The sequence below is a fragment of the Actinomadura rudentiformis genome (assembly GCF_008923185.1).
Lineage (GTDB): Bacteria > Actinomycetota > Actinomycetes > Streptosporangiales > Streptosporangiaceae > Spirillospora > Spirillospora rudentiformis.
Genome location: NZ_WBMT01000016.1, coordinates 1 through 115,343, shown reverse-complemented (window position 1 = coordinate 115,343; position 115,343 = coordinate 1). Strand labels below are relative to the sequence as shown.

General features: G+C 70.5%; 89 protein-coding genes (1 of these 89 running past the window's edge). 50 read left to right on the top strand and 39 right to left on the bottom strand.

From position 1 onward, the window contains the following. The 4 genes from F8566_RS30965 to F8566_RS30950 form a co-directional block, all read left to right on the top strand. Positions 1 to 859, top strand: the 3' end of a protein-coding gene (locus F8566_RS30965) for a helix-turn-helix transcriptional regulator (protein ID WP_151565392.1). It extends 2,111 nt beyond the left edge of the window; 859 of the gene's 2,970 nt are visible here — the last part of the coding sequence; its start codon lies beyond the left edge, outside the window; it ends in the stop codon at positions 857 to 859. Positions 860 to 1,048: 189 nt separating this feature from the next. After that, positions 1,049 to 2,155, top strand: a complete 1,107-nt coding sequence (locus F8566_RS30960) for an alpha/beta fold hydrolase (protein ID WP_151565391.1) — start codon at positions 1,049 to 1,051, stop codon at positions 2,153 to 2,155. 40 nt (positions 2,156 to 2,195) lie between these two features. Further along, on the top strand, positions 2,196 to 4,628 hold the full coding sequence (locus tag F8566_RS30955) for a GMC oxidoreductase (RefSeq protein WP_225993670.1): 2,433 nt from the start codon (positions 2,196 to 2,198) through the stop codon (positions 4,626 to 4,628). Positions 4,629 to 4,844: 216 nt separating this feature from the next. After that, positions 4,845 to 5,042 (top strand): hypothetical protein, encoded by a 198-nt coding sequence (locus tag F8566_RS30950; protein ID WP_151565389.1) that lies wholly within the window; start codon positions 4,845 to 4,847, stop codon positions 5,040 to 5,042. On the opposite strand, the gene F8566_RS30945 is transcribed toward F8566_RS30950, so the two are convergent. From F8566_RS30945 to F8566_RS30930, 4 genes are all read right to left on the bottom strand, one after another. Beyond that, the gene (locus tag F8566_RS30945) at positions 5,026 to 7,059 is read right to left on the bottom strand and encodes a CehA/McbA family metallohydrolase (RefSeq protein ID WP_151565388.1); all 2,034 of its coding nucleotides are present in this window, start codon (positions 7,057 to 7,059) and stop codon (positions 5,026 to 5,028) included. The two genes, F8566_RS30950 and F8566_RS30945, sit on opposite strands and share 17 nt — an antisense overlap. Before the next feature lie 178 nt (positions 7,060 to 7,237). Next, positions 7,238 to 7,783 (bottom strand): DUF2269 family protein, encoded by a 546-nt coding sequence (locus F8566_RS30940; protein ID WP_151565387.1) that lies wholly within the window; start codon positions 7,781 to 7,783, stop codon positions 7,238 to 7,240. A gap of 136 nt (positions 7,784 to 7,919) precedes the next feature. Beyond that, complete coding sequence (locus F8566_RS30935) at positions 7,920 to 8,354, bottom strand: PPOX class F420-dependent oxidoreductase (protein ID WP_151565386.1); 435 nt, start codon at positions 8,352 to 8,354, stop codon at positions 7,920 to 7,922. Positions 8,355 to 8,435: 81 nt separating this feature from the next. Beyond that, positions 8,436 to 9,086, bottom strand: coding sequence for a nucleotidyl cyclase domain-containing protein (locus tag F8566_RS30930; RefSeq protein WP_151565385.1), 651 nt, complete (start codon positions 9,084 to 9,086; stop codon positions 8,436 to 8,438). Positions 9,087 to 9,428: 342 nt separating this feature from the next. Here F8566_RS30930 and F8566_RS30925 point away from each other — a divergent pair, with 342 nt between their 5' ends. The 3 genes from F8566_RS30925 (at position 9,429) to F8566_RS30915 (ending at position 11,717) form a co-directional block, all read left to right on the top strand. Next, positions 9,429 to 10,343 (top strand): COG4315 family predicted lipoprotein, encoded by a 915-nt coding sequence (locus F8566_RS30925; RefSeq protein ID WP_192809945.1) that lies wholly within the window; start codon positions 9,429 to 9,431, stop codon positions 10,341 to 10,343. Positions 10,344 to 10,404: 61 nt separating this feature from the next. Next, positions 10,405 to 11,001: a sigma-70 family RNA polymerase sigma factor gene (locus F8566_RS30920; protein WP_151565383.1), complete on the top strand. Its 597-nt coding sequence runs from the start codon at positions 10,405 to 10,407 to the stop codon at positions 10,999 to 11,001. Further along, positions 10,998 to 11,717, top strand: coding sequence for a zf-HC2 domain-containing protein (locus F8566_RS30915; RefSeq protein ID WP_151565382.1), 720 nt, complete (start codon positions 10,998 to 11,000; stop codon positions 11,715 to 11,717). The genes F8566_RS30920 and F8566_RS30915 overlap by 4 nt, the downstream gene beginning before the upstream one ends. A gap of 27 nt (positions 11,718 to 11,744) precedes the next feature. Here the strand turns inward: F8566_RS30915 and F8566_RS30910 are convergent, their stop codons facing one another. Genes F8566_RS30910 through F8566_RS30900 form a run of 3 tightly spaced genes read right to left on the bottom strand, consistent with a single transcriptional unit; the run spans position 11,745 to position 14,245 of the window. Next, positions 11,745 to 12,437: a hypothetical protein gene (locus F8566_RS30910; protein WP_225993669.1), complete on the bottom strand. Its 693-nt coding sequence runs from the start codon at positions 12,435 to 12,437 to the stop codon at positions 11,745 to 11,747. 30 nt (positions 12,438 to 12,467) lie between these two features. Continuing rightward, on the bottom strand, positions 12,468 to 13,298 hold the full coding sequence (locus tag F8566_RS30905) for an ABC transporter permease (protein ID WP_151565381.1): 831 nt from the start codon (positions 13,296 to 13,298) through the stop codon (positions 12,468 to 12,470). Further along, complete coding sequence (locus tag F8566_RS30900; RefSeq protein WP_151565380.1) at positions 13,295 to 14,245, bottom strand: ATP-binding cassette domain-containing protein; 951 nt, start codon at positions 14,243 to 14,245, stop codon at positions 13,295 to 13,297. Before F8566_RS30900 ends, F8566_RS30905 begins: the two co-directional genes overlap by 4 nt. Before the next feature lie 78 nt (positions 14,246 to 14,323). On the opposite strand from F8566_RS30900, the gene F8566_RS30895 reads away from it, so the two are divergent. Then, positions 14,324 to 15,100, top strand: a complete 777-nt coding sequence (locus F8566_RS30895) for a TetR/AcrR family transcriptional regulator (protein ID WP_151565379.1) — start codon at positions 14,324 to 14,326, stop codon at positions 15,098 to 15,100. Here the strand turns inward: F8566_RS30895 and hrpB are convergent. Further along, positions 15,097 to 17,643: an ATP-dependent helicase HrpB gene (gene hrpB / locus F8566_RS30890; protein ID WP_225993667.1), complete on the bottom strand. Its 2,547-nt coding sequence runs from the start codon at positions 17,641 to 17,643 to the stop codon at positions 15,097 to 15,099. The genes F8566_RS30895 and hrpB overlap by 4 nt on opposite strands. A gap of 204 nt (positions 17,644 to 17,847) precedes the next feature. Here hrpB and F8566_RS30885 point away from each other — a divergent pair, with 204 nt between their 5' ends. Next, positions 17,848 to 18,612 (top strand): NERD domain-containing protein, encoded by a 765-nt coding sequence (locus tag F8566_RS30885; RefSeq protein WP_192809944.1) that lies wholly within the window; start codon positions 17,848 to 17,850, stop codon positions 18,610 to 18,612. A 34-nt stretch (positions 18,613 to 18,646) separates the two neighbouring features. Here F8566_RS30885 and F8566_RS30880 read toward each other — a convergent pair whose 3' ends face one another. Together F8566_RS30880 and F8566_RS30875 are read right to left on the bottom strand one after the other, a co-directional pair. Next, positions 18,647 to 19,111, bottom strand: a complete 465-nt coding sequence (locus tag F8566_RS30880) for a hypothetical protein (RefSeq protein WP_151565378.1) — start codon at positions 19,109 to 19,111, stop codon at positions 18,647 to 18,649. Continuing rightward, the gene (locus F8566_RS30875; protein ID WP_151565377.1) at positions 19,104 to 19,466 is read right to left on the bottom strand and encodes a hypothetical protein; all 363 of its coding nucleotides are present in this window, start codon (positions 19,464 to 19,466) and stop codon (positions 19,104 to 19,106) included. The genes F8566_RS30880 and F8566_RS30875 overlap by 8 nt, the downstream gene beginning before the upstream one ends. Before the next feature lie 73 nt (positions 19,467 to 19,539). Here F8566_RS30875 and F8566_RS30870 point away from each other — a divergent pair, with 73 nt between their 5' ends. From F8566_RS30870 to F8566_RS30850, 5 genes are all read left to right on the top strand, one after another. Next, positions 19,540 to 20,250: a histidine phosphatase family protein gene (locus F8566_RS30870; protein WP_151565376.1), complete on the top strand. Its 711-nt coding sequence runs from the start codon at positions 19,540 to 19,542 to the stop codon at positions 20,248 to 20,250. 122 nt (positions 20,251 to 20,372) lie between these two features. Then, the gene (locus F8566_RS30865; RefSeq protein WP_151565375.1) at positions 20,373 to 20,939 is read left to right on the top strand and encodes a hypothetical protein; all 567 of its coding nucleotides are present in this window, start codon (positions 20,373 to 20,375) and stop codon (positions 20,937 to 20,939) included. Between the two features lie 24 nt (positions 20,940 to 20,963). Beyond that, the gene (locus F8566_RS30860; protein ID WP_151565374.1) at positions 20,964 to 21,677 is read left to right on the top strand and encodes an SDR family NAD(P)-dependent oxidoreductase; all 714 of its coding nucleotides are present in this window, start codon (positions 20,964 to 20,966) and stop codon (positions 21,675 to 21,677) included. Beyond that, positions 21,658 to 22,737, top strand: a complete 1,080-nt coding sequence (locus F8566_RS30855) for a threonine aldolase family protein (RefSeq protein WP_151565373.1) — start codon at positions 21,658 to 21,660, stop codon at positions 22,735 to 22,737. The genes F8566_RS30860 and F8566_RS30855 overlap by 20 nt, the downstream gene beginning before the upstream one ends. An 89-nt stretch (positions 22,738 to 22,826) precedes the next feature. Beyond that, complete coding sequence (locus F8566_RS30850) at positions 22,827 to 24,020, top strand: thiolase C-terminal domain-containing protein (RefSeq protein ID WP_151565372.1); 1,194 nt, start codon at positions 22,827 to 22,829, stop codon at positions 24,018 to 24,020. Between the two features lie 59 nt (positions 24,021 to 24,079). On the opposite strand, the gene F8566_RS30845 is transcribed toward F8566_RS30850, so the two are convergent. From F8566_RS30845 to F8566_RS30825, 5 genes are all read right to left on the bottom strand, one after another. After that, positions 24,080 to 27,289 (bottom strand): alpha-L-rhamnosidase, encoded by a 3,210-nt coding sequence (locus tag F8566_RS30845; RefSeq protein ID WP_151565371.1) that lies wholly within the window; start codon positions 27,287 to 27,289, stop codon positions 24,080 to 24,082. A gap of 46 nt (positions 27,290 to 27,335) precedes the next feature. After that, positions 27,336 to 29,924 carry a glycoside hydrolase family 78 protein gene (locus F8566_RS30840; RefSeq protein WP_225993665.1) on the bottom strand — a complete coding sequence of 863 codons (2,589 nt, stop codon included), beginning with the start codon at positions 29,922 to 29,924 and terminating at the stop codon, positions 27,336 to 27,338. An 89-nt stretch (positions 29,925 to 30,013) separates the two neighbouring features. Continuing rightward, positions 30,014 to 30,841, bottom strand: coding sequence for a carbohydrate ABC transporter permease (locus tag F8566_RS30835; protein ID WP_151565370.1), 828 nt, complete (start codon positions 30,839 to 30,841; stop codon positions 30,014 to 30,016). Positions 30,842 to 30,885: 44 nt separating this feature from the next. Continuing rightward, entirely contained in the window at positions 30,886 to 31,836 is a 951-nt protein-coding gene (locus tag F8566_RS30830; RefSeq protein WP_151565369.1) for a carbohydrate ABC transporter permease, read from the bottom strand. Continuing rightward, positions 31,833 to 33,137 carry an ABC transporter substrate-binding protein gene (locus F8566_RS30825; protein ID WP_225993664.1) on the bottom strand — a complete coding sequence of 435 codons (1,305 nt, stop codon included), beginning with the start codon at positions 33,135 to 33,137 and terminating at the stop codon, positions 31,833 to 31,835. Before F8566_RS30825 ends, F8566_RS30830 begins: the two co-directional genes overlap by 4 nt. Before the next feature lie 224 nt (positions 33,138 to 33,361). Here F8566_RS30825 and F8566_RS30820 point away from each other — a divergent pair, with 224 nt between their 5' ends. Further along, entirely contained in the window at positions 33,362 to 34,420 is a 1,059-nt protein-coding gene (locus tag F8566_RS30820) for a LacI family DNA-binding transcriptional regulator (protein ID WP_151565368.1), read from the top strand. A gap of 18 nt (positions 34,421 to 34,438) precedes the next feature. Here the strand turns inward: F8566_RS30820 and F8566_RS30815 are convergent, their stop codons facing one another. Then, complete coding sequence (locus tag F8566_RS30815; RefSeq protein ID WP_151565367.1) at positions 34,439 to 35,356, bottom strand: helix-turn-helix transcriptional regulator; 918 nt, start codon at positions 35,354 to 35,356, stop codon at positions 34,439 to 34,441. A 180-nt stretch (positions 35,357 to 35,536) separates the two neighbouring features. On the opposite strand from F8566_RS30815, the gene F8566_RS30810 reads away from it, so the two are divergent. From F8566_RS30810 to F8566_RS30800, 3 genes are all read left to right on the top strand, one after another. Next, positions 35,537 to 36,559 carry a zinc-dependent alcohol dehydrogenase family protein gene (locus F8566_RS30810; protein WP_151565366.1) on the top strand — a complete coding sequence of 341 codons (1,023 nt, stop codon included), beginning with the start codon at positions 35,537 to 35,539 and terminating at the stop codon, positions 36,557 to 36,559. Between the two features lie 98 nt (positions 36,560 to 36,657). Continuing rightward, the gene (locus tag F8566_RS30805; protein WP_151565365.1) at positions 36,658 to 37,548 is read left to right on the top strand and encodes an oxygenase MpaB family protein; all 891 of its coding nucleotides are present in this window, start codon (positions 36,658 to 36,660) and stop codon (positions 37,546 to 37,548) included. A 321-nt stretch (positions 37,549 to 37,869) separates the two neighbouring features. Continuing rightward, on the top strand, positions 37,870 to 38,988 hold the full coding sequence (locus F8566_RS30800) for a lysylphosphatidylglycerol synthase domain-containing protein (RefSeq protein WP_151565364.1): 1,119 nt from the start codon (positions 37,870 to 37,872) through the stop codon (positions 38,986 to 38,988). Here the strand turns inward: F8566_RS30800 and F8566_RS30795 are convergent. From F8566_RS30795 to F8566_RS30785, 3 genes are all read right to left on the bottom strand, one after another. Then, entirely contained in the window at positions 38,942 to 39,877 is a 936-nt protein-coding gene (locus tag F8566_RS30795; RefSeq protein ID WP_151565363.1) for a hypothetical protein, read from the bottom strand. The two genes, F8566_RS30800 and F8566_RS30795, sit on opposite strands and share 47 nt — an antisense overlap. Positions 39,878 to 40,055: 178 nt before the next feature. Further along, positions 40,056 to 40,865 (bottom strand): amidohydrolase family protein, encoded by an 810-nt coding sequence (locus F8566_RS30790; RefSeq protein WP_151565362.1) that lies wholly within the window; start codon positions 40,863 to 40,865, stop codon positions 40,056 to 40,058. After that, on the bottom strand, positions 40,862 to 41,431 hold the full coding sequence (locus tag F8566_RS30785; protein WP_151565361.1) for a TetR/AcrR family transcriptional regulator: 570 nt from the start codon (positions 41,429 to 41,431) through the stop codon (positions 40,862 to 40,864). The genes F8566_RS30790 and F8566_RS30785 overlap by 4 nt, the downstream gene beginning before the upstream one ends. A 105-nt stretch (positions 41,432 to 41,536) precedes the next feature. On the opposite strand from F8566_RS30785, the gene F8566_RS30780 reads away from it, so the two are divergent. Next, positions 41,537 to 42,418: a type IV toxin-antitoxin system AbiEi family antitoxin gene (locus F8566_RS30780; protein ID WP_192809943.1), complete on the top strand. Its 882-nt coding sequence runs from the start codon at positions 41,537 to 41,539 to the stop codon at positions 42,416 to 42,418. Between the two features lie 4 nt (positions 42,419 to 42,422). Next, entirely contained in the window at positions 42,423 to 43,016 is a 594-nt protein-coding gene (locus F8566_RS30775; protein WP_151565359.1) for a gamma carbonic anhydrase family protein, read from the top strand. Between the two features lie 105 nt (positions 43,017 to 43,121). On the opposite strand, the gene F8566_RS30770 is transcribed toward F8566_RS30775, so the two are convergent. Both F8566_RS30770 and pdxR (F8566_RS30765) read right to left on the bottom strand, forming a co-directional pair. After that, a complete protein-coding gene (locus tag F8566_RS30770) occupies positions 43,122 to 44,306 on the bottom strand; it encodes an MFS transporter (RefSeq protein ID WP_151565358.1) in 1,185 nt (394 codons plus the stop codon). A gap of 95 nt (positions 44,307 to 44,401) precedes the next feature. After that, a complete protein-coding gene (gene pdxR, locus F8566_RS30765; RefSeq protein ID WP_151565357.1) occupies positions 44,402 to 45,832 on the bottom strand; it encodes a MocR-like pyridoxine biosynthesis transcription factor PdxR in 1,431 nt (476 codons plus the stop codon). Positions 45,833 to 45,900: 68 nt separating this feature from the next. On the opposite strand from pdxR (F8566_RS30765), the gene F8566_RS30760 reads away from it, so the two are divergent. Further along, positions 45,901 to 47,199, top strand: coding sequence for an MFS transporter (locus F8566_RS30760; RefSeq protein ID WP_151565356.1), 1,299 nt, complete (start codon positions 45,901 to 45,903; stop codon positions 47,197 to 47,199). Here F8566_RS30760 and F8566_RS30755 read toward each other — a convergent pair. Continuing rightward, the gene (locus F8566_RS30755; protein WP_225993663.1) at positions 47,196 to 47,936 is read right to left on the bottom strand and encodes an alpha/beta hydrolase; all 741 of its coding nucleotides are present in this window, start codon (positions 47,934 to 47,936) and stop codon (positions 47,196 to 47,198) included. The two genes, F8566_RS30760 and F8566_RS30755, sit on opposite strands and share 4 nt — an antisense overlap. Before the next feature lie 101 nt (positions 47,937 to 48,037). On the opposite strand from F8566_RS30755, the gene F8566_RS30750 reads away from it, so the two are divergent. The 8 genes from F8566_RS30750 to F8566_RS30715 all read left to right on the top strand — a co-directional run bounded on the left by F8566_RS30750 (position 48,038) and on the right by F8566_RS30715 (position 57,537). After that, a complete protein-coding gene (locus F8566_RS30750; protein ID WP_151565355.1) occupies positions 48,038 to 48,700 on the top strand; it encodes an RNA polymerase sigma factor in 663 nt (220 codons plus the stop codon). Then, positions 48,693 to 49,247: a VOC family protein gene (locus tag F8566_RS30745; protein ID WP_192809942.1), complete on the top strand. Its 555-nt coding sequence runs from the start codon at positions 48,693 to 48,695 to the stop codon at positions 49,245 to 49,247. Before F8566_RS30750 ends, F8566_RS30745 begins: the two co-directional genes overlap by 8 nt. 154 nt (positions 49,248 to 49,401) lie before the next feature. Continuing rightward, entirely contained in the window at positions 49,402 to 51,273 is a 1,872-nt protein-coding gene (locus tag F8566_RS30740; RefSeq protein WP_449692811.1) for a CASTOR/POLLUX-related putative ion channel, read from the top strand. An 81-nt stretch (positions 51,274 to 51,354) separates the two neighbouring features. Next, complete coding sequence (locus F8566_RS30735) at positions 51,355 to 52,086, top strand: (2Fe-2S)-binding protein (protein ID WP_151565352.1); 732 nt, start codon at positions 51,355 to 51,357, stop codon at positions 52,084 to 52,086. Between the two features lie 22 nt (positions 52,087 to 52,108). Continuing rightward, positions 52,109 to 53,776, top strand: a complete 1,668-nt coding sequence (locus F8566_RS30730) for an ABC transporter ATP-binding protein (protein WP_225993661.1) — start codon at positions 52,109 to 52,111, stop codon at positions 53,774 to 53,776. Positions 53,777 to 53,786: 10 nt separating this feature from the next. Further along, a complete protein-coding gene (locus F8566_RS30725) occupies positions 53,787 to 55,571 on the top strand; it encodes an ABC transporter ATP-binding protein (RefSeq protein ID WP_151565351.1) in 1,785 nt (594 codons plus the stop codon). A 189-nt stretch (positions 55,572 to 55,760) separates the two neighbouring features. Then, positions 55,761 to 56,981 carry a hypothetical protein gene (locus F8566_RS30720; RefSeq protein ID WP_151565350.1) on the top strand — a complete coding sequence of 407 codons (1,221 nt, stop codon included), beginning with the start codon at positions 55,761 to 55,763 and terminating at the stop codon, positions 56,979 to 56,981. A 1-nt stretch (position 56,982) separates the two neighbouring features. Further along, positions 56,983 to 57,537, top strand: a complete 555-nt coding sequence (locus F8566_RS30715) for a hemerythrin domain-containing protein (RefSeq protein WP_151565349.1) — start codon at positions 56,983 to 56,985, stop codon at positions 57,535 to 57,537. Positions 57,538 to 57,593: 56 nt separating this feature from the next. On the opposite strand, the gene F8566_RS30710 is transcribed toward F8566_RS30715, so the two are convergent. From F8566_RS30710 to F8566_RS30690, 5 genes are all read right to left on the bottom strand, one after another. Continuing rightward, positions 57,594 to 58,823, bottom strand: coding sequence for a PD40 domain-containing protein (locus F8566_RS30710; protein ID WP_151565348.1), 1,230 nt, complete (start codon positions 58,821 to 58,823; stop codon positions 57,594 to 57,596). Further along, the gene (locus F8566_RS30705) at positions 58,820 to 59,389 is read right to left on the bottom strand and encodes an RNA polymerase sigma factor (RefSeq protein WP_225993660.1); all 570 of its coding nucleotides are present in this window, start codon (positions 59,387 to 59,389) and stop codon (positions 58,820 to 58,822) included. The genes F8566_RS30710 and F8566_RS30705 overlap by 4 nt, the downstream gene beginning before the upstream one ends. A 48-nt stretch (positions 59,390 to 59,437) precedes the next feature. Further along, positions 59,438 to 59,650 carry an MbtH family protein gene (locus F8566_RS30700; protein ID WP_151565347.1) on the bottom strand — a complete coding sequence of 71 codons (213 nt, stop codon included), beginning with the start codon at positions 59,648 to 59,650 and terminating at the stop codon, positions 59,438 to 59,440. Beyond that, positions 59,647 to 74,865: a non-ribosomal peptide synthetase gene (locus tag F8566_RS30695; RefSeq protein WP_151565346.1), complete on the bottom strand. Its 15,219-nt coding sequence runs from the start codon at positions 74,863 to 74,865 to the stop codon at positions 59,647 to 59,649. Before F8566_RS30695 ends, F8566_RS30700 begins: the two co-directional genes overlap by 4 nt. Positions 74,866 to 74,940: 75 nt before the next feature. Then, the gene (locus F8566_RS30690) at positions 74,941 to 75,984 is read right to left on the bottom strand and encodes an ABC transporter substrate-binding protein (protein WP_151565345.1); all 1,044 of its coding nucleotides are present in this window, start codon (positions 75,982 to 75,984) and stop codon (positions 74,941 to 74,943) included. A gap of 145 nt (positions 75,985 to 76,129) precedes the next feature. Here F8566_RS30690 and F8566_RS30685 point away from each other — a divergent pair, with 145 nt between their 5' ends. The 3 genes from F8566_RS30685 to F8566_RS30675 are packed head-to-tail and all read left to right on the top strand — an operon-like array spanning position 76,130 to position 79,138. Further along, positions 76,130 to 77,215 (top strand): FecCD family ABC transporter permease, encoded by a 1,086-nt coding sequence (locus F8566_RS30685; RefSeq protein WP_225993659.1) that lies wholly within the window; start codon positions 76,130 to 76,132, stop codon positions 77,213 to 77,215. A gap of 4 nt (positions 77,216 to 77,219) precedes the next feature. Then, positions 77,220 to 78,293 carry a FecCD family ABC transporter permease gene (locus F8566_RS30680; protein ID WP_151565343.1) on the top strand — a complete coding sequence of 358 codons (1,074 nt, stop codon included), beginning with the start codon at positions 77,220 to 77,222 and terminating at the stop codon, positions 78,291 to 78,293. Positions 78,294 to 78,319: 26 nt separating this feature from the next. After that, on the top strand, positions 78,320 to 79,138 hold the full coding sequence (locus F8566_RS30675; protein ID WP_151565537.1) for an ABC transporter ATP-binding protein: 819 nt from the start codon (positions 78,320 to 78,322) through the stop codon (positions 79,136 to 79,138). Between the two features lie 17 nt (positions 79,139 to 79,155). On the opposite strand, the gene F8566_RS30670 is transcribed toward F8566_RS30675, so the two are convergent. Continuing rightward, on the bottom strand, positions 79,156 to 82,521 hold the full coding sequence (locus F8566_RS30670; RefSeq protein WP_151565342.1) for a DUF4132 domain-containing protein: 3,366 nt from the start codon (positions 82,519 to 82,521) through the stop codon (positions 79,156 to 79,158). 209 nt (positions 82,522 to 82,730) lie between these two features. Here F8566_RS30670 and F8566_RS30665 point away from each other — a divergent pair, with 209 nt between their 5' ends. Further along, entirely contained in the window at positions 82,731 to 84,749 is a 2,019-nt protein-coding gene (locus tag F8566_RS30665) for a hypothetical protein (protein ID WP_151565341.1), read from the top strand. Between the two features lie 6 nt (positions 84,750 to 84,755). On the opposite strand, the gene F8566_RS30660 is transcribed toward F8566_RS30665, so the two are convergent. Continuing rightward, a complete protein-coding gene (locus F8566_RS30660; RefSeq protein WP_151565340.1) occupies positions 84,756 to 85,214 on the bottom strand; it encodes a hypothetical protein in 459 nt (152 codons plus the stop codon). A gap of 81 nt (positions 85,215 to 85,295) precedes the next feature. Here F8566_RS30660 and F8566_RS30655 point away from each other — a divergent pair, with 81 nt between their 5' ends. Beyond that, positions 85,296 to 85,595 (top strand): hypothetical protein, encoded by a 300-nt coding sequence (locus F8566_RS30655; protein ID WP_151565339.1) that lies wholly within the window; start codon positions 85,296 to 85,298, stop codon positions 85,593 to 85,595. 95 nt (positions 85,596 to 85,690) lie between these two features. Here the strand turns inward: F8566_RS30655 and F8566_RS30650 are convergent, their stop codons facing one another. Beyond that, entirely contained in the window at positions 85,691 to 86,425 is a 735-nt protein-coding gene (locus tag F8566_RS30650; protein WP_151565338.1) for an aspartate/glutamate racemase family protein, read from the bottom strand. Between the two features lie 40 nt (positions 86,426 to 86,465). Then, on the bottom strand, positions 86,466 to 87,770 hold the full coding sequence (locus F8566_RS30645; RefSeq protein ID WP_151565337.1) for a lysine N(6)-hydroxylase/L-ornithine N(5)-oxygenase family protein: 1,305 nt from the start codon (positions 87,768 to 87,770) through the stop codon (positions 86,466 to 86,468). A gap of 100 nt (positions 87,771 to 87,870) precedes the next feature. On the opposite strand from F8566_RS30645, the gene F8566_RS30640 reads away from it, so the two are divergent. The 3 genes from F8566_RS30640 (at position 87,871) to F8566_RS30630 (ending at position 91,079) form a co-directional block, all read left to right on the top strand. Beyond that, positions 87,871 to 88,818 carry a methionyl-tRNA formyltransferase gene (locus F8566_RS30640; protein ID WP_151565336.1) on the top strand — a complete coding sequence of 316 codons (948 nt, stop codon included), beginning with the start codon at positions 87,871 to 87,873 and terminating at the stop codon, positions 88,816 to 88,818. Position 88,819: 1 nt separating this feature from the next. Beyond that, a complete protein-coding gene (locus F8566_RS30635) occupies positions 88,820 to 90,100 on the top strand; it encodes an ArgE/DapE family deacylase (protein WP_151565335.1) in 1,281 nt (426 codons plus the stop codon). Between the two features lie 67 nt (positions 90,101 to 90,167). After that, positions 90,168 to 91,079 carry an LLM class F420-dependent oxidoreductase gene (locus tag F8566_RS30630; RefSeq protein ID WP_151565334.1) on the top strand — a complete coding sequence of 304 codons (912 nt, stop codon included), beginning with the start codon at positions 90,168 to 90,170 and terminating at the stop codon, positions 91,077 to 91,079. A gap of 23 nt (positions 91,080 to 91,102) precedes the next feature. On the opposite strand, the gene F8566_RS30625 is transcribed toward F8566_RS30630, so the two are convergent. Further along, entirely contained in the window at positions 91,103 to 91,483 is a 381-nt protein-coding gene (locus tag F8566_RS30625; protein WP_151565333.1) for a VOC family protein, read from the bottom strand. Beyond that, positions 91,480 to 92,118 (bottom strand): TetR/AcrR family transcriptional regulator, encoded by a 639-nt coding sequence (locus F8566_RS30620; RefSeq protein ID WP_225993658.1) that lies wholly within the window; start codon positions 92,116 to 92,118, stop codon positions 91,480 to 91,482. Before F8566_RS30620 ends, F8566_RS30625 begins: the two co-directional genes overlap by 4 nt. A 318-nt stretch (positions 92,119 to 92,436) precedes the next feature. On the opposite strand from F8566_RS30620, the gene F8566_RS30615 reads away from it, so the two are divergent. The 3 genes from F8566_RS30615 to F8566_RS30605 are packed head-to-tail and all read left to right on the top strand — an operon-like array spanning position 92,437 to position 95,194. After that, positions 92,437 to 93,393: an ABC transporter substrate-binding protein gene (locus tag F8566_RS30615; protein WP_318836451.1), complete on the top strand. Its 957-nt coding sequence runs from the start codon at positions 92,437 to 92,439 to the stop codon at positions 93,391 to 93,393. Next, the gene (locus F8566_RS30610) at positions 93,390 to 94,427 is read left to right on the top strand and encodes a FecCD family ABC transporter permease (RefSeq protein ID WP_404800365.1); all 1,038 of its coding nucleotides are present in this window, start codon (positions 93,390 to 93,392) and stop codon (positions 94,425 to 94,427) included. The genes F8566_RS30615 and F8566_RS30610 overlap by 4 nt, the downstream gene beginning before the upstream one ends. Beyond that, positions 94,424 to 95,194 (top strand): ABC transporter ATP-binding protein, encoded by a 771-nt coding sequence (locus F8566_RS30605; RefSeq protein WP_151565332.1) that lies wholly within the window; start codon positions 94,424 to 94,426, stop codon positions 95,192 to 95,194. The genes F8566_RS30610 and F8566_RS30605 overlap by 4 nt, the downstream gene beginning before the upstream one ends. 140 nt (positions 95,195 to 95,334) lie before the next feature. Here the strand turns inward: F8566_RS30605 and F8566_RS30600 are convergent, their stop codons facing one another. Next, positions 95,335 to 96,411 carry a coiled-coil domain-containing protein gene (locus tag F8566_RS30600; protein WP_151565331.1) on the bottom strand — a complete coding sequence of 359 codons (1,077 nt, stop codon included), beginning with the start codon at positions 96,409 to 96,411 and terminating at the stop codon, positions 95,335 to 95,337. Between the two features lie 180 nt (positions 96,412 to 96,591). Here F8566_RS30600 and F8566_RS30595 point away from each other — a divergent pair, with 180 nt between their 5' ends. Then, the gene (locus F8566_RS30595) at positions 96,592 to 98,673 is read left to right on the top strand and encodes a vWA domain-containing protein (RefSeq protein WP_151565330.1); all 2,082 of its coding nucleotides are present in this window, start codon (positions 96,592 to 96,594) and stop codon (positions 98,671 to 98,673) included. Positions 98,674 to 98,678: 5 nt separating this feature from the next. Beyond that, entirely contained in the window at positions 98,679 to 100,160 is a 1,482-nt protein-coding gene (locus F8566_RS30590; protein ID WP_151565329.1) for an extracellular solute-binding protein, read from the top strand. A gap of 53 nt (positions 100,161 to 100,213) precedes the next feature. Here the strand turns inward: F8566_RS30590 and F8566_RS30585 are convergent, their stop codons facing one another. From F8566_RS30585 to F8566_RS30575, 3 genes are all read right to left on the bottom strand, one after another. Continuing rightward, positions 100,214 to 101,344 (bottom strand): hypothetical protein, encoded by a 1,131-nt coding sequence (locus tag F8566_RS30585; protein WP_151565328.1) that lies wholly within the window; start codon positions 101,342 to 101,344, stop codon positions 100,214 to 100,216. Between the two features lie 66 nt (positions 101,345 to 101,410). Continuing rightward, complete coding sequence (locus F8566_RS30580; protein ID WP_151565327.1) at positions 101,411 to 102,094, bottom strand: hypothetical protein; 684 nt, start codon at positions 102,092 to 102,094, stop codon at positions 101,411 to 101,413. A gap of 45 nt (positions 102,095 to 102,139) precedes the next feature. Beyond that, entirely contained in the window at positions 102,140 to 102,724 is a 585-nt protein-coding gene (locus F8566_RS30575; RefSeq protein WP_151565326.1) for an SACE_7040 family transcriptional regulator, read from the bottom strand. A 118-nt stretch (positions 102,725 to 102,842) separates the two neighbouring features. Between F8566_RS30575 and F8566_RS30570 the strand changes: the two genes are divergently transcribed. From F8566_RS30570 to F8566_RS30555, 4 genes are read left to right on the top strand one after another with little or no spacing between them, the layout of a single operon-like run. After that, the gene (locus tag F8566_RS30570; RefSeq protein ID WP_151565325.1) at positions 102,843 to 104,456 is read left to right on the top strand and encodes a carboxyl transferase domain-containing protein; all 1,614 of its coding nucleotides are present in this window, start codon (positions 102,843 to 102,845) and stop codon (positions 104,454 to 104,456) included. Positions 104,457 to 104,464: 8 nt separating this feature from the next. Beyond that, entirely contained in the window at positions 104,465 to 106,480 is a 2,016-nt protein-coding gene (locus F8566_RS30565) for an ATP-binding protein (RefSeq protein WP_151565324.1), read from the top strand. 3 nt (positions 106,481 to 106,483) lie between these two features. Continuing rightward, positions 106,484 to 107,404: a hydroxymethylglutaryl-CoA lyase gene (locus F8566_RS30560; protein WP_151565323.1), complete on the top strand. Its 921-nt coding sequence runs from the start codon at positions 106,484 to 106,486 to the stop codon at positions 107,402 to 107,404. Positions 107,405 to 107,411: 7 nt separating this feature from the next. Continuing rightward, complete coding sequence (locus tag F8566_RS30555; protein WP_151565322.1) at positions 107,412 to 108,560, top strand: acyl-CoA dehydrogenase family protein; 1,149 nt, start codon at positions 107,412 to 107,414, stop codon at positions 108,558 to 108,560. On the opposite strand, the gene F8566_RS30550 is transcribed toward F8566_RS30555, so the two are convergent. Beyond that, a complete protein-coding gene (locus F8566_RS30550; RefSeq protein ID WP_151565321.1) occupies positions 108,526 to 109,290 on the bottom strand; it encodes a metallophosphoesterase in 765 nt (254 codons plus the stop codon). The two genes, F8566_RS30555 and F8566_RS30550, sit on opposite strands and share 35 nt — an antisense overlap. A gap of 48 nt (positions 109,291 to 109,338) precedes the next feature. On the opposite strand from F8566_RS30550, the gene pdxR (F8566_RS30545) reads away from it, so the two are divergent. The 3 genes from pdxR (F8566_RS30545) to F8566_RS30535 all read left to right on the top strand — a co-directional run bounded on the left by pdxR (F8566_RS30545) (position 109,339) and on the right by F8566_RS30535 (position 112,934). Next, positions 109,339 to 110,703, top strand: coding sequence for a MocR-like pyridoxine biosynthesis transcription factor PdxR (gene pdxR / locus F8566_RS30545; RefSeq protein ID WP_151565320.1), 1,365 nt, complete (start codon positions 109,339 to 109,341; stop codon positions 110,701 to 110,703). 121 nt (positions 110,704 to 110,824) lie between these two features. Continuing rightward, positions 110,825 to 111,592 carry a hypothetical protein gene (locus F8566_RS30540; protein WP_151565319.1) on the top strand — a complete coding sequence of 256 codons (768 nt, stop codon included), beginning with the start codon at positions 110,825 to 110,827 and terminating at the stop codon, positions 111,590 to 111,592. A gap of 151 nt (positions 111,593 to 111,743) precedes the next feature. Then, a complete protein-coding gene (locus tag F8566_RS30535) occupies positions 111,744 to 112,934 on the top strand; it encodes an SMI1/KNR4 family protein (RefSeq protein WP_151565318.1) in 1,191 nt (396 codons plus the stop codon). 105 nt (positions 112,935 to 113,039) lie between these two features. Here F8566_RS30535 and F8566_RS30530 read toward each other — a convergent pair whose 3' ends face one another. Further along, the gene (locus tag F8566_RS30530) at positions 113,040 to 113,339 is read right to left on the bottom strand and encodes an ATP-binding protein (protein ID WP_151565317.1); all 300 of its coding nucleotides are present in this window, start codon (positions 113,337 to 113,339) and stop codon (positions 113,040 to 113,042) included. Between the two features lie 390 nt (positions 113,340 to 113,729). Between F8566_RS30530 and iscB the strand changes: the two genes are divergently transcribed. Next, positions 113,730 to 115,130: an RNA-guided endonuclease IscB gene (gene iscB / locus F8566_RS30525; RefSeq protein ID WP_264159468.1), complete on the top strand. Its 1,401-nt coding sequence runs from the start codon at positions 113,730 to 113,732 to the stop codon at positions 115,128 to 115,130. Positions 115,131 to 115,343 lie beyond the last annotated feature (213 nt).

Below are 115,343 nucleotides of genomic sequence, written 5' to 3'. Positions count from 1 at the left end.
GACTCAGCAGTGCCTGGCCGCCAGCCGAGCCGGCGATCATGATCAGGCGCTCCGGCTCGGCGAGGAGGCGGTCCGGGGTGACATCGGAGCCGGCGAGTGGTGGGGCGCGATGGCACGTTACGCCCACGGTGTCGCGCTGGTCGAGGCCGGCCACCCCAAGGAGGGCGCCGACGCGCTGATGGACGCCTGCGGTGATCCCTTGGCACCCATGCTGGATCCGGCGACGCTCCTCGACTGTGCCGAGTTGATGGCCCGCATCGAGGCGGAGGCCCAGCAACAGGACGAGGCTCACAAGTGGGCGGAGATCGCCGGCGCCCTCGCCCAGGCGGAGCTTCCCGCGTCCTCCGCCATAGCGACGTTGGCCCGCGCGCACGCGACGCGTGCCGAGAACGCGGCCGAAGCCGCCCGCCTGGCGGCCGACGCCGCCGAAACACTCCTCCTGGCGGGACGCAGGATCGATGCCGGCCGGGCCGAAGTGGTCGCGGGCCTCGCGCAGCACGCTGCCGGCGAACGTGATCGGGCTCGCCAGCGGCTGCGCGTGGCCGCAGGGCTCTTTGCCGAGTGCGGCGCCGAGTCGTTGCACGCTCAGACGGTGCGTGAACAGCGCAAACTCGGCGTGCGAGTGACCGCGCGCCCCGGCGGACGTGGTGAAGGCCCGTTCGGACTGTCGCCCCGCGAATACGAGATCGCGATCTTCGTCGCCGAGGGCCACACCAACCAGCAGATCGCCAAGAAGCTGTTCCTCAGTGTCAGGACGGTCGAGACCCATCTGTCCCGCGTCTTCACCAAGCTGGGTGTGACGTCGCGAGTCGGAGTGGCGACCACGCTTAACCGTGCCGCCGAACAACGCCGCTCCTGATGGTGACGGCCCCTCGAGGCCCATGGATCCGAGAGCGGACAATTCGAACCCGAGGGCCGGAATCGCACTCTCACTCCACAGGATGACTCCGGCTCCCACTACGGGGTGACTGAGTACGGGTTTTCCACGATGCCCCACATCGTCCTACAGGTGACATCTTTGGATCCACGGCAAGCAGGAGGACGGAACATGGCACGCCGCATCGCGCGGTTCTCGCTCGAAGGAGTCACAGAGACAGAGGTCTCTGTGCATCCGTTCGTGACCGAGGACGATCTGCGCCTGACTCTGTCGCGTTTCCACCGTGCGGACAGCGACGACGTCGTACTCCTCCTCCACGGCCTCACCTCCTCCAGCGGGCTGTTCATCATGCCCGAGATCCGCAACATGGTGAGCCACCTGCTGGACAACGGCTTCGGTGACGTCTGGGCGCTCGACTTCCGGATGAGCAACCACTTCCCCTACAACATCGGAGGCCGGCGCTACTCCCTCGACGACATCGCGGCCTTCGACTACCCGGCCGCGCTCGCCGAGCTCCGCCGGCATGTCGGCGACAGGCGGATCCACGTGTTCGCGCACTGCCTGGGCGCGCTGTCGTTCAGCATGAGCCTGTTCGGCGGCGTGATCGATGATGACGGGATCGGCAGCGTGGTCCTCAACAGCGTCTCGCTCACGCCGCGGGTGCCCACCTGGTCAAAGATCAAGATGAAGGTGGGACCGGCCTTTGCCGACTACGTCCTCGGCGTGCCCTACATCGACCCGCGGTTCAGCGAGGCTCCCACGCTGAGCGCTCGCTGGCTGTTCGCCCGTGCGATCTCGCTCTTCCATCCCGAGTGCGGCGAGCCCGCCTGCCACATGCAGAGCTTCATGTGGGCGTCGGGCCGGCCCGGATTCTTCATGCACGAGAACCTCGCCGAGGAGACGCACGTCCACGACCGGCTCGCCGACATCAACGGCGCATCGACCGTCCACTACTACCGGCACATCCGCAAGATGGTGGACGCCGGTCAGGCGGTGCGTTACGACCGGCGCGACAAGCGGCTCGACATGCTCCCCACCGACTTCTTCGCCCGGGCGACCGAGATCACCACTCCGATCCTCTTCACCACAGGCGATCAGAACAAGATCTTCACCGACTCCAACATCGTCTGCCACGAGCGGCTGGAGAAGCTCGTGCCCGGCCGGCACGAGCTGGAGATCTTCCCCGGCTACGGCCACATCGATCCGATCCTCGGCAAGAACGCCCACATCGACGTCTACCCCCAGATCGTCGACTTCTTCAAGCGCCACAGCGGCTGAGCGCGGGCCCACCCCAACGATGACGGAGCAGGAGCGAAGCGTGGAGCAGGTCGACACCCTCGTCGTCGGCTCGGGATTCGGCGGATCGGTCGCCGCGTACCGGCTGGCCGAAGCCGGGCACTCGGTCGTGCTGATGGAGCGCGGCCAGCCGTTTCCGCCGGGAAGCTTCCCCCGTTCCCCCGCCGAGATGGGACGGGCGTTCTGGGACCCCGACGCGGGCCTGTTCGGGATGTTCGACGTGTGGAGTTTCAAGGGGTGCGACTCCATCGTGTCCAGCGGGCTTGGAGGCGGATCGCTGATCTATGCGAACGTGATGCTCCGTAAGGACGAACGATGGTTCGTCAACGAGCCGGAGACCCCGGACGGGGAGTGCGAGCCGTGGCCGATCACACGTGACGACCTCGAACCGCACTATGACGCAGTCGAGGAGATGCTGCAAAACTCTCCCTACCCGTTGCATCGTGCTCCCTTTGACAACACTCCCAAGGCCCATGCGATGCACGATGCGGCGGCCGAACTGGGACTGCACTGCACCCTGCCGCCGCTGGCGGTGAGCTTCGCACCCGAACCGGGCGCCGCGCCGGGACTCAGCCTGCCGATCGTGGACGCCGGTTATGGCAACCTCCACGGCCTCGGACAGCGCCGGACCTGCCGACTCTGCGGCGAGTGCGACATCGGCTGCAACGACGGCGCCAAGAACAGCCTCGACCACAACTACCTGTCGGCGGCCGAGCACCACGGTGCTGATCTTCGAACCGCCCACGAGGTGAAGGCGATCCGCCCCCGGGACGGCGGCGGTTACGAGGTCGACTACCTCCACCACGACATCCACGACCGGCTGCGCAAGCGGAGGATCAAGACGATCGGCTGCAATCGGCTCGTCCTCGCCGCCGGCACGTACGGCACGACTCTGCTCCTCCTGAGGTCGAAGAAGAACCTGCCGGGCATCAGCGACGCGCTCGGCACCCGCTTCTGCGGCAACGGCGACCTGCTGACATTCCTCCTCAAGGCGAAGGATCGCAACAGGGTCCGGGAGCTGGACGCCAGCCGGGGACCGGTGATCACCAGCGCGATCCGGCTGCCGGACGAGCGGGACGGCTTCCCGGGGGCCGGGCGCGGTGCCTACATTCAGGACGGTGGCTATCCCGAGTTCGTGAACTGGATGGTCCATTCCTTCGACGGCCCGTTCGAACGCGCGCTCAAGTTCATGATGGGTCGCGTGCTCGAGTGGTTCTCATGGGCCCCGGACACCAACCTGTCCAAGGAACTGTCGGAGCTGTTCGGCGACGGGGCATTGTCGATCAGTTCGTTGCCGCTGCTCGGCATGGGCCGCGACACCGCCGACGGTGTCCTGGAGCTCAAGGACGGCAGACTGAACGCCAGGTGGACCACGGAGACCAGCGAGGTGCACTTCGAGCGGCTGCGCAAGACGATGCAGAGCATCGCCGACGTGCTCGGCGCGGACTATGCCGACAATCCCATGTGGTTCCGCAAGCGGGTCATCACCGCGCACCCGCTCGGTGGCGCACCGATGGGCGCCACTCCAGACCAAGGCGTCTGTGACGCCTTTGGCGAGGTGTTCGGGTTCCCCGGCCTCTATATCGCCGACGGGGCGGCGATGCCAGGACCGGTGGGCCCGAATCCCTCGTTGACCATCGCGGCCATGTCCGACCGCATGAGCACGCGCCTTCTCGAGGAGGCGTCTGCGGAATTGCGGCACACGGACGAGAGGCACGCGGAGAACAGGCATCCCGATACGGGGGCCGAGCCGGTTGCGGGGACCGGCTCGCCAGACGGGGTGGCGAACGACTCGGCGTACGGGTCGGATTCGGGGGAGGTCGCGCGGACACGGGGGTCCGCCGCGACCGAGTCCGACCGTACGTCGTTGTCGTTCACCGAGGAGATGAAGGGGTTCATCACCTTCGGGGCGACCGAGCCGCGGACCGGCGAGCTGGGCGAGGGCCGGGAGCGCATGTCGTTCCGCCTCACCATCACCGCCGACGACGTGGCCCGTTTCCTGGCCGAGCCCGAGCACACCGCCCGGGCCGAAGGATGGATCGACGCCGCTGGCTGCGGGGGCCGGCGTCCTGTCCAGCGGGGCTGGTTCAACCTCTTCGCGTCCGCGGGCGCGGAGGACCGCCGTCTGATGAAGTACCGCCTGTACTTCACCGACGGGCAGGGCCGGCCCCGCACCCTCGCCGGGGAGAAGAACGTGCTGCACGGACCGCCCACGCGGATCTGGCCCGACACCTCCACCCTGTACGTCAGGGTGCTGGAGGGCCACGTCGACGAGGAGGGGGACGCCGACGCCGTGATCGTGGGGGCGGGCGTGCTGCACATCCAGCTCGCCGACTTCGCCCGCCAGCTCACCACGTTCCGGACCTCGGGCCCCGGCGGCCCGGGTTCGCTGATCAGGTTCGGCCGGTTCTTCGCCGGCGAGCTCTGGGAGGTCTACGGCCCCGACCTCACCTGACGGGGCCCCACGAACGTGCAGGACAAGGGAACTGCGGGGTGCCCTTGTCCTGCACCCTTTTTTGGAGACCTGCTTTCGGAGATCTGATGCCGTACGAAATCGAAGCCACCGCCACCACGGCCGTGACGCCGGAGGAGATCTTCAAGCACCTGGTCGTGCCCGAGGCCTGGGGCGGGTGGGGGCACTTCCCGACCCGAGCCAGGCAGGAACGCGAGGGTGACGAGACGCCGTACGGGGTCGATGACCCTCATCCGCTGGCAGGCCACGTTCGACCGGTTGATCCCGGGCACGGGCCCGCTGGTGCGCGTCGGCCTCTGGCTCATGCTGGTCGCGTTCACCCGGTGGCTGACCGGGCACGCCGGACGGTGCGATACCGCGTGCCCGGCGCACCGGCTGGTCAGTCCGGCGGCGTGAGCCGCGACCGGTAGACGGCGCGGGCGGCGTCGAGCAGCTCGACATGGTCGGCCAGCTGTGCCTTGGTGTCCAGGCGGCCGTACGAGCGGATCCTCTCTTCGAGGGCGTCCAGGTAGTCCAGGCACCAGCGGACGTCGCGCTCATGGGCGACATGGGCGCCGCCGACGTCGAGGTAGACCGGGCTGGTGTGCGCGTACGAGCCGGAGTGGTGGTACGAACGCGGGTTGCGGGGGCCGGTGACGACCGCGACGACGTACGTGGGCACGTCCACGACGAGCTCGGCCGTGAGCTCGGGCGGCGGCCCCTCGGCCAGGACGCCCTCGGCTGTGCGCAGCTGGATGCCGGTGACCTCCGGGCCGATCGTCCGCACGGTGATCGTGACGCGCGTGCCCAGTTCGAGGTCGAGGGTGTCCCCCGGCCCGTGCCCGGCCACGTCGAACTCCACGAAGGGGCCGGTGGTGGCGAACGTGCGGCCGCGCCGGACGGCCTCCGCGAACGACTCGGCGGTCAGGGGCCCGTCGACGCGGGCGTAGACACGTTCCCAGCCGGGCGGGCTCGACTGGTTGCCGCGGCGGTTGAACGAGAACATCGCGTCGGTGCCCGCCGTGACGGCGAGGGTGTTGCCGGCGCCGATCAGATGCCGGTAGACGACCGCGGTCCCCTGGATCGAGGAGTGGTTGAGCACGTCGACGCTGTCGATGAGGCCGAGCGCGGCGTCGGCGACGGCCTCGCGGGCCGAGCAGTTGCGCCCGGCGGTCAGGGCGGCCGGCGGCGGGTCGTCATCCCTGATCGGGACGTGGAACGGATGGCTGTAGCCCATGATGGCGCCGCGTCCCCGGAGCTCCTGGCAGGCGACGCTGTTGGGCGGCCAGTCGACGGTGCCGAGGAAGCCGGTGTGGTAGCGCTCGGGCGGTACCGGAACACCGAAGGCGTAGAGGTGCCCGAGCAGGTCGTTCCGGTATTCGACGCCCATCCTGGCCACATGGGTGGCGTCCGACCACGGCAGGTCGCGGCCCGCCCAGTGTTCCAGCGCCTCGCGGTCGTAGACGCGCTCGGAGGCGACGTTGCCCGCGACGAGGTTGAGGACGTGCAGGTCCTCGCCGTGCTGGAGGGCGGCGGCCTGGGCGGGGGTGCCGACCGTGTCACCTGTCCAGTTCATGTGAACGTGCAGGTCGCCGCCGTACCACCCGCGCGAGGCGGCGTTGTAGAGCCGGCGCGGGGTGAGCTCGACAAGGGTCTCCCCAGCGGCGGCATCCGGCGTGACGGCCCGTTCCACGGTCTCGTACTCCATGCCGCGTGTGACGCGCACGGTCAGCGGCTCGGCCGGGACGTCCACGGTCAGGTCGTCGCCGTGGAAGTAGGGCATGCGGTCGGCGTCCCGGTTGGGCTCGGCGCCTTCCGGATACCAGCCCTGGCCGTTCTCCCCGACGACCGTCCAGCGGCACGGGAACCCCGCGCGAAGCCGGAGCCTGGCCGGGGTGGCGGAACGGCTGAGCGCGTCGAGCACCACGGCCGCGCCGTCGACGGAGACCGCGCTGCCGCTGGTCACCGGGACCACCCGCGCGCCGCCGGGTTCGATCTCGTACGAGTGGTCATCCACGCGCACGGTCACCGCCTCCGCCCGCGAGGAGTCGATGAGCAGGTGCGTGCGGACCGGGCCGCCGTCCAGCACCGCCTGCGCGCGGGCGTCCAGGCGTGTGCCCTCGGGAGTGACGCGCAGAGCCGCCAGGTTGTCGAGCACCTGGCCGCCGAGGATGTCGCGGATGATCCGCTGGACGTCCAGGTCGGCGATGCGGGCGTAGAGTTCCTCCTCGGTCGCGCCGGGGTGGAGCTCGGAGACACGCTGTATGCAGGTCAGCCAGAACAGGCTCTCGTCCAGCATGAACGCGTCCACGTCGATCTGCCTGACGTAGGCGATGGGGTCCTCGCCCCAGGTCGGCCCGTGTCGGGCGAGCAGTTCCCGGTAGTCCTCCAGCGCCCGCTTAACCTCGGGCGGCAGCGTCGGGTCATCGCACATGCCGTGTCTCCCGTTCGTCGAGAACGCGGTCAGCGTGACACGGAACGGCCCGGAGGGGAACGCACCGGCGACCGGCGGGAGTCGCTCTGTGATACCCGGTGGAGGGATCCTTCTTCCGCGTCTAAGATCCGGCGCCGCCTGCTCTGCGCCGTCCGTGGACTCTGTGCCGTCCGCGGAGTCACCGGGCCCATGGGGTCCGCGACCAGGGCTTGAAGACCGACAGGAACGCCATGGTCACGTACATCGTCAGCGACACGATCGGCGGGTAGAGCATGTCCGGGCCGGTGTCGTCGAGCGGCGTGGCGATGGCGGCCTCGGCCGCCTCGTGCAGCCCCGGCCGGAGCGCGAAGATCGTGAGAGTGAGCGCGGTCAGCGTCAGCACGACCTTGACGAGCACCCAGTAATACCGGGTGAGGCCCCAATGCGTGCCCAGCGCCAGGACGACGCCCGTCACGAGCGTCAGCAGCCCCGCCGGGATCAGCAGCAGGTCGCCGAACAACCGCATGGAGATGTAGGCGGCACGGAGCGTCTGAGGGTCATCGGTGGCCAGCCCGGTGATCGTCAGCGCGAGCAGCCCGATGTCCAGCCCCAGCCAGGTGATCGAAACGATCAGATGCAGAAGCAGGTTCGCCTTCCGGACACGAGGCGACATACGCCACCGCCCGGCGTTCTTGCCGCGGGCCGGGGACTTGGCAGAGGTCTGTGTGCGCGTCGTGGTCGTCATACCGACGAAGGTGCCGGTAGGGCATCGTGCACGGCATCGCCCGGCCGGAGGCATCGCCGCTGCTTCAGGCGAAGTAGCGGCAGGTCACTCCCCTACTCTCCCCGGCGTACCCCCGGCACGTCGGAGAGCACGCGCGTCAGGAGGCGGGGGCGTGGCCGTAGAGGCGCTCGACGTGCAACCGGGCGACGACGCGCTGGTCGGCGACCATCGCGCGGCGGTAGTCGTCCCAGTCGGGGTGCTCCTCGCCCCGGACGTCGCGGTAGACCTCGATGAGCTCCTCGACGGCGGCGTCCTGCGGGTCCCGTGCGACCTCGGACAACTCGGCGGTGCCCTCGGCGACGGCGTACGCCCAGCCGTCCGGGGTGGTGACGTGCAGGCTGGCGCGCGGGTCGCGGCGCAGGTTGCGCGTCTTGGCCCGGCCGGCGGTGATCGAGATCCGGATCAGGTCCTTCGCCTCGTCGTAGTGATAGTTGACGTTGGACAGCTGGGGCCGCCCGTCCTTCTTGAGCGTGACCAGCACGCCCAGGTTCCGATCGTTCAACAGCTTCCTGAGTGCCGCGTCGTCCGCCATCCGAACCGCCTCACGTTGGCCGTCTCTGTCTGGAGTCCTCTGTCTGGAGTCAACCTACGGGGACCCCTCCTGCTTCCCTGATCAGGCGTGCTGCTGGTGTGGAACGAGGGCGGGGAAGTCGTAGACGCGCGCGCCGGGCCCTCCTTCGCCCGCGACCTGCCCAGTGAACATGTGGCCGCGGAACGCGGCGCCCTTGGCCTTGACCTTGATCGCCTGGAATCCCGCGGGCGGCAGGGCGCAGAACCCGGTCTGCACGACGTCCTCGTAGAGCGAGTCGGAGACGACGTAGGCCAGGTCGCGGCCGGGCTCGTCCACCAGGAGCTTGCGCAGCGGCCCGGCGTCCAGGAGCCGCTGCACGACGATCGGCGCGTCGCCCGCCGGGCCGAAGGGCCCCGAGGTCAGCGTGCCGTGGTGCAGCGAGAGCCGGACGCGCAGCGGCGCCCCCGTCTCCCCGTCGTGGTTGATCTCGTGCAGCGCGGCGGCCAGCCGGATCACGAAGTCACCGGCCACCGGGGCGGGATCGACGCCCTCGGGGAGCGTGGCCAGCTCGCCGTCCCCGCCGACCTGTTTGTCCCACCGGGTGCGGTCGAGGCCCACCCCCGCGGCGGCGCTGTCGAGCGCGTCGGACAGGTGCTGCTGCGCGAGCAGCTGCTCGCGGGTGTCCCGCTTGCTGTACGCCTGGATGTCCACCGCCAGCAGCAGCCGGTAGACCAGGTGCCCGTTGCTGTTCACTCCATCGCCTTCCGGTCCTCCGAGCAAATCGGGCCTGCTGCCCTCATTCGCTCCACTGGGGAGTGAGTGTTGCCGTTGGCGGAGAACCACTGCCGGCGAGTGGACGCTCCCTCCTCCGTGTCCTGTGATGCCGCCGAGACGCGTCTTGGACGGTTCGCACACGTTCTATGGACCCATAAGTAAGGGACATATGACAAACCAGTTAGGGCGGCGATGGCGAAGTAGGGGCGTATGGGCGGTTTGTTGCCCCTGTTTCAACAACCTCGCCGAACGTTGAACCCCACTGCGGCACGCCTTCGTACTGCTTCCCGACGAGACACCTGGTTCACACGAAGGAGCACCATGGAGGTGCGGCGACGGGTCGCCCTGGCGGGCGGCGCGACGGCGGCGAGTCTGACCCTCGCCGGATGCGGCGGGACCTTTGGCTTCGGCGCTTCTACCTCGGATGGCATCTCTTCCCGGCGCGTGCCGACGAACAACGCGCCGATCGGTGCGGTGCCCCAGGCGGCGACGACAGAGCGCAGCCTGCGCGCGATGACCCATCTTCAGCTGGGACGCATCATCATGAACGGCGGCGGCCGCACGCTCTACCGGTACGACCAGGACAGCGCCAACCCGCCGCGCTCGAACTGCATCGGCGCGTGCGCGCAGACCTGGCCGCCGGCGCGCTTCGTCCCCGGCATGAAGATCACAGGCGTGAACCCGGCCATTGTCGGTCAGATCCGCCGCCCGGACGGGAGCCTGCAGCTCACCGTCGGCGGCTGGCCGATGTACCTGTACGCCATGGACACCGCGCCGGGTGAGGCCCGTGGCCAGGGGCAGGGCGGCGTCTGGTGGGTGAGCAAGCCCAACGGGACCAAGACCCAGGCGTCCGCCGGCGGACCGGCGGAGCCTGGTGCCGGAAACGCGAACGGCGGCACGTACGGAGGCGGCGCCGGAGCCGGCAACGGCACTGGAACAGGGACCGGCAACGGCACTGGCAACGGAACCGGCAACGGAGCCGGGACCGGAACCGGCAACGGAGCCGGTAATGGCACCGGGACCGGCGCTGGGACCGGCAACGGAACCGGGACCGGCAACGGAACCGGGACCGGGACCGGCACTGGGAACGGGACCGGCACTGGGAACGGGACCGGCACTGGGAACGGGACCGGCAACGGCACCGTAGACGGAAACGGAACCGGCAACGGGGTGGGGAACGGAGGCGGAAGCGTGGCCGGAGGCGGAACTGGAGGCGGATCACCGCCGGGCAGCTGAGCCCGGCGTCCCATCGCCCCACTGAGCATCCCCCGTAACCCCCCACCAGCCGGAGACCCCGATGGCCCACCGATCCCCCACCGCCGCACCGGCAGCGAACGTCGCCACCGGTCCGTGGAGCTGGTTCCGCGGCTCGCGTCCGCCGGACACCGTGGACGACCAGGTGATCGTGACCGAGCTCTACCGCGTGTACGGCCGCCCGCTCCTCTCGTTCGTGCTCCGGCTCACCGGCGGCGACCGCCACTGGGCCGAGGACGTCGTCCAGGAAACGATGATCCGCGCCTGGCGCAGCGCCGGCCAGCTCGACTCCGGCGCCGCCTCGCTGCTGCCGTGGCTGGCGACGGTGGCCCGGCGCATCGTCATCGATGATCAGCGTCGCAAGAACGCCCGGCCCCAGGAGGCCGGGGAAGGCCCGCTGGAGAACCTGCGGGCCCCTGACGGGATGGAGGATCTCCTGCGCTCAGTGGTCGTCTCCGAGGCCCTGCTGTCCCTGTCGCCCGCCCACCGCGAGATCCTGAACGAGACCTTCTTCCGGGATCGCACGGTGAACGAGGCCGCCCGGCATCTGGGCATCCCCGTGGGCACGGTCAAGTCACGGGTCTACTACGCGCTCCGGGCACTGCGGGTCGCTTTGGAGGAAAGGGGCGTCACGCCATGACCGCCGACACTCAGCACATCGACGTCGGCGCGTACGCCCTCGGTCTCCTGGAGGAGCCCGACCGGCGCGCGTTCGAGGCCCATCTGTCCGTCTGCATGTCGTGCCACGAGGAACTGGGCGTGCTGCGCAGCGTGGCCGCCACTCTCGACGGCATCGCGCCGATCGAGGACCCTGTCCGCTCCTACCCTGCGGAGCCCGATCCCTCAGTGGTGTCGGATCTGCTGCAGCGACGTGCGCGCAGGGACAGAAGCCGCCGGTTCTCCCGGACGATGCTCAGCGCGGCGGCCGGTGTCGTGCTCCTGGCGGGCGCGTTCGGCACGGGCGTCACGATCTCTCGTTCCGAGGAGGCACCTCCGGCTCAGGCCGGTGGCGGCGTCCAGGCTCTGCTTCAGAACGGGCATCGTGTCTCCGCGAACGACCCGGGCACGGGTGTCTCGGGCACGGTGGCCATGCAGCCCAAGATGTGGGGCAGCGAGGTCGGCCTGGAGCTCAGCAAGGTGCGCGGTCCCCTGGAATGCGAGCTGGTGGCGATCGACCGGAAGGGCCAGGCTCACACGGTGATGGGCTGGTCGGTCCCGGCCAAGGGCTACGGTCTGCCGAAGTCCCCGGCCCCGCTGACCGCGCAGGGAGGCACGGCGCTCAAGCCGAACGAGATCGCCCGCTTCGAGGTCCGGACCATCGGCAGCCAGCGCACGCTGCTGACGATCCCGACGTAAGACGATCCCGGCGTAAGGCGTCGGGGTTCAGCCGCCGGGGAGCGCGGCGGCGCGATGGCGGGCGATCGCCAGCGCGGGATAGCAGTCCCGCGGGAGCCCGCCGGGGGTGTCGAGGGCGGCGCGCAGCCGCCCTCCGACCGCCTTGGGGTCGTACGGCTGGACGACGCAGAGCTCGGCCTGCATCGCCTGCCGCGCGGCCGCCATCAGCGCGGGGACCTCCCCGACGACGACGATCTCACTCGGTACGTCCCCGTGCGCCAGGCGGACGGCCAGGGCATGGAGATCGCCTCCGCCCTCGTACCGGAACTCGCAGATCAGGCGGTCGCCGTCGAGCGGCCCCTCCTGGATCAGCCACACCTGGCTCGGCGTCACCTTGCCCAGGGCGCTCAGCCAGGCCGGCTCGGCGAGGTTGCGCACCCCGTCGGCGGCCTTGCCCGCGGCGCGGCGGCCCTCGACCGGGCCGATCGCCTCCAGCACCCGCAGGAAGGCGTAGGCCCCGGGGGTGCCGGCGGCCCGCAGGCTCATCATCAGGTCCGCCAGGGCGGCCCGCCGCCCCCGCAGGTCGGGGGCGGCGGCCTCCAGGGCCCCGAGCTGGGCGGACGTCCATACCTCGGCCTGGAGGGCGCCCGGCAGCGCGGGCAGCTCGTCCGCCGCCCGGACGTACGCCTCGTACACCTCACGCAGTCCGGGCAACATCAGCCGGGGGCTCTTGGCAGTCACGCGCCCCAGGATACTGGCCGGTAAGCCGCCTCAGCGGGACAGGAGGCGGTAGCGGCGCACCGACAGCGGCAGGAACACCGCGATGATCACCAGCGGCCAGAGCACCGCCAGCAGGAGGCTGTGCTCGCCGGCCCAGGAGCCGGTGCTCGTCAGGCCCGGATTGCCGAACAGGTCCCGCGTCGCGGTGGCCGTGGCCGACATCGGGTTCCACTCGGCGATCACGCCGAGCCACCCCGGCATCGTGCTGGGTGCGATCAGCGCGCTCGACAGGAAGCTGATCGGCCAGACCAGGATCTGCACCGCCATGATCGATTCCGGCCCCTTGGCGACCAGCCCCAGGAAGGCGCCCATCCAGAGCAGGGAGAAGCGCAGGAGGAGCAGCAGCCCGAACGCCGCTGCCGCGTTGCCGACGCCCTCGTGCCACTGCCAGCCGATGAGGAGCCCGCAGGCCACCATCACCACCAGCGAGACCATCGAGTTGATCATGTCGGCCACGCAGCGGCCGACGACCACCGCCGACGACGCCATCGGCATGGAACGGAACCGGTCCGTGACGCCCTTGGCCGCGTCGTTCGCGATCGCGGCGAACGTCGCCTCCACGCCGAAGACCATCGTCATGGCGAACATGCCGGGCATGATGAACTCCCGGTAGTCGCCGCCGCCCGGCACCTTCATCTGGCCGCCGAACAGGTAGCCCATGATCAGGACCATCATCACCGGGAACAGCAGCCCGATGAGCAGTTCGTCCAGCCGCCGGGCCCAGTGCGCGAACGCCCGCAGGGTGATCGTCCACGCGTCGGTGAGCGCCCACCGGAGCCGCCCGGCGATGCCGCTCGGGGGTTCGGGAATGGCGAGTGTCATGCCGATACCTCCTTGGTGAGATGCAGGAAGACCTCGTCGAGCGTGGGCCGCCGGAGTCCGATGTCCTCGACGGCGATCCCCGCGTCGGCCAGCCCCTGGACGGCCTTCGTCAGCGCGGAGACCCGATCGGTGACGGGCGCGTCGATGCGCCGTGTGTCGGCGTGCACGTCCGCGCCCCGTCCGCCGACCCGGCCGATGATCTCTGCGGCGGCGGGCAGATCGGCGGGGTCGCGGACGACGACGTCGAGGCGGTCGCCGCCGAGCCGGGACTTCAGCTCGCCCGGAGTGCCGGACGCGATGATCCGCCCGTGGTCGACGACCGAGATGTCACCGGCCAGCTGATCGGCCTCCTCCAGGTACTGGGTGGTGAGCAGCACGGTGGTGCCGCCTCCGACCAGTGCCCGCACGGCGTCCCAGACCTCGATCCGGCTGCGCGGGTCGAGGCCCGTGGTGGGCTCGTCCAGAAAGAGCACCGGCGGCGCGAGGATCATGCTCGCCGCCAGGTCGAGCCGGCGCCGCATGCCGCCGGAGTACTTGCCGACGGGCTTGGCCGCGGCGTCGGTCAGCCTGAACCGTTCGAGCAGCTCGTCGGCCCGCCGCCGCGCCGTGCGGGTGTCGAGGTGGTAGAGCCGCCCGAACATCACCAGGTTCTGCCGCCCGCCGAGCACCTCGTCCACCGCGGCGTGCTGGCCGACCAGCCCGATCCGCGACCGCACGTGCGCCGGGCTCCGGACGACGTCGTGCCCCGCGACCTGCGCCCGGCCGGCGTCCGGCCGGGTCAACGTCGTCAGGATGCGGACGAGCGTGGTCTTGCCCGCGCCGTTCGGGCCGAGCACACCGTGCACGGTCCCGGCCGGCACGGTGATGTCGACCCCGTCGAGAGCCTGGGTGTCGCCGTATCTCTTCCGCAGCCCCTCGGCCGCGACCGCGAACTCTGCAGAGCCCATCTCTCCTCCAACTTTGTACGTCGTACAAAGTAATATAGCGTACGCCGTACAAAGTTTCATCTGCGAGAGGATGTGGCCATGGAGTACAGCGGCACCGGCGATCCGAAGCGCAGCCTGGAGTTGCTCTGGGGCGTGCAGGAGCGTCCCCGGCGCGGCCCGAAACCCAAGCTGACCGTCGACCGGATCATCACCACGGCCATCGAGCTGGCCGACGCCGCTGATCTGGAGGCCCTCTCGATGCGGCGCATCGCCGAGGAACTGGGGGTCGCCACCATGTCGATCTACACCTACGTGCCGTCCAAGGCCGAGCTGATCGACGTGATGATGGACCGCGCCCTCGGCGAGCTCGCCCCGCCCGACGACGTGCCCGGCGGCTGGCGGCCCAAGCTGGCGCACATCGCCCGCCAGAACTGGGACCTTTACCACCGCCACCCGTGGCTTTTGCAGATCTCCACCAGCCGCCCGCCGATGGGCCCCAACCTGATCGGCAAGTACGAGTACGAGCTCCGCGCCGTGGACGGCCTGGGCCTGACCGACGTGGAGATGGACTCGGTGATCTCGCTGGTCACCGGCCACGCCCAGAGCTCAGCGCGGGTCTCGGTGAACGCCGCCCAGGCCGAACGGCGCACCGGCATGACCGACGAGGAGTGGTGGGAGGCGACCGGCCCGGTGCTCGGAGAGGTCCTCGAACCCGACGCCTATCCGCTGGGCTCCCGCGTCGGCACCGCCGCCTCCCAGGCCTACGGCGGCGCCATAGGCCCCGAGCACGCCTTCGAGTTCGGCCTGGAGCGGATCCTCGACGGCATAGCGGCGCTGATAACCGCCCGCACGGCGACCCAGGCCCCGTCCAATTAGGGTCGGCGGCGAGGGTTGGGACGGCGGGTGGGTGAGGCTCGGGTCGGGTCCTCGGGCCATGGGTGGCGGGGGTAGCGGCCGCGGAGCTCGGCGCGGACGGCCTTGTAGCCCTCCTTCCAGAACGAGCCCAGGTCGGCGGTGACCGCGGCGGGCCGGCCGGCCGGCGACAGCAGGTGCACGACCAGGGGCACCCGGCCGCCCGCCAGCGCCGGGGCGGCGGCCCAGCCGAAGAGCTCCTGGAGTTTGACGGCCAGGACGGGGCGTTCGCCCGAGTAGTCGACGCGGATCCGGGAGCCGGATGGCACTTCGATGCGTTCGGGCGCCATCTCGTCCAGCCGCGCGGCGCACTCCCAGGGCAGCAGGCCGCGCAGCGCGGCCGTGACGTCGATCTTGGCCAGGTCGGCGCGGCGGCGGGCGCCGGCGGGCAGCCAGTCCAGGGCGTGGTCGAGCAGCGCCGCGTCGTCCACCGCGGGCCAGGGGTCACCGAGGGCGTTGTGGCAGAACGCGAGGCGTTCGCGCAGGGCTGTCGCGGCGGGCGTCCAGGTCAGGAGAGAGAGCCCGCCGTCGCGCAGGCCCTGAGTGAGGGCCTTGCGCACGAGCTCGGGATCGGGGGCGGTCAGGGGACGGGCGCTCAGCTCGATCGCGCCGAGCCGTTCGACCCGGCGGGCGATCACGTCGCCGTCCCGCCATTCGATCTCCTCCGCCACCTGGAGCAGCGGGGCGGCGGCGAGCCGTGCAACGTCCTCATCGATCACGACCGCCTGGCGGACGCGGGCGGACGGCGCCCCGGCCGGACGGTCGGCGACGGCGATCGCGAGCCACCCGGCGCGGGCCGAGGCGAGCGCCGAGCCGCCGGCGAGCAGGGCCGCGCCGGTGCCCGACGCCATGAGATAGTCCCCGCCCGGGCGCGCCCGTGCCACCCGTTCGGGGAACGCCAGAGCGACGACCGTCCCGGCGGCCACGTCGTCGGCCGGGCGGGAAACGGGGGCTGAGTCGGCCGGGAGGGCCTGTTCCAGGCGGCGGACCTCGTCTCGCCAGCGGGCGGCGTGCGCGTCTGCCGGCGGACCGTCGCGGCGGAGCGAGCGCCACGTCGCGGTGAGGTCGTCGCCCGCGCCGCGCGGTGGTGGTTCGGAGAGCAGCGCCACGATCTGTGCGGCGGTCCGGCGGCCGACCTGCTGCGCGCCGTCCAGCAGGGCACGGGCGAGCCGGGGATGGACTCCGGCGCGCGCCAGCCGCCGCCCGCGTTCGGTGGCCCGGCCGTCCTCGACCGCGCCGATCGCGGTCAGGGTCGAGCGCGCGGCCCGCAGCGCCGCCTCAGGCGGCGGATCGAGCAGGGCCAGGTCGCGGGCTCCGGGGTCGCCCCAGCAGGCGATCTGGAGGGCGAACGAGGCGAGGTCGGCCAGCTCGATCTCGGGTCGGGGCCGTCCCGGAAGCCGCTCATGCTCGGCCTCGCTCCAGCACCGGTAGACCGCTCCGGGGGCTTCGCGGCCCGCCCGGCCGGCGCGCTGCTCGGCCGCGGCACGCGACGCACGGACCGTGGTCAGCGCCCCCAGGCCGCGGGCGTGGTCGGTGCGCGGTTCGCGTGCCAGCCCGGAGTCGACGACGACCCGCACGCCCGGCACGGTGAGGCTCGACTCGGCGACCGAGGTCGCCAGCACGACCCGTCGCCGTTCTCCCGGCGCGAGCACCGCGTCCTGCACCGCGGGCGGCGCCTGGCCGTGGACCTGGAGCACGTCGGCCGAGGTGAGATCCGACAACGTCCCGGCGACCCTGGCGATCTCGCCCACTCCGGGAAGGAAGCAGAGCACATCGCCGTCGCGTTCGGCCAGCGCACGGCGCACCAGGCCCGCGACGTGCGCGAGCAGCGCGGGATCGACCCGCATCCCGTGCGGCGGCGGCAACGGCCGTTCCGGCGGCGCCCACACGACCTCGACCGGGTGGAGCGCCGCCTGGGTCTCGACGACGGGCGCGGAGCCGTCGTCTCCGCCGAGGAGACGTGACCACGGTGCGGTGTCGGCGGTCGCCGAGGCGGCCACGAGGCACAGGTCCGGACGGAGGGCGGCGCGGACGTCGAGCAGGAACGCGAGCGTGGTGTCGGCGTCGAGGTGCCGTTCGTGGCACTCGTCCAGCATGACCGCGGACACGTCCGCGAGCTCCGGGTCGTGCTGGAGCCGCTGGAGCAGCACCCCGGTCGTCACCACCTGCACCCGCGAGCCGCGCCGGTGCTCGCCGCGGACCGTGAAGCCGACACGATCCCCGACCCGCTCCCCCAGGAGCCAGGCCATCCGGCGGGCGGCCGCGCGCGCCGCCAGCCGCCGCGGCTCCACGACGATCACTTGGCCGCGCTCATGCGGCGGCTCCCCGTCGAGCAGCCCGGCCAGGGCAAGGGGGACGAGTGTCGTCTTGCCCGTCCCCGGTGGCGCCGCCAGCACGGCCACGCCCCGGTCCGACAGCGCCGAGCGAAGGGCGGGGACGGCATGGCGGACGGGCAGCGCGGAAAGGGCCTCCCGGCGGACGGTGTGCATCCGCCCAGTCTCCCGCATCGGACAAATGCCGTGGGACGAAAGTGTTCGCGGACCTTGCGGTGATACTTGCACCGCGCATTTCCATAATGGCCTGAACTGCAATAACGCTCCCACTTTCCATTCCCTTTGCGCTCGACTTTCCTAACCCGGGTGGCCCTTCCCGCCAATCAGCGGGTATGCCTCATAATCAGGGACGTAGCCGCAGGTGCATGGAGGTTCGGGATGATCGGCAGCTCTATCTATCTCAGAGGCAGGACGGCGTTCACCGGCGGATCGCCGCAGGCCGTCTACGAAGACCTCTGGCAGCGTGGCCGCAAGGGAAGATTGCGGACTCGCGCAATTCTGGCCGGCGCCACGCTGGTACTCTGCGGGCTGCTGGTCAACGCCATTTTGGGCCTTGCGATGGCACTGCTGGTGGCGGCCGCCGACACCTTCTTCCATTGGCGCGGCTACAACGCCTCCCGTGTCTGGCGCCTGGGCCTGCGCGGCGACGAACGGATGAACCGGCTGCTCCGCTTCACGCTCGAACGCCGCGGCCACCGGGTGCTGTACGCCCGCACCGTGCCCGGCTACGGCACCATCGACCAGTTGCTCGTGGGGCCCGGCGGGGTGTGGCTGATCCACAACGAGGCCTGGCACCCCGAGGCCGAGATCACCCAGCACGGCGGCAAGGTCTTCATCGACGGCCGTACGCAGTCGGCGCTGGTCAAGCGGCTCAACGGCGCCGCGGCGAGCGCCTCCCGGACGCTGTCGGACCGCACCGGCCTGCGCGTGTCGGTGACGCCGCTGCTCGCGGTGCACGGCGGGCGGCTGACCCGGCCCCCGTTCACAGCGGACGGCATCGTCTTCGCCCCGCCGCTGAAACTGCTGCGCTGGGCCAGGCGGCACCCGGACGCCGACTTCTCGGCCTCTGAGGTGGAGCTCATCGCCCAGGCCGCGGTCCACACACTGCCCATCGGCGGCCGGACCATGTCGCCCGCGGCCTGATCCGGGGAACGGGCCGGCGCGGGCCGTTCCCCGGTCAGCTCGTTCCGGCGGGCGCGGAGCCGGCGCCCGCCGGACGGGTCCGGCGCAGCCAGTAGAGGCCGATGACCGGCAGGACCAGCGGGATGAAGGCATAGCCGCGGCCGAAGCCGGACCAGACCGTGGCGTCGGGAAAGGCGTCGGCGTCGGCCAGGCTCAACGTGCCGACGATCAGCACGCCGGCCAGCTCGACCGACAGCGCGGCGAACGCCACGCGCCGGGACGTACGGCCGCCGAGGGCGAGCGCGACGGTCGCCAGGATGTAGATGAGCGCGGCAACGGCCGACAGCGTGTAGGCCAGCGGCGCCTCGGAGAACCTGGTCGCGATCTGCACCCCCGCCCGCGCCCCCGCCGCCAGCGCGAAGATCGCGTAGACGGCGACCAGCAGCCGCCCGGGCCCGCTCCGCGTGGCGGCCCCGTCCACGGCTGGGTTCTGCTCAGACGCTGGGTTCTGCTCAGACATTGCCGGTCCAGATCTGGTCCATGCGGGCGATCATCGCGGCCACCGACAGGCAGGCGACGACGATGACGGCGGGACCCCAGCGGGAGCGCTCCAGCACCCCCCACCCCGCGCCCGCGGCCGGGATCAGCAGGATGCCCAGCATGTAGCCGATGAACGTGGCCGAGTCGCGCGGCCCCTCGTCATCGGCGAGCTTCAGGAAGCCCAGCACGACCTGGAGGATGAGCAGTACCTCGACGACGCCGAGCGCGATGAGGTGGCCCCAGTCCATCGCCCGGTCGCGCAGGGTCGCCACCAGGCCGTAGGCGGCCCCGAGCAACGAGACCACGATGATCGTGGTGGCCAGCCAGTTCGTCACGGGGAGAGAGTACTACGCCCTGTAGAGCTCAGAGCCCGGTAGTTCCGGCGCCGACTGGGCACGACGTGGGACCATGAAGCCCGTGGACACGCTCGAGTGGCTCAACTTGACCAGGCATGGAGAGAGCACCGGCAACCTCGCCTACCGCGCCGTGCAGGGCACCGACGCGGAAGAGCTGGGGCTTCGCGAACGCGACGCCGACATCCCCCTGACGGACGCCGGGAGAGAGCAGGCGGCCCTCCTGGGCCGCTGGCTGGCCGGCCTCCCCGAGGACGAACGGCCCACGGTGGCCGTCGTCTCCCCCTACCTCCGCACGCTCGACACGGCCCGCATCGCGCTCGCGCAGGCCCCGTACGAGATTCCCTGCGAAGTCGACGAGCGCCTCCGCGACCGGGAGCAGGGCGTCCTGGAAGGGCTGACCCCGCGTGGCATCGGCCTGCGATTCCCCGAGGAGGTCCTGCGGATGCGGCGCCTCGGCAAGTTCTACTACCGGGCGCCGGGCGGCGAGTCATGGGCCGACCTGGCGCTGCGGCTCCGCGGCTTCTACCGCGATCTCGGCCAGGACCACCCCGGCGGGCGCCCCCTGGTGGTGACGCACGACGCCATCGTCGTCATGACCCGCTACCTGGTGGAACGGCTGTCCGAGCAGGAGATCCTGGAGATCGAGAAGGAACCGGTCGCCAACTGCTCGATCACCCGCTGGCGGGACGAGGGCGGCCGGCTCCGCCGCCACATGTACAACGCCTGTGACCATCTCGTCACGATCGACGCACGCAACTCCTAGAACCCACAGCGACGCAGTTCACCCGATGAACACGTGAATGATCTGCACTGTTTTCGCCTAGTTCGCCTACAGTTTAGGAGGCGTACCCCCGCGTCAAGATCCCCCCACAGCAGAGGAGCATCATGACCGTGTTCTCGGGTCTCGTCCGCCGCGTCGCCGCCGAGGCGGAGCGCCAGCTGCGCGAGGGCGCGAGCCTCATCGCGAGGATCAGCCAGGACACCCGGGAACGCGCGGCTGAGCTGGGGCGGCTCCAAGCCTACAGTGAACGCATCCGGCTCCTTGAGGAGACCGTCAAGGGGCAGGACGCCGAGCTCCGCGGCCTGCGCAATGAGCTCGACTCCCTCGTGGTCCAGCTGAACGACCGACTGCTGCCGCGCCTCGACGAGCGGATGGACGACACCGAGCGCGATCTCACGGTGGTCGCCACCACGCTCGTGCGCACCGGCAAGGACACCGCCGGCAACAGCGCCCGCCTGGAGCACGTCGAGCGGCGCGTCGCCGACCTGCGCGGCCAGCTGGCGCGGATGGAGCAGCGCTCCGGCCTGTGGCGCGAGCTCCAGGGCAACATGGCCAGGCTGGGCGACGACGTGGACGCCATCCGCACGCGGATCGGCGGCCGTGTGAGCGAGCCCATGACCGCCGCCGGTCACGAGCCGGTCGCCGACTCCATGGGCGAGCGCATCCTCTGACCGCGCCCGGTGGAAGATGGGGGCATGACATCACCTTCCAGCGCGGAACCTTTCAGTGACCCGTCCGGGGAGCGAGTGATCGTGGTGGCGGGGTCGGGCGGGCCGGCGGGACATGCCGTCGTACGGGCGCTGGCCGCGAGCGGGGCACGGGTCGTCGCCGCCGACCGCGTGCCGCAGGAGTGGGACGACGAACGGATCTCGCCGGTCGTCGTGGACCTCCTCGACGCCGGCGCGACACGGGCCTGGGCGGACGCCGTCGCCGCCGAGCACGGCCGGGTGGACGGCCTGGTCCACCTGGTGGGCGGCTGGCGCGGCGGCACGCCCTTCGCCGAGACCGACCTGGCCGACTGGGCGTTCCTCCACGATCTGCTCGTCCGCACCCTGCAGCACACCACGCTCGCCTTCCACGAGCACCTGTCACGCAGCCCGCGCGGGCGGGTCGTGATCGTGTCGCAGCACGCCGCGCAGCGCCCCGCCCAGGACATGGCTGCCTACTCCACCGCCAAGGCCGCGGCCGAGGCGTGGATCCTGGCGCAGGCCGACGCGTTCACCGGGACCGCGGCCGCGACCATCCTGGTGGTCAAGGCCTTGTTGACGGATGCGATGCTGAAGGCGAATCCGGACGACTCCTTCCCCGGGTTCACCCACGTCGACGACCTGGCGCAGGCCATCGCGGACCTCTGGAACCGGCCCGCCGATCAGCTGAACGGAAGACGCCTTGACCTTTCCCACTCCTGAACCCGCTCCCACTCCTGAACCCGCTCGACCGGCCATCCGCACGTTCGCCAGTGACAACCGCGCGGGAATCCACCCCGAGGTACTGGCAGCCATCGCCGCCGCCAATGAGGGCCACCAGACCGCTTACGGCGACGACGTGGTGACCGCCCGGCTGCGCGAGGTGTTCAAGCGGCATTTCGGTGAACGCACCGAGTCGTTCCCGGTGTTCAACGGCACGGGCGCCAACGTGGTCGGGCTGCAGGCGATGTCGGACCGCTGGAGCGCGGTGATCTGCGCCGACTCGGCGCACATCAACACCGACGAGGGCGGCGCGCCGGAGAAGGTGGCGGGGCTGAAGCTGATCCCGGTGCCCGCTCCGGGCGGCAAGCTGACACCGGAGCTGGTCGACCGGTACGCGACGGGTTTCGGCGACCCTCAGCACGCCCAGCCCAAGGTCGTGTCCATCACCCAGAGCACCGAGCTCGGCACCGTCTACACGGCGGAGGAGATCGCCGCCGTGTCCGCCGCGGCGCACGAGCGCGGCCTGCTCGTGCACATGGACGGCGCCCGCATCTCCAACGCCGCCGCGGCGCTGGGCGTGCCGATGCGGGCCATCACGACCGACGCGGGGGTGGACGTGCTCTCGTTCGGCGGCACCAAGAACGGGCTGATGCTGGGCGAGGCGATCGTCGTCCTGAACCCCGAGGCCGTGCGCGGCACGCTCTACCTGCGCAAGGCGGGGATGCAGCTGGCGTCCAAGATGCGGTTCGTGTCCGCCCAGCTCGTCGCGCTCCTCGACGGTGATCTGTGGCTGCGCAACGCGGCGCACGCCAACGCCATGGCCCGCGCACTGGAGGCCGCCGTCCGCGATCTGCCGGGCGTACGGGTCGTGCGGCCGGCCGAGGCGAACGCGGTGTTCGCGATCCTGCCCAAGGACGCGACCGAGCGCCTGCGGAAACGTTTCCCCTTCTACGTCTGGGACGCACGAACGGGCGAGGTCCGCTGGGTCTGCTCCTTCGACACCACTGAGGGCGACGTCAAGGCCTTCGCGGCCGCCCTCGCCGAAGAGCTCTCCGCCTGAGGAGGTCGCGAGCACCCTGACCGAACACTTGCTTGGTCACCCGGCTATCGTGGATGTTGAACTGGATTCGGTTACAGGAGGCAAGCCTGATGGCCAACCGCACCTTCGTCGTCGGCGTGGGCATGACCAAGTTCGAGAAGCCGGGCTCCCGCGACTGGGAGTACCCCGACATGGCCAAGGAGGCCGTCGGCAAGGCCCTGGAGGACGCGGGCGTCGCCTATGACCGGATCGAGCAGGCCTACGCCGGTTCGATGTACGGCGCGATGGGTCAGCGCGCCCTGTACGAGACGGGCATGACCGGCATCCCGGTGATGACCGTCGCCAACGCGTGCGCCACGGGTTCGAGCGCCCTCTTCCTCGCCCGGCAGTCGGTGCGCGGCGGGCTGGCCGACTGCGTGCTCGCCCTCGGCATGGAGAAGATGCAGAAGGGCTCGCTCGGCGCGGGCGTCGGCAAGTCGAAGGTGACCATCATCGACCACCACCTCAACTCGATGGTGGCGGGCCGCCCATGGGAGATGGACAAGGCCCCGATGCCGCAGATGTTCGGCAACGCCGGGCGCGAGCACATGGAGAAGTACGGCTCGTCCGCCGACCACTTCGCCTGGATCGGCTGGAAGAACCACAAGCACTCGGTCAACAACCCGTACGCCCAGTTCCAGGACGAGTACTCGCTCGACGACGTCAAGAACGCGACGATGATCTTCGACCCGCTGACCAAGCTGCAGTGCTCCCCCACCTCCGACGGCGCGGCGGCCGCGATCGTGGTGAGCGAGCGGTTCGTGGACGACAACGACCTGTGGGACCAGGCGGTCGAGATCGCCGGGCACCACATCGCCTCCGACACCGCCGACAGCTTCGCCGACCACTCCTCGATCCAGGTGGTCGGGTTCGGCTGCTCGCAGCGCGCCGCTAGCAGGGCGATGGACGAGGCGGGAATCGGTATCGACGACGTCGACGTCATCGAGCTCCACGACTGCTTCAGCGCCAACGAGCTGATCACCTATGAGGCGCTGGGCATGGCGTCCGTCGGCGAGGGCCACAAGCTGGTCGACGACCAGGCCACCACCTACGGCGGCACGTGGGTCGTCAACCCGTCCGGCGGGCTCATCTCCAAGGGCCATCCGCTGGGCGCGACCGGCATCGCGCAGTGCGCCGAGCTGACCTGGCAGCTGCGCGGCAAGGCCGACAAGCGCCAGGTCGCCGGCGCCAAGGTCGCCCTCCAGCACAACATCGGCCTCGGCAGCGCATGCGCCGTCGCCGTCTACACCAAGCCCACCCGCTGACCCGGCACCCGCACCTGCTGCCTGCGGATGCCGGGCAGGAGGTGATCACGCGCTGACGGTCATCGGGCCGATGGTGCGGTGAAGGTGAACTGGCCTGCGGGGACCGAGTAGACGGCGTGGCCGTTCTCGACACGCAGGAAGCGAGCCCGGGGCGGTGTCGGCCCGGGGCGGCTGCCGGTGGGGACGCGGACCTCGCCCGTGGTTCCCGCCGGGACGGTGATCTTCAGTTGGAAGGTCTGCGCCGACCTGGTCCACGCGCTGCGTGCGGTGCCGTAGGGAGTGGTGTAGCTGCCGTGGGCGTGGCGCAGATCGCCCACGGGCTTGGGCTGGAAGATCAGGTTGCTGTAGGCGGTGGCGCCGGGTGCGGTGCGGATGCCCGCGATACCGGAGTGGAACCACTCCTGGATCTGGGCGAGGATCATGTGGTTCTTGGAGTCTCCCCTGGTCCAGCGCTCGCCGATGGTGGTCATGCCGCCGGGGTTGGCAGGGGTGGATTCCATGAAGTAGCCGTAGCTGGGCTGGTCGTTCTCCTGAAGGACCTCCCACAGGACGTCGTCGCGGCCGCCGTCGGCCAGCGCCCGGATGGTCGGGGCCAGGCCGATGGTGCCGCCGCTGAAGTGCGGGCCGTCGCCGTTCGGGTGGAAGTTCTGGACGAGTTCCACCAGGGCGTTGAGGACCTGTGGGCGCTTGCCGGCGGGGACCAGGTCCGCGTCGAGTGCCAGCGCCTGGGCCGTCTGCGTGGCGCCGTCACTGCCGGCGTTCCCGGTGGCGGTGTAGCGGCCGAGCGACTCGTTGAAGAAGGCGTTGTTGAACGCGGTCTTGATGTCGCCGGCCAGTTGCCGGTACGTCGCGGCGTCGGCGGTGTGGCCGGTCAGCTCGGCCATGCGCGCCATCTTGGTGATCATGACGTGGTAGCCCCAGGTGCCGGTGATGCGGCCCGAGGTCTGGTCGGCGGCGACCCAGTCGGCCAGGGCGGCGTTGACGATGTGCGCGTCCTCGCCGGTGCCGGCCTTCTCCCGGCGGATGTAGTCGATGTACTTCACCATCTGGTCGTAGTACGTCGCCATGGTCTGGGTGTCGCCGTACAGCTCGTACAGCATGGCCGGGACCAGGACGATGGCGTTGCCCCAGTTGATCTCGTCGCCGAACCGGCCGCTGTAGCCCCAGTCGTAGACGGGGGTCTTGAGCGCCACGTTGCCGCGCATCGGGGTGTCGGCCACCGACTGGCCTTCGACCAGGTGCCGCATGGTGGTGCGCAGGTAGGCGGCGAGCTCGAAGTCGCGATGGATGGCGCCCATCGGCATGGTGTAGTCAGCCGGATAGGAGAGCTTCTCGCGGCCCGGGCAGTCGGTGAACGTCGACATGATGTTGCCGGCGAACGAGTAGCGCGCCATCGTGTGGATCCGGTTGATCCGCGCGTTCGAGCTGCCGAACTCACCTGCGGCGGGTGTGTCGGCCTGGAGGCGGACCCCGGTGACGAGGTCGCGGGCCGGCTTGTAGCCCTCGGGAAGCCCGGTGACCTGGATCCACTGCATGCCGAAGTAGTTGAAGCTCGGGTGCCACGACTCGCCGCGGCGGTCACCGTAGGCGGTGTAGGTGTTGAACAGGTCGACGCCCCGGGACCCGCCTCCGCCCATCAGGGAAGCCTGGTTCACCGTTCCGTCGGGGTTCAGCGACTCGGCCGGCGCCACCTTGACCGTGGTCCCGGCCGGGACCTTGCCGAGACGCAGCTCCGGCCAGCCGGTGATGTTCTGGCCGAGATCGAACACCCAGGTGCCGGGCGCCGGGTTGGTCACCGACACCGGCCGCAGCCGCTCCTGCACCCGGATCGGCTCGGCGGTCCGGGCCACCAGCTCGGTCGCCAGGTTCGGCGGCGGCGCGATCCCCGCGTTCAGCCATCCGGCGGCCGATCCGTCACGCCGCTTGGCGGTCGCGGTGAGGTCGGAGCCGGGGTGGTTCCAGCCGGGCTGCTCGCGGCGCGCGTCATGGTCCGAGCCCGAGTACCAGGCGTCGGTGACCAGCGGCCCCAGGGCGGTCCGCCAGGACCGGTCGGTGACGACGGCGTCCTCGCTGCCGTCGGTGTAGCGGATCTCCATGCGGCCGATGAAGCGGGGCGTCACGGCCGCGCCCGCGGACGGGTCGCTGGCGGCGATGTTGTTGCCGGAGCCGGTGACCTTCGTCCCGGCCGGGTGCGCGCCGGTGAGCGCCGGCGTGAAGGAGATGCCGGTGCCGTCGGCTCCGGCGGTGCCGATCTGGGTGATCGTGCGCGACTCGAGCCGGTCACCGCCTCCGCCGGTCGCGACGTTGATCGTGCCGCCGACGTGGTAGCCGGTCACCGAGTCGAGCTTGACGGTCGTCGCTCCGGCGGCGGCGTCGGCCGCCAGCGATCCGGCGCCTTTGATCTGGCTCTGCCACCAGGAGTACGGCGAGGTCCGTCCCACCGCCGGGTTGGTCACGCTGCGGCGTACGTACGCGGTGCCGTGGCCGAGCTCCACACCGATCGTGTTGTCACCGGCCCGGACGGTGCGCTTGAGGTCGTAGGTGCGGTACTCGCTCGACAGCTGGTAGTTGGAGTTGCCGGGCGCCAGTACCTCATCGGTCAGTTCCTTGCCGTTGACCGTGGCATGGTGCAGCCCGACCCCGGACAGATACAGGCGGGCGTCCGCGACCTTCTTCCCGCGTGGCACACGGAACTGCCGGGCGAAGATCGGCAGCGGCTGGTTCTCGGCACGGTCGGGGTAGTCGATCCACCGGGCGTTTCCCCAGTCGCTTCGCTCCAGCAGGCCCATGCTCCAGGTGGCCGGAGCGGACCAGCCGGACGCCTGCTGGTTGGCGTCCCAGACCCGGACCCGCCAGGCGACGGTGTCGCGTGACTTCAGAGCGCCGGCGAAAGCGGCGCCCTGCTGGGCGCTGCGCACACGGCCCGACGACCAGATCAGCCGCCCGGCCTTGAGCTTCGCCGGTGTCTGCGCCGCCTGCACCTCGTACGCGGTCTGCCGGTCGCCCGGACATGGCGTACGGGCGCCGGGGCGATGACAGGGATGGGATCTGGCTCGGCTGGTCTCGGTGATCTGCCAGGTCAGCGTGGGGCGCCGGTTGTCGAGACCTTGGGGCGAGTCGTACCGCCCGTCCACGCCGAGGCGGACCGGCATGACGTAACCCGCCTGCCTGAAGGCCGAGGTGCCGGCGGCAGCCGGGGGCGGCGCCGCCAGACCCACGAGCAGTGCCGTGGCTCCCAGCACACAGATCGAGCGTTTGCTGACTGACATCGATCCTCCTCTTTCCGTCGAAGCGCGGGGGTGGGTGCGTGCGCCGTCACGCATGGGCGGGTAGGCGGCATCGGAAGACGTGGCGTCCTGGGCCGGCGTTGATGGGATGGTCTGGATCAGCTGGGAGGTGGACGGTGGCGGTGGTGTTGGGCGGGACGAGTACGTTCACGGCCAGGTCGCCGCCGGTGAGCGCCCAGCTGACTTCCGCCGGGCCGTAGGGGGTGAGGTGGGAGGCGCGCGCATGGGTCAGGCCGCCACCGGGGCGTGGGCGTACCAGCAGGCGGCGGTAACCCGGTTCGGCGGGGGCCAGGCCGGCCACGGTGCGGTGCATCCAATCGGCGACCGCGCCGAGGGCGTAGTGGTTGAACGAGGTCATCTCGCCGGGATTGACCCTGCCGTCGGGCAGCAGGCTGTCCCATCGTTCCCAGATGGTGGTGGCGTCCTTCGTCACCGCGTACAGCCAGGAGGGGCACTCGGTCTGCAGCAGCAGCCGGTAGGCGTCGTCGATGGCCCCGGTCTCGGTGAGGGCGTCGCAGATGAGCGGTGTGCCGACGAAGCCGGTGCCGATGCGGTGGCCGCCCTCGCGGACGAGTTCGACCAGCCGCCGGCCCGCGTGGGCGCGACGGCCCTCGCCGTCGATGAGCCCGAACGTGAGCGCCAGCGCGTAGGCGGTCTGGGAGTCGCTGGACACCTTGCCCTCAGGCGAGACGTAGGCGCTGTCGAACGCGGCGCGGACCCGTTCGGCGAGTTCGTCGTAGCGGCGGTGGGCGTAGGCGTCGCCCAGGAGACCGGCGGTCTGGGCGACGAGCCAGGCGGAGCGGGCGAGGTAGGCGGTGGCGACCAGGCTCGGGTCGGTGCGGGTCTCGGCGGGCCGGTCGGCGGGTGCGGCCGGGTCGAGCCAGTCCCCCAGTTGCTCACCGGTGTCCCACAGCAGTGATTCGCCGGCCAGACCGGCGATCTGGTCGACCCAGGCCGTCATGCTGGGGTACTGCCTGCGCAGCAGGCCGAGGTCGCCGGTGCGCTGGTAGAGCGTCCAGGGCACCACGACCGCGGCGTCGCCCCAGGCCGCCATGGGCTCCAGCCGGGCGAACGGGGCGAGGTCGACCCACGGGACATAGAGCGGCACGGTGCCGTGCTGGGCCTGCTCGGCCGACAGGTCCTGCAGCCAGGAGCCGAGCATGCCCGTGCAGTCGTAGAGGAACGCGGCGGCCGGTGCGAAGACCTGAATGTCGCCGGTCCAGCCTAGGCGTTCGTCGCGTTGCGGGCAGTCGGTGGGCACGTCGACGAAGTTGCCGCGCATGCTCCAGACGACGTTGTCGTGCAAGCGGTTCAGCAGCGGATCGGAGCAAGAGAAGTGGCCGGTGCGGCGCATGTCGGTGTGGCAGACCACGGCTTGCACGTCGGCAGGGTCCAGGTAGCCGGGCCAGTCGTCGATCTGGGCATAGCGGAAGCCGTGGATGGTGAAGCGCGGCTCCCACTCCTCGTGTGTGGAGTCGCCGCGCAGCGTGTAGGTGTCGTGTGCGGCGGCTCTGCGCAGCGGCCGGGTGCACAGGGCACCGTCTTCCAGAACTTCGGCGTGCCGCAACGAGACGGTGTGCCCGGCCGGCCCCTGGACCCGGATGCGCAGCCGTCCGGAGATGTTCTGGCCGAAGTCGAGGATGGTCTGTCCGGCCGGGCCGATGAGTACGTCGGCTGGGGCAAGGGTCTCGGACCGGCGGACCGGCGGGCCGGAGGGTGCGACCAGCTTGGCCGGCTCGTGGGAGAACGTCTCGGCGGGCAGCCAGCCGGAGTCGTCGAAACCGGGCCGCGACCAGCCCTGCGGCAGCAGCCTGGCGTCGAAGCATTCCCCGTCGTACAGGCTCGCCGCGGTGATGGGACCGGGTCTGCAGCGCCAGTTCCGGTCGGTGCCCACCGTGTCGGTGGTGCCGTCGGTGTAGGTGATCTCCAGCTGGGCGATCAGCGCGGTGCGGTCGCCATAGAGGGCGGTCTTGCCGCCGCCGAAACCGATCCGGCCTCGATACCAGCCGCCGGCGAGCATGGCCGCGATGGTGTTCGGGCCCTCGTCCAGGAGCTCGGTGACGTCGTGGGTGCGGTAGCGCAGGCGGTGGTCGTAGCTGGTCCAGCCCGGCGCGAGCACGTCGTCGCCGACCGGGATGCCGTTGATCTCCACCTCGTACAGGCCGTGCGCGGTGACGTACAGGCGAGCCGAGGCGACGGGTGCGCGCAGGCCGAAGTCGCGGCGTAGCAGCGGGGCCGGACCGTCGGGATCTCCCAGCAGTTGCCGGGGCGGTGCCGCCGCGCCGGCTCTCCAGTCGGCCGTGTCGAGCAGTCCGGTCTCCACCCAAGCCCACGGGCTCCAGCCGGTGGACGTGCCGTCGTGGCCGTGCAGGCGTACGCGCGCGCCTCGGCGTTCGCGGGAGCGCAGGGGCTCACCGGGCCAGGGCACCAGGACCGACTCGTGGGAGTCGACACGGCCTGTACGGGTCTGGTCGCTGAGTTCGATCTCGTAGGCGGCTTGCCGCCAGTCCGGGACGCCGGTCGTCACGATCCACGACAGGCGTGGGGCGGGTTCCCCGATGCCGAGGGGTTGCCGGTGATGTTCGAAGGTCGGGGGTTCGACACGCAGGGTCGTCACAGGTGTCCGATTCCTATGAGGGGGTGGCTGCGATTGAGGTGCGCGAAGTGGGTGGCAAGGTGGGTCGCACGGTGAGTCGCGTGGGCGGTTCAGCCTTTGAGCGCGCCGGCGGTCATGCCGGTCACGATCTTGCGGTTGAAGAAGACGAACACCAGCAGCGGCGGAACGGTGATCAGGACGATGTCCATGAACAGCAGGTTCCACTGGGTGTTGTACTGGCTCTGGAAGTTGTAGAGGGTGACCTGCACGGTGGCGTTGTCGTCGCCGGGCAGGAAGTACAGCGGGTTGACGAAGTCGTTGAAGACGGCCACCGAGCTGGTGAGGATCACGGTGACGGTGACCGGCCGCAGCAGCGGGAAGATCACCTGGAAGAACAGCCGGAAACCGCCGCAGCCGTCGATCATGGCGGCCTCGTCCATCTCCCGCGGGATGGCCGCGATGAACGCGCGGAACAGCAGCACCGCGTACGGCAGCCCGTAGGCGACCTCGACCAGCGTCAGCCCGGGCAGGGTCTTGAACAGGCCCAGCTTCTGCAGCAACCAGATGGTGGGCACGATCGCGGGTGGAATGATCAGCCCGGTGAGCACCAGGAAGTTGGCGGCCGAGCTCAGCTTCCCCTGGCGGCGTTGCAGGACGAACGCGGCCATGGCCGCGAAGATGACGATGAGCGTGACGGACGCGACGGTGAGGATCGTGCTGTTGATGTAGGCGCGGAGCAGGACATGGTCGCGTGCCTGGATCACCTCGGTGAAGTTCTGCACGATCCGCCACTCGGCGGGCCACGCGAAGTCCAGGTCGGTGGCCTGTTCCTCGTTCTTCACCGCGGTCAGCAACATGAACGCGAAGGGCACCAGGAAGACGACGGTGGCGACGGTCAGCGCGAGCAGCTCGGCAGCGAACCTCTTGAACCTTCGCATCGGGTGCATGCGGCCACGGCTCATTCGGTTACGGCTCATCAGGCTCATAGGACGACCTGCCGCTTACCGAGGACGTAGGTGAGCGGGACCACCAGCGCGGTCACGACGATGAACAGCAGCACGTTGCCCGCGGTCGACAGGCCGTAGAAGCCGGCCTGGTACTGCTTGTAGATGATCGAGGCGATGGTGTCGCTGGTGAAGCCGGGGCCGCCGCGGGTCATCGTCCAGATCAGGTCGAACGTCCGCAGACCGCCGATGAACGACAGCACGATCACCGAGTAGGTCGCGGGCCAGCTCAGCGGCAGTGTCACGTGCCGGAACCGGTGCCAGGCCGAGCCGCCGTCCACCATCACGGCCTCGTAGTAGGAGCGGGGAATGGAGACGATCCCCGCGATGTAGATGACCGTGGCGAGGCCGACGCCCTTCCACACGTCCACCAGTGCCACCGACAGCAGCGCGGTGGTGGCGTCGCCGAGCCAGTCACGGCCGTCGATGCCGGCCAGCCCCAGGGTCCGGTCGACCAGGCCGGTGTCCGGCTTGAGCAGCATGCTGAAGGTGATCCCGACGGCGACGGTGGAGACCAGGACGGGGAAGAAGACCACCGACCGCAGAAACCCGCGCGACCGCAGGCTGCCGGTGAGCAGCACGCCGAGCCCCATCCCGAGGACCACCTTGAGCCCGCTGGTGACGACGGCGTAGACGATGGTGTTCTGAAAGCCGATTCTCAGGTTCTGCTCGGACAGGAAGTCGCGGAAGTTGTCGAGCCCGACGAAGGTGCTGTCGAACAGCGTCCAGCGGGTGAGCGAGAAGTAGAACGCCATCACCGTCGGCACCAGGAAGATCACCAGGTAGACGGCCGCGGCCGGTGCGTACAGGGCGTAGGGATAGGAACCGTGCCGCCTGCCGCCCCGTGACGCGGGGCGCCCGGCTGCCTGCTCGCCCGTCACCTGCCTGTCGGCCGCCTGCTTGGCCTGCTTGGCCACCTTCACGGTCATCCCCACCCGGGGAGGCCCAACTGCTTGGCCTGCTTGGCGACGTCCTTGTCGTACTGGGCTGCGCCGTCGACCGGCTGGGTGAGTCCCGAGCCCACAGCGACCGTGATCTGTTCCAGCGAGGGTCCCTTGACCGGTGAGAGGAACTCCAATGCCGGTGTGGTGGCACGACGGTCCAGATAGGCCTGCAGGTCCTTGGCCACTTGCAGCGCGTTCGCGGGCAGCGTCGCCCCTTCGACCCGGTAGGGCCCGGACGGCGGAACGGCCTTGGTGACGGCGGCGGTGCCCGCCGGGGATGCGACGAAGGCCAGGAACTTCTTGGCCTCGTCCAGATGCTTGGTGGTCTTGGCGATGTAGAGGGCGGGCGGCTCCCACACGGTGGCTCCGTGCTTGGCCGGGTCGTTGCCGGGGATGCCGAAGAAGCCGACGTCGGTGGCCGCCTGCGGGTAGCTCGCCAGTTGCGGCGGCAGTGTGAGGCTGAGCATCGCGTAATGAGCGCCCTTGCCCTCGATCAGCATCTTCAGGCCCTGCTCGTTGGTGGCCGAGCCGAAGCCCTTGTTCATGTAGCCCTTGGCGTGGATCTCGGCCAGATGCTGGAAGCCGGCGACCGCGGCGGGGGTGGTCGCGAACTTGGTCTTCCCCGCCGTGTAGTCCTGCGCGAAGGTCGGCACCGCCGCCTGCACGTTGTAGTAGTCGGCCAGGACCATCACCTGCGACGTCCAGGTGTCCTTGAACGTGGTGATCACCGGGGTGACCCCGGCGGCCTTGACCTTGTCGTTGTTGGCCATGAACTCGGCCCAGGTCGTGGGCGGCTTCAGGCCGAGCCGCTCGTAGACCTTGCGGTTGTACAGGATGCCGCCGCCGGCCGCCGCGGCGGCGGGGACGCCGTAGACCTTGCCGCCCTGGGTGACGACGGGCAGGTAGTCCTTCTTGACGTTCTTCAGCACCGGATCACCGGTGAGATCGACCATGGTCTGCCCCGGGTTGAGCGCCTGCAGCAGCGATCCGGGGTTGTACCAGAACACATCCGCCATGTCGCCGGTGGAGAGCCGGGTCTTGACGATGTTGTCGCCCTCGCTGCCGCCCGCGATCACCTCCGGCTTGATCTTGATCTTCGGATTGGCCTGGGTGAAGGCGTTCGCGAGCGCCTTCGTGGTGTCCACGGTGGACTGGTCGTTGCCCATGAGGAACGACAGGGTCACGGTGCCGTCGGACGACGATCCCGATCCTGAGCCGCAGGCCGTCAGGGCCACCACCGTCAGGGCGGCCACAGCGGCGCGGGGCATGCGGAGAGGTGTCTTCACGGTGCCCTCCGGGTGCATTAAATCGTTTTAACAGCTCCCCGATGCGCTTAACGTAGGCGCAACGCAGGCGCCCGTCAAGAGCTGATATGGGTAACGATCTCCATCAGCTACTCCAGCTAGAATGGCTAAGCAAGAAATTCTGCCTCTGAATTATGGGTAACGTTACCCATCGCCTGCGAGCGCCGAGCCCCTACAATCAATGCGCCGTCTGAAGGAGGATGACCATGGCCACCGGTGAGGGGCGGCGTCGCGTGACGATCGCGGACGTGGCCAGCCACGCCAAGGTCTCCACCACCGCGGTGTCCAAGGTGATCCGCAACGCCTACGGCGTCAGTCCCGCCATGCGCGAGCGGGTCAACGCCGCCATCGAGGAGCTCGGTTACCGGCCGCACGCCGCCGCCCGCGCGATGCGCGGACGCACGTACACCATCGGGCTGATGCTCCCGCACATCAGGAACCCTTTCTTCGCCGACATCCTCGACGGCCTCATGGACCAGCTCGCCGGCACCGACTACCAGGCGATCATGATCCAGGGCGGCGCCACCCGCACGACCGAGCGGCGGGCCGTCGACGCGCTCATCGACCGGCAGGTGGACGGCATCGTCATGGTCGCCCCCCTCGCCGCCAAGACCCGCCTGGAAGAGGTCGCCGGGCAGATCCCCACCGTCGTGCTCGGGCGGCACGAACGATCCACGGTGTACGACGCGGTCTTCGACGACGACGAGACGGGCGCCGAGCTGGCCGTCCAGCACCTGATCGACCTGGGACACCGCCGCATCGCGCACATCACCCACCAGGACGACAGCAGCGCCCGCCCCGGCGACCTGCTGCACAAGATCCGGTCCGAGGCGTACGAACGCGTCATGCGCGAACACGGCCTCGCCGACGAGATCGCCGTCGCCACGACCTACTACTCCGAAGAGGGCGGCTACCAGGGAACCCTCGAACTCCTCAATCGTTCGCCCCGCCCCACCGCCATCTTCGCCGGCGCCGACCAGGCCGCCTTCGGCGCCCTCGCCGCCGTCCACGAATCCGGCCTCTCCGTCCCCGGGGACGTCTCCATCGCCGGCTACGACAACACCCGCCTGGCCGCGCTCCCCAACATCTCCCTCACCAGCGTCGATCAGAACGGCGCCCTCATGGGCAAGACCTCAGGCCGGCTCCTGCTCGAACGCTTCGAAGGCCGCACCTCGGCCGTCCGCTTCTCCGTCACCCCGAGACTCGTCCAGCGCAACTCCACCGCTCCAGCACCCGGCACCGCCCACGACAAGCCCACCACCTGAGCGAACCTCACGGCCTCGTCAGCCGTGCCGGGTGTGGGGAGGTCCTTCCTCCTGTGACTGTTCGGTCTGGGCGGGCATGTCGTCGTCTGCGTGGTCGAGGGTGGCGGCCCAGCTGGCGAGGAGCCGGAGTTTGTCTTCGGAATCGCTTCCGGGCTCGGCGCCGTAGGCCACAAGGGTGAGGCCGTCGGCGGCCAGGTCCATGGATTCGTAGGTGAGGTGAAGGTCGCCGACGGCGGGGTGGTGGAAGGGTTTCGCACCCAGGTGGTGCTGGCGGACATCGTGGCGGGCCCAGCGGGCGCGGAAGTCCTCGCTGCGGGTGGACAGCTCGCCGACCAGATCGGTGAGGGCCTTGTCGTAGGGATCGCGACCGGCTTCGGCGTGCAGCAGCGCGACGGTGTCGTCGGCGGCGCGTTCCCAATCACCCCAGAACAGGTGGGACCGGGCATCGAGGAAGATGAACCGGGCGTGGTTGGGGGTGGCGCCGCGGGCGGCGTCGAACATAGGCGCGTACAGCGCGCGGCCGAGGGCGTTGGTGCCCAGGATGTCCCCCCGGCCGTTCATGACGAAGGCCGGGGCGCCGGTCATGGAGTCCAGCAGCCACTGCACCGAAGGCCGCACCTTCTGCGGGATGGGGCGGCGCCTGCGGCGCGGGCCGGGACCGGCGGCGCGGGCCAGGTCCTCCAGGTGGGTGCGTTCGGCGTCATCCAGCCTCAGCGCGCGGGCCAAGGCGTCCAGGACGTGGTCGGAGACGCCCGCCAGGTCGCCGCGTTCCAGGCGGGAGTAGTACTCCACGCTCACCCCGGCCAGCTGGGCGACCTCGGCGCGGCGGAGGCCGGGAACCCGGCGGGTGCCGTAGGTGGGCAGCCCCGCCTGCTGCGGGGTGATCCTGGCCCGTCGGGAGGTCAGGAACTCACGGATATGGCTGCGGTTGTCCACGTCTTCCAGGCTAGGCCGCCTTCCACGCCGCAGGGGTGTCCTGCCAGTACACCTTTCACCAGTGCCTTCCTGGCCGCCTGACCCGCGCTTTTCATTGGTAGTGGCCCACGGGCGCGCGGATCGCCGACGGCCACAGACTCTGACGACACTCTGACGACAACGACTCATGGAGTGAATGACATGCGTGGTGTGATGCTGCACGCCCCGGGCGACGTCCGGGTGGAGGAGATCGACGACCCCAAGATCACCGCACCGACGGACGCGATCATCCGGCTCTCGGCGACCTGTGTCTGCGGCTCGGACCTGTGGCCCTTCCGCGGCGCCGATCCCGTCGACCAGCCCATGCCGATGGGGCACGAGTACGTCGGGATCGTCGAGGAGGTCGGCAACGAGGTCACGACCGTCAAGCCCGGCCAGTTCGTCGTCGGCTCGTTCGTCGCCTCCGACGGCACCTGCGAGATCTGCCGTTCGGGCTACCCGTCCTCCTGCGCCCACCGGGTGTTCATGTCCCTGGTCGGCACCCAGTCCGAACGCGCCCTGATCCCGCACGCCGACGGCACACTCGTGGCCACCCCGGGAATGCCCGACACCGACATGATCCCCAGCCTGCTGGCCGCCTCCGACGTGCTGGGCACCGGATGGTTCGGCGCGGTGGCCGCCGAGGCCGGGCCCGGCAAGACCGTCGCGGTCGTCGGTGACGGCGCGGTCGGCCTTCTCGCCGTGCTGGCAGCCAGGCAGCTGGGCGCCGAGCGGATCATCGCCATGAGCCGTCACGAGCCGCGCCAGGCGCTGGCCCGCGAGTTCGGCGCCACCGACATCGTCACCGAGCGCGGTGACAATGGCGTGGCCAAGGTCAAGGAACTGACCGGCGGGCTCGGCGCCCACTCGGTCGTCGAGGCGGTCGGCACCCAGGAGTCGATGCACCAGGCCATGCGCTCCACCCGCCCGGGCGGCCACGTCGGCTTCGTGGGCGTCAACCACGACGTCACTCTCAGCGGGGAAGAACTGTTCTTCTCCCAAATCCACCTGCTCGGCGGCCCCGCCCCGGTCCGCCGCTTCCTGCCCGACCTCATCCAGCTGATCTGGGACAAGAAGATCAACCCCGGCAAGGTCTTCGACCTCGCCTTGCCGCTCGATCAGGCCGCCGAGGCCTATCGCGCGATGGACGAGCGCCGAGCCGTCAAGGCGCTGCTCACGGTCTGATCTCCTCTGATCGTCGACGAGGGGTCAAGACATGAGACAGATATTGACTTTCGTCTCACGATCTCTACGCTGATAAGTGAGGGATTACTGGAGGTGCGATGCCTGCTCCCGCCGCACGCCCGGCCGGTTCGGCCGCCACCGCGCCGATCGGGCCAGGCTCGCTCCTTTGGCGGTACGCCAGTGATCTGCGCTCACTGATGCCCGGTGCGGCCGCCGGTCTCATGCAGCTCATGCATCCGGGGATCGGTGCCGGGGTCGCCGAGCACTCGGCGTTCTTCGACGCGCCGTTCGACCGCATCTACCGTTCGGTGCCGCAGATCTGGGCGACGATCCTGGCTCCGGACGCCGGGACGCGCGGCCTCGGCATCCGGGACCTGCACCGCGGCATCGCCGGTAGGGACGAGCACGACCGCCGCTACCACGCGCTGGAGCCGGAGACGTTCTGGTGGGCGCACGCCACGTTCACCTGGGAGATCTTCAAGGCCGCGGAGCTCTTCCACCCGGAACGGCTGACAGCCGACGACCACGAGCTCCTCTACGCCGAAACCGTCACCTGGTACGGGCGCTATGGCGTCAGCATGCGCCCGGTGCCAGTCGACTACGCGGCGTTCCAGTCGAAGTTCTGGCGCATCTGCGCCAAGGAGCTGGAGCTGACACCGGCGGCCGCCCGCGCCTTGGACATCGCCAAGCACGGCTCCGACACCATCTCCCTGGTGCCCGCACGCGGTGCCGTACTCGACAGGGCAAGCAAGCTCGTAGCGGAGAAGCCGATGCGGCTGGTCACGTTCGGCTGCATGCCCTCGATCGTCCGCGAACGCTTCGACATCCCGTGGAGTGCCACCGACCAGGTCCGCTTCGCCGCGATCGCCCTGGCCAACCGGCAGGGATACCGGATGATGCCCACGCGTCTCAACCATTGGACGCTCCGCAGCACCCTTCGCTACATCGGATCGCAGACCCGCGAGCACCGCTACCGGCCGGCCGCGTGACCGGCCGCCGCTTGGCCCGCCGCGTCACCGAACACCGATGGTCACGGAATGTGACCTCTGCCCTCCGGCTGAACGCGGGCCGGCGGTTCCGACGTACAGACATGAGAAGCGTGGCATGGTCACGCTGCCGCCTAGGGAACGCCAACGTGGAGGTGTCTTCCGAGTGTCCGTCTGTTCCATTTGCACCGTCCACGTACAGTGAAACGCACCTGCTGAGGGCGGTCGCGGACGGGATCATGACCCCGTCGACTCCGCCCAACGTTCGTCTGCGATGAATCACCCGGTCGCATAACCTTCAACCGACAAGCCGACAAATAAGGTGTGGAGACTATCGCCGCCGGCGCTGAACGCGCGGCGCCCGCCGGGCTTGCGATGCCCAGCGGAGGCGCCGCCACCCCCGCACTCCGCCAGACCCTCCGTTCTGCACTTCGCCGGACGTACCGGTCCCCCTATGCCGTAGCCACGATCCTGCTAACCGCCACCGTCGCCGTGATGGTGACGCTGAACGGCACGGCTCCCCTCGTCTCGGTCGCCATGGCGTTCCGTAACGTCCATTGGGAGTTCGTGCCCGCCCTGGCGTTCCTGTCAGTGCTGCACTACGTGCTCGCCGCAGTGACGTTGCGCGGCGCCGCCGGGCATCGCCTGCCGCTGTACACGACGACGCTGGCGCAGTTCACCGCCGCCGCCGCCAACCGGATCACACCGGGCGGCCTGGGCGCCGTCGCGGTGAACACGCGCTACCTCGTCTGCCGCGGTATCCCGCTGTCGCGCGCCGCCGTCGCCGTCGCCGTCATGCAAGTCGTCGGCATCCCGGCCGACCTGCTGCTGATGGGTGCCGTGCTGGGCGTCGACGGAGGCGACGGGCGCGTGCTGGGCGCGATGGGCGCCCACGCGGCCCATGTCGTCGGGATGTTGCCGCCCTGGCCGGTGTTCGCCGCGATCGGAGTCGTCCTGCCCGTCGCGTTCCTGCTGAGCCGGCGAGTCGCACGTTCAGCCGCTGTCGAACGCACGCTGGGCGGGCTCACGGACCTGTGCCGTCGTCCCGGGGATCTGGCCGTGACCCTCGGTGCCTCAGCGGCGACCACGCTGGTCATGGCGGTGGCGTTCGCCCTCAGCGTCCTGGCCGTACCCGGTGCGGCCGGGCCAGGCGACACTGTCGCGCTGGTGGCCGCCTACCTTGTGGGAGCAGCCGCGGGCGCCGCCCTGCCTGCTCCGGGAGGCGTGGGCTCCACCGAAGCCGCGTTGGTCGCGGCGCTGGCCGCCCTCGGCATCGCCGCCGGACCGGCCTTGCAAGCGGTCCTGCTTTTCCGCGCCATCACGTTCTGGGCGCCGGTCCCCATCGGCCTCATGACATGCCGCACGTTGCGCGGCGACCAAGCTGGTCCTGAACGCGTCAGTCCTGAGCCAGCCGTTCCAGAAGATCCTGGAACTCGGGTGTGATCCTCACGCTCAGCGAGTCCTCGCCGGGCTCGACCGCGCCGGCCAGCAGGAGCGGCGTGTCCTCCTGCCACCAGTAGACGTTCGGGCTGACCGAACGCGGTCCCTCCCGATAGCCCGACCAGGCGATCTTGATCAGCAGGTCCATGGCGTTGAGGACGTCCATGCCACGGATCGGCACGGCATGGATGACTCCCTGGACGGGCACCGTGACCAGGACGCCTTCGGGGCCGGTGACCGGATAGTCGCCCACCCATACCGCGTGCGCGGTCACGTAGGCGGTCTCACCGTGCAAGGTGGAGAGCCGCACTCCGTCGAAGAGCTCCGACTCGATCTCCAGCGGCCCGTCCCGCCGCACGTTGTCGTGCGCGGCGCGGAACGCCTCGTCCGTGGACACCGGCCAGGCCGAGGCCATGTCGGCACGGACGAGCATGAGCGAGGTCGGCCGGTCGATCACCAGAATCTCGATCAGACCGGGCGCGACCGGGCGCCGCACGATCTCCCCCGGACCCGCCTGGAAGTCGTCGGCGTACAACCGGGTCCGGAGCAGCGGGCGGATGAGCCCGTAGTCCGCCAGGTCGAGCACGTCCTCCTCATCGACCTCGGTGGTCGCGATCAGGCTGCCCACGAAGTCGCTGACGATCGCGGCCCACTCCTCCTGGGGCTCCCGCCCGACCCACTGCCGCAGGTTGGTCAGCCACATGTGCAGCGGGCCGCCCCGTCCTGCCCGCGAGATCTCGACCTCGTCGTCGCTGATGACCCTGCACTCGTATCCGTGATGCTCGACCACGGTGACGAGCAGGGCCACGAGCGGATCGCCGGCAACGGGGAGATCCGTCCGATCGCCTTGCTCCGCACCCACAATGGCCCCGGCCTCCAACGGATCAGGCACATCGTCGAACTCCCCCACCGCATCGGCTGCAGGCGGCTTCGGAGGAGGAGCGGCATCGGTGTCGGGCCGACGCTTCCGGAACCACTTCATGGAGGACCCCTCGACGGAAGGTTCGTCGTGATGGCCCAGCCTAGAGGCGGACTCGGACAAAAGCTCGCGCCTTTACATTGTAGATCAATTACAGCCGGAAGGCGTCCCGGGCGTTGCCGGACAGGAAGGCCTCGCGGGCGGCGTCGTCCAAGCCGAGATCGTCCAGCCCGCGCAAGGCACGGTCCGGCGTGATCATCGGAAAGTTGGTGCCGAACATGACCTTGTGGTGACGGTCCTGGGTCATGTAGCGGACCAGCTCAGGCGGGTAGCGCCTCACCGTGTACGCGGACGTGTCGATGTAGACGTTCGGGTGCTTGCGGCAGACCGCGACCATCTCCTCCGTCCACGGGTAGCCGATGTGGCCGCCGACGATGACCAGCTCGGGGAAGTCAAGGGCGACCTGGTCGATGTACGGGATGGGTCGCCCGGTCTCGCTGGGACGGAGCGGACCGGTGTGCCCGACCTGCGTGCAGAACGGGATGCCCAGCTCGACGCACTCCGCGTACAGCGGGTAGTAGCGCCGGTCGGTCGGCGGCAGCTCCCACAGCCACGGAACGACTCTCAGTCCCTTGAAGCCGAGCTCGTTCACGCAGCGGCGCAGCTCCCGTACCGCCTCCATCGGCTTGCGCAGATCGACGGACGCGATCCCCACCAGCCGTTCCGGCGCGGCGGCGACGAACGAGGCGACCTCGTCGTTGCTCACCAGGTCGCCCTCCGGCCCGTACCACGCGCTGATCAGGCCGACGTCCACTCCCCCGGCGTCCATCGCGCCGACCGTCACCTCGACCGGCACCTCCTCGGCGGGCGGCTTCTGGCCGGTCCACCGCCACAGCGAATCGAGCATCTCGTGCTGCAGGAACCGGACCGTCCCATGCTGCATCCACGCGTCAACGATCATCGTTGTTCCCTTTCCAGCGAACGCCAGGCCGCCCGCCCCAGCCGTGCGATCTGATCGTCCCCGGGGGCGGGGATCTCTCCGTTCAGCCACAGGCGGCACAGTTCCTGCGCAGGGCCCAGCCACAACACGAACGCGGTCCCCAGGTCCAGCTCAGCTAGGGCACCGTGATGAACGTGGGTGCGCCACCAGGCGAGGACCTCACCGAAGAAGGCGCGATTGCGTTCGGCCAACTCGCCCCCGCCCGGCCGGCGTTCGGTGAAAAGAAAGCGTGCCCGGTGAGGGTGCTCCATGCACCAGCGGATGTGGAACGCGACCACCGCTGCCACACCTGCGCGCGGGTCCTCATGCCGCCGCAACTCCGCGATGAAGGCCGATTGGTAGAGCGCGATGCATTCGACGAAGAGCGCCTCGACCACCTCTTCCTTGCCTGAGAAGTGGTGGTAGAAGCTCCCGACGCTCACCCCGCTGGCCTGCCGGAGACGGCTCAGTGTCGTCCCCGCCACCCCGTCCCGCCCGAAAAGTTCGAGCGCCGCGCGCAGCACCTTGTCCCGGCCGATCTCAGTCACAGAACATTATTCTGTGCCACTAGAATGATGTTCTGCAAGCAGGAGTTATCCACAATCTGCGTGACCCCTATCGCCGGGGCCCGGGCCAGGGACAGCATCGGCGGCATGAACGACCTGACCTGGCGGCGCACTGACGGTGGACTCATCGCGCCGGACGGGCTGCCCTCCCTGTCGGCGCGCGCCCAGTTGATGAGCCGCCTGCTGCCACCTCACGTGGTCATCGGCAGGCGCACGGCCGCCTGGATCTGGGGGCTCGACGTCTTACCTCCCGGCACAGGCCAGGCGGGCTGGAAGGTCGAGTTACTCGTGCCGCCGGGCGCGGAGGTCGACCTTCCCGGCTGCGAGTCGTTCGAGACGAGACTGCCGCTCGAGCACGTCACCGAGGAGGCGGGTGTCCGTGTGACGACCCCGGCGCGCACGGCCCTCGACTGCGCCCGCTGGCTTCCCCGGCGTGAGGCGGTCGCGGCGCTCGACCAGTTCTTACGCGACGGCGTCGATCCCGCATCGCTGGCAGAGATGGCGGCGCCGTCCGGCTACCGGCGCTCGAAACGGCTGAGCGCCGCACTCGACGCCGCCGACCGTGGCGCGGCGTCGCCCGGCGAGAGCTGGACGCGGGTCATCGTCATCGACGCCGGCTTCCCGCGCCCTCGCACGCAGGTCCCCGTGAGGGGCCCGCACGGCGCATGGGTCTACGTCGACCTCGGATACGAGGATCTCCGGGTCGGGCTGGAGTACGACGGCGAGCGCCATCACTCCGGCACCGCCGCCCGTGACCACGACGAGCGTCGCCGCCGCTGGCTGCGGGACGAGATGGGCTGGGAGATCATCCCCGTCACCCGCGACCTCCTGGACCGCCCCGCGGCCTACCTCGAAGCCCTGCTGACCGCGATGCTCAACCGTGGCTGGAGCCCGTCCGACGAGACCATGGACACCATCGCGACCCGCCTGTTCCGCCTGAATCATCCCGTCGGCAGGCACGTACGCTGATCAGATGCTGCTGGAGCATCACGGCCGTCGTCCGGTCGTCCCGGAGTCGGCGTATGTGGCCCCGTCCGCCACCCTCTGCGGCGCCGTCGTCCTCGGCGAGAACGCCCGCGTCCTGCACGGCGCGGTGCTCACGGCCGAGAACGGCGAGATCCGCACGGGCGCGAACGTGGTCGTCATGGAGAACGCACTCGTCCGCGGCCGCACCAACAACCCGGCGCTCCTCGGCGACTCCGTCCTCGTCGGCCCGCACGCCCACGTCAACGGCGCGACCATCGAGGACGAGGTCTTCGTGGCGACCGGCGTCTCGATCTTCCCTGGCGCCGTCGCGGGCGCTCGTTCGGAGCTGCGGATCAACAGCGTCCTGCACGTCAACTCCCGCCTGGCCCCGGAGTCGGTCGTCCCCATCGGCTGGATCGCCGCAGGCGACCCGGCCCAGCTCTTCTCCCCCGACCGCCACGACGAACTGTGGGAGGTCCAGCGCGACCTCGATTTCCCAGGCACCGTCTACGGAGTCCCCCGAGGCACGCCGATGCGCGACATCATGTCCCGCCAAGCAGACTTCTACGGCGCCCACAAAACCGACCGCCCCCTCGACTGACGAAGCCACCGTGCCCCAAGTGAGCCTTACTCACGACTGAGCCGTTGACGTCCACCGCATCCAGGTCGACCTGGCCCGCCTGCTGGCCGGTGCGGCCGGTGGGTGTTAGGCGGGGGCCGGGATGGGCTTGGGAGGTTGGGGGCGGAGGCCGGGGGTCAAGGCCAGGGTCACGGCCAGGGAGAGCGCTGCCACCAGGGCGATCGCGGTCGCGGGCGAGGTTTGCTGGGCTATGGTCCCGGCCAGGACGGCGCCTACGCCTTGCATGGCGATCATGCCGGAGTTGTCCAGGCCTAGGGCTTGGCCGTGCATGTCGTCCGGGGTGAGGGCCATGAGGCGTTCCTGGAGGAGGAGGCTGGCGGAGAAGCCGATCGAGGCGAGGACCACGGCGGCGGTCGCGAGCGGCAGAGGCGGGTGGAGGGCGAAGATCAGGTAGGGGGCGCCGAGGAGAAGGAGAAGGTAGGGACCTAGGTGCACTCGCCATTTCCGGGGGACGAAGCGGCCGGTCATCACGTCGCCGATGAGCATGCCTACTGCGGCCGTCGATAGGAGAAGTCCCGCGTTGTGGGGGGCGTACGGGATGAAGAGGGCCTCGCAGCCGACGATCAGGCCGTTCGGCAGCCAGTTGGCCAAGTAGACGTACCGGCGCGGAACCGAGGACCAGAGGCGCGCGTTCGTCCGCCACGTCTCTGCGATCGATGGGCGCCCGGCGGCCCGGGGCGGGCGGGCGGTGAGGCCGAAGCGGGCGAACGCGGCGGCGAGGAGGTGGAGCGCCGCACCCGCGAGCAGGGTCCCCCGTGGGGACAGGAACGCCACGAGGACGCCGCCTGTGGCGAAACCGCAGATCTGCATGATGCCGACGGACATATTGATGGCTGAGCGTCCAAGCAGATAGCCGTCCTCGGGGAGTACCTCGCTGAGCAGGCCGTAGCGAATCCCGCCCCCGACTGACCCGATCACTCCCTGCGCCAAGACGATCGCGAACAACGCCCAAACGGGCATTCCAGGGATCGCGAGGGCGGCCGTGCTCAGGCATGCGACCAGCGCCAGGCCCGTCATGGCCGCACGCGGAGGCAGCCGGTCGGCCGCTGAGAGGAGCATGGCCGCGCCCACGACCTGGGCGAAGGAGGAGCCGAACATACTGAGCGCTGATAGGAGGGGCGAGCCCGTCGCGGCGTAGACGAGGGTGCCCAGGGCCAGCCCGGTGACCGTCATGGCGGCGATCTGGACGGACACCGTCGTGAAGAGCGGCGTGAACTCCGGCGTGCGGAAGAGTTCGCGATAGCTGCGCATGGCCCGAGTCTGACGATCTTCGCAGGAGGAGCGTTATTGTTTCGCACGGAGGCGAAACGAACGAACCCCGCCTCTACCGGGGACGTGCTGCGCGACTAAGAGCGGCAGATGTGAGCGTAGAGACGGCGCAAGCCTTCTTCGACTCGTTCGGTGGGGATCGCCCCATAGCCAATGACGAGCCCTTCTTGAACGGGAGCAACAGCGCAGTAGTTTGCGAGTGACTCCACTGCTATGCCTGCCTCGCGCGCGCTTGCGAGCCGTCGTTTGAGGTCGATATCCCGTTGGGGCTTTAGACGCGCACAAAGGTGCAGGCCTGCTGCGGAGGGAACGGGCGTCAGCCATTCGGAGAAGTCGTTGTGGAGGGCGGTAAGGATCCGTTCGTGGCGTGACGCGTACTCGCGGTTGGCCTTACGGATGTGACGCGCCAGCAGCCCTTCGTCTATCAGACGGGCCAACGCGGCCTGCGTGGTGGGTTCGCCATGCCAGTCGGACAGTTGCTTGGCTGTGTGAAGCGCACGCTGGAGAGACGCGGGCGCCACCATGAAACCCACGCGGAGCAGCGGCAGCAGCGTTTTGGAGAACGAGCCCACGTAGACAACGCGGCCCGTTCGGTCGAGGCCTTGCAAGGGCTCCAGCGGCCGGTCGGAAAACCGGAACTCGCTGTCGTAGTCGTCCTCGATGATCACCACGTCGCCGTTGTGCTCGGCCCACGCAAGCAGGGCGGTACGGCGCGCCAGAGACATCGGGGTGCCGAGCGGGAACTGATGAGACGGCGTCACATAGACGAGACGCGCCGCCTTGGGGATCGCAGAGACGTCCAGCCCCTCATCGTCCACCCGTACACCGACGACGCGCGCGCCCAGCGATTCGAAGAGGAGCCTTGCGGGCGGATAGCCGGGCTCTTCCACAGCGACACAGTCGCCTGGCTCGATGAGGATGCGTCCGACGAGATCGATTGCCTGCTGGGCGCCTTGGGTGACGATGACGTCCTCAGCTTCGGCCCGTACACCGCGCGACAGGCCCGCATAGCGAGCGATCGCCTCACGCAGAGCCGGGTGACCCGCAGGCTCGCCATAACCACCCGAACGCAAGGACGAGAGCCGTAGCTCCCGGGACACCAGCCGCCGCCAAGTCTCTAGCGGGAACAACGTCGCATCAGGCATGCCCAAGCGGAAGTCGAACGCGAACTCACTCCGGTCGTTGGGCACTACACCCAAGGATTCCCAGCGGCTCCTCGGCCGTACGGCACGCCCGCTTGTACTCGTGCGGGTGCGGCGCCGGCGGAGCGGCTCGTTCAGGACGAAGGTGCCGGCGCCGGACCGGCCCTCAAGGAACCCTTCCGCCGTCAGCCTGTCGTAGGCCGCGGCAACGGTGTTGCGGGAGACCTCCAGACGGGTGGCCAGCTCGCGCGTGGGCGGCAGGCGTTCACCGGCGCGCAACCGGCCGTCGAGGATCGCGTCCAGGATCTGCCGGTAGATGCGGGCGGCCAGGTCACCCCGCCCCTCAAGGCTGATATGAAGATCCAATTTGGCCCCATCGGTTTGGCATCGATTGGAGCTTACGAGGAGCCAAGCCGGCTTGCCATAGTCAAGACATGCACGCGATCACCAGCAGGTTCGTGCCCCCGTCCGGCGCACCGCGCGTTCTCGCCACCGCACAGCTGGCCGGCTCGCTCGGCGACGGCGCGTTCCTCGTATGCTCCGCTCTGTTCTTCATTCGCGTCGTCGGAATGTCGCCGAGCCAGATCGGCCTTGGCCTGACCATCGCCTGGGCCGTCGGCTCGTTCGCCGGTGTCCCCCTCGGCGCCCTGGCCGACCGCCGTGGCCCGCGCGGCACCGCGATCATGCTCGCCCTCGCCACCGCCGGCTCGGTGGCGGCCTTCCTCACCGTGCGGGCGTTCGTGCCCTTCATCCTGGTCGCCTGCCTGTACGCGAGCTTCCAGAGCGGCCTGGGCGCCGCGCGCCAGGCGCTGCTCGCCGGCCTCGTGGAGCCGGGCCGCCGCACCGAGGCCCGCGCCTTCATGCAGTCCACGGCGAACGCGGGCCTCGCGATCGGCGCCGCCCTGGGCGGCCTCGCGCTGCAGCTCGACAGCGAGGGCGCCTACCTCGCCGTCTTCACCGTGGACGCCGTGGCCTTCCTGATCACGGGGGCCGTCCTCACCCGGCTCCCCGCCGTGCCGCCCGCGCCGCCCGCCGAGGGCGGAGAGCCCAAGCTCGCCGTTCTCCGCGATCGCCCGTACGCCGTGCTCACGCTGATCAACACGGTGATGCTGCTCTACATGCCGATGCTCGGCCTCGTCATGCCGCTCTGGGTGGTCGAACGCACCGACGCACCGCGCTGGCTGGTCTCCGCCATGCTCGTGATCAATACGGTCTGCGTCGTGCTCTTCCAGGTCCGTGTGGCCCGTGGCGTGACCGGCCTGCCGAGCGCCACGAGGTTCGTCCGGCTTGCCGGCTTGATCATGCTGGCGTGCTGCACCGTCTTCGCCCTCTCCGCGTACGGCTCGTCCGCGTGGCCGGCCGCCCTCATCCTCCTGGCCGGCATCGTTCTCCAGGTGGCCGGCGAGATGTTCCTCGCCTCGGGCGCCTGGGAGATCAGCTTCGGTCTCGCCCCTGCCCGGCAGCAAGGCCAGTACCAGGGCTTCTTCGGCATGGGCATCCCTCTGGCCCGCATGCTGGGCCCCATCCTCCTCACCACGTTGATCATGGGCTGGGGCGCCCCCGGCTGGCTCGTCCTCGGTGTCATCTTCCTGGCCGCCGGCTTCGCCATGACCCCCGCTGTCCGCTGGGCAGAACGCACCCGCCCAGCCTCCGCCCTCGAAACCACCGCGCCCGGACCACAGCCGGCCCCCGGCACCCAGCGCCTCCTCACCGCAGGCCCACGCCACCGCTAGCGCTGGGCGGCTCCCCAGTCTGCGATGCGTTCGATGAGGTCCCGGGTGGCCGCTACCTCGGCGTGGCCGAAGGCGGGTTCTATCCAGAGCTCTCGAGGGTCCCGTGCCGCGTCGTACAGCTGATGGGCGTGCTCCAGCGGAAGGAACGCGTCGGCGTCACCGTGAACGATCAGGAGAGGTGCCGGGGCGATGCGTCCGACGACCTCGTGCGGGGCTTCGGGAACCGGGTTCCAGCCGTTCGCGGCGACGCGGGTGCCCCGTGCGAGCCGTACCGCCAGACGCCCCGTCCGCCGTTCGATCGCCCAGTGAACGCGGCGCATCGGCACCGTGCCCCGGTAATACCAGCGGGCGGGCGAGCTGACCGAGATCACCCCGTCGATGCCCCCGTGCAGGCCCGCGTGCCGTATGGCGACGGCCGCCCCCATCGAGAAGCCCGTCACCACGACGCGCTCATATCCCCGCCGCCGCGCCGCCGCGACCGCCGCCTCGACATCGAGCACCTCGCGATCACCCACCGTGGAACGGCCGCCGGACCGGCCATGGCCGCGGAAGTCCAGCCCGATCACGCCGCCTCGCCGGTTCAGCACATTGGCGATCCGGAGCAGCCTGGGCTGCCGCCAGGAGCACGTGAATCCATGCGCCAGCACGAAGCACAACCCGCCCTCGCCAGGGAAATGTCCAGCGTCGATACGAACGGCGTCGCTGGTGAAAAGGGTGGTGGGTTCTGGAACGTGCACCCATCAATGATCGGTCATGGGAAAGGCGGTATCCGTGTACGGGGCGAAAAAACTTGGTCTTCACCCGTCGGAAAACCCAGCCGTGAACCGATGGACAGAGTATGGGCCCACCAGGACAGATGGAGCCGGACCCGGGGCTTGCCCTGCTGGAGCTGTACGACGCGGCGCTGCCCCAGGTCTATGGCTATCTGCTGTCCCGATGCGGACGGCGGGCACTGGCCGAGGACCTCACGGCCGAGACGTTCCTGGCGGCCGTCGAGGCGGTACGGAAGGAGGCGCCACCCGAGTTGTCCACGGCATGGCTGGTCGGCGTCGCGCGGCACAAACTGGCCGATCACTGGCGTCGGGCGGATCGTGAGGAGCGCCTGCTCCGCACGGTCGACGAGGGGCGTCCGGACACCGACGACCCATGGGAGGAACGTCTCGACGCCCTGCTGGCACGCGAGGTCCTCAAGGAGCTGCCCCCGGGCCACAGGGCCGCACTGACCCTGCGCTACCTCGACGGGCTGCCGGTCCCCCATGTCGCCGAGCACCTGGGCCGCACGGTTCACGCGACCGAGGCCCTCCTCATGCGCGCCAAGGCGGCGTTCCGCCGTGCCTACGACCGGCAGTGTCCCCCCGGCACCCCCTCAGCAGCCCCGCGTGCGTTCTCCAACGACAAGACCACGAGCCACACCGGTTCCGCTGATGCCCAGGGCCGGCCGGAGCCGCCCGGGCCCCACGAAAGTCCCGTCGACCCGCGAGAGGAGGGCCGTGATGACTGATCCGATGGAGGCCCTCCGGACACCGGTCCTGCCGGTCGACCCGGACCCGATCTTCGCGGCGCGGCTGCGAGAACGCATGCGGCGAGCGCTGCTCCGACCGATGGGAGACACCATGAGCACGGACATGAAGCCGGAGGCGCACCTGCGTTCGCTGACGCCCTATATCTGCGTCGACGACGGACGGCGGGCGCTGGACTGGTACGCGCGGGCGCTCGACGCGCGCTGGCGGGACGAGCCGATCGTCATGGAGGACGGCCGGATCGGCCACGCCGAGCTGTCCATCGGCGACTCGGTCCTCATGCTGGCGGACGAGTGGCCCGAGGAAGGGCTGCTTGGGCCCAAGGCCCGCGGCGGCCCCAGCCAGTCGCTCTACCTGACGGTGCCGGACGTCGACCGGGTCGTCTCCCGTGCCGTGGCGCTGGGCGCCGAGCTCACCCGGCCGGTCCAGGACTACCCGTACGGCCGTAACGGCGTCATCAACGACCCGTTCGGCCACCGCTGGATGATCACAACGCCGGTCGCCGAGGCTCCCCCGGAGCGGGGCTGACGTTCGCCGTCTTCCGTCCGTGCAAGCGTGTGCCCACGGTCCTCGGGTGACGACATCCCTGGATTTGGTGGGGGTCGTTGCGGTCTGCCCCTAAGATCTCTCCGGGTTGATGGGGGGCCGGCGGGGGTGGCGGCCATGCGGCACGGGAGGGCGCTTGGCTCGGAGCGGCAGGCGCGAGCGGGTTCGGTATTGGTTCGACAACACCATGTCGAAGGGCACCCCGGCGCTGATCGGCTGGCTGGGGCTCGCGTCCGGCGTGCTCATCCTGGTGGTGGCCTCGCTCGCCGTGGTCGTCGCGCCCAAGAACTCGCGTGACAACGGGCACTGGCCCGGGGTCGTGTGGCGCAGCCTGTTGCGCACGCTCGACCCGGGGACGATGGGCGACGACACGGGCACGGCTCCGTTCCTGGCGCTCATGCTGGTCTCGACGGTCGGCGGGATCTTCATCGTCAGCGCGCTGATCGGCGTGCTCACCACCGGGCTCGAGAACAAGATCGACGAGCTGCGCAAGGGCCGGTCGCGGATCATCGAGCACGATCACACCGTCGTGCTCGGCTGGTCCGAGCAGGTCTTCACCGTCATCGCGGAGCTGGCGGAGGCCAACCAGAGCAAACGCCGGTCCTGCATCGCGATCCTCGCCGACCTCGACAAGGTCGACATGGAGGATGCGATCCGGGCGCGGGTGGGCGACACGAGGCGGACGCGGGTCGTCTGCCGGCACGGCAATCCCCTGAAGGTCGCCGACCTCGACCTGGTCAGCCCCGACACGGCCCGTTCCATCGTGGTGCTCTCGCCGCCGGTCGAGGACGCCGACAACCACGTGATCAAGGTGCTGCTGTCGCTGGGCGGGCGGGCCTGGGACGGCGCGCGGCCCCACGTGGTGGCGGCCGTGCACGACTCGGCCAACCTCCCGGCCGCCCGGCTCGCCGGAGGGCCGGCGGCTCAGGTCATCGACGCCGACGACATCGCCATCCAGCTCATCGTCCAGTCGCACCGCCAGTCCGGCCTGTCGCAGGTCTACACCGACCTGCTCAACTACCGGGGCCATGAGTTCTACATGCGGCCCGAGCCGAGCCTGGCCGGGATCACCTACGGCGAGGCGCTGGGGGCGTACGAGCTCGGCATCCCCGTCGGCGCGCGGCGCGCGGACGGGGCGGTCCTGGTCAATCCCTCCCCCGACACCGTGATCCACGCTGACGACGAGATCGTCCTGCTCGCCGAGGACGACCTGCTCATCAGGCTCGGCCCCCGGCCGGAGATCTTTGAACGGGCCATCGCCACCGCGACCTCACGTCCGACCGTGCGCGGGCGCACCCTGCTGATCGGCTGGAACCACCGCGCCCCGGAGGTCATCAGCCTGCTGGACGAGTTCACCGAGCCGGGCTCCGGCCTGACGATCGCCGCACAGCGCGCCGATCCGCGCGAGACGCTCGGCACCCTCACCAACCTGACCGTGGCGTTCACCCGCTGCGACTCCACCGACCGCAACCAGCTCGAAGCCCTCGACGTGGGCTCCTACCAGCACATCATCGTCCTGGGCGACGCGGGCTACGAAGACACGCACGCCGATGCCCGGACCCTGGTCACCCTGCTGCACCTGCGGGATCTCGAAGAGAGCCTCGGCGATCCCTACTCCATCGTCAGCGAGATCCACGACGACGCCAACCGTGAGATCGCCCAGGTCACCAAGGCCGACGACTTCGTGGTCAGCGACAAGCTGATCAGCCTGATGCTCACGCAGCTCAGCGAGAACCGCCACCTGTACGAGGTCTTCGCCGACCTCCTCGACCCGGCGGGTTCGGAGATCTACCTCAAGCCCGCCCCCGACTACCTGCACCCCGGCATCACCGCGAACTTCGCCACCGTGATCGAGGCCGCCCGCCGCCGCGGCGAGACCGCGATCGGCTACCGGTTGCAAGAACGCTTCCACCAGCCCCCCGACTACGGCGTCGTTCTCAACCCCGACAAAAGAGCACCAATGGAGCTCAGCGCCGAGGACCACGTCATCGTCATCGCCAAGGACTGATCCCCACACGGGCGGGAACGGGGCTAGATCTTTGACTTGGGCTTTAGGTTAGGCTTGCCTTATTTACGGTTCGGAGGCGCGGTGGAGGCGACGTTGTCCGGGGCGGCGGTCAGCGGTGGGCGCGATGCCGAGGTGGCGTTGCAGCCGCTTCTGGAGACGCTCCGAGGTGCTGAGGCGGCTGGGATCACGCTTGGCCTGGCACCTGCCCTCCGGGCCGGAGACGGATGGTCCTCGATCAGCGAGCTGACTCAGGCGCCCCATACGGCCCTGGCAGCGATGGTCGAGCAGGCCGCGGAACGGTGGTCGGCTCCCCCGCATGTCGCGGCGGCCTTGTGGTGGAAGCAGTTCTCCTACTGGACTACCCTCCCCGTCGTCGTGGGCTGGGCTCTGGGCGGACACGTTCCCCTGATGACCGCGGAGAGCACCTCGGTACAGCCCCTGGAGGACGAGCCGTTCATGCTCGTCGGGTTGAACGAGGCGCGAGTCGCCTCCGGCGAGCCGGGCTACCTTGGCCCGGTCATCCGGGACACGCTGATCGAAAACCTCCACGCACCCGTCATCGAGGCGCTTCATGACCTGACCCGGACCGGGCGGCGGGGATTGTGGGGATCGGTCGCGGAGGCGCTGGTCGAGCCGTTCGAGATGCTCGGAATGGGGGCCGACGCGGCAGAGGGCCTCGTGAGCGCGATCGGCGGGCCGGTGGCCGGGCTGGTGGAGATGCCCTCACTGCGGCGGCGGACGTGTTGCCTGTGGGTGACGCTGCCGGGCAGCGATCCCTGCCCCACCTGCTGCGTGAACACCCCACCTGCTTGAACACCTGCGAGGAGGAGCCAGAGTGTCCGACGTGCTGAAGCGCGCGATCACCGGTCAGTGGCGGCATTCGGCGGGCGGGTCGTTGCTGGCCGCCGGGCACCAGGTAGGTGAGGCGCTGGTGCCCGTGGTGATCGGCGTGGTGATCGACAAGGCGGTCTCCACCGGGGACAGCGGCGCCCTGCTTCGCTGGGTCGGGGTGCTCGCCGTGGTCTTCGCCGTGTTGTCGTTCAGCTACCGGTTCAGCTTCCGGGCCGCTGAACGGGCGTCGGAGCAGGCCGCGCACGGGCTGAGGATCGAGCTCACCGAGCGCGTCCTCCATCCCCGGGGCGGCGCGGAGCACGGCCGGCTGCCAGGAGAGCTGGTCAACATCGCCAGCGGCGACGCCAAGCGGGTCGGGGCGGTCCACATCGCGTTGACAGCGGGGGTCGCGGCGCTGGCCGGGCTCGTCGCGGGTGGGTTCGCGCTGCTGTGGGTCTCGGTGCCGCTGGGGTTGGTCGTCCTGCTGGGCATTCCTCCCCTGCTGCTGCTGGCTCACCTGCTGGGCAGGCCGCTTGAGCGCCGCAGCGGCACCGAGCAGGAACGCGCCGCGCACGCGTCCGGCGTCGCCGCTGACCTGATCTCGGGTCTCCGCGTTCTCAAGGGGCTCGGCGCGGAGGCCACGGCTGTGAGCCGTTACCGCAGAACGAGCCGCGATTCGCTGGCCGCGACCTTGCGGGCGGCTCGGGCCCAGGCCTGGCATGACGGCGGCATGCTCGCCCTGACCGGCGTCTTCATCGCCGTCGTCGCCCTCGTGGGCGGACGGCTCGCGGCCTCGGGCGACATCACGGTCGGGCAGCTGGTCGCCGCGGTCGGCCTGGCGCAGTTTCTGCTGACCCCGCTGTCGATCCTCGCGTGGGCGAACGGCGAGCTCGCCCAGGGCCGCGCCTCCGCCGCGCGCATCGCCGCCGTACTCGCCACTCCCCCGGCGGTCGCCGACGGAGCGGGGGCCCTGCCGGCCCAGGTCCGCGGGGAGGTCCGGTTGAGGAACGTCTCTCACGGCGCATTGAACGATCTGAGCCTGGACGTCGCGCCCGGCGAGATGCTGGGCATCGTGGCCGAGCCCACCGCCGCCACAGCGCTGCTCCGGGTGCTCGGCCGCGCGGCCGACCCTGACGAGGGGGTGATCACGCTCGACGGGCTGCCCTTCTCCGAGCTCGACCCCGCCGCGATCCGTACCGCCGTGCTGGTCGCCGAGCACGACGCCGACCTGTTCGAGGGAACGCTCCTGGACAACGTCGGAGCCGCGGCCGCCCCGGACGGGATCGTTCCGGCGATGTCCGCCGCGTCGGCCGACGAGGTCGCAGACAGCCTCCCCGAGGGTTCCGGGACGGCGCTCACCGAACGCGGCCGTTCGCTCTCCGGCGGGCAGCGCCAGCGCGTGGCCCTGGCCCGCGCGCTCGCCGCGGTCCCCCCCGTGCTGGTCCTGCACGACCCGACCACGGCCGTGGACGCGGTCACCGAGGCGCGCATCGCAGCGGGGATCCGGGAGGCCCGCGCGGGACGTACGACGATCATCGTGGCCACCAGCCCCGCGCTCCTCGCCGCTGCCGACCGCGTCGTGTACGTCGCGGACGGCACCGTCGTCACCGAGGGCACCCACGCCGACCTCGTGCACGGCGACGACGCGTACCGCGCCACGGTCCTGGCCTGAAGGAGAGCGCATGACGAACGACGACAAGGCCCGGCCGCTCCCCCATGCCACCGACCCGCACGAACGGGAGTTGCTGCCGACGGCGACCGGCCCGCGGACCCGTTCGGCGTTGCGAGAGCTCGCGCGCCCTCATCGGCGCACGGCATGGGCGGGTTTCCTCGTGCTGGCCACCGCGACCGGGATCGGGCTCCTCACCGCTCCGGTACTCGGGCACATCATCGACCTGGTGGCCGACGGGCGCCCGGCGAGCGCGATCACGACGCCGGTCACCTGGCTGGCGCTCATCGCGGCCGTGCAGGGCGTCGCGACCTCGTTCGGCGTCATCCTCGTGGCCCGGGTCGGCGAAGGCATGCTGGCGACGCTGCGCGAACACTTCGTCGAACGCGCCCTGGGCCTCCCGCTCGAACGCGTCGAGCGGGCCGGGTCGGGCGACCTCACGTCCCGCGTCACCAACGACGTCTCCGTGATCACCAACGTGTTCCGGGACGCGTTGCCGGCCCTCGCACGTTCAGTGCTGACACTCGGCCTCACCCTGGTGGCGCTGGCGATCCTCGACTGGCGGTTCCTGCTCGTGGCGCTCCTGGCGGTCCCCATCCAGGCGTGGACGGTGCGATGGTACGTGCAGCGAGCGGTCCCGCTGTACGCGGCGCAGCGCGTCGCCGTCGGCGGCCAGCAACAGCAGCTGCTGGGCACCATCGGCGGGGCCTCCACCGTCCGCGCGTTCCGGCTCGCCGACGACCACGTGAAGCAGGTGGCCGCCTCCTCCAACAAGGCCGTCGACCTGGCGCTGCGCGGCATCCGCCTGGTGACGCGGTTCTACTCGCGCCTCAACCTCGCCGAGTTCGTGGGGCTGTCCGCCGTCCTGGTGGCCGGCTTCCTGCTGGTCCGGAACGGCAGCGTCAGCATCGGAACGGCCAGCGCAGCCGCGCTCTACTTCCACAGCCTCTTCACCCCGATCAACATCGCGCTCGGGCTCGTCGACGACGCCCAGGCGGCGACCGCCGGACTCGCCCGGCTCGTAGGCGTCGCCGACATGGCACCGGCGCCCACAGAGCAGACCGCCCGCCCGGACGACGCCTCCGTGCAGATCTCCGGAGTCGAGTACGCCTACCGCCCCGGTCACCCGGTGCTGCGCGGCGTCACCCTGGACATCGCGGGCAAGGAACGCGTGGCCCTGGTCGGCGCGAGCGGCGCCGGCAAGACCACCCTCGCCAAGCTCATCGCGGGCATCCACCATCCCGATCGCGGCACGATCAGCATCGGCGACGCCGGCCCCGCCACGACCGGCCGCACCGTCGCCCTGGTCACCCAAGAGGTGCACGTCTTCGCCGGCACCCTCGCCGACGACCTCCGCCTGGCCCGCCCGGACGCGGAGGGCGACGACCTCCTCACCGCGCTCGACCAGGTAGGGGCCTTGTCCTGGGCCGAGGCGCTGCCCGACGGCCTCGACACCGTCGTGGGTGAGAGCGGCCACCGCCTCACCACCGCGCAAGCACAGCAGCTGGCCCTGGCCCGGCTCGTTCTGGCCGATCCCCCGGTCGTCGTCCTGGACGAGGCCACCGCCGAGGCAGGCAGCGCCGGAGCCCGCACCTTGGAGGCCGCCGCCGCGGCCGCGATCGAGGGACGCACCGCGCTCATCGTCGCCCACCGCCTCACCCAGGCCGCCGAGGCCGACCGCATCGTGGTGCTCGACAAGGGCGTCGTCGTCGAGACCGGCACGCACTCCGACCTCGTCCACGCCAACGGCCGCTACGCCGCCCTCTGGGAAGCCTGGTCCGACAACAGCCGCTCATGAACGACCCTCCGGCCCCCTGGGACGGCCGCAGCAAGGTCGGCATCGCCACGTCGTTGCTCGGCGTCCTTGGCCGTCCCGGCGCGCTGACATGCCTGAAAAGGCTTCTGTGGTTGTGACGGGGATCGGAGGGTAGGGCGGATTCGCTCTTCGCCACGAGCAGTCGCTCAGGCGTTGTGAAAGGAGAGCGGCATGTCCTTCAATCCACTGGAACACCGTGGAATCCCCCTGGACCGTCAGGTCCGCAACTGGCGTGAGCTCGACGTGGAGCCCGTCGACCCGGACCGGAGCGACCCGTACACCAAGTGCCGGATCATCACGATGAACGGCATCGAGGTGGAGGCGGTGTTCTTCAGCCACCACTTCAACCGCATCTGCCCCGACCCGGAGGTCAAGAAGCAGCTCGCCGAAGTGCGCTTCATCGAGCAGCAACAGCAGAAGGCCGTCAACTGGCTGCTCCCCGGCCAGGCCTCGGTGCTGGAGACGACCATCTCCTACGAGCAGGTCGCCGTCGACCTCACCGCGTGGGTGTCGCGAATGGAGCCCGATCCCTACCTGCAGCAGGCGTACGAGTTCGGGGTGCTGGAGGACTTCGACCACCTGTACCGCTACGCCAACCTCTACGAGATGATCGAGCACCGCAAGGCCGAGAAGATCGTCGGGGACCTCACCGAGATCATGCCGGGACGGCCGACGCTCGTCGAGCACCGGCATCCCGCCGACAACCTCCGCGACCCGTACGACAAGAACAAGACCGAGCCGCTGTCCAAGCTGCACGCGCTGACGATCATGTCGGCTGAGCAGCAGACGATGAACTTCTACATGAACGTAGGGCCGCAGTACATGGAGCCGATCGCGCGACAGCTCTACCAGGAGATCGGGCTCATCGAGGAAGAGCACGTCACCCACTACGAGTCCCTGGTCGACCCGGGCGAGACCTGGTGGGAACGGCTGGTCAACCACGAATACAACGAGTGCTACCTCTACCACTCGTTCATGGAGACCGAGACCGACCCCAAGGTGAAGGCCATCTGGGAACTCCACCTCAACATGGAACTCGAACACCTCCGCCTCGCCTGCGACCTCATGCGCCGGCACGACGGCCGCGACCCCGAGAGCATCCTCGCCCCAGAACTGCCGCCGCCCGTCACGTTCGAGCCCAACAAGGAGCTCCTCCGCAATCTGCTGGCCACACAGATCGACCTCACCACCCTCGGTGCCGGCTACGTACGGGACGCGCACGAACGGTTCGAGCGCATGCAGGAGCAGATCCACGGAGGCGAGAAGCCGCCGAGCGAACAGGTCATCGACCAGCACCGCGAGCGCTTCGGCCAGGAGTACCGGCACCAGCCGGAAGGGCCGCACCCGGTCGAGAGCTTCCGGGAGCTCCGCATTCGCGACGAGGAGAGCTGACATGCCCACGGCACCGGCGAAGACCGACGTCGTGGATCTGCTGATCCAGCAGCACAGCCAGATCCGCGAGCTGTTCGACGAGGTGGCGGAGAGCCGGGACGAGGCCCGGCACGACGCGTTCGGACGTCTCGTGCGGTTGCTGGCCGTGCACGAGACCGCCGAGGAGGAGATCGTGCACCCGGCGGCCCGCACGTCTCTGCCGGGCGGCTCCGGCATCGTCGACGACCGGCTGAACGAGGAGCACGAGGCCAAGGAGCAGCTCGCCGCGCTGGAGGACATGGGGCCGGACGACCCGCGCTTCGACGCTGAGCTCGACGTACTGCGCGTCGCCGTGCTCACCCACGCCCGGGCCGAGGAACGGTACGAGTTCTTCCGGATCCGCGACCAGTTCACCGAGAAGCAGCTCACGGCGCTCGGCGCCGCCGTCAAGGCCGCCGAGGCCACAGCCCCGACTCACCCGCACCCCGGTACGGAGAGCGCCACCAAGAACCTGCTCGCCGGGCCCCTCGTCGCGATGGTCGACCGCATCCGCGACATCATCCGCAAAGCACATTGACCCAAAGAGCTTCCGCTGCCATGGCACTCGCAGCGGAAGCCCCCAGATGCCACGTGCTACCAGGCGAACGAGTACGGCTCGGCGCCGCCGGGGAACGGGATACGCGAGGTCTGCCCGTTGGAGAGATCGATGCGGTGGGCGTAGCGGTCGGAAACGGCCATCAGGAAGCGGCCGGTGGCGTCTCGGTCGAGCTGAGTGAACATCCAGGTGACGTTCCTGGGGTTGTCCACGTACTTCTGCTCGAAGAGGACGCGCAGCCGGCGCCCGGTCGCGACGTCCACCTCGATGACGCGCGTCCACGACGGGTCCTTGCCCTGCGCCGCGATCACGTACAGCTTCCTGCCGTCGGAGCTGAGGACGGGCGTGGTCAGAGGGCCTTGGACGGGCACGCGATGGGAGGCCTTGACCAGGTCGTGTCCCGCGCCGGTGTCCAGGACCCAGACGCCGTCCATGCCGGACGCGCCCCCGACGGAGTACGCGAGGCGGCGCCCGTCCGCGGACCAGCTCAGCGACTCCAGCAGGCCCGTCTCCTTCGACTTGAAGACCTCCCGGCGCCCTGTGACGACGTCCACCACCACGATCTCAATGGGCCCGTGCAAGTCCCATGTCCCGCCGTTTCTCTTGAGTGGCGGAGGAGAGCCCCACTTGTGGCCCGGCGCGTTCTTCCGTGGGTCGATCGGCAGCACGGGGGTCTTCGGGTCGATCGGTACCCTGCTGCTCTTGAGCAGGGCATCCACCGGGTATGCGATGCGGCGTCCATCCGGGCTGGCGGCGATGTAACGGATGAGACCGTCGTCCTTGCCGCCGTTGACCGGATCCAGACCTCTCAGGCGTCCCGCTGAGGTGAGACTCAGACGGTAGAGCCTCTCCCCGGCCGGGCCGGGCTTCGCTCCCGCGAGGTAGAAGAGTGTCTCGTCGTTGGTGGCGGTGATGGCGATCCATTCCGCAACGCCCTTCGGCGGCGGGACGGTGGCGGTGATCGCACCCGTGGCGGCGTCTCGTACGGTCACGCCGTTACCAGGCGACCCCTGGCCGTACGCGGCACCGGCCACGAAGAACCGTCCCGGCGTGCTCGGCGGCGCGGCCGCCCGTTCCTGCGAACGGAACAAGGACGTGCCGGCCACGCCGATCGCCATGACCAGCACGACGGCGGCGGCGACGGTGGCGGGGATCAGCCAGGACGAGACCCGCGGGGTCCGTACCTCGCCGGTCCTGACCTCGGGAATGCGGGTGGCGGCCGCGATGCCGTGCAGTGCGTCGCGCAGTTGCTCTTCGGTCTTGGTCATTCGTCGTTCCCCAGGAGGCGGGCCAGGGCCTTGAGGCCCCGGGCGGCGGTCGTACGGACGGTGACCTGGCTGACGCCCAGCGCGGCGGCGATCTCCGCGTCGCTCAGGTCGAGGTAGTAGCGCATGACGAGCACCTCGCGCCGTCTGCGTGGCAGCCGCTGCACGGCCTCCATGACGCGGCGGCGGTCCTCGCCGACGAGCGCCTCCGACTCCGCCGACCACATCGGCGGCTCATGGTGCGCTCCGAACCGCCGCGCCACCACGCGGCGCCGGATGACCGACCGGCAGGCGTTCACGACGGACGCCCGGGCGTACGCGAGCGCCTTCTCCTCGCCGTCCAGCGTCCCCCATCTGCGGTGCAGTCCGAGGAACGCGTCCTGCACGACGTCCTCGGCGGTGTTCTCGTCCCCGACCAGAAGCACCGCAAGCCGGAACAGCTTGAGCCGGTTCTCGGCGAACAGCGCGCCCACCGGCTCGGGCTCGGGCTCGGATTCGGGTTCCGGTCCGGCGCCAGGCGGGTCGATCACGGTCAAGCCCTCTTGATCCATGCCATAAAGACGCGCCATGGCCCAGATTGTTGCTCGCCCCGCCCCAGAGGATTCAGGCGTTCACGTTCAGCCGTTCATGGCCTCAATGAGGCTCTTGGGCCGCAGGTCGGTCCAGTTCTCCTCGACATAGGCCAGGCAGGCGTCGCGGGTGTCCTCGCCGAACGCGACGGTCCAGCCGTTGGGGATCTCGGCGAACGCGGGCCACAGGGAGTGCTGGTTCTCGTGGTTGACGAGGACGTAGTAGCGGCCCTCGGCGTCTTCGAAGGGGTTGGTGCTCATCGGGTCTCCTTGGTCAGAATGGTGCGTAGTTCGTCGGCCAGGCGCTGCACGGTCGCGCGTTCGAACAGGGCGCTGCCGTACTCCAGGAAGCACTCGACCGGGCCGTCCCCCTGCGGCTCGAAGAAGCTCACGGTGAGGTGGGCGTTGCGGGCGCCGGTCGGGACGTACTCGAAGACGACCCCGTCGATGTGGGCCATCCGGGCCTTCTCATGGTGGACGAGCATCACCTGCGGCGCGGGCAGGCCGAGGGCCTTAGCGACGCGGTCGAACGGGACGTCCTGGTGGTCCAGGGCGTTCAGGTTGCTCTCCCGGATGCGGGCCAGGAGCTCCCGGAACGTCGGATCCCCGCTGGTGTCCGTACGGAGGATCACCGTGTTGAAGAAGCAGCCGATCAGGTCGGTGAGGGCCTCTTCGGTACGGCCCGCGACGAACGACGCGATTGGCAGGTCGGTGCCGGCGCCGTTGCGGGTGAGCAGTGTCGCCAGCGCGGCCTGGAGCACCATGAACATGCTCGTGCCCGTCTGCGCGGCGAGGTCGTCGATGGCCTGGTGCAGCTCCGGTTCGAGGACGAGATGGACGTATTCGGCTCGGGACTCCTGGGTGCTCGCCAGGTCGTACGGGAGGGTCAGTTCCCGTGGTGCGTCAGACAGGTGCTCACGCCAGTAGGCGATCTGCCGTTCGACCGGAAGCGAGTGAGCCCACACGGTGTAGTCGGCGTAGGAGACCGGGAGGGGTTCCCACGCGGGGGCCTCACCTGTGAGACGAGCCGTGTAAGCGGTGGCCAGGTCATTGGCCAGTGGCACCACGGACCACTCGTCCACGCCGATGTAGTGCATGGTCAGGAGCAGCGCCTGGGCACCGGTGATATCAGTGAGCAGGCGAGCCCGGAAGGGCGGGCGGGTCAAGGCGGCTCGTTCCGCCGCGAGGGTGCGGATCGCGGCTTCCACGTCGGCGACCTGGAGGCGTTCAAGAGCGAAGTCCGCGTCGTGCTGGACGAGGCGGCCGTCGCGCTCAGCGAAGGCCGTGCGGAGAGGTTCATGACGCGTGGCGACGTCGTCCAAGGCCGCTGCCAGTGCGACCTCGTCGAGCCCGTCGGGTGAACGGAGCGCGAAGGCCATGTCGTAGGGCGCCCCGGCTCTCTGACGCGTCCACTGCCATTCCTGGGACGGAGCGGCGGGCAGGACGGACGGGCGTTCGACCGGAGTCAGGCGGGGCCGCGCGACCGTCGCATCCGAGCCGGCGCGGGCGGTCGTCGTGTCCAGATGGTCGGCGAGGTCGGCCACCGTGGGGGCGTCGAAGACGTCACGGAGGGCCAGGTCGGCGTCCAGGACGGTACGGATGCGGCCCAGCAGCCGCATGGCGGACATGGAGTGGCCGCCGAGCTCGAAGAAGTTGTCGTGGATGCCCACCTCGGGGAGTTCGAGGATCTCGGCGAAGAGCCCGGCGAGGGCCTTCTCGCGGCCGGTGACGGGACGCGCGCTTCCGACCCGGGACGACCAGTCGGGAGCCGGGAGGGCCCGGCGGTCGAGCTTGCCGTTCGGGGTGAGCGGCAGCGGACCGTCGAGCACGACGACGGCGGCGGGCACCATGTACTCCGGCAGGAGGGTCGCCACATGGGCGCGGATCTCCGCCGGGCCGGCCTGCCCGACGGCGTATCCGACCAGCCGGGTCTCCCGGCCGCTGCGGTCCGCCACGACGGCCGCCTGGGTGACGCCGGGGTGGCGGGTCATGGCGCCCGCGATCTCGCCGGGTTCGATGCGGTAGCCGCGGATCTTCACCTGGTCGTCGGCGCGGCCGAGGAAGTCCACGTTGCCGTCGGTACGCCAGCGCGCTCGGTCGCCGGTGCGGTACATGCGGGTGCCGGGCGGGCCGAACGGGCAGGCCACGAACCGTTCGGACGACAAGCCGGGACGGCCCAGGTAGCCGCGGGCCAGGCCACGACCCGTGACGTAGAGCTCGCCGGCGACGCCGGGCGGGACGGGCTGGAGACGTTCGTCCAGGACGTGGACGCGCGTGTTGGGATCCGGCACACCGATCGGGACGGCGCCCGTCCAGCCCTGTTCGGCCGGCCACAACGTCGAGTTGACCGTGGCCTCGGTCAGGCCGTACGCGGCGAGGAGGCGCAGGTGCCCCGCCCAGCGGGCGATGACGTCCGGCGGCACGGTCTCGGTGCCGACGAGGACGGCGGCGCCCTCGGGGATGTCGCAGCCGGGCGGCAGCGCGGCCACCAGGGACGGCGGCAGGATCGCGTGCGTGATCCGCTGCTCGTTCATGAAGTCGGTCAGCTCGGGTCCCGGCACCCGCGCCTCATCCGGCACCAGCACCAGCGTGCCGCCGTGGCACAGCGCCATCGACAGCTCGAAGATCGTGACGTCGAAGCCGATCGAGGCGAACTGCAGCACGCGGCTGTCCGGCCTCAGCCCCATCCGGTCCACGGCCGTGGCGACCAGGCTGCCGATGCCTTCGTGCGGCACGACGACGCCCTTCGGACGGCCGGTCGAGCCCGACGTGTAGATGACGTACGCGGCCTGGTCGAGCGCGATCGGGGCGAACACGGCGCCCGGCGCCAGATCCGCGAGGCCGGCGAGCTCGTCGGCGATCTCCGGGGAGTCCAGCGACAGCACCTCGACGTCCTCCACCTCCGGCACCTTGCCCGCGACCTGCTCGGTGACGACCACGACGGCGGCCCGCGCATCGTCGAGCATGTAGGCGAGACGGTCGCCGGGGTGGGCGAGGTCCATCGGCAGGAACGCGGCGCCCAGCTTGGTGACGCCGAGCATGACGGCGACCATCTCCACCGAACGCGGAACGGCCACGCCGACGACGCCCTCAGCGCGGACGCCATGGCGTGCGAGCAGGACCGCCATGCGATCCGACAGCGCGTCCAGCTCCGCATACGTCACCGAACGAGGGCCGTCCACGACGGCCACGGCCTCGGGCTGTTCGGCCACGAGCCGCCCGAAGAGCCCGGGGATCGTCAGCTCCTCCACGGCCCGGTCGGTCTGGTTGAAGCCGGTCAGGACCTGCTCGCGTTCCTCCTCGGTGAGCACGTCGATCCGGCCCACCGTCAGCTCCGGGTCGGCGGCCACGGCCCCGACGAGCCGCGACAGCCGCTCCCCCAGGACGGCGACCGACGAACGGTCGAAGATGTCGGAACGGAACTCCAGCACACAGCCGATCCGGCCGCTCGCGGCGTCCTCGGCGAAGCTGAAGACGAGATCGAACTTGGCCGTCCGCGCCTCCACGGGCTGCGGCACCGCCGTCAGTCCCGGCAGCGTGAAGTCGTCGCCCGCACGGTTGCGGTATCCGACCATGACCTGGAAGAGCGGGTTGCGGTCGGGCGAGCGGACCGGGTTGACCTCCTCCACCACGGCCTCGAACGGCACGTCCTGGTGGGAGAAGGCCGCCAGGTCGGTCTCGCGCACCCGGTCCACCAGCTCGGCGAACGTCGGGTCGCCCGAGACGTCGGTCCGCAGCACGAGGGTGTTGACGAAGAAGCCGACGAGCTCGTCCAGCGCCTCGTCCGTCCGCCCGGAGATCGGCGCGCCGAGCGGGAGGTCGTCGCCGGCGCCGAGCCGGTGCAGCAGCGCGGCGACGGCCGCGTGGCACACCATGAACATGCTCGCGCCGCTCCGCTGGGCGATCCGCCGCAGCCCGTCGCAGGCCGCCGGGTCGAGCTCGACGGTCAGCTCTCCGCCCGACATGGTCGGCCGGGCCGGATGGGGCCGGTCGGTGGGCAGTTCGAGCTGTTCGGGCGCACCGCGCAGGTTCTCCCGCCAGTACGCCAGCTGCCGCGCGGCCAGGCCGTCCGTCTCCAGCAGCTCGCGCTGCCAGAGGGTGTAGTCCACATATTGCACTGGCAGCGGCTCCCACTCGGGTGCCCGTCCCGCCGTGCGAGCGGCGTACGCGGTGGACAGGTCGCGCAGGAACGGCCCGTCCGACCACTCGTCGGTCGTGATGTGATGCAGCAGCAGCGCCACGACGTGCTCGTCCGGCACATGCTCATCCGTTGCGAGCCGGACGACCGTCGCGCGCAGCGGAGGCTCCACGGCCAGGTCGAACGGCCGGCCCAGCGCCATCGCGAGCACCGCGTCGAGCTGCGCCTCGGTCGCCTCCAGCAACGCGAACTCCGGCCGGGCGTCCTCGACGGGCAGCACCCGCTGGAACGGCCGGCCCTCGCGCTCGACGATCAGCGTGCGCAGCGCCTCATGCCGTGCCATCACATCGCCCAGCGCGTCCCGCAGAGCTTCCACGTCCAGCGCGCCGCGCAGCCGCATGACCAGCGGGAAGTTGTACGCGGCGGACGATTCCTCCAGCTGCTCGATCAACCACAGCCGCTGCTGCGCGTACGACAACGGCGGCTCGGCGGGCCGTTCCGGCACGGCGACCAGCTCGGGACGGCGGCCCGCGGTCGAGGAGGCCGCCCGTTCCGCCAGCTCGGCGACCGTCGGCGCCTCGAAGAGATCGCGGATCGCGAGCTCCGCGCCGAGCGCCGCCCGGGCGCGGCTGACCAGCCGCGTCGCCAGCAGCGAGTGCCCGCCCAGATCGAAGAAGTCGTCATCGATGCCGACCCGCTCGACCCCGAGCAGCTCGGCGAAGATCTCGCACAGCAGCTGCTCGCGCGGGGAGCGCGGCGGGCGGCTGTCGGCGCCGGTGCTCACCTCGGGCTTGGGCAGGGCCCGCACGTCGAGCTTGCCGTTCACGGTGATCGGCAGCCGGTCCACGAGCATCAGCGCCGCCGGGACCATGTAGCCCGGCAACCGCACCTTCAGCGCCTCGCGCAGCGCCGTGACCAGCTCGTCCGCAGCGCCGATTTCGGTGGCGTCGACCGGCCCCGCCGGGACGACATAGCCGACGAGCCGCTTGACGCCGCCCGGCCCGGAGCCGTCGGCGACGACGGCCGCGTGGGCGACCAGCGGGTGATCCTCCAGCGCGGCGCCGATCTCGCCCAGCTCGACCCGGTAACCCCGGATCTTCACCTGGTCGTCGGTCCGCCCGAGGAAGTCGAGGTTGCCGTCGGGCCGCCGCCGCACCAGGTCACCCGTCCGGTACATCCGCGCTCCGGGCTCGTCGCTGAACGGGTCGGCGACGAAGCTCGCGGCGGTCAGCCCCGGCCGCCGGTGGTAGCCACGGGCCAGGCCCACACCGCTGATGTAGAGCTCGCCGGGGGTGCCCGGCGGCACCGGGCGCAGCGCCGCATCGAGGATGTATGCGCGCGTGTTCCAGATCGGGCGGCCAACGGTCGAGGTCCCGCTGTCGTCCGTGGACGCGCCGAGGGTGTTGATCGTGTACTCGGTGGGCCCGTACAGGTTGTAGCCGAACGTCCCGGGCGTCTCGCGCAGCGTGGACCACACGGTCTCCGACACCGCCTCGCCGCCGAGCAGCACCAGCGGCGGCCGGTGGCCGTCCAGCAGTCCCTCGTCGATGAGGTGATGGGCGTACGTGGGCGTCACGTTGACGACGTCGATCAGCTCGCGATCGCAGTAGGCCACCAGCGCCTCGGCGTCACGCCGCAGGTTCTCGTCGGAGACGTGGACCTCGTGGCCCTCGATCAGCCACAGCAGCTCTTCCCACGACATGTCGAACGCGAACGACACCGTGTGCGCGATCCGCAGCCGCCGTCCCCCCACCGAGGCGATCGTCGGCTCGAAGATCGCCTCACGGTGGTTGAACTGCATGTTCGTCAGGCCGCGATAAGGAGTGACGACGCCCTTCGGGCGACCGGTCGAGCCCGACGTGTAGATCACGTACGCCGGGTGCTCCAGCCGGTGCGGCAGGTCGCGGGCGAACGCGGGCCGTTCCGCGTCGTCCAGCGCCTCACCCGGCAGCCCGGCCAGCTCGGCCGCGATCGCGCCGTCGTCGACCAGAATGCGATCGACTCCGGCATCCGGCAGCGTCGCCGCGACGGCCGTGGTCGTCAGGACGCACGCCGGGGCGGTGTCGCCCAGCATGAACTCCAGCCGTTCGGCCGGGTACTCCAGGTCCAGCGGCAGGTAGGCCGCTCCCGTCTGGAGGACCGCGAACAGAGCGACGACCATCTCGACCGAACGCGGCAGGGCCAGCGCCACCACGCGTTCCGGTGCCGCACCGCGCGCCAGCAGCAGCCGTGCCATGCGGTTGACGCGCGCGTCGAGCTCGCCGTAGGTCAGCCTTTCCGCACCGAACACGAGCGCGATCTCGTCCGGGATGCGAGCCGCGCGCTCGGACAGCAGCTCGGCCACGGTGACGGACGGCAGGGGCCGCCGCGACGCGTCCCATTCCTCCCCAAGGCTCCGCCGCTCCGCCGGCAGCAGCATGTCGAGCCCGCCGACCTGGTCCGCGAGACCCGCCGGCAGCTGGTCGAGCAGCATGGTGAAGCGGTCGAGCAGCGCGCTCGCCTCGTGGTCCTCGAACGCGTCGGGACGGTAGGACAGCGTCACGCGCAGCCGCCTGCCCTGCGTCACGATGAGGGTGACCGGGTAGTGCGTCGCGTCGACATTGGCAACGTCCACGATGCCGTTGCGGCGCGTGAACTCCAGCATCCGCTCCTCGCCGTCGGCGTCGCGCAGCACGAACAGCGTGTCGAAAAGCCGCCGGTGCCCGGTCTCGCGCTGCAGGTCGCCGAGCCCGAGGTGCTCGTACGGCATCAGCGCCACGCGCTCGTCCTGAACGCGGCGCAGCAGGTCGAGCACGGACTCGCCGGGCTTCAGCGTGATCCGCACCGGCACCGTGTTGAGGAACATCCCGATGATGTTCTCGACCTCGGGCACCGCCACCGGGCGCCCGGCTACCGCCGTGCCGAAGACCACGTCGTCACGGCCGACGGCGGCGGACAGCACGAGCCCCCAGGCCGCGTTGAGCATGGTGTTGAGCGTGAGGCCCTGCTCGCGGGCCGTGCCGCGCAGCCGGTCGCCCAGCTCGGCCGGGAGCTCGATGTCGAGGTTGCGCGGGATCATGGGCTGCAGGCCGTCGTCGGCGGGCCGCACCAGCGTCGGCTCGTCGAGCCCGGCCAGGGCGTCGCTCCAGGCCCCGAGGGCCGCGTCCGCGTCCTGGCCCGCCAGCCAGCCGAGGTAGTCGCGGTAGTTGCCGGGACGCGGCATGCCGCTGTCGTCGCCTGCCTGCGCGTACAGGGTGAAGAGCTGCTCCAGGACCAACCACGCCGACCAGCCGTCCCACAGGATCAGATGGTGGCTGATCACCAGCCGGTCACGACCGCCGCCGAGCCGGATGAGCAGGAGCCGCATCGCCGGCGGGCTCGTCAGATCGAACCGCTCGGTCCGGTCGGCGGCCAGCAGCGCGGCCACCCGCTCCTCCTGCTCCGCGACCGGCAGCGACGACAGGTCGATCTCACGCAGCGGCGGCGGCACGTCCGCCCCGACGAACTGCACCGGCCGCGGCAGGCCCTCACCCGTGAACCCCACCCGCAGGCTCGGGTTGCGCGCCAGCAGCGCCGCGCAGGCCGCCCTGAGCCGGTCGGCGTCGACGCGCTCGTCGAACGAGAAGACCTCCTGCGAGGTGTAGACGTCGATCGCGCCGGTGTCGTAGGTGGCGTGGAAGTAGATGCCCTCCTGCAACGGGGAGAGCGGCCAGACGTCCTCGACCGGGACGGGGCTGGTCGCGCGCACCCGCTCGAGCTCCTGATCCGTGAGCTCGACCAGCTCGGCCTCGTCCAGCGACTCCGCCCGCACGCCCTCGTCAACGAAGGCCGCCGCCAGCGCGGCGGGTGTGCGGTACGTGAAGACGTCACGCGGGCTGATCGGCAGTCCGGCCTTGCGGGCACGGCCGGAGACCGTGATCGAGGCGATGCTGTCCCCGCCGAGGACGAAGAAGTCGTCGTCCGCCCCGACGTCGATGCCGAGCAGTGCGCCGAAGATCTCGCAGAGCACCCGTTCCCGCTCGTTCGCCGCGGCTCGCACCTCGCGAGGTCCGGTCTCCGGCTCGGGAAGGGCGGCACGGTCGAGCTTGCCGTTCGGTGTGAGGGGCAGCGCGTCCAGCACGACCACCACGCTCGGCACCATCGGCGCGGGCAGCGCCGCGGCCACTGCCGTACGCAGTTCCGCCGGGTCCAGGTCCGCACCGGGCGCCCCCACCACGTAGCCGATCAGGCGCGCGCCCGTCCCTTCACCCCGGATGAGGGCCACGGCGCCCGTGACACCGTCCTCGCCGGCAAGACGGGCCTCGACCTCGCCGAGCTCGATGCGGTTGCCACGCAACTTGACCTGATGATCGGTCCGCCCCATGTATTCCAGCCGGCCGTCGGGGAGGCGCCGCACGAGGTCTCCCGTCCGGTACATGCGCTCGCCGGGCGGCCCGTACGGGTCGGCCACGAAGCGTGCGGCGGTCAGCGCGGCCCGCGCGTGATAGCCGAGCGCGAGCTGGTCTCCCGCGATGTACAGCTCACCGGGCACGCCCGCCGGGACATGGCGCAGGCAGGTGTCGAGAACGTACAGCCGGGTGTTCCAGACCGGCCCGCCGATCGGCACTCCGTCACCTTCCACGGGCGCCGCGCCATCGGCCCAGGTGACATGGACGGTCGTTTCGGTCGGGCCGTAGAGGTTCTGCACAGGGGTCCCGGTCAGTTCCAGCCACCGCCGTGCCGCGTCGGCGCTCAGGGCCTCGCCGGCGGCGAACGCCTTGCGCAGGCTCACGGCCCAGGAACCGTCCGCGAGCTCCTCGGTCGCCAGCATGGCCTGAAGGACTGACGGCACGAAGTTGAGCATCGTGACGCGCCGTCGCTGGATGAGCTCTGCCAAGTGGAGCGGATCGTAGTGGCCGCCGGGTTCGGCGAGGACAAGGGCGCCACCCGCGCACAACGGCCAGAAGAGCTGCCAGACGGACACGTCGAAACCGGCCGACGCCTGCTGCAGCATGCGGTCGCCGGCGTCCATGCCGAACATGCCCTGCGTCCACGTCAAATGGCCGACGATGGCGCGGTGGGTCACGATGACGCCCTTGGGACGTCCGGTCGAGCCGGAGGTGTAGATGAGGTACGCCGGGTCGTCCGGCCGCGCCGGAACCACCTCGGTGCCGACGTCGTCCAGATCGTCCGCCGCGTCGACGAGGAGACGCTCGACACCGTCGAAGCCCGGGGCGTCGGCCGTCGTGACGACGGTGCGCGCTCCGGAGTCGGCCAGCATGAACGCCAGCCGGTCGGCCGGGTAGTCGACGTCGAGAGGCACGTAGGCGGCGCCGGACTTCAGCACGCCGAGCAGCGCGACCACCAGCTCGACCGAGCGGGGGATCGCGACGGCGACGAACGAGCCCGGCCCGGCGCCCCTGACGGCCAGACGACGTGCGAGCCGATCCGCACGCCGCTCCAGTTCCGCGTAGGAGACCTCGGAGTCGCCGAAGATGACGGCCGTCGCGTCCGGCGTGCGCGCGGCTTGCGCCGCGATCGAGGACGCCAGCGTCTCCGCCGGGATCTCCTTCGTCTCCCCCATCAGCGTCGCGTCCGCGCGTGCGGACGGCGACAGCAGGTCGAGCCGCCCCACCGGCGTCTCGGCACCGGTGGCGACCGCCTCCAGCAGGCGGACGAGCCCGTCCGACAACTGGCGGACCGTCTCCGGCCCGAGCCGCGCCAGGTCATGGGTGAACCGCAGTTCCAGCCGTTCGCCCGGCAGGACGATCAGCGACAGCGGATAGTGCGTGGCGTCGCGGACGTCCGCGCCGGAGATGTGGAACGCGGCGCCGGACGCGCGCAGGTCGTCGCCCAGCGGGTAGTTCTCGACCGCAATGAGGGTGTCGAAGAGACCGTGCGTCCCCCCGTCCGCGAACCCGGTGAGCCGCTGGATCTCGGCCAGCCCGAGGTGCTGGTGGTCGAGCAGCTCGGCCTGCCGGTCCTGAAGCCGGGTGAAGAGCGCCGCGAACGGCTCGTCCGGCCGCCAGGTCACCCGCACCGGCAGGGTGTTGACCAGCAGGCCCACCATCGACTCGATGCCGTCGATCGCGGCCTCGCGGCCGGAGACCGCCGAGCCGAAGACCACGTCCCGGCGCCCGGTCACGCGGCCCAGCAGGAGTCCCCACGCGCCCTGGACGACCGTGCCCAGGGTCAGACCGCGCGAACGGGCCCACGCGAGGAGTTCGCGGAAGACGGCGTCGCCCAAGTGGGCGTGCACCCGTCCGATCCGTGCCGGCGCGGCGTCCACGCCGGCGCCCGCCCCGGCGAGCAGGGTCGGCTCGTCCAGGCCGGCGAGCGCCTCGCGCCAGGCGTCACGCGCCGCCTCCCTGTCACGGCCCGCCAGCCAGGTGAAATAGTCGCGGTAGGACGCGGGTTCGGCCTGCCGGGCGTCGGCGCCGGCCGCGAGCTCGCGCAGCATGATCGGCCCCGACCAGCCGTCCGAGATCAGATGGTGCAGCGTGAGAACGAGCGAGTGCCGGCCGTCGTCGCCACGCACGAACACGGCGCGCAGCAGAGGAGGCGCGGCGAGGTCGAAACGGTGCGCCAGTTCCTCGTCCGCCACCGCCTCGGCGTCCGCCCCGTCCACCTCGCGCCACGGCACGGCGGTCGTCGCCGGGATGAACTGCACGAGCCGGCCGTCCGCCCGCTGCAGGAACCCTGCGCGCAGCGGCGCGTGGCGGTCGAGCAGCGACTGCACCGCGCGGCGCAGCTCGTGCGCGTCCACGTCCCCGCTGAGCTCCAGGATCTGCTGAACGGTGTAGGCGTCGGCGGCGTCCTGGTCGTAGAGCGCGTGAAAGAGCAGGCCTTCCTGGAGCGGCGTGACCGGCAGAACGTCCGACAACTCCCCGAACGCCGCCTCCAGCTGGTCGATCTCCTCCTGTGCGATCGCCGCGAGTGGGAAGTCCGACGGGGTGTGGCCGCCGACGTCCAGGCAGCGCAGGTGCGCGACCAAGCCGCGCAGCGCCTCCAGCCAGGCCCCGGCGAGGTCGGTGACATCGGCGAAGTCCAGCACGCCCTCGGGCCACGACCAGGTCGCGCTCAGCTCCGGCCCGGTCTCGGCGTCGTCCCGGACGATCACATTGATCTCCAGCGTGTGCGCGAGCGGCATGCGCGGGTCGCGTCCCGCCGCACGCGGCTCGTCCCCGCCGGACCGTTCCGCCCGGAAACGGCCCAGGTAGTTGAAGAGCACCTGCGCCCCGGCGGCCTCACCCGCGTAGCCGAGCCCGGCGACCACGGGCACGGCGCGGACTTGTTCCTTGACCCGCTTGAACGCGCGTCCGACGGCCGCGCCGCCCGCGGTGAAGTCGTCCCAGTCGACCGGACCCGCCGCGAGCCGGACCGGCCGGAGGGTGGTGAACCAGCCGACCGTCCGCGTGAGGTCGGCGTCACCGGCTACCTCGTCCTGCTCGCGGCCGTGCCCTTGCAGGTGAACGAGCAGCTCGGAGTGCTCCGCGCGCCATCCCGCCACGGCGGCCGCGAGCGCGGTGAGCATCGCGTCGTCGGCCGTGCCGTGGTAGGCGGCGGGCACGGCGGTGAGCAGTTCCGCGGTCATGTCGGCGGGCAGCGACACCGTCAGCGAGCGTTCGCCGACGGCGAGGTCGCGTTCGCGGTCCAGCGGGCGGTCGCCGAACACGGCGACCGGCTCACCGGCCACGTCCCGCCACGCGCTGGCGTCGGACGTCCGCGCGTCGGCGGTGATCAGTCGTGACCATGCGCCGAACGAGGTGACGACCGGCTCCAGATCCTCCCCCGCCAGAGCCCGCGCAAAGTCGGAGGCGAGGATCCGCGACGAGACGCCGTCGACCACCAGGTGATGACCGACCAGCAGGAGCCGCCCTTCGCCGGGGCACCACACGGCCTGGAGCATCGTCCCTGACTCGAGGTCGAGCCGCGCCGCGGCCCGTTCCCGATGCGCGGCCAGGGTGCCCGGCGGTACCCGTTCGATCAGGTCGGTGGCCCGGACCGAGCCGGGCGGCGGGACGTGCAGCGTCCAGTCGGCGGGGTCCAGCCGTGCCCGCACCATGCCGTGGTGGTCGATGACGGTCTGCAGCGCGGCGGTGAGGGTCTCGGCGTCCAGGTCAGCCGGGACGTCGACCACCACCGACTGGTGGAACGCGTCGATCTCCCCGCCCTGGGCGCGCAGCCAACGCATGATCGGGGTCGGCTCGACGATTCCGACGCCCGGGTCGTGCGGGCGTTCGGCGTCGGCATCGGCCGTCCCGACGGCGGCCGCCGCCAGCGCGGCAACGGTCCGGCGCCAGAAGACGTCGCGCGGGGTGAGGGCGAGCCCGGCCCGGCGGGCACGGTTGACCAACTGGATCGCGACGATGCTGTCGCCGCCCAGCTCGAAGAAGGAGTCGTGGATCCCGACCGCGGGCAGGCCGAGCACCTCGGCGAACAGCGCCGCGAGAGTGTGCTCGGCGGGCGTCTCGGGCGGGGCGTCACCGGCGCTCGCCGTCCACTCCGGCTCCGGCAGGGCGTCCTTGTCGAGCTTGCCGTTGGGGGTCAGCGGCAGCGTCCCGGCCAGCACGACGATCGTGCCGGGCACCATGTAGTCGGGCAGCTGGGCGGCCGCGAAGGTCCGCAGCTCCGCGACGTCAAGCCCGCCATCGGTCGCGGCGGCGCCGGTCGTTGAGGCGCCGGTCGTTGAGGCGCCGGTCACGTAGGCGACGAGGCGCTTGGCCCCGCGGTGGTCCTCGCGGGCGACGACGGCGGCCTGGGCCACGGCGTCGTGCGCCATCAGGGCGCTCTCGACCTCGCCCGGCTCGATGCGGAAACCACGGATCTTGATCTGGCCGTCGCCTCGGCCGAGGAAGTCGATGTTTCCGTCCGGGCGCCAGCGGGCGCGGTCGCCGGTGCGGTACATGCGGTCACCGGGCTCGCCGAACGGGTCGGCGACGAACCGTTCGGAGGTCAGGCCGGGCCTGCCGAGATAGCCGCGGGCCAGCCCGCGACCGGCGACGTACAGCTCACCCGCGACGCCGGGCGGGACGGGGCGCAGCGCCGAGTCGAGGATGTAGCAGCGGGTCCCCGGGTCGGGCACGCCGATGGGCACTGGCCCCTCGGCCCCCGGCTCGGCGAGCCAGAGCGTGGAGTTGACGCTCGCCTCGGTCAGGCCGTACGCGACGACGACCCGCATCCGGTCGCCCCACCGCGCGATGAGCTCGGCGGGCACCGCCTCTGTGCCGACGACCAGCACGGCGCCCGCGGGCAGCTCGCACTCCGCCGGCAGCGCCGCCACCAGCGAGGGCGGCAGGATCATGTGGGTGGCGCGGTGCTCGGCGAGGTAGCCGGTCAGCTCCTCCCCCGCGACGCGCCGGTCGGCCGGGACGACGATGGCCGTTCCGCCGACGCACAACGACATGACCAGGTCCCAGACCGCGACGTCGAAGCCGACCGACGCGAACTGCACGACCCGGCTGCCGGGCGCGACACCGAGCCGTTCGACGGCGGTCGCGATGAGGCTGCCGATCCCGTCATGGGACACCACGACGCCCTTGGGACGGCCGGTCGAGCCTGAGGTGTAGATGACGTACGCGGCGCGGCCGATGTCACCGCCGGTCGGATCCGGCAGGTCGTCCTCGTCCAGGCCCGCAAGCTCGTCCACGACGGCCGGATCGTCCAGCAGCACGTGCGGGATGGCCGGAAGGTCGCCGGCGAGTTCGCTCAAGGAGACGACGGCACGCGCGCCGGAGTCCTCCACCATGTACGCGACGCGGTCCGCTGGATGGTCCAGGTCGAGGGGCAGATAGGCGGCGCCCGCCTTCATCACGCCGAACAGCGCCACGACCATGTCGGCCGAACGCGGCACGGCGACTGCGACGACGTCCTCGGCGGCCACGCCACGGCGGCGCAGGAGCCGGGCGAGCCGGTTGGCCCGGCCGTTGAGCTCCCGGTAGGTCAGCCGCTCGGACTCGCAGATCACCGCGATCTCGTCCGGCGTCTCCGCGACGCGGCGTTCGAACGCGGCCGTCCACGACAGTTCCTGGACCTCCGGAACCGAACCCCCGAACTCGTCGAGCACCTGCCGGCGTTCGTCGGACGTCGTGAGGTCGATGGCGCCCAGCGGACGGTCGGGGTGCTCGATCATCGCGTCGAGCACGGCGAGGAGCCGCCGCTCGTGTGCGGCCAGCTCGTCCGGGCCGCACACCGCCGCGTCGGCGTCCAGGTCGATCCGGACGCCCTGCCCCGCAGGACGGTCGTACATGACTACGGACAGGTCGCTGACCGGCCCGAGCGAGTGGTATTGGACCGTGACAGGGAGATCCCCGAAGTGGATCCCCTCGTGATACGGCATGACGTTGACGGTCGGCCCGATCAGCTCGCGCAGGCCGCCCGGTTTGCCGAGTTCCCGGGCGAGGTCCTCGCCGCGGTACCGGCCGTGCGCGGCGAGGTCGCGGATCTCCTGCGCCACCGCAGCGATCAGCTCGGCGGGGGTCGTGTCCGGCCGCACGGTGAGGCGCAACGGCAGGACGTTGGACAACAGGCCCGGTGAGTCCCGCAGACCGGCGTCCAGGCGGCCGGTGACGGGCAGGCCGAGCACCACGTCCTGCACGCCCGTCGACCGGTGGAGGTAGGCGGCCACGGCCGCGATCGCCAGCCGCGAGAAACGGGTCCCCACGTCAGCGGCGACCGCCCGGCCGCGCCCGGTGAGGTCGGCCGCCAGCTCGGCCGTCCGCCGCTCGAACGCGCGTGCCTGAACCGGCGGGCACTCCACGAGCCGGGCCGGCTCGTCGGGAAGACCCGCCAGCCGGGCACGCCAGAACTCGTGGTCGGCCTCGTGCGACTCGGAACGCCGGTACTCGCCGTCAGAGGCGACCAGCCGCGACAACGACCAGGCCGGGGCGGCGGCCTCCGGGTCTCCGTACAGCGCGGCCGCCCGCAGGATGAGATTCAGGATGCCTGAGCCGTCGGTGACGAGGTGGTGGTAGCGGTGATACCACCAGATCCGCCCGTCGCCCAGCACGATGACCGCGTGCGCGAAGAGCGGGCCCCCGGCGAGATCGGCGACCCGCCCCATGTCCGCGCCGATCCAGGCGCGGGCAGCCGACTCGGGATCGGGCTCGGCGGCCAGATCCAGCATGGTGGGCGACCACTCACCGCAGGGCCGTGCGATCTGGACCGGCCGCCCGTCCCGTTCGCCGAACACGACATGGAGGCTGTCCGCCTCCATGACGGTCTGGCGCACGGCGGCGGCGAGCCGCGCCGGGTCCGCGCCCGGTGGCAGTTCGACGTGACAGCCGACCGTGTAGGCCGGGCTGTCCGGCTCGATTTGCTGAGCCAGCCAGATTCCGGCCTGTGCCCCGGTCAGAGGCAGCTCGAACCCGCCACCGGACATCGTCCCCTAGCCTTTCCGCACGTTGCCGCAGTGAGTGTCGTCGTTCCCGTCCCGCTACTTCTTGAGCAGCCGGACCTACTTCTTGATCAGCGGGACCGTCTGCTCGATCGCGTAGGGGATGCTCAGGACGGTGTTGAACGAGAGCGCCGCGCCGATCGGCGGGTCCTGGTAGGTCAGGAACAGGTCGCGGCCCTCCTTGGCGACCTTGAGCTCCTTGTAGACCTTGTCGGCCTTGATGCGCGCGTGCGGCTCCTTGCCGGTGGTCAGCCACACCAGCCGGTCGACCTCCAGGATGTTGAGCCCCTCGGAGCCGAACTCGACGACGTTGGACTTGCCGGCCTTCTTGGTGATCTCCTCGGGGACGGTGAAGCCGAGGTCGGCCAGGAACGCCGACTTGGGGTCGCCCTTCTGGAAGGCCGAGTAGGTACCGGCCTTGAAACTGTCCGCCGCGACCGCGGTCTTGCCCGCCCACTGCGGGTTGTCCTTGCGGACCTGCGCGAACTTGGCGTCGATGTCGCTGATCAGCTGCTTGGCCTTGGGCTCGGCGCCCAGCGCGCGGCCGGCCAGGAGGGTGTACTCCTTCCACGGCGCGGCGTACGGGTCATAGCCCTTGGGCTGGGCGACCACCGGAGCGATCTTCGACAGCTGGTCGTACTGCTTCTTCTCGACGCCCGAGTACATCGCGAAGATGAGGTCGGGCTTCAGCGCGAGCAGCTTCTCCATCTTGACGCCGTCCTCGCGCAGCCCGAGGACGGTCGGCTCGGTCCCGCCCCACGCGCTCTTGGCCCACGGCCAGTCGGTGAACGGCTTGCGCTCGAACCAGTCGACGACGCCGACCGGCTTGTAGCCGAGGGCGAGCACGGGCTCGTGGTCGCTGAGGCCGATCGTGACGATCCGCTCCGGCTTCTTCTTGATGGTCGTCGTGCCGTGCATGTGCTCGACCGTGGCGGGGAAGGACCCCCCGGCGGCGCTCGGCGCGGCCGCGCCGGCCGCCTTGTCGGTGGAGTCCGAGTCGCCGCAGCCCGCGGCGAGCGTCATGCCGAGCGTGAGTGCGGCGAACGCCGTCAGCAGGCGCCTGGCCCGCCGGACGCCCGCGAGTTGCTTGGGAGGTCGAGACATTGCTTCCTCTTTTTTCGGGCTCGAGTCGAACGCCGGTCGGCGGCGATACTAAGGTAAGCCTTACCTATCTTCAATCCCGATGAAAGGGTTGCATACCCCCTGCTAGTGAGGTATGCCTTGCCTAAACCAGCCAGATCGGATCTTTGTGACACGTGACAGCACGGCACCCGCGCCGACCGCGCGGGACGTGGCCTCACCGGCCGCCGGAACGGCGCCTCCACCCCGCCCGTTGAGGCGCCCGCTGCTCATCGCCGCCGCCGCCGTCGCGCTGGTCGTGCTGTGTCTCGCGTCGCTGGCGATCGGAAGCCGCTCCATCCCCCTTGACCTGGTCGTCCGTGCGCTCTTCGACCCCGGCCATCCGGGCGTGGACCCCGAGACCGAGGCCATCGTCCGGAGCACGCGGATGTTCCGCACGGTGGTCGCCGTGCTCGCCGGAACGGCCCTCGGGCTGGCGGGCGCGGTCATGCAGGGGCTCACCCGCAATCCGCTCGCCGACCCGGGCCTGCTCGGCGTCACCGCGGGCGCTGCGTTCGGCACGGTGGTCGCGATCGGTGTGTTCGGAATCACCGCGCTGATGGGCTCGATCTGGTTCGCGTTCGGCGGGACGCTCGTCGCGACCGTCGTCGTGTATCTCCTGGGCAGCCGGGGACGCGGCGGCGCCTCACCGGTCAAGCTCGCCCTCGCCGGAGTGGCGATCACCTACCTGCTCGACTCGCTGACGAGCGGTATCGCGCTGACCGACCCCGAGGCGCTCGACCGCTACCGCTACTGGTCGTCGGGGTCGCTGACCGGACACGACGGCGGCACGCTGCTGCGCGTCGCGCCGTTCCTCGCCGCCGGCGTGCTGCTCGCCTTGAGCATCGCGACGGCGCTCAACAGCATCGCCCTCGGTGACGACGTCGCGGTGGCGCTCGGCCGGCGGCTCGGCATGGTCCGGCTGCGCGCCGCGCTGGCGGTCACCCTCCTCACCGGCACCATCACCGCCGTCGTCGGGCCGATCGTCTTCGTCGGCCTGGTCGTGCCGCACGTCGTCCGGCTCATCACCGGCCCCGACCACCGCTGGCTGCTGCCCGGCTCGATGCTGGTCGCGCCGTGCCTGCTGCTCGCCGCCGACATCATCGGCCGCGTCGTGGCCCGTCCGCAGGAGATCGATGTGAGCCTCGTCGCGGCGTTCCTCGGAGCGCCCTTCTTCATCGCCCTGGTCCGCCGCCGCCGGCTCGCGGAGCTGTAGGCCCATGCTCGGTATCGACGCCGCCCGCAGACCAGGCCGCGCCACGTTCCGCCTGACGCACCCCGCCGTCTCCGGAGTCGTACGCCCGCGACTGATCCTCGTGTGGCTGACGCTCGCCGCGGTCGCGTTCGGCGTCTTCTGCACAGCGATCGCGTTCGGGAGCGGCGACTTCCCGGTCGCGCTGCCCGACGTCGTGCCCGCGCTCTGGGGCAGCGGCGACCCCGCGACGCTCTTCGCGGTACGGGAGCTGCGCCTGCCCCGCGCCATGGTCGCGCTGCTCAGCGGCGCCGCGTTCGGTGCCGCGGGGGCGGTCTTCCAGACCGTCACGCGCAACCCGCTGGCCAGCCCCGACATGCTCGGCATCACCCAGGGCGCCGGCGCGGCCGTGGCCGCCGGCGTCGCGTTCGGCATCGGCGGCGGCCTGAGCTCGCAGACGCTCGGGCTCGTGGGCGCTCTGACGGCCGGGGTGCTGATCTACCTGCTGGCCTGGAACCGCGGCACGACCGGCTACCGGATCGTCCTGGTCGGCATCGGCATCAGCTGGATGTGCACGAGCCTGACGGTCTACCTGGTCAGCCGCATGGAGCTCTACCAGGCCCAGAAGATCCTGGGTTGGCTCGTCGGCAGCCTCAACGACCGCGGCTGGGCCGAGGCGCGCCCGCTCGCCTTCGCCCTCCTCCTCGTGCTCCCCATCCTGGTCCTGCTCACCCGCCTCCAGCGCACGTTGCTGCTGGGCGACGAGGTGGCTGCAGGACTGGGCACACCGGTGCAGCGCACACGCCTGGCCCTGGTCCTCTCCGCATCGGCACTGGCCGCGTTCGCGACGGCCGCCACCGGTCCCGTCCTGTTCGTCGCGCTGGCCTCGCCGCAGATCGCCCAGCGGCTGGCCCGCACCCCCGCACCGCCGCTCACCGCCGCCGCGCTCACCGGCGCGGCCATCGTGCTGCTGAGCGACCTGATCAGCCAGCGGCTCCTGTCCGACATGGTCATCCCGGTCGGCGTCGTCACCGGCGTCCTGGGCGCACCGTTCCTGCTGTGGCAGCTGGCCCGCGCCAACCGCGCCGGCTCTGGAGGTTGAAGTCCGTGACGTTCCTCAAGTCCCGCATGCCCGCCCCGGCACAGGACGCACTCCCTGCTCCAGACCTGCGGGCGAACGGGCTGAAACTCGCCTACGACGACCGCGTCGTCGTCGAGGACCTCGACCTCGTGGTGCCGTCCGGCCAGATCAGCGTCATCATCGGCGCGAACGCCTGCGGCAAGTCCACCCTCCTGCGCGCCTTGGCCCGCCTCCTGCCTCCACGCAGCGGGGCGGTCCACCTCGACGGCCGTTCCATCCACTCGATGCCGACCCGCCAGGTCGCCCAGCGGCTCGGCATCCTCCCCCAGTCGCCCGTCGCCCCCGAAGGGCTCACCGTCACCGACCTGGTCGGCCAGGGCCGCTCGCCGCACCAGACCTGGTGGCGCCAATGGTCGTCCGGCGACGAGAACGCCGTCACCGAGGCCCTGCGCGCCACCGGCATGCTGGAGCACGCCGACCGCCCCATCGACGAACTCTCCGGCGGCCAGCGCCAACGTGCCTGGATCGCCATGGCCGTCGCGCAGGGCACCCCGATCCTCCTCCTGGACGAGCCGACGACCTTCCTCGACCTCGCCCACCAGATCGACGTGCTCGACCTGGTCGTGGACCTCAACCGCCACGAAGGCCGCACGATCGTGATGGTCCTGCACGACCTCAACCAGGCGTGCCGCTACGCCGACCACATCATCGTCATGAAGTCCGGCGCGATCGTGACCCAGGGCAGCCCCGCCGACGTGATCGACGCGGAGCTGGTCGAGGACGTCTTCGGCATGCGCTGCCAGGTGACACCCGACCCGGTCAGCGGCACCCCGCTGGTCATCCCCATAGGCCGCCACCACCGATGACCCGGCCTCCAGCGCGTCTAGGGCGTTCCTGCCAGCGACGTCAGGTCGGCGATGATCTCCGAGGCGGTCACCGGGTCCAGGTCGCCGAAAAGGGCTCCATCGGTTAGCTGGACGGTATCGATCCGTTGCTCCGGCTCCTCGTCGGGGCTGCCGAAGGGCAGACCTGGGTCCACCTCAAGGAAGACGCTCCGACCGGCGGGCAGAACGCGGAAGAGACCGAAACCGGAGCGCTCCCAGCCACGGTGACGCAGGGCGAGGACCCGCACCGTCCGCACGGTGAGGTTCTCGAAGCGGGTGAGCCGGTCGCTGTGGCGCTCCGCCTCGGTGAGCGCGTAGGTCCCTCTTTCGACTTGGGGGAACGGCTGCAGGATCTCGTAGTCCTCCAGTGCCTCCCGCCAAGCGGCGAGATCGTCGCCCAGGCACAGGGGGTGTGCGATGCCGACCGTCGCCGTCTCGGGGAGCGTGAACGCATCATCGTGGACGTCGGCGAACGTGCGGTCTTCGGCGACCCGGAAAGCCGTCGTCGTGCCGTCCTCCTCGGCCAGCCAGACGAGGCGGCGGGCGATGTGCCAGACCAGGGGATGCTTGACGAACAGGTCGCGGAATTCGGCCGCGGTCCACCGCCGTCGCGTGACCATGGCCCGCTCCAGTCGCCGGACCTGTTCCGCGCCGGCGGTTCGCGCCACCTTCTTCATCGAGGAGAAGCGCTGATAGGCGGCGGGGGCGAGGTCGGTGTCGTCGTTCGCACTCGGACGAGGCAGTGTCTTACGCCGGTGGCCGTCCTCGTCGAGGACGTACGGGACGAGCGCCTCGTCGAAGCCGACGGTGAAGCGGCGCGGCCCGTAGTCGAGCGTCATGCTTCCGTCATCGTCCAGCCCGAAGTCCGGCACCGTGCGGTCGGCGAGCTGCTCGGTCGTGAGGCCGAGGCTCCCGGCGATCTCCGCGATCTTGTCCTGGGCCCGGGACTTGAGCCCTGTGAACTTCACCCGCTGCGAGATGCCGTGCAGGTGCATGAGCGCCAGGTCGGTGCCGAGGGCGGCGAGCACGTCCAGACCCCGCACCGCCTTCTGGTGGCCTCCCTCGCCGGGCCAGACCTGGACTGCGGCGGCCAGCCTGCGGACCGTCTCGTCGTCGCCGAGCCAGGCGAGCTGGTCCATGGCCCAGCCGTCCTTGGCCGGTGCGCCGTGTTGCTCCCAGCGTTCGAACAACGCCCAGGAGAACTCGGCCAAGGAACGGCTGTCGCAGAGTCCTCGGATCACGTCGACGCCCGCGTAGACCTCGTCCGGTTTCGACATCGCGAGCATTGTGATCACGTGACCGGCCGCCGCGACCGGCAGCGCCCGCTCACGGCCGCGCAGCAGGATCTGCGGGAGCGCGCCCGGGACGGCCCAGCCCTCCACGGACGGCACCGGGTCCGGGAGGTGATCCAGCGGGTCGGCCACCAGCGCCTCGATCGCGTTCGCCGCCTCCGCGCCGAGGTCATGCGCGGCCGCCACGATCTTCTCGGCGCCTGTCCGGCGGGCCAGCAGCCGCAGCGCTCGTTCGGCCTGCCTGCGCTTCTTCCCGGGCTTTCCGAGTGCGGAGGGAATGAGCATTCGGACCGCACCGGCGCCGTGCCGGTCGAACCAGTCGATCGCCGTTCGCCGGGTCAGTTTCCTGGTGGCCAGCCAGTCGGCCGCCAGCGCCGCGACGTCGGCGTTCAGGTACGGGAGGAGAAGTTCTCCGCATTCCTCAGGCAACTCTTTGGCGGCGGCCAGCGCCACTCCCACGGCGTCCTCGGCGAATCGGCTCGCCACGCGCTTCTTCCAGCTGATGGGCCACCAGCCGCTCCCCCAGCCGGCGAGCAGGGGCCGGACCACCTCCTCTGGCCCCAGCAGCAGTACTTCGGCTTCCTCCTGCCAGTCGCAGCCTCCGGATCGGAATCTCCGGGCAGCCTTCTCCCAGTCCATGGCGGCCGGGTCAAGCTTGGGCTGGAAGGGGGTGTTCCAGGCCTCCCGCTCACCCGGTGCCCAGCTCATCGTCACCTCGCCAGGCGGCTCCAGACCCGGGATGACCACCGGCTTCGCCCGCTCGCGGGTCCACGGCGGCTGGACGAGCAGCCCTGGCAGGTCATCCGGCTCCGCTTCCGGTATCCGCATGTCGGCCGCGGTGACCTTCTCGACGAGAGCACGGGACTCGCCCGGCAGATCGGCCAGCATCGCCGCGGCCAGGTCCGGGTGGGCCTGAACGTGACCGGCGAGCAGATCGGTGGCGCCCGCCGCGGCCAGCATCCGCAGCGCCCGCGCCGGGAACCGTGTCATCGCCGTGGTCAGCGCCGACTCGACGTGCCGGCCGTCGACACGGTCCAGCAGCACCTGGAACGCCTCGTCGAAGGGCATCAAGCCGATCACCTTGAGCAGCCGCTTGCGCTCGACGTCGTCGGCGTGGCCGTCCAGGCCCCGGGCGAACAGTGGGAGGGCGTCCGCCCCAGCGGCGTCGGCCAGGGTGACGAGCAGCCCCACGGGGTGTCCCTCATGGGCCAGCGCGTTGTTCATTGCCAGGCGCTTCGGCGTGGAGATCGCGATATGCAGCCACTCCAGCTGCCAGTCGGGGCTGTCGTCCAGCCACTCCTGGCAGTCGTTCAGCCAGTTCTGCCGCGTCGGTAGCAGGTATGACGTGACGACCTTCTGATAGAGGGTCCGGCGATGCTCCGCCAGCCTTCCGACCGCCTCCTCGTAGTCGCGGTCATCGGCCGCCGCCAGCAGGGTCCGCATGCGCCGTGCGCCCTCCTCGCCGAGCCAGAGTTTCTTGCCGGTACGGAACGCGACCTTCGAGCCGGCGGCCCAGGTCGCCCCGACCGTGCTCAGCTCGACCAGCGCGCAGGCCGCGAACGCCAAGCCATGCTCCGAGGACCACGCGTCCACGAGCGAGCTCTGCAACTCCAGAAGATCTTCGGGCATGCCCCCTTTGGACCAGCCGTTGTAACCGCTCCGGACCCAGTCGTCCTCGCGCCCATCAAGCTGCTTGTCGGAGATGCCCCGTTTGTTGACCCAGGCGCCGCCCTTCCAGATCCAGTGGTCCGGCTTCCCGCAACTGCCGGGTACCGTCCGCTCGACCTTCCACGGGATCAAGGCGACCGCCGCCGCCCCGGCCGGGTCGGCCTCACCCGCAAGGCACCTCCGTGCGGCGTCCGCCCACTGCCCGTCCGGCACCACCAGGGCGATCAGCGACTCGGGGTCCCGCCACTCGGCTCTCCACCGCTTCCGGAGCCGCGCCGCGGCACCCTTGTCGACCTTGATCGCCGGCCCGCGGTGGCCGCCTCGCCGCGGATGCAGCTGCCGCCGCAGCTCGGCCGGAAGCACCAGAACATCCTCGTCCCGCACCGGGAGATGTTGATCAACCATGCCGCCACACCGTAGGCCACCCACCCGACAATCCGCGATCTGGCTGGTGTCCGCGGTGGACCCGGCACTGGGCCGCCACCACAGCTGGCCGAAGCCGGGCGAACTGGAGATGACGCGACTCCTTGACCGGCCATGCCCGATGCAGTAACCGTGGCGATACGAGTGCGGCTGGGGAGCTCGCACGGGACAGGTCATCGGAGTGGTGCCGGGTGAGCACGCCGTTCCCACCGGGGTTCAGCGGCATCGACCCCACGCTCATGGACGGACTGATCAACGAGTTCCGCCGTGGCCGCGCCGACATCGCCGGAGCGATGGGGCATTACCGGCCAAGGCTGGTCCGCTACGGCATCGACACCACCGCACTGCGGGAGATCGACCAGGTGTGCGCCTGGGTGGACGAGCAGCTGCCGATGCTGACCCGGCGCCGCGACCTGGCGATCGCTCTGGACGACTCGTCCCGACCAGGGCTTGCCTCGGTCGACGAGTCCCTCATCCTTTCGCCCTCCCGAGCGCGGCAGATGGGCGCCGAACTCGCCGCCCGCTTCCTCAAGTCGAGCGACCACCACGACATCCTCAACGAACTGGGCACATACCGCTTCGACGCCGACTACGCCGCCGCGTTCTTCGCGGGACTCGGCCCGGAGCTCACCCGCCGGCTGCCCGCCCTCATCGAGGCTCACGGGCGCGACGGCCACGTCGCACGACAGCTGCGCGAGACCGGCGAGGCGTTCGCCAGTGCCGTGTCCGGCGGCATGGACGTGCCGGGCTTCGGCACGGTCACCAAGGCCATGTTCGACAAGAATCTCCCCGTGGCCGACCGGCAAGGCGTCGCCACCCTCCTCTCATACGGATCGTTCCCGCCCGAGTGGCTGGCGGCGCTGGCCCGCCTGCACGCCCTCGAACCGGCCTACCAGCAGTTCACCGCAGGCGGCGCGACGGCCCGCCCAGACCTGACCGCCACCGACTGGCACACTCTGCAGCGGATGTTCCAGGCACTCAGCAACAATCCGGCGGCAGCCCGGCTTGCCTTCCAAGGCGTCGCGCACACCTTCCCCCAGCCCAATGGCCGCGCTCCGGGCGATCTGACACCGCCCCACCAGCCCGACCTCGGCCACACCCTCGCCACGTTCACCCGCATGGCCAGTCTCGACGAGGCCACCGCCCAGCAACTCGGCCGGGCGCTCTCCGCAGGAGCGGGCGCCAAGGACGAGACCGACGGTGCCCACAGCGCGCACTCCGCGCGATTCGCCTTCGCCGTAATGACCGCACTCCCCGAAGTGTCCGACCGCCTCCCCGACCCGATGCGCATCGAACTCGCCCGCATCGCCGGCTCCTATGCCACCGAGATCGCCGAAGGCGCCAACCTCGACGACCGCGTCACCGACACCGCCTTCGGCAACGTCAAGACCCACACGCCCGGCCTCAAGCCGATGTTCAGCCTCAGCCCCCAGGACACCTACGCCTATCTCAAGCTGTTCGCCGACTCACCCGAGAACATGGCGCTCCTCGACCAGGGCATGGGCCGCCTGTCGCACCGCCTGGTGCGCCTCGGCATCCACATCGAGATCGCCAAACAACAAGGCAAGATCCGCCCAGACGCCCCCGGCCTGGAACGCATCATGCAAGCCCTCGGCTACGTCAGCGGCCTCCAGACCCAAGCCCAGAAGACCGTCCAAGGCGACCTGGACGAACGCGACGCCCGCAACCGCGAAATGATGCGCACGCTCGCCGACCTGGGTTTCGACGTCGCCGACGTCTTCGTAGGCGGCCTGCCCGTCAGCGAAGCCGGCGCCCAGGCCGTGGAGGCCATCTGGTACGTGGTCACCAAACAGTCCGGACAGACACTCGACGCCATCAAGGACAAGGCGGACCAGAAGACCCGGCTCAGCATGCTGGAGGACAAGGAACTCCAGATGTCGCTCGGCCTCCAGCACGCCATGGTCCAGCGCCTCCTCCAGGGCGGCTACCCCATGAAGGTCAAGCCCGCCGACGCCAAGCTTCCCCACCCCGGCCACCTCTTCTGGAACGACGAGGGCCTCATCCCCTACAACGAGATGACCGAGAACCCCAAGATTCTCGACAACTACCTCGCGTGGCTGAAGGCCAACGGCCGAGGCGGTGACAGCGAAACCGCATTCGGCCAGGTAGCCGTCAAGGCCACCAGCGACTTCTCAGGAATGCAAGATCAAGCGTCTCAAGCCGCCGCGGCATGGGAGAAGGCTGGTTGAGATCGCCTAACCGCTGCGCAGGCAGTCAGTGGATCCGTAAATTTCGATCACGCCCTTGGCCGGGACAACGAACGTCAAGTTCGTTCGCGTTTCGGCGTTGGACATGACCTTCTTGGGATCTCCTCCACTGAACTGTTTGAGCTCGTACTTCGCCACGTGCGTGGTCAGCCTTCCAAACATGGAATTCGAGAGTTCCACAGGAGTGAGGCTCAGGTCGTCCCGCTTGGGATCCCTTTTGTCGCCGCTCACCGCATAGGTCCGCTTGGCCTTGCCCTCACCACAGGGAATGTCCTTGCCGCCCGGGTCAGTGATCTTAAGATTGCGGACGTTGCCAACACCCACACCTACCAGCTCGTCAATGTGGGCATGGAGCGCCTTGTCGGCTTGGGCGACAGTGGGGCCGTCGGGCTTGTCGTCGCCACAGGCCGACAACGCAAGCCCCGTAAGGAGAACGAGGGTGCTCACGTGGCTGGAGCGAGGCCTCGGCATGCACTTAGAATGCCGGGGTTCCGGCGTCTCCGCCACCGAGGGGGAGGAACGGCGAGCATGACGACTCCTGACATGGTGCCCAACCCGAAGTACCAGGAGTTGGAGCGCCTGCTGCGCAGCCTCAAGCAGGACGCCGAACATGCCGAACGCGCGCTGGACAAGCCGATCAGGCGGATGGCCAGCCGTCAGGTATGGGTGAGCGGCAAACGCGGTGCGGCGGACGTCTTCGAGCGTGATCTCATCGACCAGCGTCACCGGCTGCGTGCGAGCCTCCGCCGCCTGATTCAGGCCACCGAGGACGCCCTGCAGCGGACGCCCAAGGAGGTCACGCGATTGGAAGCGACCCTCTGGAACTGAGCCCAGGCTTTACGGCAGGTCGTGGTCCGCTTTCCTCGCGCTGAGGAAGCGAGCCCGCTCACCCGCAGTGAGCGACAGCACCGGGCTGCCTGTAGTCATCGCACAGGTCCACCGCGCCAAGTCGGGAGAGGGCGCTCGCCAGAGGCCACCTCGTACGCCGCGCGAGCCTGAAGCCGCGTCGAGTCCAGCGTCGGCAACGGTGAGCTCTCCGGCTTCACCAGCAGCGGGATCTCCGTGCACACCAGCGCCACCGCATCACAGCCCCGCGCCGCCAGGTCCTTGATGATCCGTACGTACTCGGCGCGCGATTCGTCGGTGAAGACGCCGTTCACCAGCTCGTCGAAGATGATCTGGTTGACGATCAGCCGGTCTTTCTCATCCGGGATCTCGGCTGCGATGCCGCGGGCGCCGAGAGCGCTGAGGTAGACCGGGCCGTCCATCGTGTACGTGGTGCCGAGCACGCCTACCGAGGTGAAGCGGTTGCGTGCCCCCTCGTCGGCCAGCACCTCGGCGATGTGCAGTCCGGGCAGGGCGAGGTCCGGCCCCGGCTCCTCCAAGGCGATGTGCGCGGTGTTGTCGGGGCAGACGAAGAACTCCGCGCCCGCACGCGCGAGGCGGTCAACGCTCGTCGAGAGGGTCTTGCGCACGGTCGCGTAGTCGCCCGCGTCCCAGGCGGGCATGCTGCGGCCGAACGCGATGTAGTCCATGGTCACGTCGGGCTGCTCGTGGCGGCCGGTGCGTTCGAAGCCCTCCTGGCAGTACGAGAGGAAACTGAGCGCGGCACCCTCAGTGCTGTGGGCGAGGATTCCCAAATGTCGGGCCGTGTCCATTTCTCCATCCTGCCAGCGGTGACGCTGTGCGCAGCCCTCGTCAGCGGGACAGGGCGTAGGACGGCTGGTTCTTGCGGAGGCGGGTGGCGATGGACTCCACGATCTCGCCCGCGCGTACGGCCGTGTTGGAGAGGAGGGTCGAGGTGATGCCGTGGGTGTGCTCGGTGGCGCCCTGCACGTAGATGCCGCAGCGGACCTCGTCGGAGGTCGCGACGCGGTAGTCGCGCCCGATGCGGAGGCTGCCGCTGGGGAGGCGGTGGCAGTACTCGCCCGCTTCGCCGAGAAGGGTGAGCGGGTCGCCGGGGCGGTAGCCGGTGGCGTAGACGAGCAGGTCGGCGTCGAGGACGGTGCGTTCGCCGGTGGGGAGGAACTGGACGGTGGCCCGGATGCCTTCGGGGGTCTTGGTCACCTCGGTGAGGCGGGAGGCGTTCATGATGCGGAGACGTTCGACGCCCTGGACCTTCTCTTGGTAGTGGCGCCGGTAGAGCTCGTCGATGAGGTCGATGTCCACTACGGAGTAGTTGGTGGACGCGTGGTAGTCGTTCAGCATCGCCTTCACGGGCTCGGGCGCCTCGTAGAAGTGGTCGACCGCGACGGGGTCGAAGATGCGGTTGGCGAACGAGCTGTCGTCCGCGGGCGTGTAGCCGTACTTGGCGAAAACGGCGCACACTTCGGTGGCGGGGAACGTGCTGTGCAGGTGGTCGGTCACCTCGGCCGCGCTCTGGCCCGCGCCGACGACGATGACGCGCTTGGGGTCGCGCAGGGTGGGGAGGCGGTCGAGGAGGTCTTCGCTGTGCCAGACGCGTTCTTCGGTGACGACGCCTTCGGGGAGGAACGGTTCGAGGCCAGCGGCGATGACGAGGTTGCGGGTGCGGCGGGTGGTCAGCTCGTCGGCGCAGCCGCCCGCGCGGACCAGCACGTCGAACGCCTCGACCGTTCCATCAACGGTGACCGGGGTGACGGCGACCACTTCGGCGCCGTACTCCACTTCGTCGGTGAACGAGGAGGCCGCCCATTCCAGGTAGTCGTGGAACTCCACCCGCGACGGGAACATCGTCTTGTGATTGATGAAGTCGACCAGGCGGCCCTTGTCCTGCAGGTATCGAAGGAAGCTGTATTCGCTCGCCGGATTGCGCATGGTGACCAGGTCCTTGAGGAACGAGACCTGCATCGTCGTGCCCTCGATGAGCATCCCGCGGTGCCATCCGAACGCCGGTTGCTTCTCGAAGAAGACCGCGTCGATCGGGTCGCCGCCGTGCTCGCGCAGCGCGATCGCGAGGGCGAGGTTCGAGGGTCCGAAACCGATGCCGACCAGATCGTGGACATGCGTCGCGGCGAGGGACATGGGGGGCCTTTCCGGGAGGGGACGCGCTCAGGTGTTTAGGTTAGGCTCACCTAATGAAGGCGAGCCTAACCTGTCCTCTTCACCCTCACAAGGAGGCACCATGCGGGTCGTGATGTTCGGCTACCAGACCTGGGGTCACCGCACACTGCAGGCACTTCTGGAGTCCGAGCACGAGGTCGTCCTGGTCGTGACGCACCCGAAGAGCGACCACGCGTACGAGAAGATCTGGAGCGACTCGGTCGCCGACCTGGCCGAACAGCATGGTGTTCCGGTGCTGCTGCGCAACCGGCCCGACGACGAGGAGCTGATGATGCGGCTCAAGGAGGCCGACCCGGACCTCATCGTCGCCAACAACTGGCGCACCTGGATCCCACCGGAGATCTTCAACCTGCCCCGGCACGGCACCCTCAACGTGCACGACTCGCTGCTGCCCAAGTACGCCGGCTTCTCCCCCATCATCTGGGCGCTCATCGCGGGCGAGAGCGAGGTCGGCGTCACCGCGCACATGATGGACGACGAGCTGGACGCCGGTGACATCGTGCTGCAGCGCGCCGTCCCGGTCGGGCCCGCCGACACCGCGACCGACCTGTTCCACCGGACCGTGGATCTGATCGGCCCCATCGTGCAGGAGTCGCTCGCCCTCATCGCCTCCGGTGAGGCGAAGTTCACACCGCAGGACCGCACGAAGGCCAGCTTCTTCCACAAGCGTTCCCTCGAGGACAGCGCCATTGACTGGACGTGGCCCGCGGAAGACCTGGAACGCTTCGTCCGCGCGCAGTCCGACCCGTACCCGAACGCCTTCACCTACTACAAGGGCGAGCGCATCCGCGTGCTCAAGGCCTCGGTCTCCAAGGGCGTCTACGGCGGCACTCCCGGGCGGGTGTTCATCCCCGAGGGCGACGGCGTGGTCATCGTCGCGGGCGCCGACGCCCGGCGCGGCCGCAGCCACGGGCTCGTCATCGAACGCGTCCGCACGGAGGACGGCAAGGACCTCCCCGCCCGCGAGCTGTTCCGGAAGATGGGCGGCTACCTCACCGATCGCCCCTGACATGTCTCCTCTTGAGGACGTACGAGCCGAGATCGCGGCGACGGTCAAGGACGAGACCGCCGCCATGACCGAACTCCTCGCCGAGCTGGTCCGCATCCCGAGCGTCGGCGGTTCGCTCGCCGAGTCCGAGATCCAGGACCGGCTGGCCGGATGGCTGCGCGCCGAGGGGCTGGAGACCGACCACTGGGACATCCCGGTGGACGAGGTGGCCGCCGAGCCCGGATTCCCCGGGATGGAGGTGCCGCGCACGCAGGCGATGGGACTGGTCGGGCGGCTCCCCGGGGCGGGTGGCGGCCGCTCGCTGATGTTCAACGGGCATGTCGACGTCGTGCCGCCGGGGGAGCTCGCCGGCTGGAGCGACGATCCGTTCAGCGGGCGCGTCCAGGACGGGCTGCTGTACGGGCGCGGCGCCTGCGACATGAAGGGTGGTCTCGTCGCCGCGCTGTTCGCGGTGCGGGCGCTGCGCCGCCTGCCCGTGCGGCTGCGCGGTGACGTGCTCGTCGCGTGCGTGGCGGGCGAGGAGGACGGCGGCCTCGGCTCGTACTCCTTGCTGCGGCGGGGCTGGCGTGCCGACGCGTGCGTGGTCCCCGAGCCGACCGGCCTGGACCTGGTCCCGGCCAACGCGGGTGCCCTGACGTTCCGGCTGCGTGTCCCGGGCCGGTCGGCCCATGCCGCCCAGCGCGACTCGGGGGTGAGCGCGGTCGAGAAGTTCTGGCCGGTCTTCGCCGCGCTGCGCGCGCTGGAGGCCCGGCGCAACACCGAGGTCGACCCGCTGATGCGCCGCTGGGCCATCCCGTACGCGATCGAGATCGGCACCGTGCGGGCGGGCGACTGGTCATCGACCGTCCCGGGCGACCTGGTGGCCGAGGGCCGCCTCGGCGTCGCGCTCGGCGAGGACACCCGCGCCGCCCGGCACGCGCTGGAGGAGGCGGTCGCCGAGGCGTGCGCCTCTGACGGCGGGCTGTCGCGCCATCCGGTGCAGGTCGAGTGGTGGGGCGGCAGCTTCGCCTCGGGACGTCTGCCCGACGAGGACGGCGGGCTGCTCGGCCGCCTCACCGAGGCGCACGTCGCGGTGACGGGCGCGGCGCCCGCGTCGTGGGGCGCGCCGTACGGCAGCGACCTGCGCCTTCTCACCGGGCTCGGCGGCATCCCGACGGTGCAGTACGGCCCGGGCGACATCGACCGCATGCACGCTCCGGACGAGTGCGTGTCGATCGAGGAGGTGGCCACCGCCGCCCGGACGCTGGCCCTGCTCGCCGTCGACCACTGCGGGACCTCCTGAGCGCGACGGCGTCGCCGCGCCGTGTGACAGGATCGGATGGTTCACTCGCGCAACCGAGGAGGTCCTTGTGCGTATCGGCGTGTCCTTGCGAGAACGTTCCGGCCCGGAGGCGCTGGTCAAGCTGACCGGCGACCTCCGGCGGGCGGCCGACGACGGGTTCACCTCGGCGTGGTTGTCGAACATCTTCGGCCTGGACGCGCTCACGGCGCTGGCCGTCGCGGGCAGCCAGGTACCCGGGATCGAGCTGGGCACCGCCGTCGTGCCGACCTACCCGCGCCATCCGGCGACGCTGGCACAGCAGGCCCGCACGACCGCGCTCGCGCTCGGCTCCGGGCGGCTGACGCTCGGCATCGGTCTCTCGCACAAGATCGTCATCGAGGACATGTTCGGTTACGACTTCGCGCGGCCGCTGCGGCACATGGACGAGTACCTGTCGGTGCTCCTGCCGCTGCTCGATGGTCAGCCCGCCTCGTTCAGCGGCGAGACGGTGCAGGCGCAGGTCGCGCTGTCGGTGCCGAACGAGGGCCGGGTGCCCGTCCTGCTGGCCGCGCTCGGACCCAAGATGCTGGAGCTCGCCGCCGAGCGGGCCGACGGCACCGTCCTGTGGATGACGGGCCCGGCGACCGTGCGCGAGCACATCGCACCGACGATCACGGCGGCGGCGCAGGCCGCGGGACGTCCGGCGCCGCGGATCGTGTGCGTGCTGCCGGTGGGCGTGACGGGCGACGTCGCGGCGGCGAAGGAGCGGGCGGCCAAGGCGTTCGAGGTGTACGGGACGCTGCCGTCCTACCGGGCGATGATGGACCGGGAGGGCGCGGACGGCCCGGCCGACCTGGCCATCGTGGGCGACGAGGACACGGTCGGCGCCAAGCTCGACGAGCTCGCCAAGGCCGGTGTCACCGACTTCGTGGCGGGCGAGTTCCTGCCGCGCGACGAGGCCGCCCGCACCCGTGACTTCCTCAAATCACTCAATCGGTAGAGCCACTGATTCGGTAGGGACTCTCACTCGGTAGAGATGACCTCGTAGAGGTTGCCGGTCATGTCGGCGAAGTAGATCCCCCTGTCGCCCAGTGGGTGGTTCCCGTCGACGCGGCCGTTGTCGGGGTGCGCCGGATGGTCGCCGAACGGCACGCCACGTTCGCGGAGGCGTGCCAGGACGGCGTCGAACGTGGCCGGGTCGACGTCGAACGCCAGATGGTGGCCCGGCTCGTCCGGCGCGGACACGAAGTCGAGCGTGAGGCCGTCGTTCACCTTGACGGGGACGAAGTGCGGGGCGTACGGGTGGGGGCCCGTGAACTCCAGGCCCATGACGGCGGCGAAGAAGCGGGCGGCCTCCGCGTTGTCGGCGGCCGGGACGATGGTGTGGTTGAGGCTGATCGTCACGCTCGTTCTCCTTCGGCGAGCGCCCCGTACAGGAACACCTGGAGCGTCTCCTCCAGGGACGGGACGGGTTGTGCGGGCGGGCGGGCACGGCCGAAGACCAGGCCCATGAACATGGCCGCGACCTGCTCGGGAGGCAGCCGCAGCGCGTCGCGTTCGGGCTCGAACAGCTCCGTCAGCGCCTCCACGGTCAGCCGCATGGCCGAGTCTCGATCGAGTCCGGTGTCGGCTTCCTCTCCCCCGGCGTGACGGCCGCGGTCGTGGCGGCCGCGGTCGTGGCGGCCGGTGGCGTGCAGCGCGCCGATGACCATGCCCATGCGTTCGAGGTAGGCCTCCATCGCGGCGGCGGCCTCGCCGAGCCGTGCGGGAAGCGGCTGGTCGAGGGAGATGTCGGCGAGCTCCGCCAGGACGTGGTCGGCGCGCAGGGCCTCGGCGACGCAGGCGTCCAGCAGCGCGTCCTTGTCGGCGAACACCCGGAAGATCGTCGCCTCGCCGATGCCGGCGGCGCGGGCGATCTGGCCGGTGGTCACGGCGGTGCCGTGCTCGGCCACCAGCGGCAGCGCGGTCCGGACGATCATCTCGCGGCGTTGCTCGGGGCTCATGCCGGGCGCGCGGCGGCGGGCCGGTCGTTCCTCCATGCCGGAAGGCTACGGAGTGAGTACTCACTCGGTCAAGGCGGAGGCCGTGGCCAGGGGCTCCGGTGGCTGCTGCTAACGTTGCGGGTCACGCGCGTCATGGAGCGAAGTCCGGTGTGATCCCGGCGCTGTCCCGCAACTGTGATGTCTTCGAGGATTCCCCTCCCGAACGGCCGAGCCAGGTCGCCTCCGCACGCGCCGACGACACTCGACCCTCGCGGAAGGGGCGATCCGTCTCCCACGGGTCACGCCTTCCGGCCAGTTTTGGAGACCCCTGTGAGACCTACGCCGAGATCCGCCCGGAGGCCTGCGCTGAGGCCCGTGCCTTCCCTGCGCGCGGCCATCCTGATCGGTGTGATGGCGCTGTCGGCCGCCGCGTGCGGCGACACGACCGAGTCCGGCGACACGTCCTCCGGCACCGCGGGCAAGCCGGTGACCGTCCAGGCGGCCAACGGCGCGGTCACGATCCCGGCGACCCCCAAGCGGATCGTGTCGCTGTCCCCGACCCACACCGAGACGCTCTTCGCCATCGGCGCGGGCAAGCAGGTCGTCGCGGTCGACGAGTACTCCACCTTCCCGGCCGGGGCGCCCAAGACCAAGCTGTCGGGCTTCAAGCCCAACGCCGAGGCGATCATCGGGTACAAGCCCGACCTGGTGGTGCTGTCGGACGACCTGGACGGCATCGTGAAGGCGCTGACCAAGGTCAAGATCCCCGTCCTGCTGGAGCCCTCGGTGACCAAGCTGGACGAGGCGTACGACGAGATCACCGACCTCGGCCAGGCCACCGGCCGCGAAGCCGACGCCAAGAAGCTCGTCGACGGCATGCGCGCGAGCATCCAGCAGACCGTCGCGGCGGCAGCGACGAAGCCGCAGCCCGCCTCAGGCAAGCCCGCCGGGAAGCAGCTCACCTACTACCACGAGCTCGACAACCAGCTCCACTCCGTGACGTCCAAGACGTTCATCGGCCAGGTGTACGGGCTGTTCGGGCTGCGCAACGTCGCCGACAAGGCGGAGAAGGCGTCTGGCGGCTACCCGCAGCTGTCTCGCGAATACCTGCTCAAGAGCAACCCTGACCTCATCTTCCTGGCCGACACCAAGTGCTGCGGGCAGAACGAGGCTGCCGTCGCCAAGCGGAGCGGCTGGCAGGACCTCACCGCCGTCAAGGACAAGAGGGTGATCCCCCTCGACGATGACATCGCCTCCCGCTGGGGCCCGCGCCTGCCCGAGTTCGTCAAGGTCATCGGGGCCGCGGTGCAGAAGGCGTCCGCCGGCGCGTGACACCGGCTCGGCTGCGGCCTCTTCAGTTCGGCGGCGCCGTCGCGGTGCTGGCGGCGACGATGCTCGCCGCCCTCCTGGTGGGCGCGGCCGACCTTCCGGTGACCGGCGTCGTGAAGGCGCTGCTCGACCGGGTGCCGTTCGTCGACGTCGACTCGGGCCTGAGCACCGTCGAACGGAACGTGCTGTTCGAGCTGCGGCTGCCCCGGGTGCTGCTGGGCGCGATGGTGGGCGGGCTGCTCGCCATCGCGGGCGCCGGTTACCAGGGGGTCTTCCGCAACCCGCTCGCCGATCCGTACCTGCTCGGCGCCGCCGCCGGGGCCGGGGTCGGCGCCACGCTGGTGATCGTGGTGGTCCCGGGTGACCCGGCGTTCGCGATCCCGCTCGCGGCCTTCGTCGGCGCGATCTCCGGGGTGTTCCTGGCGTACGCGCTCGGAAGCACGGCGGGCCGGGGGAACGGGTCGGGCGCCGCCACGCTGGTGCTCGCGGGGGTGGCGGTGTCGAACTTCCTCGCCGCCGTGCAGACGTTCCTGCAGCAGGCCAACGCGGAGGAGCTGCAGCGGATCTTCTCGTGGATCCTGGGCGGGCTGGGCCTGGCCGACTGGCCCACGGTCGCCATGATCGCCCCGTACGCGCTCGTCTCGACGGTCGTGCTGCTCCTGCACGGGCGGCTGCTGGACGTGCTCAGCGTCGGTGAGGAGGAGGCCACCTCGCTGGGAGTGTCGGCCGCGCGCGTGCGGCTGATCGTGCTCGTCGCGGCGTCGCTGGCCACGGCGTGCGCGGTGGCGGTCAGCGGCCTGATCGGGTTCGTCGGGATCGTGGTGCCGCACGCCGTGCGGCGGCTCGCGGGCGGGTCGTACCGGGTGGTGCTCCCGCTCTCGCTGCTGCTCGGCGCCGCGTTCCTGGAGCTTGCGGATCTCTTCGCCCGTACGGTCGTCGCACCCGGGGAGCTGCCCTTGGGCGTGGTGACGGCGTTCGTGGGCGCGCCGTTCTTCGTGGTCATCCTGCGCGCGACCCGCAGGCAGGTGGACACATGACGATCGCGGTACGGGACCTGAACGTGGAACTGGACGGCCGTCCGGTGCTCAAGGGCGTCTCGCTGGAGGTGCCCGGCGGGTCATGGACGGCCGTCATCGGGCCGAACGGCGCGGGCAAGTCCACGTTGCTCCGTGCGATCCTCGGCCTGCGGCCCGGACGCGGCGAGGTCGAGGTGGCGGGCACCGACCTGCGCACGCTCAAGCCCCGCCAGCGCGCGCGGGTCGTCGCGTACGCGCCGCAGATCCCCCACCTGCCGGTCGGCATGACGGTCTTCGACTACACGCTGCTCGGCCGCTCCCCCTACATCCCGCACCTGGGCCGCGAGAGCGCGCATGACCGGGCGGTCGCGTCCGAGGTGCTCGAACGCCTGGACCTGACCGCGCTGGCCGGGCGTCCCCTCGACCATCTGTCCGGCGGCGAACGCCAGCGGGTGGTGCTCGCCCGCGCGCTCGCGCAGCAGACCTCGGTGTTGCTGCTCGACGAGCCGACGACGGCGCTCGACATCGGCCACCAGCAGCAGGTGATGGAGCTGATCGACCAGCTCCGGCTCGCCGACGAGCTGACGGTGGTGACGACGATCCACGACCTGACGCTGGCGGGGCAGTACGCGGACCGCCTGGTGCTGCTGTCGGAGGGGCAGGTGGCGACGGCGGGCCCGCCCTCGGAGGTGCTGACGGCGACGGTGATCGCGGAGCACTTCGACGCGCGCGTACGGGTCTCCCCGGGGCCCGGCGGCCGTCCGGTCCTCTCCTTGGAGCGCCCATGAAGGTCGAGCCGGCCTGGCGCGAGAAGCACGGCGGCTGAAAAGGTCGTGCACCGGCCGCCGCCCCGGTGCGGCGGCCGGTGCTGGGCCGATGCTTGGAAGAACGCGTCACCTCCTCCCTGGGTCGCCGGCCTTGGGGTCGGTCAGCCGGCGTGCGGCAGTCGAAGTTCGTGGAGAGAGTGGATTCCGGTCGGGGGCTCCGGCTCGACCTGCGGCCGCATCCCGTTGTACTGGTCGGCGCCGCGGCCGGTGATCTGCGTGAGGGTGTCGATGTGGCGGCGTGCGCGCTCCGCCTCGGCCCGCGCGGCGTCGCGTTCGCCGGTGAGCGCCTGCACGGTCGCGCGCAGCTCCTCGACGGCCTGCGAGAGGTGCCAGTTGTGCTGCTCGACGTCCTGCAGCCGCGCCTGGATCTGGTCGCGGTCCGCGACGGCCTGCCCGCGTTTGGTCTCGGCGTCGCGGAGGCCCGAACGCAGGTCCTCGGCGGCCCGTCTGGCCGCCGCCGCCTCGATGCGCTGGCCCTGGACCGTGGTCTCGGTCTCGGAGAGCCGCGAGTGCAACGTGACGAGTTCGGCTCGGGCGGCCTCCAGTGCGGCGAGCAGTTCACCTTCGCGCTCGACCACATGGTCGCGTTCGCTCTCGGCCGCGAGCCGCGCGGCGGTGGCCTGCTCGAGGGCCTCCCTGGCCTCTTGGCACTCGCGCGTGGCGGTGTCCCGGTCGGCGATCGCCTTCTCGGCTTCGCTCCGGGCCGTCGTGACGGCGGCCTCTGCGTGGTCTGCTCTGGCTCGGGCCAGGGTGGCCTCCTGCCAGGCGGACTGCGCCTGGCGCTGCGAGGCGTCGCGTTCCTCCTGCGCGGCCGCGATCTGGCCGGCGGACTCGGCGTGGGCGGCGGCGACCCGCCGTTCCACCCCGGCGACGCTCAGCTCCGAGGCGAGCGAGCCGGCGAGCTGGTCGGCCGCGCTCTCCAGCCGCTCGACGATCTCCCAGGCCCAGGCGACCTGACCGGTCAGGCCCGGCGACTCGCGGCCCCGTTCGCGCCGTTCCTTGGCCTCCGCCGCGCATTTCCCGTCGCCGTCCGGGCAGTAGCGCACCGTCCGCGCACCCCGGACGGGCTGCGGGACGGGACGTCCGCAGTTGGCACACGGCCAGACCGCCACCGCATCCCGGGCCTCATTGCCGACCGCCGCCCCGCCGTCAAAAGGCGCCACCTTCTGGTCCGTCATGCCGGGTAGTACGCACCAATCCAACGAAGCGTTCGAACGGTCCCCGAATAACTTCGGCCCCGTGGTTCACATCAAGATCCGGCCGATCCTGGCCCGATCAAAGCCCCTGACGGAGCGCGATCCCCCTCATACAATCGGAGCGGACTCCGTTCCGGGGGACGAAACGGCGACGAGGGTTGAATGGTCGAACCGGGCGACAACCAGCGATCAAACGACGAGCACCAGGAGCCGCCACCCCCCGCACGGAGATCGACCTTCGTCCGCTCCCTCACCGTCGAGCTGACCACCTCGTTGATCGTCTCCTCGCTGGTCGCCTCCTCTCCCCTGCTCCTGGTCCTCTCCCGTGACCTCGGGATCGCGCTCGTCGTCTGGGGCGGCGTCTCGCTGCTCCTGCTGGCGGTGCTGGTGGTCGTGCTCTACCGGCACCCGGAGTTCCTCCGGAAGGTGCTGGAGCTGCTCCCCGATGATCTGGCGCGCTGGTCCGGGACCGCGCTGGTCTGGGTCGGTACCGGTGCGGCGCTCGCGGGGCTCGTGCTCGGCGCGGTCGCCGGGGTGCGCACCTGGCTCGCGTCCGGCGGCGCGTGTGAGCGGCCGCTGGAGATCCGGGTGGTGACCACCCCTGAGGCGCTCACCCCGCTGCGGGCGGCGGCGGCCGGCTTCATCGCCGGCACGCGGGACGGGGACTGCCCCGAGTACGCGGTGACCGTCACGGCCGAGCCGGGCGCGACACCGGTGCGCAACGGGCTCGCCCGCGACTGGGAGCAGGACCGGACCGGCGTCGGCACACAGCTGCTCGGCCCCCAGCCCGACGTCTGGGTCCCCTCCTCCCCCGCCGAATTCGACTACGCGTCCGACCGCTCCGACCTCGCCGCGTCCGGCTCCCCGCCGGCGTTGCGCCCACATCCGGCGCCCATCGGCCGTTCGCCCATGGTGCTCGCGCTGTTCGGGGACGACGACGGAACGGTCTACCGGGAGAGCGCCAGGCCGGGCCGGGAGGCCACGACCGAACTGCTGGAGCGCTTCAAGGAGGCGAAGGTGAGGGGCATCGCCCGGCCGATCCCGGAGAGCTCCACGGCCGCGCTCGCGATCACGCCGGTGCTCCACCAGGCGGTCACCAACACCGGTCTCGCCGAGTCGGGTGAGGCGGCCGAACGCTTCGTCAGCCCTCCCGACCTCCTGGCGCCCGACGCCGTGTCGCTGCTGTGCCAGTTGCGCGCGCGGGCGTGGGAGCAGCCCGACGGGCCTCCCAAGGGCTTCGCAATCGCCGTTCCGGAGCATGTGCTGAACGACTACAACGCGGGCCGCGCCCTCGGGGACCGGTGCGACGCGGTCGATGCAGGCAAGGCCCCGTACGACAAGTGGAAGCTCTATCCCTATTACGCGCGTGACCTTCCGGCTTTGGACTACCGGTTCGTCCAGGTGAAGTGGCCCGGGCAGGACGACCGTGAACGCGACGGCGTCGTGCAGCGGTTCCGCGAATGGCTGCAGGACCACCCGCTCACACCGCAGGGACTGCGGACCGCCGATGGTGCCTTCCAGCGGCCGGCGAAGCCCGATCCGGCCCACCCTTACCTGGACGCCCTCGACCGGCCGGGCGCCGTCACCGTGCCCACCGTGGTCAAGGGAACGGACGCACCCGGCGTCCAGGACTCCCTCGACGCCATCGGCGCCGTCCGCGACAAGGTCCTGCTGACCCTGCTGATCGACACCTCGGGCTCCATGGGCTCACCGACGACCAAGCGCGTGAACCGCTCACGCCTCACACACGGGGTCTCGGTCCTGCGCAGCCTGGTCGGGCAGCTCAAAGGCGACGACGTCATCGGCGTCCAGTCGTTCGCGCGGGCCACGGGCGGTGATCAGACGCCACCGGTGACGACGCACGCGCGGAGCGGGCTGGTCTCCTCCCAGCAGGCCGACGTGGTGAACGGCAAGCTCCAGGCCCTGGCGGCCGCGCGCTCGGACCTGCCCTTGGCGGACGCCATCCAGGCGGCGGATCTGCAGATCGGCAAGAAGCACGTCATCGTCGTCACCGACGGCCAGTCCACCCGCACCAATCCGGATCTCGCCGCGGCACTCGACCGCTTGGAGGCGTTCCACGACAGGCATCCCGATGTCGTCGTCACGTTCCTGCTGACCGGGCCGTCCGCCTGCGCCGGTTCACCGGTCGCGCAGGTGACGAAGGCCGTCGGCGGCAAGTGCCGCGAGCTGACCGGCGACCCCGACGAGGCGCAGGCCGCGCGCCTGCTCGCCGAGCTGCGGTGACGGCGATGGCGACGAACAGCGCGGGACAGACGGACAGCGCGGGACAGACGGACAGCGCGGGACAGACGGACAGCGCGGGTCAGACGGACAGCGCGGGACAGACGGACAACGCGGGACGCAGGAGCATCCGCGAACGCACACGGGAGCACTGGATCGCGGCCGTCGTGTGCGTCGTGGTGGGAGCGCTGATCGTCGTGCTCGCGGTCGTGCTCCCACCTTCCTACGACGCGCTGCCCGATGCCTGCGGCGACCAGCTCACCATCGCCGGCGGCTCCGACGTCAGCCTCGGCAACCAGCGCCGCGCCCTGGTGGAGAGCTGGAACGAGGGCGGCAGGGGAACGCGGCCGCGGGCCCGGCTCGTCGAGGTGTCGCCGTCCGCCGACCTGCAGTACAGCCAGCTCAAGGCCGCGCAGGAGACCGGCACCTGCGCCTACGACGTGCTGATCATGGACGCGCAGTGGACGGCGGAGTTCGCCCGTGACGGCCATCTCAAGCCGCTCGACAAGAGCGCGCTGGCAGGCTCCCAGGACTTCTTCCCGGCCGCGCTCGCCATGGGTGCGTACGCGGGCCGCCAGTATGCGGTGCCGTTCAACCTCGATGTCGGGCTCCTCTACCACCGGGACAAGGCCAAGGTGCCGGCGCAGCCGCGGGACTGGCCGAGCGAGTACCACACCGCCCAGCTCGGCGACTACGAGGGACTGACGGTCAACGCGCTGGAGTTCGCCTGGAATCACGGCGCCGCCGACGTCCTCACCGGGACCCGCCGCCCCACCCGCTCCGAACTGGCGGACCGCGTCCATCCGGCGCTGAAGGCCGTGGCCCAGCGGATGCGGCCGGGCAAACCGCTCTGGACCTCGTTCATGCGCGGGTTCAAGGAGCAGGAGAGCATCGACGCGTTCACCGACGGCGGCGACGACGCGCTGCTGCGCCACTGGCCCTACGCCTACCGCCACTTCGCCAACGACCCCCGGCTGCGCGACGGCGGGAACCTGCGATTCGGTGTGACCGCACCGCCCGGCCACACCGTGCTCGGCGGCCAGAGCCTGGCGATCTCGGCGCGCTCACGGCACGGCAAGGACGCGCTCGCGCTGATCCAGTACCTCACCGGCACGGAGAGCCAGAAGCAGATCTTCGCCTGCGGCGGCTTCGCGCCGACCCGGTTCTCCGCGTTCGGCCTCTCCCCCGGCGTGCTGCGGCAGGACGCGGTGCGGTCGATCGCCACCTGCTCGGAACGGCAGGCGTCGAACCGCGACAACGCCGGAGGCGAGCCCGACAGCGTGACCCACGAGCGGCTCACCGAACTCGCGCGAGCCGTCGTGGCCGCCCTGGAACGCGCCCGCCCGCGCCCGGTGACCGAGCACTACGCCACCTTCTCCACGACCTTCCGCAACTGCGCCCGCAAGATCCTCACCGGCGCCGACGTGCCGTCCGACGCGTTCGCCGAAGCCGTCAACGCCTCCCTGGACGGCAAGACCGCCACCTGCTGACCGCCCCCGGATCGGATCGCTCTTGATCAGACGCCCGACCGCATCCCGGGACGTCAGCCCGCGCGCCTGCCGTCGCTGACATCGACGTCCACGCCCGCCCCGGCGAAGGCCCGGCGGACCGTCTCGGTCATCTCCGCGTACATGCAGTGGCGGCGAAGCCTCAGCCGGCTGAGGCCTCGGAAGCCGTCGGCGTTCATCAGCGCCTGCGCTCCCTTGTCGGTGAGGAGGCTGTGCGACAGGTCGAGCGAGTCCAGCCGGGGCAGCAGCGGCGACGCTGCCAGCTGCTCAACCATGTCGTCGATGAACGTGAACTCGCGCAGCCCGAGATGCCGCAGGCGCGGCAGCGTCCCGCTCGCAAAGAGCTCGCCGAGGGCCGCCCGCTCGCCCGGGTCCTGTGCGTCGCCGAAGTCCTCCGTCGACCACAACTCCAGGTGCTCCAGGGCTGGCAGCCGACAGGCGGCGACGTTCTCGATCTCATCCGCCACCATGACGCCATGGAGCGCCAGGCGGCGCAGCCCGGTGTGGCCGGAGGCGCGGAACCGCATCCCGAGCTGGGCGCACAAGGCGAGCTCTTCGAGCCGCGGAAAAGCCTCCAGCAGGGCCGCCACGTCGAGCTCGGCCCCGCTGAAGAGCTGGTCGTCGTCGATCTCCCCGATGAACAGCGCGCGCAGATTCTGAAGGTCCACGGCCCGCCGCGCCAGTGCGTGGACGGCATGGGACAGCACCGTGGCGTCGTCGTCCACATACCGGTCCCCTCCGGGCGGGGTCAGGTAGACCCCGGGGCGAGGCGCGGTGATCGGCTCCTCGGCATCGCCCTCGACGCGGCCGTGGTCGAAGGTGCCGCCGATCACCAGCGTCGTGAACGCCTCGCCGCCCACCTGCTCGACGAGCCCGGCCAGGTACTCGTCGGCGTAGCGGAAACCGCCGTCCTCCCAGGCCACCAGCGGCAACCACCAGGCCACTGACCCCGGATCGTCGAGCGCCGCCGCCAGCCGCGCCGCGTCGTCGTCCTCGTCGGGCTCCAGGTGGGGAGGGACCGGCTCGCCCAGGCGTTCCAACTCGGCCGCGGCGCGTTCCCGCATTTCCCAGCTGGCCCGTGAAGGCACCACGTCCAGCACCGGCAGTCCACCGAACTCGATGATCTGGTTCCGGGGGAACAGGCTGAGGATGATCTCGGGGGTCATGAGCGCTCCAGGGGTCAAGGCGTACACGTCAACGGATCATTGCTTGGGCGCCGTCTGCCGTCGGTGTCAGAAGACGACCGGCTCCCAGGTCAGCCGATCGGCCCAGCCCGGCTCGTCCGCGGCGAGACCCACGAACGCCGCGATCACGTCGTCCAGATCGGTGGCCAGGTGGCGGCGGTGCCGTTCCGGGGAGCCGTCCCGATGCTCCAGGGAGTACACGCCGCTCGCCCCGCCCAGTCCCGCGTTCGGGCCCAGACCCACCTGGACGTACGTCTGGTCCTTGATCTCCAAGATGGCGAACCAGTTGCGGTCCGACAACGTCCGGAGCGCCGCCGTCAGGGCCTCACCGCCGGGCTGCTTGAGCACGGACCCGTCGCACATGGTCAGCGTCGGGCCCGGCAAGGACGTCAGCCTCGGCGGATTCCGGACCGTCGCCACCTGGGGGTTGAAAAGGACCAGCTCATGCTCTGCGGCCAGTTCCCTCACGACGCCCTCGACCTCGCCGGCCCGCGGATACCGGATGTTCAGCAGAACGTGGTCATGCCCGACCCATGGCTCGACGCTCCAGGGCGAGTCCTCGGGATCGTCCTTCAGCCCCGGAAACCGCGACGCCAGGTCCGCCAGGAACGCCACGATGCGCCCATTCTGCCCATCATCGAGGTACCCGTCGCAGAACACACGGTATTTCTCGAGGCCCGCACTCGCCGTGATGGGTGCGTCCTCATACCAGACAGCCAGGTCGAAGCTCATGCCCAGAGATCGTAGGCCCCGCCGCCGACATGGTTGGTTCTGTCTTCAGGCTGTGGTCAGGGCTGAACGGGCCATGGTGTGGAGCAGGACCGCCATGGAGTCGCGGTCGAGGGCGGCGGCACTGTAGGGGGTGGAGTTGAGGAGGCCGAAGCAGGCGTGGACGGCGGCGCGGGTGCGGTCTTCGGGCAGGCCCGGGCGCAGGCGGCGCAGGACGCGGACCCATTCCTCGACGTAGGCGCGCTGGAGCCGGCGGATCTCGTGGCGCTGCGCCTCGGGGACGTTGTCGAGCTCGCGCTCGTGCACGGTGATCAAGGCCGGATTGTCCAGGGCGAAGGCGATGTGCCAGTGCAGGAGGGCGTCGAGCGCGCGATCGGGCTCCGGCTCGGCGGCCCTGCGGAGGCCCTCGGCGTGCAGGCGCTGGCTGATGTCGAGCAACATCTCGGCGAGCACGGCCTCCTTGCCGCTGAAATGGCGGTAGAGGGCCGGGCCCGTCAGCCCGACGGCACGTCCGACGTCGCCGATCGAGGCGCCGTGGAAGCCGCGCCGTGCGAACAGCTCGGCGGCGGCGGCGAGGATCTCCGCCCGGCGCGTGGGCGCCTCGGGTGTCGTCCGCCCTGCGGGAGAGGTCATGATGGAAGTCTAGACTGACGATGTTAATGACGATTAACATCGTCCTTGTTAACGTTCATTAACTGTACGGACCACACAGTACGGACCAGACAGTACGGCCAGTCAATGAGGACGGGTGATGACCGGACCTGAGCTCGGCACGCGCGCCGACCCCGCGAGCGAGGCGTTCAAGCAGAACGCGGCGCACAACGCGGAGCTGGTCGCCGGCCTCCGCGAGCACCTCGACCGCGCCGGGCGCGGCGGGCCGGAGCGGGCGCGCGAACGGCACGTCGCACGCGGCAAGCTGCTCCCCCGCGACCGGGTGGACACGCTGCTCGACCCGGGTTCGCCCTTCCTGGAGCTGTCGCCGCTGGCCGCGCACGCCATGTACGACGACGAGGCCCCGGGCGCCGGGATCATCACCGGCGTCGGCCGGGTCGCCGGGCGCGAGTGCGTGATCGTCGCGAACGACGCCACGGTCAAGGGCGGCACGTACTACCCGATCACGGTCAAGAAGCATCTGCGCGCCCAGGAGGTCGCGCTGCACAACCGGCTGCCGTGCGTCTACCTCGTCGACTCGGGCGGCGCGTTCCTGCCCCGGCAGGACGAGGTCTTCCCCGACCGGGAGCATTTCGGCCGGATCTTCTACAACCAGGCGACGATGTCGGGCCGTGGCATCCCGCAGATCGCGGCGGTCCTCGGGTCGTGCACGGCGGGCGGCGCGTACGTCCCGGCGATGAGCGACGAGGCCGTGATCGTCCGGGGCCAGGGCACGATCTTCCTGGGCGGCCCACCGCTGGTGAAGGCCGCCACGGGCGAGGTCGTCACCGCCGAGGAGCTCGGCGGCGGCGAGCTGCACTCCCGGACCTCCGGCGTCACCGACCACCTGGCGGAGGACGACGCTCACGCGCTGCGGATCGTCCGCGACATCGTCGGCACGCTGGGCCCGCGCGAGCCGCGTCCCTGGGAGACGGCGCCCTCGGAGGAGCCCGCGGTCGACCCGGGCGAGCTCTACGGCGTGGTGCCGCCGGATCCGCGCACGCCCTACGACGTCCGCGAGGTGATCGCCCGGATCGTCGACGGCAGCCGGTTCCAGGAGTTCAAGAAGGAGTACGGCGCGACGCTGGTCACCGGATTCGCCCGCATCCACGGCCACCCCGTCGGGATCATCGCCAACAACGGCATCCTGTTCGGCGAGTCGGCGCAGAAGGGCGCGCACTTCATCGAGCTGTGCGACCGTCGCAGCGTCCCGCTGGTCTTCCTTCAGAACATCACGGGCTTCATGGTCGGCCGCGAGTACGAGGCGGGCGGCATCGCCAAGCACGGCGCCAAGATGGTCACGGCCGTCTCGTGCGCCCGGGTCCCGAAGTTCACGGTCGTGATCGGCGGCTCGTTCGGCGCCGGCAACTACGCGATGTGCGGCCGGGCGTACTCGCCGCGCTTCCTGTGGATGTGGCCGAACGCGCGCATCTCGGTCATGGGCGGCGAGCAGGCGGCCAGCGTGCTGGCGACCGTGCGGCGCGACCAGCTGGAGGCGCGCGGAGAGGACTGGCCCGCGGAGGCCGAGGAGGAGTTCAAGACGCCGATCCGCGAGCAGTACGAACACCAGGGCAACCCGTACTACTCCACGGCCCGGCTCTGGGACGACGGCGTGATCGACCCGGCCGACACCCGGCGGGTGCTGGGCCTGGGACTGTCAGTGGCCGCGAACGCACCGCTGGAGCCGGTCGGCTACGGCGTCTTCCGGATGTGAGGGCCTGGATGTCTGAGAAAGACGCAGTGTTCGAGAGAGAAACACTGTTCGAGAGAGTCCTGGTCGCCAACCGCGGCGAGATCGCGATCCGGGTGTTCCGCACCCTGCGTGCGCTCGGCATCGGCTCGGTGGCGGTCTTCACCGACGCCGACGCGGGTGCCCGCCATGTACGCGAGGCGGACGAGGCGCTGAGGATCCCCTCGTACCTCGACATCGACGCGGTGATCGCGGCGGCGCGCGCATCGGGCGCCGAGGCCGTGCACCCGGGCTACGGGTTCCTGGCCGAGAACACCGCGTTCGCCCGCGCGTGCGCCGGCGCCGGGATCGTCTTCATCGGCCCGCCCGCGGCGGCGATCGAGGCCATGGGCGACAAGATCCGCGCCAAGCAGACCGTCGCGGCGGCGGGCGTGCCGGTCGTGCCGGGTCGCGACGAGGCGGGCCTCTCGGATGACGAGCTGGCCGCCGCCGCACTCGACGTCGGCCTGCCGGTGCTGCTCAAGCCGTCGGCGGGCGGTGGCGGCAAGGGCATGCGCCTCGTCCGCGACGCGGCGGATCTCCCCGAAGCGATCGCGTCGGCGCGGCGCGAGGCGCGGGCGTCCTTCGGGGACGACACCCTGCTGGTCGAACGCTTCGTCACCAACCCGCGGCACATCGAGATCCAGGTCTTCGCCGACGCCCACGGCCACGCCGTCCATCTGGGCGAGCGCGAGTGCAGCCTCCAGCGCCGCCACCAGAAGATCATCGAAGAGGCGCCGTCGCCGCTGTTGGACGAGGCGACGCGGCAGCGCATGGGCGCGAGCGCGGTCGCCGCGGCCAAGGCCGTCGGCTACGTGGGCGCCGGGACGGTGGAGTACATCGTCTCCGCCGACCGCCCGGGCGAGTACTTCTTCATGGAGATGAACACCCGCCTCCAGGTCGAGCACCCGGTCACCGAGCTGGTCACCGGCCTGGACCTCGTCGAGCTCCAGCTGCGGGTGGCCTCCGGCGAACCGCTGCCGCTCGTCCAGGAGGATCTCGTTCTCCGGGGTCACTCGGCCGAGGCCCGCGTCTACGCCGAGGACCCGGCGCGCGGCTTCCTGCCAACCGGCGGCCGGGTGCTGGCGCTGTCGGAGCCGTCCGGAGAGCACGTGCGGGTCGACTCCGGGCTGGACACCGGAACCGAGGTCGGCGGCTCGTACGACCCCATGCTCGCCAAGGTCATCGTCTGGGGCCCGGACCGGGCCGCGGCACTGCGGCGACTGGATCGCGCGCTCGCCTCGTACACCCTCCTGGGCGTCGGCACGAACGTGGCGTTCCTGCGCGCGCTGGTCCGCCATCCGGACGTCGAGGCGGGCCGTCTCGACACCGGGCTCGTCGAGCGTTCGCTGGACGAGCTGATCGGCGAGGCGACGGTGCCGGATGAGGTCCTGGCGGCCGCCGCGCTGGAACGCATGCTCGCGCTGGAGACCGGCGACCCCGATCCATGGGGGATCCCGGACGGCTGGCGCCCCGGCACCCCCGCCCCCACGAAGTGGATCATCACTCCGGCCGGCGGTGAGGCGATCGAGGTCGGCGTCCGGGGCCGAGCCCACGACGCCGAGGTCACAGTGGGCGGCAGGCTCTCGGTGCGGGCGTCCCTGACGAGCGGCCCGTCGACAGCGGGTGGGCCATCGACGCTGACCCTCACCTATGGCGGCCGGACGCTCTCGTTCGAGGCGGCGCGCGAGGGAGACACGCTGTGGCTCGGGCGCGGCGGGCATGTCTGGGCCCTGGCCGAGCATGTACGGGCCGAAGGCGGCGGCGCGGCGGACGTGGCCGGGGACGGGGTGCTGCGCAGCCCGATGCCCGGCACGGTGCTCGCGGTCAAGGTCGCCGAGGGCGACCGGGTCGGCGAGGGCCAGCCGCTGGTGGTCGTCGAGGCGATGAAGATGGAGCACACGGTCACGGCGCCGATCGCCGGGGTGGTGACGAGGCTGCCCGCTCGCACGGGCGCGCAGGTCGCCCTCGACGCCGTGCTGGCCGTCATCGAAGCCGGGGAGGGCTGAGAGATGCGCGTACCACTCGACGGGCTCCCGGAACGGGTGACGATCTACGAGGTCGGCCCGCGTGACGGGCTGCAGAACGAGGACACGATCGTGCCGGTGGCCGACAAGGCCGAGTTCGTCGTCCGGCTCGCGGACGCCGGGCTGCGCACGATCGAGACGACGAGCTTCGTGCACCCCAAGTGGATCCCGCAGCTGGCCGACGCCGCCGAGCTGCTCGACGTCCTCCCGCGTGATCCGGACCTGCGCTATCCGGTGCTCGTGCCGAACGAGCGAGGGCTCGACCGCGCGCTGGCGAACGGCTGCACCGAGATCGCGATCTTCGGCAGCGCGACCGAGACGTTCGCCCGCCGCAACCTCAACCGGACGATCGACGAGTCGCTGGAGATGTTCGCGCCCGTCGTCGAACGCGCGCTGGCCAAAGGCCTGTGGGTGCGCGCGTACGTGTCGATGGTCTGCGGAGACCCGTGGGAGGGGGACGTGCCGATCGACCAGGTCGTCTCCGTCTCCACCCGGCTGATGGACATGGGCTGCTCGCAGCTCAGCCTCGGCGACACCATCGGCGTCGGCACCCCCGGCCAGGTCACCGCGCTCATCGAGGCGCACGCGGCCGCGGGCATCGGGGCCGACCGCCTCGCCGTGCACTTCCACGACACCTATGGCCAGGCCCTCTCCAACACCCTCGCCGCCCTGCGCGCCGGTGTGACCACGGTGGACGCATCGGCGGGCGGCATCGGCGGCTGCCCCTACGCCGAGAGCGCCACCGGCAACCTCGCCACCGAGGATCTGGTGTGGATGCTGCACGGGCTCGGCATCGACACCGGCGTCGACCTCGCCAAGCTCGTAGCGACCAGCCGCTGGATGGCCGGGCGCCTCGGCCGGCCCAGCCCCTCCCGCGTCGTCCAGGCATTGTCACCGAAGGAGTAGCACTCTCATGATCGACTTCAGGCTCGATGACGAGCAGGAGGAGCTGCGGAGCACGGTCGAGCGGTTCGCCCGCGAGACCGTCGCCCCGGTGATCGGCGATCTGTACGAGCGGGGCGAGTTCCCGTACGAGATCGTCGCGGCGATGGGGAAGATGGGCCTGTTCGGGCTGCCCTTCCCCGAGGAGCACGGCGGCATGGGCGGCGACTACTTCACGCTCTGCCTGGCCCTGGAGGAGCTCGCCCGCGTCGACTCGTCCGTCGCCATCACGCTCGAAGCCGGCGTCTCGCTCGGCGCGATGCCGATCTACCGCTTCGGCTCCGACGCCCAGAAGGCCGAGTGGCTGCCGCGCCTGACCTCGGGTGAACGCCTCGCCGCGTTCGGCCTGACCGAGCCGGGCGGCGGCTCCGACGTGCCCGGCGGCATGCGCACCACCGCCCGCCTCGACGGCGACCACTGGGTGATCAACGGCTCCAAGTCGTTCATCACCAACTCGGGCACCGACATCACCGCGTTCGTGACGGTCACGGCGTTCACCGGCGACAACGAGATCTCCACGATCATCGTGCCGAACGGCACGCCGGGCTTCACCGTCGGCAAGAAGTACTCCAAGGTCGGCTGGTCCGCCTCCGACACCCGCGAGCTCTCCTTCGACAACGTCCGTGTCCCCGCCGAGAACCTCGTCGGGGAACGCGGCCGAGGCTACGCCCAGTTCCTGCGCATCCTGGACGAGGGCCGCATCGCCATCGCCGCGCTCTCCGTCGGCCTCGCCCAGGGCTGCGTCGACGAGTGCCTGCGGTACGTGCGCGAGCGCGAGGCCTTCGGCAAGGAGATCGGCCGCTACCAGGCCATCCAGTTCAAGGTCGCCGACATGGAGGTGCGCGCCCACACGGCCCGCCTGGCCTACTACGCGGCGGCGGCGAAGCTGCTGGCCGGCGAGCCGTTCAAGAAGGAGGCGGCGATCGCCAAGCTCGTGGCCTCCAACGCCGCCATGGACAACGCCCGCGACGCGACACAGATCTTCGGTGGGTACGGCTTCATGAACGAGTACGCGGTCGGCCGCTTCTACCGCGACGCCAAGATCCTCGAAGTCGGCGAGGGCACGTCCGAGGTGCAGCGCATGCTCATCGCGCGTGCCCTGGGTCTGCCGCCGTCGTGACCGTGCGGAAGTGAGTCGTCAGCCTGCCCTCGTCCAGCACATGGAAGGCGAGGGCGGGCGGCTCGTCCAGATGAACGAGCCCGTCTCCCGGCACCCAGGGCAGCCGGGTGGTGGAGACGACGCCGGGCGCGACGAGCAGCGGCCGCCCGGCGAACGTCGTGGCGGCGGCGGTGTGCGCGTGCCCGGCCAGGAACGCGACCAGCCGCGGGTGCCGCTCGGCGAGCGAGGCCAGCCGTTCCTCCCCGAACATCCGGATGCCGTCGACATACGGAATGTGCAGTGGCACCGGCGGATGATGAAACCCGACCACCACGGGAGTGCCGCCGGGGGCACCCGCGAGCGCGTACTCCAGCCAGTCGAGCGTCTCGTCGGACAACTCGCCGTGATCCTTGCCAGGCACGGAAGAGTCGCACAACGCCAGCAGGAACCGTTCGCCCCGGTGGATCTGATTGATCGGCTCAGGTGACGGCGCCTGCCCCAGCAGATGCCGCCGGAACGCCGCACGCTCGTCGTGGTTGCCAGGGCAGATCAACGTCGGATGGCGAGTCGCCAGGAGCTCGCGGGCCCGCTCGTACTCGGCCGGGAGCCCGTGGTCGGCGATGTCGCCGGTGACCACCACCACGTCCACCGAAAGGTCGTCCAAATAGGCCATGACAGCTCGCGCGCGCTCGGCGCTGCGCGGGTCGTCGTCGATGTGCACGTCGCTGAGGTGGGCGATCACAACCGTCATGGCACCCGACGCTAGAGGGCAACCGGACCAGAGTTAAGATCCGGTCCGATGCCTGAATCTTGGTCCAGTTCACGAGTCGACCTCTATCTGGAAGTCGCACCCGGCGGCCGCCGCTCCGGCCTGGAGTCCGCGCTCCGCGCGGCCATCCGCGAGGGGCGCCTGACCACCGGCACGCTCCTGCCGTCCACCCGCGGCCTGGCCGCCGAGCTGGGCCTGTCGCGCGGAACGGTCACCGCCGCCTACGACCAACTGGCCGAGGAGGGCTACCTGACCATCCGGCCAGGCTCGGGAACGCGCGTGGCAGACCTCCCGCCGCAGAGCCCGCCGGCCATCCTGGACGCTGACGACCACACACCCCTGCACGACCTGCGTTCCGGGTGGCCCGATGTCAGCGCGTTCCCCACCCGCGCCTGGCTGGCCGCCACGCGACGCGTGCTCAACCGGAACACCCGGGACGTCTTCGGCATCGGTGACCCGCAGGGCCGTATCGAGCTCCGCCGCGCGCTCGCCGAGTACCTGGGCCGTGCGCGCGGCGTCCGCACTTCCCCCGACCAGATCATCGTCACGTCCGGCTACTACCAGGGCGTCGGCCTGCTGAGCCGGGTCCTGCGCGAGGGCGGGATCAAGACCGCGGCCTGCGAGGACCCCGGGCACGACGCCTACCGAGGCGCCGTAGAACGAGAATTGCGGATCGAGGCCCTCCCCGTCGACTCGGAAGGCGCCCAGATCGAGATGATCGGCCAAGCCGGAGCGGTCTTCCTAACGCCATCCCACCAGTACCCGACCGGCGTGCCGCTGCACCCGAAACGGCGCCAGGCCGTGTGCGCCTGGGCACGCACCACAGGCGGACTGGTGATCGAGGACGACTACGACGGGGAATTCCGCTACGACCGCCAGCCGATCGGCGCCCTCCAGGGCATCGCCCCGGAGCACGTGGTCTACGGCGGCTCAGCATCAAAGACCCTTTCTCCCGTGCTCCGCCTAGGCTGGCTGGCCGTCCCCCAACACCTCGTCCCGCCCCTCCTGACCGCAAAGGAGGAAACCGACTTCTACACCGAGGCCCTAGGTCAACTGGTGCTGGCCGAGCTGATCACTTCACATGCGTACGACCGGCACATCCGCGCCTCCCGCCTGCGCTATCGCCGCCGCCGCCAGCTCCTACTCGACCGCCTGGCCGCCTTCCCCGAGCTGACCGTCCACGGCGTCCCAGCCGGCCTATCCACCCTGGTAACCGGACTGAACGAGCCCAAGGCCCTGGCAAAGTGCGCCGAGCGAGGAATCGCCCTACGCGGCCTGACCGACCTCTACCACAACCCCACCGCAAGCCCCGGCGGCCTGATCATCGGCTTCGCCGCCCCGTCCGAGCGCCAATACCCAGCAACCCTGAACGCCCTGTGCAACGTCCTCCCCTGACGGTCGCTCCCCGAAGTTCTGCTCCAGCCATTCGATCACCCCTGATGAATCCGTCCCATCCGCGCGTTCGGCGGGTATCACATGGCACTGAGGCGGCTTGACGAGAGACGGGACCAGGTGGATGGACATTCAGGGATTGATCCTTCGGCCCGGCGATCGTGTACGGGCCAGCGGGCGGGTGGTGTCGGTCGGCAAGTCAGTCGCAGCCTGGTTCGAGCCCCCGGGCTTTGTGGCGATGCCCGCCTTCAGACCTGGTCATGAGCCGGTGCTCGCCCCGGGGCACACTGGCGTCCGGGTCACCGGGGTCGATTTGGGCCGCCTGGAGCGTCGACGGGCCAAAGACGGCCTCGTTGAGGGCCATGCGACACTGACCGGCACTTGGCGGGACACCTACCTGCAGGCCGATCGGCAGGGGCCTGCCACACAGCATGCCCGACAGTCCCGCCGGTGGCGGCGACCGCCCTGCCCGCCGCCGGCCGGTGGCTGGCCGCGCGGCGATGGACCGTTGTGCGGCCTGCCGCCGGACCAATGGCACGCCCTGGGCATCACCAGCATGGCAATCTTCCGGCCGGCCCCCGGTCAGGCCCTGGTGGTCGTCGCGGCTGAACACCCGCAGCAGGTCCGGCAGGCGCTGGTACCCAAATACGGCGTCCGACTGTGCGTGGTGCGCAGCCGCTGGACCCACCAGCAGATCGAAACCGTGACGCAGCAACTGTCCACGAGCATGCGCCCATGGCTGATCTACCAATGCGGTCTGGCAGGGGCTCAGGACGACGGCCAACCTCTGCTCTGCGCCGACGTCGTGCAGGTGCTGCCCGCGTTCGCGAACTGGGCGACCACCATCCCCGACGGCCTCTTGCGCATCACACCATGGCTTGCCCGCATCTAAGCCGGAAAACGCCCACCACCGCTACCCGCACGACCGCGCACAGGCCGTCGTGGTCGCCTACGAGTCAGGTCTCGTCACCCCCGGCGCCTCAGAGTGACCTTCGGCAGCAACCTGAACGCGTTTATGCGAAGTCCTGCGCCATGATCGATAGATGCAGACCACCGTGGACGAGTCGTGGGACATCATCGTGGACTGGCTAGGCCACCATTCGCCGCCCGAGCTGGCCTTGATCCGGCCGCCCGCGACACAAAAGGACATTCGCAACGCAGAACGCATCGTGGGCACTGCCTTTCCGGACGATCTGGTCGCCTGGTGGCGGCGGACCGACGGCATGGCCGACCAGGGCAGTCTGGTGCCGCCGTTCTACTCGCCGTACTCGGTGAGTGCGGCCCTGGACAGGCGGCAAGTGTGGATGACGGCGTGGAACGGGGTGATGGAACAGGCGAACGCGCAGTTCGCGGCGTACGTGGCGCAGGAGGATCAAGCACCGGCAGGCACACCCTGCAATGGCGCCTGGCTCCCGAGCTGGTTGCCGATCGCGGGTGACGGAGGCGGCAACGATCTTTTCGTCGACCTCCGGCCGGGACCGGCCCATGGCTGCGTTCGGGAGTTTCTGAGCGACGAGGGAGCCGGTGACACGGCGTGGTGGGACGGCGTGGCCGCGATGCTCGCCGACATCGCCGCCGGGCTGACACGGGATGTCCCGGTCCGCGGAGACCGGATATGGGTCGACGACGACGGCACGATCTCGTGGGACAGCGATACAGACCAATGGTCGAGCGGTGGCAGCGCGCCGGTGAGCATCGCGATGCTGCGCGAGGGATACGCCGCGTTCGTGGCCGAGGCGCGGGCGGGCGGTTTCGGCCCGCCACCCCCCGGCTCGTGGCCCGCCGAATGGATCGCCGCACACGTAGTGCGCAACACCGAACTGCTCATCGCCACAACCCAGGCAGTGCTCGCCGACGACCCCGCAGGCCGCGAAGAGCAGAGGAGCGCAGCGTGGGCCGCAAAGGACTGGACACGGTTTCAGGAGTTGACGGCCTCCGCAGAGCAAGCCGCCGCCGACATCCGCTACGACAACTCCGACGCGATGGATCCGGCCATACTTGATCGCTACGCCACCAGCGGCCTCGCCGCACTCGCCGACCAGGTCGAGCAGCTCGGAGCCCGCCTCTGCGATCTGGTCGAGCCGCTCAACCGGGGACGGCCGACCGCCCACGTCCGCATCATCGACGCAGGCACCACCATCGTCGACGCGCGACAGGGCTGGCTTGGAGTGCTCAACGCTCTCTGGACACGCCAACTCCCACTGCGCACCCGCCAACTGCGCGCCCTGCGCTGACGCCTCACGAGTCCAGGGGCCACTTGGCTTCGATCTCGAACCAGGCCGCCTTCCCGAACGGCGTCGCGTACGCCCCGCATGCCGTCACCACGTCCTCCAGGAGGATCAGCCCCCGCCCCGACTCCTCGCACAGGCCTGCTGCTGCCGTACGGGTAGCACCGGCGACCCGTCATGCACCTCCCCTCGCAAGCGTCGTTGCCTCCGGCTGACCACGACCTGGATGGTGCTGCCGATTCCGTACCGGATCGCGTTCGTCGCGAGCTCCGAAGTGGCCAGCCGAGCCCGGTAGGCGACGTCGTCCGCCAGTTCCCAGGTCTGTGCTACGGCGTTCGCCATATCTCGCGCCGCCTTCGGACTCGCATCGGAAACCGGCAGCCGGACCGTGCCGAGGACCACGACGGACACCCAGACCACCTCTCTTCGTTCGTTCTGGTGCCAGCCTGGTGCGAACGTGATACGTAGAGTGACAAAGGCGTCACAGGGACGTCGTGACTCGCTGGGGCTCCCCGGTCATTTGCCGACGGTTGCCGCGACTTGTGAGGGAGGAACGATAACGGGTTCCCCTCCTGAGGAGGGGCTTTCAGCCCTTGGTGGCTGAGGGCCTGCCGTTACCAGCACAAGCCAACACGCATTTGGGAGGTGACTTTGTTGGCTACGTTCCGTGCAGGACGGAAGACCCACCCATGTGTGCCTCCTCAGCAGATGGCTCTGGAATTCGGTTCAGCAGACAACCCCGGGAACAGGGACGAAACGGGGACCGAACACCGCTCGCGGGCGGTATCCGGTGCGGGACATGTGCGAGAGGAGACCACCGCTGTTTCACCTGACGGCGGTGGCGTCACCCCCAACCCCTCGCGGGTTGGGGAGAAGCCGCGTGAGCGGCACCCTGCGGTGTTCGTGCTGGACAAGCACGGCACCCCGCTGCAACCCTGCCACGCGGCAAGAGCGCGGGAACTGCTCAACAAGGGCCGGGCGGTCGTGCACCGGCACACCCCGTTCGTCATCCGGTTGAAAGACCGCGCCGCCGCCACCTCGCAGGTCGAGGGCGTCGAGGTTGGTATCGACCCGGGGAGCAAGCACACCGGTATCGCGGTGTTCACCGCCCGGGGCGGCCAGCGGCGCGGCCGGTACAGCATCCAGTTGAACCACCGGGGCGCGCTCATCGGCAAGAAGATGGCGCAGCGCGCCGCCTACCGCCGTGGCCGGCGGTCCCGGAATCTGCGGTACCGCGCACCCCGGTTCGACAACCGTGCCAGGCCGCAGGGGTGGCTGGCACCGTCCCTCAAGCACCGCGTGGACACCACCGTCTCGTGGATGGACCGGCTCGCCCGCTGGGCCCCCGTCCAGGCCGTGCACGTGGAGCGCGTCGCGTTCGACACCCACTTGCTCAGCGCCGGACGGCCACTGGAGGGCGTGGAGTACCAGCAGGGCACCCTGCACGGCTACGAGGCCCGCGAATATCTCCTGGCCAAGTGGAGGCGGGCCTGCGCCTACTGCGGCGCGCAGAACGTGCCGCTCAACATCGACCACATCCATCCCAGGTCCAATGGCGGGTCGGATCGGGTGTCGAATCTGACGCTGGCCTGCATCCCCTGCAACCAGGCCAAGTCCAACCGGCCCGTGGCCGAGTTCCTGGCGGCCAAGCCCAAGGTCCTGGCCCGGGTACTAGCGCAAGCCAAGGCACCGCTGCGGGACGCCGCCGCCGTCAACACCACCCGGTGGGTGCTCTGGCGCGCGCTAGATCAGCGGCTGCCCACCCACACCACCTCGGGCGGCAGAACCAAGTGGAACCGCACCCTGGCGGGCCTGCCCAAGTCCCACACCCTTGACGCTCTGTGCGTGGGCAAACTCGACACCATCGGGCAGGTCGTCGGCCGGGTTCTGGTCGCCGGATGCGCCGGGCGCGGCACACACGCACGGACCCGCACCGACACGCACGGCTTCCCCCGCCTGAGAATGCCCCGCACCAAGACCTTCTTCGGCTACCAGACCGGCGACCTGGTCCGCGCAGTCGTCCCTATGGGCAAGAACAAAGGCACCCACACCGGCCGCGTTGCCGTCCGCGCCACCGGAAAGTTCGACATCACCACCGGCCACGGCACCGCCCAAGGCATCCACCACCGCCACCTCCGCCTCCTCCAACGAGCCGACGGCTACGCCTACACCACGCACACAGAAAGGACACCCACACCGTGACCGGCCACCACCCGACACGACAATCCGCCCACGGGACGGACTGTCGGCCCCCGACCTACTCCGCAGGAGCTGCGTTTCCTCCATCCGGGACTGTCTGAAAATCTGTGGGTGGCGTGGTGATCGCTGTTAGTTCAGGGTGATGCGGTCGCCGTAGTGCAGCGAAAGTGCGTTCAACGCGGCCTTCCATCCGCGGGTCGTGCCGGTCACGTTGGT

What these genes read in the sequence shown, in the direction of transcription:
- F8566_RS30960 (WP_151565391.1), top strand. Translation starts at nt 1,049, where the DNA reads ATGGCACGCCGCATCGCGCGGTTCTCGCTCGAAGGAGTCACAGAGACA.
- F8566_RS30945 (WP_151565388.1), bottom strand. Translation starts at nt 7,059, where the DNA reads ATGTGCGATGACCCGACGCTGCCGCCCGAGGTTAAGCGGGCGCTGGAG.
- F8566_RS30940 (WP_151565387.1), bottom strand. Translation starts at nt 7,783, where the DNA reads ATGACGACCACGACGCGCACACAGACCTCTGCCAAGTCCCCGGCCCGC.
- F8566_RS30935 (WP_151565386.1), bottom strand. Translation starts at nt 8,354, where the DNA reads ATGGCGGACGACGCGGCACTCAGGAAGCTGTTGAACGATCGGAACCTG.
- F8566_RS30925 (WP_192809945.1), top strand. Translation starts at nt 9,429, where the DNA reads ATGGAGGTGCGGCGACGGGTCGCCCTGGCGGGCGGCGCGACGGCGGCG.
- F8566_RS30920 (WP_151565383.1), top strand. Translation starts at nt 10,405, where the DNA reads ATGGCCCACCGATCCCCCACCGCCGCACCGGCAGCGAACGTCGCCACC.
- F8566_RS30915 (WP_151565382.1), top strand. Translation starts at nt 10,998, where the DNA reads ATGACCGCCGACACTCAGCACATCGACGTCGGCGCGTACGCCCTCGGT.
- F8566_RS30905 (WP_151565381.1), bottom strand. Translation starts at nt 13,298, where the DNA reads ATGACACTCGCCATTCCCGAACCCCCGAGCGGCATCGCCGGGCGGCTC.
- F8566_RS30900 (WP_151565380.1), bottom strand. Translation starts at nt 14,245, where the DNA reads ATGGGCTCTGCAGAGTTCGCGGTCGCGGCCGAGGGGCTGCGGAAGAGA.
- F8566_RS30895 (WP_151565379.1), top strand. Translation starts at nt 14,324, where the DNA reads ATGGAGTACAGCGGCACCGGCGATCCGAAGCGCAGCCTGGAGTTGCTC.
- hrpB (WP_225993667.1), bottom strand. Translation starts at nt 17,643, where the DNA reads ATGCGGGAGACTGGGCGGATGCACACCGTCCGCCGGGAGGCCCTTTCC.
- F8566_RS30885 (WP_192809944.1), top strand. Translation starts at nt 17,848, where the DNA reads ATGATCGGCAGCTCTATCTATCTCAGAGGCAGGACGGCGTTCACCGGC.
- F8566_RS30880 (WP_151565378.1), bottom strand. Translation starts at nt 19,111, where the DNA reads ATGTCTGAGCAGAACCCAGCGTCTGAGCAGAACCCAGCCGTGGACGGG.
- F8566_RS30870 (WP_151565376.1), top strand. Translation starts at nt 19,540, where the DNA reads ATGAAGCCCGTGGACACGCTCGAGTGGCTCAACTTGACCAGGCATGGA.
- F8566_RS30865 (WP_151565375.1), top strand. Translation starts at nt 20,373, where the DNA reads ATGACCGTGTTCTCGGGTCTCGTCCGCCGCGTCGCCGCCGAGGCGGAG.
- F8566_RS30860 (WP_151565374.1), top strand. Translation starts at nt 20,964, where the DNA reads ATGACATCACCTTCCAGCGCGGAACCTTTCAGTGACCCGTCCGGGGAG.
- F8566_RS30850 (WP_151565372.1), top strand. Translation starts at nt 22,827, where the DNA reads ATGGCCAACCGCACCTTCGTCGTCGGCGTGGGCATGACCAAGTTCGAG.
- F8566_RS30845 (WP_151565371.1), bottom strand. Translation starts at nt 27,289, where the DNA reads ATGTCAGTCAGCAAACGCTCGATCTGTGTGCTGGGAGCCACGGCACTG.
- F8566_RS30835 (WP_151565370.1), bottom strand. Translation starts at nt 30,841, where the DNA reads ATGCGAAGGTTCAAGAGGTTCGCTGCCGAGCTGCTCGCGCTGACCGTC.
- F8566_RS30830 (WP_151565369.1), bottom strand. Translation starts at nt 31,836, where the DNA reads ATGACCGTGAAGGTGGCCAAGCAGGCCAAGCAGGCGGCCGACAGGCAG.
- F8566_RS30820 (WP_151565368.1), top strand. Translation starts at nt 33,362, where the DNA reads ATGGCCACCGGTGAGGGGCGGCGTCGCGTGACGATCGCGGACGTGGCC.
- F8566_RS30810 (WP_151565366.1), top strand. Translation starts at nt 35,537, where the DNA reads ATGCGTGGTGTGATGCTGCACGCCCCGGGCGACGTCCGGGTGGAGGAG.
- F8566_RS30805 (WP_151565365.1), top strand. Translation starts at nt 36,658, where the DNA reads ATGCCTGCTCCCGCCGCACGCCCGGCCGGTTCGGCCGCCACCGCGCCG.
- F8566_RS30790 (WP_151565362.1), bottom strand. Translation starts at nt 40,865, where the DNA reads ATGATCGTTGACGCGTGGATGCAGCATGGGACGGTCCGGTTCCTGCAG.
- F8566_RS30780 (WP_192809943.1), top strand. Translation starts at nt 41,537, where the DNA reads ATGAACGACCTGACCTGGCGGCGCACTGACGGTGGACTCATCGCGCCG.
- F8566_RS30775 (WP_151565359.1), top strand. Translation starts at nt 42,423, where the DNA reads ATGCTGCTGGAGCATCACGGCCGTCGTCCGGTCGTCCCGGAGTCGGCG.
- F8566_RS30770 (WP_151565358.1), bottom strand. Translation starts at nt 44,306, where the DNA reads ATGCGCAGCTATCGCGAACTCTTCCGCACGCCGGAGTTCACGCCGCTC.
- F8566_RS30760 (WP_151565356.1), top strand. Translation starts at nt 45,901, where the DNA reads ATGCACGCGATCACCAGCAGGTTCGTGCCCCCGTCCGGCGCACCGCGC.
- F8566_RS30750 (WP_151565355.1), top strand. Translation starts at nt 48,038, where the DNA reads ATGGGCCCACCAGGACAGATGGAGCCGGACCCGGGGCTTGCCCTGCTG.
- F8566_RS30745 (WP_192809942.1), top strand. Translation starts at nt 48,693, where the DNA reads ATGACTGATCCGATGGAGGCCCTCCGGACACCGGTCCTGCCGGTCGAC.
- F8566_RS30725 (WP_151565351.1), top strand. Translation starts at nt 53,787, where the DNA reads ATGACGAACGACGACAAGGCCCGGCCGCTCCCCCATGCCACCGACCCG.
- F8566_RS30720 (WP_151565350.1), top strand. Translation starts at nt 55,761, where the DNA reads ATGTCCTTCAATCCACTGGAACACCGTGGAATCCCCCTGGACCGTCAG.
- F8566_RS30715 (WP_151565349.1), top strand. Translation starts at nt 56,983, where the DNA reads ATGCCCACGGCACCGGCGAAGACCGACGTCGTGGATCTGCTGATCCAG.
- F8566_RS30710 (WP_151565348.1), bottom strand. Translation starts at nt 58,823, where the DNA reads ATGACCAAGACCGAAGAGCAACTGCGCGACGCACTGCACGGCATCGCG.
- F8566_RS30705 (WP_225993660.1), bottom strand. Translation starts at nt 59,389, where the DNA reads ATGGCGCGTCTTTATGGCATGGATCAAGAGGGCTTGACCGTGATCGAC.
- F8566_RS30700 (WP_151565347.1), bottom strand. Translation starts at nt 59,650, where the DNA reads ATGAGCACCAACCCCTTCGAAGACGCCGAGGGCCGCTACTACGTCCTC.
- F8566_RS30695 (WP_151565346.1), bottom strand. Translation starts at nt 74,865, where the DNA reads ATGTCCGGTGGCGGGTTCGAGCTGCCTCTGACCGGGGCACAGGCCGGA.
- F8566_RS30690 (WP_151565345.1), bottom strand. Translation starts at nt 75,984, where the DNA reads ATGTCTCGACCTCCCAAGCAACTCGCGGGCGTCCGGCGGGCCAGGCGC.
- F8566_RS30680 (WP_151565343.1), top strand. Translation starts at nt 77,220, where the DNA reads ATGCTCGGTATCGACGCCGCCCGCAGACCAGGCCGCGCCACGTTCCGC.
- F8566_RS30675 (WP_151565537.1), top strand. Translation starts at nt 78,320, where the DNA reads ATGCCCGCCCCGGCACAGGACGCACTCCCTGCTCCAGACCTGCGGGCG.
- F8566_RS30670 (WP_151565342.1), bottom strand. Translation starts at nt 82,521, where the DNA reads ATGGTTGATCAACATCTCCCGGTGCGGGACGAGGATGTTCTGGTGCTT.
- F8566_RS30655 (WP_151565339.1), top strand. Translation starts at nt 85,296, where the DNA reads ATGACGACTCCTGACATGGTGCCCAACCCGAAGTACCAGGAGTTGGAG.
- F8566_RS30650 (WP_151565338.1), bottom strand. Translation starts at nt 86,425, where the DNA reads ATGGACACGGCCCGACATTTGGGAATCCTCGCCCACAGCACTGAGGGT.
- F8566_RS30645 (WP_151565337.1), bottom strand. Translation starts at nt 87,770, where the DNA reads ATGTCCCTCGCCGCGACGCATGTCCACGATCTGGTCGGCATCGGTTTC.
- F8566_RS30640 (WP_151565336.1), top strand. Translation starts at nt 87,871, where the DNA reads ATGCGGGTCGTGATGTTCGGCTACCAGACCTGGGGTCACCGCACACTG.
- F8566_RS30635 (WP_151565335.1), top strand. Translation starts at nt 88,820, where the DNA reads ATGTCTCCTCTTGAGGACGTACGAGCCGAGATCGCGGCGACGGTCAAG.
- F8566_RS30620 (WP_225993658.1), bottom strand. Translation starts at nt 92,118, where the DNA reads ATGGAGGAACGACCGGCCCGCCGCCGCGCGCCCGGCATGAGCCCCGAG.
- F8566_RS30605 (WP_151565332.1), top strand. Translation starts at nt 94,424, where the DNA reads ATGACGATCGCGGTACGGGACCTGAACGTGGAACTGGACGGCCGTCCG.
- F8566_RS30600 (WP_151565331.1), bottom strand. Translation starts at nt 96,411, where the DNA reads ATGACGGACCAGAAGGTGGCGCCTTTTGACGGCGGGGCGGCGGTCGGC.
- F8566_RS30595 (WP_151565330.1), top strand. Translation starts at nt 96,592, where the DNA reads ATGGTCGAACCGGGCGACAACCAGCGATCAAACGACGAGCACCAGGAG.
- F8566_RS30590 (WP_151565329.1), top strand. Translation starts at nt 98,679, where the DNA reads ATGGCGACGAACAGCGCGGGACAGACGGACAGCGCGGGACAGACGGAC.
- F8566_RS30585 (WP_151565328.1), bottom strand. Translation starts at nt 101,344, where the DNA reads ATGACCCCCGAGATCATCCTCAGCCTGTTCCCCCGGAACCAGATCATC.
- F8566_RS30580 (WP_151565327.1), bottom strand. Translation starts at nt 102,094, where the DNA reads ATGAGCTTCGACCTGGCTGTCTGGTATGAGGACGCACCCATCACGGCG.
- F8566_RS30575 (WP_151565326.1), bottom strand. Translation starts at nt 102,724, where the DNA reads ATGACCTCTCCCGCAGGGCGGACGACACCCGAGGCGCCCACGCGCCGG.
- F8566_RS30570 (WP_151565325.1), top strand. Translation starts at nt 102,843, where the DNA reads ATGACCGGACCTGAGCTCGGCACGCGCGCCGACCCCGCGAGCGAGGCG.
- F8566_RS30565 (WP_151565324.1), top strand. Translation starts at nt 104,465, where the DNA reads ATGTCTGAGAAAGACGCAGTGTTCGAGAGAGAAACACTGTTCGAGAGA.
- F8566_RS30560 (WP_151565323.1), top strand. Translation starts at nt 106,484, where the DNA reads ATGCGCGTACCACTCGACGGGCTCCCGGAACGGGTGACGATCTACGAG.
- F8566_RS30555 (WP_151565322.1), top strand. Translation starts at nt 107,412, where the DNA reads ATGATCGACTTCAGGCTCGATGACGAGCAGGAGGAGCTGCGGAGCACG.
- F8566_RS30550 (WP_151565321.1), bottom strand. Translation starts at nt 109,290, where the DNA reads ATGACGGTTGTGATCGCCCACCTCAGCGACGTGCACATCGACGACGAC.
- pdxR (WP_151565320.1), top strand. Translation starts at nt 109,339, where the DNA reads ATGCCTGAATCTTGGTCCAGTTCACGAGTCGACCTCTATCTGGAAGTC.
- F8566_RS30540 (WP_151565319.1), top strand. Translation starts at nt 110,825, where the DNA reads ATGGACATTCAGGGATTGATCCTTCGGCCCGGCGATCGTGTACGGGCC.
- F8566_RS30535 (WP_151565318.1), top strand. Translation starts at nt 111,744, where the DNA reads ATGCAGACCACCGTGGACGAGTCGTGGGACATCATCGTGGACTGGCTA.